Here is a 110057-nt window from a genome sequence, read left to right as displayed (position 1 = left end):
CTTCTCGACCAGCCGCTCCAGCGACTCCAGCTCCTTGAGCCGCAGCAGCAGGGGGTTCTCCTCCATCAGGCGGGCGGTGTTCAGGAGCGAACGCGTCGCCGCAGTCTCCTCCTGCCGGCGGATCAGGTTCGCCTTGGCGACCCGCTCCGCCTCCACCACCTTGTTCACCAACTCCCGGATCTCGCCGGGCAGGATCACGTCCTTGACGCCGAGCTCGGTCACCTCCACGCCGGACTCACTGACGCGTGCCCGCACATAGTCGCGCAGCTCAGCATCCAGCGCCGCCTTCGCGGACAGCACCTCGTCCAGCGTCCGGCCGGCGACCGCCTCGCGGATCGCGAACTGCACCAGGCGGTACAGCCACGCATCCACGTCGGGCACGGTCGCAACCGTCCGCTCGGGATCGACCACCCGGCGGAACGCCGTCAGCGTCACCCGCAGCGCGATGCGATCCTTGGTCAGCATCTCCTGCGCGGTGATCTCGACCGCCTGGGGCCGCAGGTCGAGGCGCTTCACCTCGATCTTGCGGCCGACGGTCCAGAACGCGTGCCGGCCGGGCGCGAGCCGCTCCACCAGCCGGCCCTCGACATAGAGCAGGCCTGCCTCGTGGTTCTCGACCACCGTCTCGCTCATGACGGCGGAGCGGCTGCGCTCGATCATGGTCAGGTGCCGCGCGTCGACCCTGACATCGCTGGACACATCGATGCGCTCGACATCGATGCTCGTTGCGACCTTCCAGTAGACGCGCACCTGCCAGGGCGTCATCAGATGCACGGGCCGGCCGTCGAGGCTGACGATGGCAATCTCGTCCGCCTTGGTCTCGACCGCCTCGAACAGCTCGGCGGCAAGATCAGGCCGCGCGGCCTTCAGCACCGCGTAGCGATCCGCAGGGAATTCGCTGCGGACCACGTCGAGCACCTCGGCCTTCAGCGCGTGCAGGGGATCGAACAGCCGGTGCTTGCCGGGCGCGAGCACGCGCGCGAGCTGCCCGTTGCGCGTGAGCAGCGCACGCTCGCCATCCTTCACCGTCACGTTCAGCATCAGCAAATGCCAGCTCATGTTCAAAGTCATTGGCACGCCTCCATCGTTTTGCGTCCGGCGAAGACCGCCGGACAAACAGGTTTCATTGCAAAGGACGTGAGGACGCGGACGACGCTTCCCGGGAAACCGGCGGACCGGGGCTTGAGCTTGCACGACGACGGGCGCACGCGCGCGATCGCGCGACGCGTGTCGCGCGGTCATGCGGAGCCACCCGGCATCAGCGCAAGCGGTATCTACCCGCGGCGCAAAGCCGGTCTCACAGTGTCTAGGTTCGGACGGAAAGCCTTTCGGCAAAACGGCCGGACTGCGACTGAAGCGCGCGTCCGGTCCCCTTGAGAGGAATCAGCCTTTCAGGCTGAAACGGAGCGCTGGAGCGGGATTCGAACCCGCGACCCGATGATTAATGTCACCTGCTCTACCCAACTGAGCTATCCTTTGGTTGGTGCAAGAAATCGGAATCGAACCGATGCCTCCGGATTTTACCCCGACGCTCTCCATGAGCTACATCCTGCATCTTCATTCGGCGGAACACGAAACCGGAGACCGGCCCGCGCCAGTCGGGATCTCAGAGAGCCCGAACACATGGCCTAGCGAAGGAGCGGGCTAATAGACGAAGCACGTCCGGGTTGCAAGAGGATGCGCAAGATTTTTCGTCGCGTGTTGCGCACTGTGACACAATGATCACGATGCGACGTCGCGTCAGGGGCGCGACATCTGCTGGAAACATGCCCGCACCCAGTCGATCGTCACGCGTGTCGCGGCATCGCGCTTGAGATGGTTTTGCACGAGCAGCCAGACGTCGCGTCGCTTCGGCAGCAGCGTGGCGCGCAGGCGGCGATCGCCGAGCAAGTCGGCGCAGCTGTGCTCGGGCAGCACGCCGGCGGCCTGATGCGTCCGGATCAGCGTGCGGATGATGCGGACGTTGTCGGTCACGCAGCGAGGTCGGATTTTTTTCGCCCGCAGAAACTGCATTTCCGGAGTGGCGCCGAGTTCGTCTGGATAGGCGCACTGCACCGGCTCGCCGTCAGTCGTGATCGGCTCGAAATAATAGATGCGCACGTCTCCAAGCCTGGAAATGGAAAAATCGCCCTTGTCGGGCTTGCGTAGACGGATCGCGAGATCGGCTTCCCAGCGCGAGAACCTGACATTCTCGCTCGATGTCAGGAATTGCAGCGTGAGGCCGGGATTGGCGCGCAGGAAGTCGCTCGCATGTGGTGCCAGCACCTCCTCGGCAACCGCATTGGTGGAGGCGATGCGCAGGCGCCCCACCGGACCCGGCAGGCTTTCACTGACGCGGCCGATCTCGGCGGCGTGCGCGGCCATCGCCTGGACATGCGCGAGCACCACCTCGCAACTCCGGGTCGGTTTGCGGACGCCGTCCGCGGCTTCGAACAGGCGCAGGCCGAGCGCACGCTCGATGCGCGACAGCCGGCGGCCGACCGTGGTCTCGTCGATGCGCAGCCGCGCGCTGGCCCCTGCATAGGTGCCCTCGTCCCTGATCGCGGCGATGATGCGAAGGTCGTCCCAGTTCATGGCTTCAAGGCTACATCGGCCGGCAAGCGCCTGCAATATTGCAGCCATCGGCTGCAATATCCCTGCATATCGGCAGGCCGCCGAGGAGCTATGCTCGGCTAACTCACGCCCTGGAGATCTGAGATCATGACGTCCGCAAAGACCCTGCTGCAGCTCGCCGGTGCCGACCTCACCCCGCCGCGTCTTGGCGACGCCGCGCTGGTGCTGATCGACATCCAGAACGAATATCTTGCAGGTCCCCTCGCCCTGCCCGGCGCCAAGCCTGCGATCGCGCGGGCGGCCGCCCTGTTGGCGCGGGCGCGCGAGCGCGGATCCGCGATCATCCACATCGCCCATCGCGGCAAGCCCGGCAGCCTGTTCGATCGCTCTGCCGACCGCGGCGCCATCGTCGCCGAGCTTAGCCCCCGTGCGGACGAGCTCGTGATCGAGAAGGAGTTGCCGAACGCCTTCGCCGGCACCGACCTGCAGGCGCAGCTCGCCGCGAGCGGACGCAAGAACATCGTGCTGGCCGGCTTCATGACGCATATGTGCGTCAGCTCCACCGCGCGTGCCGCGCTCGATCTCGGTTTCCGCACGACCATCGATGCCGATTCCTGCGCCACGCGTGATCTGCCCGACGGCCGCGGCGGCGCGCTGGACGCCGGGACCATCCACGAGGTCGCACTGGCCGAGCTCTCGGACCGTTTTGCGATCATCGCGCGCGGCGACGCGCTGGCATGAAGCTCCGACTGAATTTGGGCGTTCCCGGCGAGGGGCATTGAAGTCGGCCCGGCAAGCGCTAATCTCAAGGGATATTTTCGATATTTCCTTGGACGGCATTCATGCGAGCTTTTTCCAGATTTCACCTGGCCAAACTTTGCCTCGCCCTCCTTGCCTGCTGGCTGTGCCCTGGTCCTGCATCGGCGGAAACCCGGGTCGCGCTGGTGATCGGTAACGGCGCCTATGCCTCGACGGCGCGGCTTCCGAACCCGTCGCACGATGCCGAAGACGTCGCCACCTCGCTCAAGCGCAGCGGCTTCGAGGTCCTGCAAGGGATCGACCTGCGCCAGGCCGAGATGCAGGACCTGACCATCCGCTTCGCGCGCGCCGCAGGCAGAGCCGATGTCGCCATGTTCTACTACAGCGGCCATGCGATGCAGTACAACGGCGTGAACTATCTGATGCCCGTCGACGCCGTGCTGACCGATGAAGCAGACCTCAAGCGCTTCGTGCGGGTCGACGACATCGTGAACGACCTGCAGCAGGCCAAGAACCTGCGCATCCTGGTGCTCGATTCCTGCCGCGACAATCCGCTGGCCGAAACCCTCAAGCGCTCGGCCGGGACGACGCGGGCTGCGTCGATCGGACGCGGGCTGTCGAAAGTCGAGGCGCCGCGCGGCACGATCGTGTCGTTCTCGACGCAGTCCGGACAGACAGCCGCCGATGGCGTCGGCCGCAACAGTCCCTACACGACCGCGTTCCTGAAGCACATCGAGAAGCCGCACGAGATCGGCGACGTCTTTCGCGACATCAGCAGCGACGTCTATGACGCGAGTGGCAAGACCCAGCTCCCGGAGCTGTCGCTGTCGATCATCGGCAAGTTCTACCTGAACGGACAGGTCGCGGTCGCACCGACCGCGCCCCAGGCCGCGCCGCGGCCCGATCCCTGCGCAGCCGCAGAGGCGCACTGGAAGGCCGCTGACGGCATCGGCACCGTCGGCGCCTTCGAGGATCATCTGGCGCGATTTTCGAGTTGCAGCTTCGCCAATCTCGCCAAAGCGCGGCTCGACGGCATGAAGAAGACGGCGCTTGCGCCGGCGGCCGACGGCGCCCGGGCCGGTGGGACCAAGGCCTTCGACGGCAACTGGGACGTGACCTTGCACTGCCAGGCTTCGGGCAAGGCACAAGGCTTCACCAGATCCCTGTCCGGCACCGTGACAAACGGTGTGTTTCACGCCGAGTCTCTGGGCAAGGACGGCGGCACTCGGCTGGAGATCGATGGCCAGATTCCGCCGGACGGCAAGACGACATTGAGCGCGCGCGGGACGACGGGGGCGAGCGCTTATACCCTCAACAACCTCGCGCCCGGCTCACCCTATGCCTTCACGGTCGATGCGCAGTTCGAACGCAGCCGCGGCAGCGGCAAGCGCAACGAGGCGCGTGCTTGCAACCTGGTTTTCGTCAAGCGCTGATCGTGCGATCATCGCGACTGCGCTGGGTACACGCGTTGCACCGACGCGTGTGGCGATGGTCCTCGCAATCGACTGACATCTCACAACAGGAATAAGATCATGACATCGCATGACACGGCGAAGATTTTGGCGGGCAAGGTTGCCCTGGTGACTGGTGCGGGTCGCGGGCTCGGCCGCGCTTTTGCAGAGAAGCTCGCCGCACTCGGCGCCGACGTTGCCATCCACGGCATGCGCGAAAACGGCCCGGCGGAATATGGCGAGGGCACGACGCTTACCGCGGTGGCCGTCGAGATTGGCCGGCAATTCGATGTCCGCAGTCAGCGCGTGCTCGGCGATCTCACCAGGGGCGAGGACATCGCGCGCGTGATTGCCGAGACGGAAGGCGCGCTCGGTCCGATCGACATTCTCGTGCACAATGCCGGCGGCGACATCGCAGCCGCCGGCGGCAAGCCAGATCCGAACGATGCGGTGAACATCAAGGAGGCCGACGTGCGCGCGGTGCTGGAGCGCAACCTGCTCTCCACCATCCTGACCTGCCAGGCGGTCGCGAAGGGCATGATGGAGCGGCGATCCGGCCGCATCGTCACGCTCGGCTCGGTCGCGGCCTTCAAGGGGCGCACCCAGGGCTCGATCTATGCGGTGTCGAAGGCCGGCGTGACCCACTACACGCGATGCCTCGCCGACCAGCTCCGTCCCTACGACATCGCGGTCAACTGCATCGCGCCCGGCGATACCCGCACCGGCCGCTTCCTCGGCACCCGCGCGGTGGATCCGAACCGGATGGTCGAGAGCGGCACGCTCGACCGCATCGCGACCGTCGACGAGGTCGCGCGCGTCGTGGAGTTCTTCGCCGGCCCCATGGGCGCCTTCGTCTCGGGCCAGGTGCTGCGGATCGACGGCGGCGGACAGTGCTGGCCGGGCTGACAACGGGCCCGTGAAAAGAAAAGGGCCGCTGGAGCGGCCCTTTTTGCATCATCCGGAATAAGCGGAGATCACTCCACCCGCGCCAGCACCGCGAGCTTGCGGATGCCCTTGTTGCGGTAGGCGTCGAGGAAGGCGTAATAGTCCTTGAACGACACGCAGCCGTTGGAATCGCCGTTCGGCCCGAGCATGAAGGTGTGGGCGAGCAGACCGTCGCGGCCGTAAATCGCGCTCTCGCCGCCGATCGGGGTCAGGCGCAGCGCCGGCACGCCGTGGAACAGCGCCTCGCGCGGCTTCAGTGTGTAGATGTGCGGCGGCGTCACGCCGCGCATGCGTTGGCGCTGGGAGCGCGGATCGTCGAGATTGGAGCCGAGCCCGGAATGCGCCTCGAGCTTGGTGCCGTCGGGCAGATACACGGTCTTGGCCGTGATGTCGTAGACCGCGGTGTCGCGCTCATAGGGCGGCGCGCCGCCGAACATCGGGTTCTGCTCCTTGGGCGCGATGGCAGCGGTGATGCTGGCATCGGCCGAGGCATAGGCAAGCAGCCCGCCGGACGACTCACGCTTGCCCCAGAGCTTTTCGACCATCGACTGCCGCGGCCCCGTGATCGACATCACCGCGGCCTTGGCGCGATCGGCGAAGGATTTTGGTTTTGCCTCGGGCGCCGGCACGATCTCGGCCGGATCGGCCGAAGCCAGTTGCACGCCTGCGTCAGCGCGCTTGGCCTTGGCAGCGTCAGCGGTCTTTGCGGAGCCGTGCGGCTTCAGCGCTTCCGCGACCTTCGCGATCACGCCCGGCTTCGCGGGCTCTTTCGGCGCGTCCTTTGCGGTTTCCTTGGCCTCGGCAACGACGGTTGCGGGAGAGGCGGGCGCGGCGGCGGCCGCATTCGAGGCCACGCCTTGCGTTGCAGCCGCGGCAAAGCGCTCATTGAACATCTCGCGCGAGATCGGGGCGGCGACCTGCAGCCGGTCGGGCAAGAGCGCGAAGGCTTCCTTGACCGCCTCGCCCGCATCGCGCAGCGCGACCTTCGGCGCACGCTTGATCACGGGCTCGTCATAGCCAATGCTGCCGACGGTCGGATAGACGCTCGCGCCGAAAACGTTGCTGTAGATGGTCCAGCCAGCGCCCATCACGACGCAGCCGATCGCCGCGGCGCCAAGCCAATTACGGGAGGTCATTTTCCGGGAAGATTTCCGCGAATAGCTCTTGGACTTCCGTGCCGCGTTACTCTGCGCAGCGATACTCGTACTCATTCGCCTTGCGTCCAGGACGGTGTCACTCAGTCCCCCTTCGAAGTGCCGCTGGTCACGATCCGGGAACAGCATCTCGCAGAGGGTCGGAGCGTCATTAAGGCGACTTTTAGTTAAATGCGGATTAAGTTCGGGCGGATGTGGGGCGACGCGTCAACGTTGTCCCATTTCGAGAAAAAAGCCCGCAGAAATACGGACTTAGTCGAAACTGTTAACCATAATTCTCCGCCGGTTCACGCAGGTGGATAACGTCTCTGGCCGCGTTGCAAGACGCACCCAACAACGCCTTTTTCGTGATCATCAACCGGGCCGACCATCGCGCCGAAGGGTTGTCCGAGGCTGGTGGCCCCGAGTCCGTCGGCCATGCCGCAGACCCAACTGATAGCGGCAACAGCTGGCGCACATCACGCATCGCGCGCGGGAGATCACGCGGCACGGCGCCGTGATTGAAAGTTGATCGCGCCGGTCTGGAAATCGCCACCACGAGAAAATAGCTGCCATCTCGGCACTTTTCAGCAGCCTCTAGGCGTGATACGGTACCGTATCGCCTCGCCTTGAACTGTGCCGAGCACGCAAACGGAGGCTGGCATGAGAAGGATCGCGCGCGCAGGGTTTTTCGCCCTGGCGGGGTTGTTTCTGTTGACTGGATCTGCAACTGCACAGCCTGCAGCCAATGTGGGCTGCGCGGCATCGCCGTCGGCCGCTGGCACGCAGACCTGGCGCTGCAACAATGGCATCACGATCGTTACGGAAAACGGCGCCCGATTTGAACTAAAGGACGCCAACCGCGACGGACAAATAGACTCCGTGGAGTTGAGCAGCAAAGCGCTGCTGGTCGAAGTGCCCAAGAAGCCCGGCGGCAATCCCTTCAAGGTGCTGACCCCGCAGGCGATCGCCGCCGTGCGCGGCACGAAATGGGCAGTCGATGTCGCTGACGCCAAGACCTCCGTGTTCGTCGCCGACGGCCGGGTCGGCGTGACCCGCAGGGCTCGCGGACGCGGTGTGGTGCTTGGACCGGGCGAAGGCGTCGATGTCGAGGCGACCGGCCCGTTGACCGTCAAGACATGGGGCCAGCCGCGCGTCGATGCGCTGATGGCAAGACTTGGACAATAAGACTCGGACAATAGGCCGGGTCATTGGGCTCGGACAATTGCATTGGACGATAGAGAGATTGCAAAAAGACCGCATGCGTAGCCGAGGCGTTCAGATCCTCGTGGCACTCGTCCTCACCGCATTGTGGGGCGCAGGCGTCTTTGCCGCGCACGCCAACGGCCATCTGCGCTTTCTCGACCGCCTCGAGGCGACGCTGACGGATTGGCGGACTCAGGTCCGCGGCGTGCGGCGTCCGCCCGATCTCGTCACCATCGTCGCGATCGACGATACCGTGGTGAAGCGCGGCGGCAGCTATCCGCTGCCACGCGCGGATCTTGCGCGCGTCGTCGACACCATCGTGCAATTCAAGCCGAAGGTCGTCGCGATCGACCTGCTGCTGGTCGACCGCAGCGCCGCGATCGGGGATGCGACGCTGGCGAACACGCTCGCCACCGGTCCCATGGTGCTCGCGGCCGCCGCGATCTTCCCGGCCGCCAGCGAGGCCGTGGTGCCCAGCAGTGACGATCCCCTCGCCGTGCTGCCGCAGGCCGAACGCTTCCTGCTGCCGCTGCCCGCCTTTGCCGATCATGCCGAGGTCGGCGTCGTCAACGTCGCAACGGGACAGTCGGGCTCGCCGCTCTCGGTGCCGATGTTGTTCCGGACCCGCGACAAGGTCGAATTGTCATTTCCGTTGCGCGTCGCGGCGCGTGCGCTCGACAAGCCGCTGACGATCGCACCCGATCATCTCATGCTCGGCGACCGCGCGGTGCCGACCGACACCGACTTCGCGCTGCCGATCACCTATTACGGCCCGCGCCGCACCATCCGCACCGTCAGCGCGCAGAGCATCTTCGACGGCACGCTCAGCCGCGCCGCCATCGAGAACCGAATCGTCGTGATCGGCGCCTCGGTCGCCGGCGGCGGCGACTTCTACCCGACGCCGTTCGATTCCCTGATGCCGGGCGTCGAGGTGGTCTCGACCGCGATCACCCATCTCGTCGCCGGCGACGGCATCGTGCGCGACCGCAGAGTTCGTATCGCCGACGCATTCGCCGCGATCCTCTTGCCGATGCTGCTGGTCGGGCTGCTCGCCTGGCGGCGCAGCACGCTCGGCATCGTGGCGGCGACCGCGGTGATGATCGCCTGGGCCGGGCTCAACGTGTTCGCGTTCACGCACGGCGTCTGGCTGAACGCCGCGACCACGCTCGCGGCCACAGTGCCGCCGGTGGCAGTCTTTATCGGCGCGCAATTGTGGGCAGGAGGCCGCCGCACGCAATATCTCGCCGCCAAGAGCCGGTCGCTGGCGCAATTGCAGGCACCGGCGGTGCAGGAGTGGCTGGCGCGCGATCCTCATTTTCTGTCGAAGCCGGTTCGCCAGGACGCTGCCGTGGTCTTCATCGATCTGTCCGGCTTCACGGCGCTGAGCGAACGGACCGATCCGGACGCGCTCCAGGAAATCCTGAAGGCGTTTCACGCGCTGATCGACAAGACCGCGGTCGATTGCGGCGGCATGATCACCGGCTTTCTGGGCGACGGCGCCATGATCCTGTTCGGCCTGCCACGCGCCATGCCCGATGACGCGGCGCGGGCGCTGACATGCGCGATCGACCTGCATCGCGGCGTCGAACGCTGGATCGCCTCGCTGCCGCCAGCGATCGAGGATCAGATCGGCTTCAAGATCGGCGCGCATTTCGGCGAGATCGTCGCCTCCCGCCTCGGCGAGAGCCATCAGCACATCACGGCGACAGGCGACACCGTCAACGTCGCGAGCCGGCTGATGGGGGTCGCCGCGCAGAACGACGCGCGGCTCGCGCTGAGCGATACGCTGCTGGATGCTGCCGACTTCCACGGCGCTCCCGACGGCATCCTGACAGGCCCCCTCCTCACCCAGGTCCGCGGCCGCTCCGGCGTCGTGACCGTCTGGTTCTGGCGCGACCGGGATGGGCCGAGGCAGGACACGACGAAGGCAGAGACGGTCGACTGAACGCCCACCGCGTCTCCCCAACACTCCGCCGTCGTCCCGGCGGAGACCGCTACCGCGCTTCCGGCGGCGGGGAGCGGTCGAGCACGTCGCCCTTGGCGCCTTCGAGCAGATCGATGCCGTAGGTCTCGACCACGAGCGGCCCGCGCTTGCGCTGCAATTGCGCAATTTGCGTCACCGTCGCAAAGAGGTCGTTGAGGGCGGGATGACCGCCTGCGCGCAGCTCGTCCACATAGAGCAGCTTACCGGCGAGCAGCTTGGGATCGGGCTCGGGCATGTTGACCCAGCGGATGCGCTGGGTCTGCTGCGCCACGCAGGTGCCGGGCGGCAGATAAAAGGCGAGCCAGCCCGTTGTGCCGTAGTCCTGCGCGAGCACACAGGTCGCGCCACTACGCGCGCGCACCGCTTCGATCTCGGCGGCAAGCTCGCGCCAGCCGACGCCGACGCTGCGCACGGTGGCATCGCGGCGATATCCAGACAACCAGCCGGTATTGGCCTGCACGATCAGGGCTACAAACATCACGATGCCCACCGGCGCCGCCCAGCGCAGGCAGAAATCGACCAGCCTACGCGGGCGCGGCCTCCATTGCACGAGGTTGGCGGCGGCTGCCGCGGCAACGACGAAGGGCGGATAGATCGGTGCGAACCAGTTGGCCTCGACGCGGGCATGCAGCGAATGCCAGATGAAATAGGCGACGATGGTCCAGAACATCGTCTCGATCAGCACCCGCGAGGCCAGCGCGCCGGCCCGGTGCCAGGTCAACGCGTGCAGGCCCATCGCGCCGAGGATGAAGACGAGCGGGGTCGCGAACGCGATCTGGGTCGGGATCAGCTCGGCGATGAAAACGGGGCGAAAGTCCTCGATCTTGGCACGGCCGAGCTGCTTTGCGAACGAGACCCAATGATGATCCGCGTTCCAGAGGATCACCGGTGAGAACAGCGCCAGCGCAACGAGACCGCCGAGATAGGGCCAGGGCGAGAGAAACCAGCGCCGCAGCTTTGGCACGGAAGCGAGCCAGATCAGGATCGCCGCGCCAAAGAACATCGCGGTGTATTTCGACAGCAGCGCCGCACCAACGGCTGCGCCGACCGCGAGCCACCAGGCCCCGCGTCCGGTCTCCAGCACTTTTGCGAGGAAGAACAGCACGAAACTGGAGGCGACCAGCAGCGGCGCATCGGGCGTCACGATCAGCGTGCCGACCGAGGCCATCATCGTCACGTTGAGCAGGATGGCGCTGTTGGCGGCCACGCGCGCGCCGCCGAACAGGATCGCCGCGGAGCGATAGACCGCATAGCTCATCGGCAGCGCCAGCAGGATCGAGACGAGGCGAACGCCGAGCTCGGTGTCGCCGGCGATCATCGTGCCGGCGCGGATCACATAGGCCACCATCGGCGGGTGGTCGTAGTAACCGCCCGCCAGATTCTTCGACCACATCCAGTAATAGGCTTCGTCGAAGGTAATCGGCGTGAACGCGGCCGCGACCAGCCGCAGAGCCACCAGCGCAAGAATCACCAGCGCGGTGTTGCGGATGATCCGCGCGTCAGCTCCGCCCATATCGAGCTATTTCTTGCGCCAGACGAACAGTCCGGACATCGCGTAGTTCCACACCACGCCCATCAGCGCGCCGGCCATGCCGGCCAGCCACCAGATCGGCTCCTGGTCGTAGACCGAGAAGGCGACGCCGACATTGGCGAGCAGCCCGACGCTACACACGATGTAGAACGCGATCAGGCCGCGCAGCAGCGCAAAGCCCTTCAGGCGCTGGTCGCGATAGGTGAGGAAGTTGTTGAGGATGAAATTGCTGGTCATGGCGACGATGGCGCCGGCGGCCTGCGCCTCCGCGAACGGCGCCTTGAACAGCTGAAGCCCGAGGAACAGCGTGGTGAGATGCACCACGAGACCGATGCCGCCGACCATCGCGAACAGGATGAAGCGCAACGAGACGATGTCGTTGCTCAGCTTGGCAAGGACGAGGCCGAGGAAATCGAGCGCGACCATGGAATCGAGCTTGCTCTCGCCGTGCTGGCGGGCGCCGAAGGTGTAGGGAATCTCGACGGCCCGCAAGCCGCCGTGCGCGGTCGCGACGACATCGAGCAGGATCTTGAAGCCGTGCACGGAAAGCTTTGGCGCGAGCTGCTCGAACCGATCGCGGCGAATCATGAAGAAGCCGCTCATGGGATCGGCGATCTCGACCCGCAGCATCTTCTTGGCGACCTCGGTCGCCAGGGCGCTGGCCCCGGCGCGCTGCTTGTTGAACCCCTCGCTCTTGTAGCCCTCGATATAGCGGCTGCCGACCACGAGGTCGGCCTCGTCGCTCGCGAGCAGCAACAGCATCTTCGGCAGCTGCGTCTCGTCGTGCTGGAGGTCGGCGTCGATCACGGCCACATAGGGTGCGCTCGAGGCGAGAATACCCTCGATACAGGCGCCCGAGAGGCCGCGACGGCCGATGCGGCGGACACAGCGGACGCGGCTGTCGCGCAGCGCCAGCGCGCGCACGACGTCCCAGGTGCCGTCGGGTGAATTGTCGTCGACGAACACGACTTCCCAGGCAACGTTGGCAAGCGTCGCCTCCAGCCGCCGGTACAGCACCGTGACGTTGTCGCGCTCGTTGAAGGTCGGGACGATGACCGACAGTTCCGGCCCCTCTTGAGCCTGTGGAAGGGCGTCGGCGCCCGGTCTGATCGCTTCGTTCATGACGGCAGCGTATATCTGCCGCGTCCTGCGCTGCCAAGTTCTAGCGCTGCCAAGCCGGGGGTTGTCCGGGGAACGGCCCGAAGGGGCCCCAAAATGCCAACGACCCCGGAACGGCGGACCGCGCGTACATCCGGCGCAAGCCTAAGCTATTCCAAGGTCGTCCCAGCGCCGGAGTTTTCGCTCAACGTCGCCGTTGAAAGCTAGATAGGAACGAGGAATCCGCTTCGCAAGGGGGCTAAAACCCGTTTTTCGTGCCCTATTGGTTGGGTACTTCCCGGATCACAGGTCCCCGTGGCGCCGGAGTTGCAGGGGCTGCGGGCGCCGTCGCGGGGGCGGGTTCGACTTTCGCCGGCTTGGGCGCCTTGCCGTACTGTCCGATCGGCCCGAACATGACGGCGACCGCAAGCACGATCGCCGCGACGATCGCGCCCAGAATGCCCCCCACCGACTCAGACGACATGGACCCACCCCTGCTTCAGATGGCCCAGTGATACCATGGATGCGCGCGCAGCCGGAAGGCCTGCCGACGGGGCGAATCGCGAGTAGCGAATTGAAGGCAGGTTCTCTGGCCCTACTCGCTATTCGCCACGCCCCATTCCCTACTTCGCCGGCGACCGGTGCTTGACGTAGGCCGTCACGATGTCCTTCTGCGCCGACTCCACCGCCCTGTTCGCGGTAGCGAGATGGGCACCGGAATCGATGTTTGGATATTGCGTGGTGAGATAATCGAGCAGCGCCACCCGGTAATATTGCCGCTCCGACGGACAGGCGCCCGCAACCGAGCGGCCGAAATCCTGTTCCGACAGGCCCTGGTTGGAGTCGCGCGAATATTCCCGCGCCAGGCAATGCCAGTAATCGTCGCGGCCCTGCTGGGCGAGCTTCTGTGCGCTTTTCGCATCGTCGTCATCCGCCAAGGCGGAAGACATCATGGCAGCAGATGTCATCACGACGAGCGCGGCTCCCACCAACAGCATCCGCATTCTTGTTCTCCTTCTTCGCGGCTCCCACCTGCAAGCTTAGACGGGACGGCCCAACTGGCCAATCACATCTGGTTTGATTAGGATGGGGTCCCTCCCCGTCGATGCGAGATCCTTCCGTGGCCAAAGCAAAAACTGCGTCCAAAAAATCCGGCAACATCTTCATCGGCATCGGCGGCTGGACCTTCGAGCCGTGGCGCGGCGTGTTCTACCCGGAGAAGCTGACGCAGGCGAAAGAGCTGTCCTACGCCGCCTCGAAGCTGACCTCGATCGAGATCAACGGCACCTATTACGGCTCGCAGAAGCCGGAGAGCTTCCGCAAATGGGCAAGCGAAGTGCCCGAAGGTTTCGTGTTCTCGGTGAAGGGACCGCGCTTCGCCACCAACCGCCGCGTTCTCGCCGAGGCCGGCGATTCCATAAAGCGGTTCTACGATTCCGGCGTGCTGGAGCTCGGTGACCATCTCGGACCCGTGCTCTGGCAATTCGCGCCGACAAAGAAGTTCGACGGCGCCGATTTCGGCAAGTTTCTGGAGCTGCTGCCGCGCAAGCTCGACGGGCGCGCGCTGCGCCATGTCGTGGAAGTGCGCCATGACAGTTTCTGCACGCCTGATTTCGTCGCGCTGATCCGCGAATTCGAGACGCCTGTCGTGTTCGCCGAGCACGGCAAATATCCGGCGATTGCCGACGTTGCCGGCGATTTCGTCTATGCAAGGCTCCAGAAGGGCAATGACGAGATCAAGACCTGCTATCCCCCAAAGCAGCTCGATGCCTGGGCCGAGCGCTTTCAGGCCTGGGCTTCGGGCAGTGAACCCGACGATTTGCCGAAGGTTGATCAGGCCACACCGAAGAAGGAGCCACGCGACGTGTTCGCCTATGTCATCCACGAGGGCAAGGTGCGGGCGCCGCACGGTGCCATGGAACTGATCGCGCGGGTGAGCTGAGGATGGCCCATGGCGAAGGCGAAAAAACTCTTCACCATCGGCTATGAGCAGACGCCGCCCAAGGCGGTGCTGGACGAGCTGGAGCAGGCCGGCGTCAAGCTCGTGGTCGACGTGCGCGCGGTGACGTCATCGCGGCGGCCGGGTTTTTCGAAGAAGCAGCTTTCAGCAGGCCTCGATGAGCGCGGCATCGCTTATGTCCACCTCGCTGCGCTCGGCACGCCCAAGGAGGGCCGGCTCGCTGCACGCAGCGGCCAATACGATGTGCTGGAGAATATCTATTCAAGGCACCTGAAGACGCCGCAGGCCAGGGAAGAAATGGACGAGCTCTCGGCTCTGGTGAAGAAGGCTGGCCCCGTGTGCCTGCTCTGCTACGAGCGCGACCACACCCACTGCCACCGCCAGATGATCGCGGAAATCATCGAGGAGCGCGATGGCGTCACGGTGAAGAATTTGGCGGGACGGCAGGCCTGACCGTCATGGCCGGGCTTGTCCCGGCCATCCACGAACTTCTTCCCCCGCGGCCAAGACGTGGATGCCCGGGACAAGCCCGGGCATGACGAAGGGAGATAGAGCTCAGCCCTCCCCTGCCAGCTTGAACTTCCCTTCCATCATCTGCACGCAATGGCCGCCAACATGGGCGGAAACGATCTTGCCGTCCTGCTTGCGCACGCGGGTCAGAAGGAGACTCGGCCGGCCCATGTCGAAGCCCTGGCCGATGGTGAGCCTCAATTCGCCGTCGCGCGTGGGATCGAGATCAGCGAACAGCGCGGCGGCCGCAACCGTCGCGCTGCCGGTCGCGGGGTCCTCGATCAGGCCGCTTGCTCCGGGAAAGAACATCCGCGCCTGACGCTCGCAGGGTGCCTCCACTGCCGGCACATCGCTCGCATAAAAGTAGACCGCGAAAGCGCCGTCACGTGGCAGCATCCGGCCGAACGCCGCGGCATCGGGCTTGGCCCGCCGCACCGCCTCGCGCGATTGCACCTCCGCGACCACGAAGGGCGTTCCGACGCCGACGACTTGCGGAGCATGATGATCGGTCCTGATGTCATCTGCCGTCAGAGAGATGCAGGCCGCGACCTCCTCGGCAGAACATTGTGCAAGCCGCGACAGCGGCTGCGGCGCAGTGAGCTCGGTGCTGACCACGCGGCCCTGCTCGCGGACAATATCGACCGGAACGAGCCCCGCCTTCTCCTCGAACAGCAGGCGGGGTTTCGGCTCGCCGGCAAGGCTTGCCAGCACGAAGGCGGTGCCGACATTGGGATGGCCGGCAAAGGGAAGCTCCCTCACCGGCGTGAAGATGCGTACCTCTGCATCATTGGCCTTGTCGCGCGGCGGCAGCACGAAGGTCGTCTCGGAATAGTTGAACTCGGTCGCGATCGACTGCATCTGCGCGGTCGTGAGCGCGCCGGCATCGAGCACCACGGCGAGCTGGTTGCCGCCGAAGGCGCGGTCGGTGAACACGTCGACGGTGACGTAGCGGCGCTGCATCTTCGCTTCCTCTTCGCAAATCGCAGCCGCGATCGACTGCATCGCCGGCAGTCTACAAGCCGGCGATGTCGTCCGTCATGCCCCAAAATTCGGAGCAATCGGAGCAATCGCTGATGATGGAAGAGAGCTGCATGCAGCAACGTGTGGTGCTGGCTATCCCAGCTGAAACACCGCGACCGGCCGCTCATAGCCGCGCACCTTGACCTCGCCGAGCGCAACGGCGTCGCTGCCGTCGTCGCCCAGCGCCTCGCGGACGGTTGCGGAGATCAGGAGCTGCGAGCCGAACTCCTTGTTCAGCGCCTCCAGTCGCGAGGCGAAGTTCACGGTGTCGCCAATCACAGTGTATTCCTTGCGCCGGGGCGAGCCGATATTGCCGGCGACGACCTCGCCGAAATGGATGCCGATGCCGATCCGCAGCGGCCAGCTGGTCTGGGCGTTGATGCGATCCATCGCGGTCAGCATCTCGCGGCCGGCGGCGACGGCGCGGTGCGCGGCATCGGAGGCCTCAAGCGGCGCGCCGAACAGCGCGAGGAAGCCGTCGCCGAGAAACTTGTTCACGATGCCGCCCTGGCGGTCGAGGATGTCGACCAACACGGCGAAGGCGCCGTCGAGCCGGTCGACCACCTCCTGCGGCGTGCGCGACTGCGCGCCGGCGGTGAAGCCGCGGAAATCGACGAACATCACCGCAACGCGACGGAGATCGCCGCTTGCGCTCGTTCCCGCCGCCATCAGCCGTTCCACCACCTGCGGGGAGACGTGCTGGCCGAACAGATTGGTCACCCGGTCGCGCGCGGTGGCGGCCGCAATGCTCGCGGCAAATTGCCGCCGGAGCTGGGCGCCGACGGCGCCGGCGAGCACGCCGCCGATCAGGATGATGATGCTGCGCACGGCATGGAGATAGATCAGGGGTTCGTCGCCATCGCCAGCCGAGTTGTAATACAGCGCTATTGCCAGAAGTCCGGCTGCGGCCACGAAACCTGTGAATGCGGAGAGCCAGAAATCGAGCCGCAGGGTCGAGAGGATGACGAAGATGAAGTACATCAGCGGCACGGCGAAGCCGAGCGCCTGGGGCGCGCCCATGGACCGGATTTGCAGGACGAGGATCACCGTGGGCAGCGACGTCTCGATCAGCGTGCCGATATAGCGCCTGATCACCGGCAGATCGCGATCGAGGCGGAGGTTCTTCCTGATCTGGGTGTGGACCCAGACTTCGAACAGGATGAAACCGGCCAGAAGGCCGTAGACCTCGATGATCCCTTCCGTTCCGCGCCAGACCCGGTTCACCACGGCAGGGTCGATCATGTAGATCGCGGTGAGGAACAACATCATGACGCAGCCCGTCATGATCAGCGCGCGCACCCGCAACAGCTCGGTGCGCAGCACCTCCCGTGTCAGCTCGCGCTCGAAATCCTCCGATAGTGCGGCGTGCTGCCGCGCCTTCCTGCTGGCAAACCTGACCATTCCGCCCCTCGATTCCGGGGCATTGTGCCTCAATCCAGCGTACGGCGGAAGCGCGTCACGGCGATGGTCATGGCGAGGAGCATCAGGGCCGCCAGCGCCAGCATGTCGAAGCGCAGGTTCTGCATGGTCGCGCCCTTGAGCATGATGGCGCGGATGATGCGCAAATAATGGGTCAACGGCAGGCCTTCGCCGAGATATTGCGCCCAGGCCGGCATGCCCGCGAAGGGGAACATGAAGCCCGACAGCAGAATGCTGGGCAGGAAGAACATCATCGACATCTGCATCGCCTGGAGCTGGTTCTGCACCAGGGTCGAGATGGTGTAACCGATCGCCAGATTGGTGGTGATGAACAGCGTCGAGAGCAACGCCAGCAGGAACAGGTTGCCGAGCACGGGCACGCCGAACAGGCCGACGCCGATGCCAATGATGAGGAAGGCCTGGAGGAAGCCGACCAGGACGTAGGGCACGATCTTGCCGAACATCACCTCGACCGGCTTGATCGGCATCGACAGCAGGCTCTCCATGGTGCCGCGCTCGACCTCGCGCGTGACCGACAGCGCGGTAAAGATCAGCATGGTCATGGTAAGGATGGTGCCAACGAGCCCCGGCACGATGTTGAGGCTCGAGGCCGCGGCCGGATTGTAGCGGGCATGCGCGCGGATCTCGAACGGCATCTCCGGGGGATCGCCGATGTAGAGATCGTGCTTGAGCGCGGTCTGAACCACCATGCCGAGCGATCCGATCGCCGAACTCGCCGCCACCGGATCGGTGGCGTCGGCCGCGACCAGCAGCGCCGGCTTGTCGCCGCGCCGCACCGCGCGCTCGAAGCCGCGCGGGATCTCGACGCCGAACAGGACCTTGCCGGATTTCAAGAGATTGTCGAAATCGTCGACATCGTGCACCTCGTAGAGGAAGCGGAAATAGGCGGTGTTTTCCAGCGCCTTCAGGATCGAGCGGGCGAGGTCCGAGTCCTCCTGGAGCAGCACGGCGCTCGGCAGATGGCGCGGGGTGGTGTTGATGGCGTAGCCGAACAGCAGAAGCTGCATCACCGGCAACATCACGATCATCGCGAACGAGACGCGATCGCGCTTGAGCTGGATGAACTCCTTGACCAGCATCGCATAGGAGCGCTTCCAGAAGCCGAAGCGCTCCCGGATTTCGTGCGTTGGGGCTGGCTGATCGACGGCGCTCATTGGAAATTATCCTTGGAGCGGCTCATCAGCTCGATGAACACATCTTCCAGCGATGGCGACGATTTGTGCCAGTGCAGGCCGCTCTTGTCTTGCCAGGGCGCGATGCTGGCTTCGAGCGCAGCGACATCACGGCCGGAGACGTGCAGAGAGGTGCCGAACGGCGCGACCATGTCCACGCCGGGCTTGCCGGTGAGCGCGGCCGTGAGCTCGTTCAGTTCCTCGCCCGTCACGGTGTAGGTCGTCAGCGCGGATCCCGCGATGACCTCCTCCACCGTGCCATGCGTCAGCAGATGACCGTAGGCGATGTAGGCGATCTCGTGACAGCGCTCGGCCTCGTCCATGTAATGGGTCGAGACCAGCACGGTGAGGCCATCGGCCGCCAGCGCGTGAATCTCGTTCCAGAAATCGCGCCGTGCCTTCGGGTCGACGCCGGCGGTCGGCTCGTCCAGCAGCAGCAGTTTCGGGCTGGGCAGCGTGCAGGCACCTAAGGCCAGCCGCTGCTTCCAGCCGCCGGAGAGCTCGCCCGCAAGCTGCTCCTCGCGGCCGGAGAGTCCGAGCCGCTTGATCATGTCGCGCGCAGCACCGCGCGGGTCCGTCAGGCCATAGAGCCGCGCGACGAATTCGAGGTTCTCGCGGACGGAGAGATCCTGATAGAGGCTGAAGCGCTGGGTCATGTAGCCGACCTGGCGCTTGATCTTGTCGGCGTCGCGCCGGATGTCATAGCCGAGGCAGGTGCCCTCGCCGCTGTCTGGCGTCAGCAATCCGCAGAGGATGCGGATGGTCGTGGTCTTGCCCGAGCCGTTGGGCCCGAGGAAGCCGTAGATCGAGCCGCGCTTCACCTGCATCGACAGATCGTGCACGACCTCGCGGCCGCCGAACGATTTCGTCAGGCCCTTGACGTCGATCGCGATGCCGTTGCCGCCACTCATCGCCTGTCCGCCACAGGAGTCTTTGGATTGAGATAGACGTTGATCGGCTGTCCAACGCGCAGGGCGTCGGGGCGCGAGGGCCGCGCCTGGATCAGATAGACCAGCTTGTTACGCTCTTCGAGACTATAGATCACGGGCGGGGTGTACTCGGCCGAGGTCGCGATGAAATAGATCTTTGCGGTGAGATCGGCCGCGCAATTGTCGCAGGCAATCCGCACCGTGTCCCCGATCGCAAGCTTGGGCAGCTCGGTCTCCGGCACGAAGAAGCGCAGCTTCATGTTGCCGGGCGGCATGATCGAGAGCACCGGCCGCTGCGCCGCCACCATCTCACCCTCGCGGAAATAGATCTGCTGAATGGTCCCGGCAACGGGTGCAAACCCCTTGCGCCGCGCCAGCCGGGTCTGCGACGTCACTACCCGCGCCTCCGCGACCCGAAGGTCCGAGACGGCGGAATCGAGCGACGCCTGCGTTCCGGAGCCGGTCTTTCTCAGCGACTCCGCGCGATCATGGGTCTGCTGCGCGTTCGCCAACGTCGCCTTGGTCTGATTGAGATCGGCAAGCTGGAGATCGTCGTCGACGGAATAGAGCTGATCGCCGACCTTTACTTCTTCGCCTTCACGAATGTTGAGCTTCGTCACCCGGCCCGCTTCGTCCGGACTGACATAGATCATGTCAGCTTCGACCCAGCCCTGGAAGCCGGGATCGCGCTTCTCCTTGCAGCCGGCCAGCCCGGTCGCGAGCGCGATCGTCAGTGCTAGACTGAAAATTGCCTGTGACGACGTCATGTCGTCCTCCGTTCGCCAAAAATCAGATCGAGATGGACGCGCAGCATGTCCTGCGCGTCGAGTGGCGCGTGCCGCGCAAACAGGCTCTGCCAGATCACCGCGATCATCGCGGGCGCGACCAGGATCTGCGGATAGCGCGCGAGATTCTTCTCGCGGATCTCGCCGCGGGCGATGCCAAGCTCGATCAGGGCGCGCATGCCGGCGATCCCGCGCGAGACGACCTCGCGGTAGTAGAAATCGGCAACGGACGGAAAGCGCGGCCCCTCCGCCACGATCAGGCGTACGAGATCGCCCCGCCGTGTGCCGATGACCTCCTTGAGGAAGTTGCCGGCAAAGGTCTCGATGAGCTCGCGCACCGTTCCGGTTGGCGGCGGCAGCGCATTCAGCCGCGCCACCACGGGGACGATGACGATGCGCACCAGCTCCTCGAACATCGATTCCTTGTCCTTGAAGTGCAGGTAGATCGTGCCCTTGGCGACGCCGGCGCGCTTGGCGATGTCGTCGAGCCGCGTCGCGGCAAAGCCGCGCGCGATGAACTCCTCCATGGCCGCCTCCACAATCGCTGCGCGCCGCTCCGCCGCGCGCGTGGCGCGGTTCGAGGCAGGCACCGCGTCGTTGCCATGAGGCGCATCGCCCCCAGCCTTGGCGCGATCTGCGGATGACGTGGCGATTTTGGTCGGCTTCTTTGTCATGATCAATTTATGACTGACTAGTCAGTCACTGTCAATCTCCAAAAGTCATTTGAGCGAACGAAATGAATTAGCATTGACTAATGCATTAGTATCGGCTAATTGAAACTCATGGTCGAAGCCACACCAAATCCCATCACCACCGTGATGCGCGCCCTCGGCGACCCGACCCGTCGCGCCGTGTTCGAGCGGGTGTTCGAGAGCAAGGAGATCAGCGTCGCCGAGCTCACGCGCGGCAGCGGCGTGACCCAGGGCGCGATCTCGCAGCACCTGAAATCCCTCAAGCAGGCCGGCCTCGTCGCCGAGCGTGCCGAGGGCCGCAACGTCTACTACCGCGCCGCGCCGCAAGGGCTCGAGCCCCTGGTCACCTGGATGGACCATTACGGCGTGTTCTGGCGCGAGCGCTTCCAGAACCTGCGTGACCTCTTGAAGGAGATCGATCCGTGAGTGCAGCCGAGTTGAAAGCCGAGACAAAGGACATCGTCATCGACGAGGTCTTCCCTCATGCCGCCGAGACGATCTGGAAGGCGTTGACCAGCGCTCAGCTGATTGCGCGCTGGCTGATGCCGCCGGCCGGTTTCGAAGCAGTCGAAGGCAACACGTTCACCTTCAAGACCAACCCGGCGGGCGCCTGGGACGGCACGATCCATTGCCGCGTTCTCGAGGTCGTGGCTTGCAAGCGCTTTTCCTATGCGTGGAAGGGCGGCGACGAGGGCAACACCGGCTACGGCTCGGCGCTCGACACCGTCGTCACCTGGTCCCTCACGCCGGTCGAAGCAGGAACGCGCGTGCGTGTGGTGCATTCGGGCTTCGTGACGCCGAAGAACGACACCGCCTATCGCAACATGAGCGATGGCTGGGTCAAGGTGGTGCAGCGGCTCGACGCCATCGCCGGCGAAGACAAGTAAGGAGACATCGCGATGGAGAAGCCCTTTACCGGTGGCTGCGCCTGCGGTGAGATCCGTTATTCGATTGCCGGCCAGCCGTTGTTCAGCAACCATTGCCAGTGCCGGGACTGCCAGCGGGAAAGCGGCAGCGGTCACGGCTCGTACATGACCTTCGCGCGCGCCGGCGTCACGGTGACCGGCGAAGCCAGGCACTGGGACATGATCGCCGACAGCGGCAACGCGAAGACGCGCGGCTTCTGCACGCAATGCGGCGTGCCTGTCTATCTGACATTCGCCGCAATGCCTGACATCTTCACCATCCGCGCCGCAAGCCTCGATGAACCTGCGCGCTACAAGCCGCAAGTGGTGACTTATGCGGCGCGCGGACATGAGTGGGACCGCCTCGATCCCGACTTGCCCAGGTTTGAGGGTATGCCGCCGGGATAGTCACGCACTCCGTCATTGCGAGGAGCACTTGCGACGAAGCAATCCAGAAACCCTCCGCGGAAAGATCCTAGATTGCTTCGCTGCGCTCGCAATGACGACGTGGAAGCTGTCGAGCGCCCTCACTAGCTATGAAACTTCAGCCCATCGACGATCTTGTCGATCACCTTGCGCTCGGCGCGCATCGCGATGCCGACGAGATTAAGCTCGGTGCGCCCCACGCCCCTCACCGCCTCGCGATTGGCGGCATCATGCGTGGTCTTGAACATGTCCTCGGTATAGACCGCAGGCTTGACGTTGCGGGTGAGTGCGCGGTCAAGCGCGCGGGTCAATGCCGGACCATCGGCGCCGTAGATCAGGATCGGCTGGCCGATCAACGCATGATATGTCGTGCCCGAGGCGTCCTCATAGGCTTCGCCGATACATTCCGGAAAAGCTGCGGCGATGCCGCTGGTGAGGAAAGATGCGACGTTGAGCTTCTGCCAGGCCTGAAGATCGGTGCGGATCACGACCGCGATCTTGGTATCGAACTGCATGCAATTCCTCGAATGTCATTCCTCATGCGATGCTACGCATCGCCGCGGACTGACAGCAAGAGGAATTAGCGCTCGACGGATCAACCCTTGGCGTCGCAGGCCCAGGCGCGGATCACGCATTCCTTGCCGCCGTATTTGTAGCATTCGCGCGTGGCGGCATTGAGCGACGCCGAAATCTTCGGCTTCACGGCATAGCCGTAGGCACCGCAGGGATTGGCGAGATCGACCGAAATTGCAGCGCAGGCGCGCTTCATCGTCACCGTCGTGCAATCGCCCTTGCATTGCTTCTGTGCAGCGGCGCGAGCCTCGTGCTCGGCGCCATAGTCAAAGGCCTGGCCATAGGCGCCGCACTTGCCGACCGCGATGGCGCCGGCGGCATGGGCTTCGGTGATGTAACGAGCGCCGGAGACACAAACCGACAGCGCAAAGAAAAACATCGCGCAACGGCGCGCGACGACGTTCGAAGCCATGGAAAAGCCCCTCCCCCCAAGGCAGGTGCAGACGACTCTAAGCGGCGGTCGTTTCCAGATGGTGAACGGGTGGTTGAAATCGAGCCGAATGGGAGGTGCCGTAGGGCGGGCAAAGCGAAGCGTGCCCACCAATTGTAGACGACATGCACCGAGAGATGGTGGGCACGGCGCTACGCGCCTTTGCCCACCCTGCGGCACCGTCATTTACGGCAGCGTCACCCCCGTCTTGCCGCTTCCAGCGCCTGCGGGGTGTCGATGTCGAGGAAGGCGCTCTCGCCGTCGACGGGCACCTCGGCGACGGCTTCGGCGTGCTTGGCGATCAGGTGTCGCGCACCGACGTCGCCGTCGAGGGTCAGCAATTCCTTGAAGAAGCGGCGCGACCACAGCACGGGATTGCCGCGTCGGCCTTCGCTGACGGGTACGACGATGAGATTGCCGCGGTCCGGCGCAAAGCCGTCGATGAGGCGGTCGATCAGGCCGGCGTCGATCAGCGGCATGTCGCCGAGACACACCACGGCGCCGTCAAAGCTCTCGGGCACGGCCGCGATGCCCGTCTTGACCGAGGTCGCGATGCCGCCAACGAAATCCGGATTGCGGACAAATTTGACCTTCAGGCCTTGCAACGCCTGCTCGACCAGCTCGGCCTGATGGCCGGTAACGACGATCACCTCGGACGCCTTCGAGGCCAGTGCCTGTTCAGTGGCAATTCGCACCAGCTTCTTGCCGTCGAACTCCGCGAGCAGCTTGTTTGGCCCGCCCATCCGGGTCGAGCGGCCCGCCGCGAGCACGATTGCCGCGACCTGGCGGTTGCCCTCGGTCTCCGGCTGTGCGCGCGGCTGCGGCCGCGTCACGATCTCCATCAGGAGGCCGCCGACGCCCATGCCCATCAGTTCGGAGCGCGTCACCTTGATGCCGGCAAGCAGCCGCATCAGCACCCAGTCGAAGCCGTTCTCGACCGGCGAACGCGCACAGCCCGGCGCGCCCAGTACCGGCACGCCGCCGGCCCGCGCGATCAGCAGCAGATTGCCGGGGTCGACCGGCATGCCGAAATGCTCGATCTCGCCCCCGATCCCCGTGACCGCCGCGGGAATGACGTCGCGGCGATCGGCGATCGCGGACGCCCCGAACACAATGACCAGTTCAGCGCCAAGCCCGAGCAGTTCCTTGATCGCGGCCGACAGCGCGCGCTCGTCGTGCTGGACCCGCCGCTCGGCAATGATGCTGGCGCCGGCCGGCGCCAGCCGCTCGGCGGTCACGCGCAGCGTCTTGTCGATCACCTTGGAGGACAGGCCCGGCAGTAGCGTCGAGACCACGCCGACGCGCTGGATCACATAAGGCGCGATCTTCAGGACGTCGTTGCCGGCCGCCTTCACCGCGGCGTCGCGCAAGGCGCCCTCGACGCCGAACGGGATGATCTTGACGGTACCGACCATCTCGCCCTCGACCACCGGCTTGTAGGCCGTGAGCGTGGCAAAGGTGATGGCCTCGTCGATATTGTTGATGCGGTCGACCGCGGCGCGGTCAATCACCAGCACGCCCGGGCGCGCGGCGAACAGGTTGGCGCGGCCGGTGAAGGCACGCTCGACATGGATGCCCTCGCCGCCGACGGCGAGCGCGATGCTGGCGGCGGCGATATCCTCGGAGACGTCGCCCTCCTCCATGCGCACCACCACGACCTCCTTGATGCCGGCACGCGTCAGCGCTTCGACTTCCGCAGGTCCGATCGTCGTGCCTTTCTTCAGCACCAGCGGTCCCTGGCGCAGGGTGTGGACGGTCACACCCCCGATCGCGTCCTTGGGGCTCGCCGGTCCGAACTTCATGCCGCTTCTTCTTTTTCTTTTGGAGGCAGGCGGAGCACCGCCGTGATCTCGGCCATGATCGACACCGCAATCTCGGACGGAGAGACCGCGCCGATCGCAAGTCCAATGGGCGCATGGATGCGCGCGATGTCGCTTTCCTTGGCGCCCTGCGCCCGCAACCGGTCGCCGCGCTTGGCGTGCGTCTTCCGCGAGCCGAGCGCGCCGATGTAGAAGCAGTTGCGCTCGAAGGCGTGCAGCAGCGCGGGATCGTCGATCTTCGGATCGTGCGTCACCGCGACGAACGCGGTGTAGGCATCGACATTGAGCGGCGGCAGCGCCGTGTCCGGCCATTCCGCGACGAGAGGAATGTCGGGAAAGCGCTCGGGGCTGGCAAAGGCCGTACGCGGATCGACCACGGTGACGTCATAACCGAGCGAGCGCGCCAGCGGCGCCAGCGCCTGGCTGATATGGACCGCGCCGACGATGACGAGCTTTGCGGTCGGCGCGTAGACGTTGAGGAACAGCTTCTTGCCGCCGGCTTCGACATTGGCGCTCTTGCCCATGCGAAGCTGCTTGTCCAGCTCGGCGCGCAGCGGATCCTTGGCAAAATCCGCGGCCTTCACCAGACGCTGCTCGCCGCTCTCGGTATCCGTCACCAGGATGACCGGCCGGCGCGCGGTGCGCTCGGCATTGAGTTCGTGCAGGATTGCGAGCTTCACGGCTAACCGACCTTCTCGACGAAGACGCGGATGGTGCCACCGCAGGACAGCCCCACGTTCCAGGCGGTCTCGTCGGCAACGCCAAACTCCAGCATCTTCGGCTTGCCGCTTTCGATCACGTCCATGGCCTCGGTGACCACGGCGCCTTCGACGCAGCCGCCCGAGACGGAGCCCAAGAACGTGCCCTCGTCGTTGATGACGAGGCTCGAGCCCGCCGGGCGCGGGGCCGAGCCCCAGGTCTCCACGACGGTGGCGAGCGCGACGCCACGGCCGGCCTTCTGCCAGTCCTCCGCCGCCTTCAGAATATCCTCGTCGCGATCGAGCATGGCTTGCCTCTCAAGCTGCGGAGCGGATCAGGCTGCGGTGATGCGGCGGCAGCGGCCGGGAGAGCGTGGTGATCAGCTCCTGGATCGAACTCAAATTATGCACGGGGCGGAATTCGTCAACGTGTGGGAGCATCATTTTGATGCCCTGGGCCTTGGCCTCGAAGCCGCCGAACCGGAGCAGCGGGTTCAGCCAGATCAGCCGCCGGCAAGAGCGGTGCAGCCGGTCCATCTCGAAGGCGAGCTTGGAATCGGCCTCCCGCTCCAGCCCGTCGGAGATCAGGAGCACGATGGCGCCCTGGCTCAGCACGCGCCGCGCCCACAATTTGTTGAAGTTGTGCAGCGAGGTCGCAATGCGCGTGCCGCCGGCCCAATCCTCCACCGCCGCCGAGCAGCTCGCCAGCGCCTCGTCAGGGTCGCGCTGGCGCAGTGCCCTGGTGACGTTTGTCAGCCTGGTACCGAACAGGAATACCGAGACGCGCTTGCGCGCGTCGGTGATGGCATGCAGGAAATGCAGGAACAGGCGGGTGTACTCGCTCATCGAGCCCGAGATATCGAGCAGTGCGACGATCGGCGCCGGCTTCTCTATGCGTCCGAGGCGATGGATGTCGATGATCTCGCCGCCGGTGCGCAAGGAGGCGCGCAACGTGCGGCGGAGGTCGAGGCGAAGCCCGCGGGGATCGGGGCGCTGGCGCCGCGTCAGAAGCTCGGCCTGCGGCAGGCGCATGCGCTCGACGGCGCGGAGCGCCTCGGCGATCTCCGCCGCGCTCATCTGGGCAAAATCCTTCTTCTGAAGGATCTCCCTGTCGGAGACCGACAGGCGCAGATCCTGCTCCTGGTGCTGGGGCGTCTCGGTCATGCGCGGCTGCGACATCGCCTCCTGCACGCGGCGCGCGCCGGCTTGCGGCTTCTTCTTCGCCTGCTCCGGCAGCGGCACCGAATCCAGCATGTGCTTCCACTCTTCCGAGGCGCGGAAGAACAGGTTGAAGGCCTGCTTGAAGATCAGCGCGTGCTCGTGGCGCTTGACAAAGATCGCCTCCAGCGTGGTGAAGACGTCGGCGCGGCTGCCGATGTCGATCACCTGGAGCGCGCTCATGGCATCGATGATCGCGCCCGGCCCGACCGGCATGCCGGCAGCTCGCAACGCGCGGGCAAAGCCGACGATGTTGTCGGCGAACTGCTCGGTTTGCTCCGGGGCAAGGTGGTTGATGGCCATGGGTCCACGCTCTCAGCCGTCATTCCGGGGCGCGCCCTCTTGGCGCGAACCCGGAATCCATTCATCCACCGTCGCCGCTGCACAATGGATTCCGGGTTTGCGCTACGCGCGTCCCGGAATGACGGAAAATCAATTCTCGCTCGTCGCGTCCTTCAACACCTTCTGCAAGGTCTCCCCCTGCATCCGGGTGATGTCGTCCTGGTATTTGAGCAGCGCGCCCAGCGTGTCGCCGACCACTTGCGGGGTCAGCGAGCGGGCGTCGAGCTCCGACAAAGCGGTGGCCCAGTCGATGGTTTCGGCAACGCCCGGCGATTTGTAGAAGTCCTGGTTGCGCAGCGCCTGCACGAAACGCACCACCTGTTGCGACAGCTTGGCGGAGATGCCGGGCACGCGCGACTTGACAATCGCGAGCTCGCGCTCGGCCGCGGGATAGTCGACCCAGTGATAGAGACAGCGCCGCTTCAGCGCGTCGTGGATCTCGCGGGTGCGGTTGGAGGTGATGATGACGATCGGTGGGCTCGGCGCCTTCACCGTGCCGAATTCGGGGATGGTCACCTGGAAGTCGCTTAGGATTTCGAGCAGGTACGCTTCGAATGCCTCGTCGGCGCGATCGAGCTCGTCGATCAAGAGCACCGGCGGACCGGCCACATCGGGCTCCAGCGCCTGAAGCAACGGCCGCTTGATCATATAGCGGTCCGCGAAGATGTCGCTCGACAGCTGGTCGCGATCGGTGTCACCGGCAGCTTCCGCCATCCGGATCGCGATCATCTGCGCGGCGCTGTTCCACTCATAGACCGCGGAGGAGACGTCGAGGCCTTCATAGCACTGGAGGCGGATCAGTTTCCGCCCCAGCGCCGCCGAGAGCACCTTGGCGATCTCGGTCTTGCCGACGCCGGCTTCGCCTTCCAGAAACAGCGGCCGGCCCATGCGCAGCGACAGGTACGTCACCGTCGCCAGCGATCGCTCGGCGAGATAGCCGCGCGACGTCAGGAGTTCGAGCATCGCATCGACCGATGCCGGCAAAGCACCGGAAGAATGGGCCGCTGAAGTCATGAAAAAGCCAGTCTCGCTACGCCCTCACCGGGGACAGGTTTGGGCCGAGGAATGAGGTCAGCTCATTCCTTGGCATTGCCGGCATCGACGGCGCGGCGCGTCAGCACGCCGATGAGATGCGCGCGGTATTCGGCGCTGCCGTGGATGTCGCTGTTGAGGCCTTCGGCCGGCACCGCGATGCCATCAAGCGCCTTCGCGGAGAAGCGCTTCTTCAGGGCCTCCTCGAATGCGGTGACACGGAATACGCCATCGGAGCCGGCACCGGTCACGGCGACGCGCACGTCCGACGGACGCCGTGCCACGAACACGCCGACCAGCGCGTAGCGCGAGGCCTGGTTGCGGAATTTGATGTAGGCCGCTTTCTTCGGCAGCGGGAACATCACCTTGGTGATGATCTCGTCGGCTTCGAGCGCGGTCGAGAACAGCCCCTGGAAGTACTCTTCCGCCTTGAGGCGGCGCTTGTTGGTGACGATGGTCGCACCTAACGCGACCACCGCGGCCGGATAATCCGCGGTCGGATCGTTGTTGGCGAGGGAGCCGCCGATCGTGCCCTTGTGACGCACGGCGGGATCGCCGATTCCGCCGGCAAGGCTGGCAAGCGCCGGGATCGCCTCACCGACGATGGCGGAGGTCGCGACCTCGGCGTGCTTGGCGGTGGCGCCGATCACCAGCGAGCGGCCCTTCATCTCGATCGTGTCGAGGCCCTCGATGTGGGAGAGGTCGACCAGATGCGGCGGACTGGCGAGACGCTGCTTCATGACGGGAATCAGCGTGTGGCCGCCGGCGATGACCTTCGCGTCCTCGTTCTTCACCAGGAGATTGGCCGCCTGCCGCACGGTGCCGGGACGATGATATTTGAATTCGTACATGGGTGTGTCCTGATCGCGGAATGCGCGCGCGGGTTACGCGAGGTCGGATTTCGCCATCGCCTTCGCGCCGGCGGAGATCGAGGCGACGATGTTCTGGTAGCCGGTGCAGCGGCAGAGATTGCCTTCTAGTTCTTCCCGGATCGTATGGTCGTCGAGCTCATGACCCTTGCGATGCACGATATCGATCGCGGTCATGATCATGCCAGGCGTGCAGAAGCCGCACTGCAGGCCATGGTGCTCTCGGAAAGCCTCCTGCATTGGATGCAGCGGCGCGCCGTCGGCGGCCAGTCCCTCGATCGTCTTGACCTCGTGACCGTCGGCCATCACGGCCAGCGTCGTGCAGGACTTCACGGCCTTGCCGTCGAGATGCACGACGCAGGCGCCGCACTGCGAGGTGTCGCAGCCGACATGGGTGCCGGTCAGCCGCAGATTCTCGCGCAGAAACTGCACCAGGAGGGTGCGGGGATCGACGTTGGCCGTGACTGGATTGCCGTTCACGATGAGGGAGATTTTTGCCATAAGCACTCTCTATCAGCGCCCCGACGGGTCCCATCGAAGCGGTTCTTATAATTATTCCAACCCATCATATGGGCCATTATGCCCGGGGGCAACATCGCCCAGGACGCAAGGCGCCATGCCGAAAGGCGATAGCCTTCAGCCCTGTACCGCCTTGGCGAAGTTCGCGAAAAATTCGTCGGCCAGCTTCTTGGCGGCGCCGTTGATGAGACGCTGGCCGAGCTGCGCCAACTTGCCGCCGATCTGCGCCTCGACGTCGTAGGAGAGCAGCGTGCCGCCGTCCTTCTCCGCGAGCCTGACGGCCGCGCCGCCCTTGGCGAAGCCGGCCACCCCGCCCTCGCCTTCACCGGAGATCTTGTAGCCATTTGGCGGGTCGAGATCCGACAGCGTGACCTTGCCCTTGAAGCGCGCGGACACCGGGCCGACCTTCATTTTCGCCGTTGCGCGAAAGCCGCCATCATCGGTCTTCTCCAACTCCTCGCAGCCGGGAATGCAGGCCTTCAGTACTTCGGGATCATTGAGCTTGTCCCACACGGCCTCGCGCGGCGCCGCAAGCTGGACTTCGCCGTTCATCGTCATGGCCATGGGGACCTCCCGGATCGCACAACTATAATGCTGCTCAAGTAACGCACGGAGGCCATAAAGGAAAGGGCGGCCCCCGGTCACGTGCAATGCATATTCGCAACTGCAAAAAGCTTGCGCCGATGGTTTGGGATTGGCACAGGCAGGCCATGGTGGTTAGGTCCCGCACGATATGAGTACATCCCTCTCCCCCCTGCTCGCCCCGATGCTGTCGAGCGCGGCCATGCGCGCGGTCTGCGACGATCGGTCGACCCTTCAGAACATGCTCGATTTCGAGGCAGCCCTGGCACGGGCCGAGGCCGCCGCAGGTGTGATTCCCGCATCCGCGGTGGGGCCGATCGCGTCCGCCTGCAAGGCCGACACCTTTGACATGGCAGCCCTGGCCGAGGCCGCAACGCGATCAGGCAATCTTGCGATTCCCCTGGTCAAGGCGCTGACCGCCAATGTCGGCAAGGCCGAGGCCGAGGCCGCGCGTTACGTGCATTGGGGCGCGACCAGCCAGGACGTCATCGACACCGCAACCATGCTCACGCTTCGCGCCGGCATCCGCGCGCTGGATGCCGACCTCAGCCGCGCCATCAAGGGTTTTGCCGCATTGGCACGCGCCCATCGCGCCACCGCGATGGTCGCGCGGACCTGGCTCCAGCACGCGCTGCCGATGCCGTTCGGCCTGAAGGCCGCCGAATATGCCGCAAGCCTCGCCCGCGCCCGCTGCCGTCTCAGGCGGCTCGCCCGCGAGGGCCTCGCGCTGCAATTCGGGGGTGCCGCCGGCACGCTCGCCGCGCTCGGCGACAAGGGGCTCGCGGTCGCCGAACGGCTGGCGCAAGAGCTGAACCTGCCGCTGCCCGAGGCGCCCTGGCACACCCATCGCGACCGGATCGCCGAAGCGGCATCGTGTTTCGCTATTCTCACCGGCAGCTGCGGCAAGATCGCGCGCGACGTCTCGCTGATGATGCAGACTGACGTTGCCGAAGCGTTCGAGCCCGCCGGCGAAGGCCGCGGTGGCTCCTCGACCATGCCCCACAAGCGCAACCCGGTCGCCGCCGCCAGCGCATTGGGCGCTGCGACCATGGCCCCGCAGCTCGCGGCGACGATTTTTGCCGCGCAGGTGCAGGACCATGAGCGCAGCGCCGGTCCCTGGCACGCGGAATGGCCGACGCTGCCGCAATTGATGCTGGTCACCTCGGGGGCGCTCGCCGCCATCGTCGACATCGCCGAGGGCCTCGACGTCGATGCCGCGCGCATGCGCAGCAATCTCGATGCGACGCACGGGCTGATCATGGCGGAAGCCGTCACCTTTGCGCTGGCAGAGAAGATCGGGAAGAGCGATGCGCATCATCTGATCGAGGCCGCCAGCAAGCGCGCGGTCACCGAGAAGAAGCATCTTCGCGAGGTGCTGTCGGCTGATGCGCTGGTTACCGCTCATCTGCCGCCGGAAAAAATTGCGGCATTGTTCGAGCCGATGGCCTATCAAGGCGCTTCCCAAGCCCTGATCGACCGGCTGCTCGACAGCCTCGACCGCGAATAAGCACCGCAAATACGACGGAGACGCCGCATGCCCATGATCGATGCCGACGGATGCCTGCTCAACGTCTCCGTCGAGGGCTGCGACGGCGGACCGACCTTGATGCTCTCCAACTCGCTCGGCTGCACGCTTCAGATGTGGGAGCCGCAGATGAAGGCACTGACGCAGGTATTCCGCGTCATCCGTTACGACCGCCGTGGCCACGGCAAGTCGAACGTGCCGCCCGGTCCCTATACGATGGAGCGCTTCGGCCGCGACGTGCTCGCGATCCTCGACGATCTCAACATCGAGAAGGTGCATTGGTGCGGCCTGTCGATGGGCGGCATGGTCGGGCAATGGCTGGGCGCGAACGCGCCGGAACGCTTCGGCAAGATCATCCTCGCCAACACCTCCTGCTACTATGCCGAGCCGACCAAATGGCTGGAGCGCATCGATGCCGTGAAGAAGGGCGGCATCGCGGCGGTCGCCGATGCCGTGATCGGCGGCTGGCTGACCCAGGATTTCCGCGAGCGCGAGCCGGACATCACCGCGAAGATGAAGTCGATGCTGCTCGCCTCCCCCGTCGAGGGCTATCTCGCCTGCTGCGAAGCGCTGTCGACGCTCGACCAGCGCGCGCTGCTTCCCAAGACCAAGAGCCCGACCTTGGTGATCGCCGGCCGCCACGACATGGCGACGCCGATCTCGGCGGGCGAACTGATCCGCGCGAACATTCCCGGCGCCAGCATGACCATCATCGACGCCGCCCACATTTCCAATGTCGAGCAGCCGCACGCGTTCACCGACGCGGTGGTGGGTTTCCTGACGCAGCGTTAGCCACAACCGTCATTGCGAGGAGTGTAGCGACGAAGCAATCCAGAAATCCCTCCGCGGAGACACTCTGGATTGCTTCGCTGCGCTCGCAATGACGAAGGAGGAAAGAACCATGGACGACCAGAAGCGCCGTGATGCCGGCATGAATGTGCGCCGAAAGGTGCTGGGCAATGCCTGGGTCGACAAGTCGATCGCGAACCGCAACGCGTTCAACACCGACTTCCAGGACATGATCACCCGTTACGCCTGGGGCGAGATCTGGACGCGGCCGCATTTCGACGAGCGCACGCGGCGGGTGCTGGTGATCGGCACCATGGTCGCGCTGGGACAATGGGACGAATTCCGCCTGCATGTGCGCGCGGCGCTCGCCGAGGGCGGCTTCACACCCGACGACATCAAGGAAATCCTGCTGCAGCAGGCGATCTATTGCGGCGTGCCGGCGGTGAACCACGCCGTGAAGGAAGCCTCAGCGATTGTGCAGGAGCTCGGCCTGCTCAAGACCTAGCGGAGCGGCGGTCTCGACGGCCTTCGGCGCTGGCGACGGCTTCTCGATCACCACCACGATGGCCGCGCCGAGCAGGAGCAGCAACTCGGTGGCGTGCAGCCGCAGCGCGGCCATCTCGCCGACCTTCGAAGCCATCACCATGCTGACGAACGAGATCAGGCTGCCGATCGCCAGGGCAATGCCGAGCGCCTCGTCGCTGCCGCCACTCTTGCGGACGCGGGGGATGCAGAGAAGCGCGAGATAGATCGCAAAGAACGCCACGACGGTCATCCGGCCCAGCGCCAGCAGCCAGGCTGCCCGCACTGTGCTCATCCCCGCCATCTCGAGATGGTCGCTGAGAAACAGCGCGACCGCGACGCTCGGCCGCTCATAGAGCCCGTGCACCGGTGCGACCATGATGTTGAAAGCGACCAGCGTCCAGGCCGGGATAAAATAGGCTGCCAGCAGCGCGCCGTTGACCGAACCGATCCGCCAATTCCTGAACATGCTGCTTCCCGCTTGGTTGCCGAGGCCTTCGACGGAAGGCAGCGGCTTTGCCGGAGCTAACTCGCATCAGACTGCGGCGGCAATTTAAACCCTTTGTTTACCTTAACTGCCCCCTGGGCTCGGAATGGCGGGGGCGTGCATCAGAAAAAGCCCCGCCTTTCGGCGGGGCCCACTTCACGTCCATACTCCCGTACTATTCGTCCTGACTGCGCTGACCGCCCTGCTGCTGCCCGGGACGATCGCCCTGCCGCATCGGGTCGTTCTGCTGCTGCTGTCCGGGTTTCTGACCGCCGCCCTGCTGCTGCCCCGGCTGTTGACTTGGGCGCTGCTGGCCGGGGTTCTGACTCTGCTGACCCGGGTTCTGGTTCTGCTGCTTCGTCATTTGGGGAACTCCCTTGTTGGACGTCAGAAGCGAGGTAACGGCCGGCGTCTGCTTTTGTTACCGCCGGAACCGAGTTCCCTCGCCCCCGGGAACCCGAGCGCCAAATGATTTCTGTACAAGCCTTAGTGGGGAGGCGCGGGCCTGTTGCAGCCGCCGGTTCCGTGCTGTTACAAAACCTGAAGAAACGCTCAAGGGCTGCCGGAGCCCGAGAACTCTTCAAAGAGCCACCTTTGAGCCGCGTCAGGTTTGGTAACGGCAGCGCATGGATTATTTCGCCCAGCAGCTCATCAACGGTCTCGTCCTGGGCTCGATCTACGGCCTGATCGCGATCGGCTACACGATGGTCTACGGCATCGTCGGCATGATCAACTTCGCCCACGGCGACATCTTCATGATCGGCGGATTCATCGCCCTGATCACCTTCCTGATCCTGATCTCGCTCGGCCTGACCGCAATCCCCGTGATCCTGCTCGTCGTGCTCCTGGTCTCGATGGCGATCACCGCGCTCTACGGCTGGACCATCGAGCGGATCGCCTACCGGCCGCTGCGCCATTCCTTTCGCCTCGCCCCGATGCTGTCGGCGATCGGCATGTCCTTCGTGCTGACCAATTATTCGCAGGTGGCGCAGGGCGCCCGCGTCAAGCCGATCCCGCCCTTCATCACGGGCGGCTACACGCTGCATGAGAGCCCGGACGGCTTCGTGATCCAGCTTTCCAACATCCAGATCATGGTGGTGGTCACTACCATCGTGCTGCTGGCGCTTTTCACCTGGCTGGTGTCAAGCACCCGCCTCGGCCGCGACATGCGCGCCTGCGAGCAGGACCAGACCATGGCGGCGCTGCTCGGCGTCAATGTCGACCGCACCATCTCCATGACCTTCGTGATCGGTGCCGCGCTCGCCGCGGTCGCGGGCCTGATGTACCTCCTCTATTATGGCCTGGTCGATTTCTTCATGGGCTTCGTCGCCGGCATCAAGGCCTTCACCGCGGCCGTGCTCGGCGGTATCGGCTCGCTGCCGGGCGCCATGCTCGGCGGTCTTGCAATCGGCCTGATCGAGACGTTCTGGTCGGCCTATTTCTCGGTCGAATACAAGGACGTCGCGGCGTTCTCGATCCTGATTGTCGTGCTGATCTTCATGCCGACCGGCCTGCTCGGTCGCCCCGAAGTCGAAAAAGTCTGACGGACCGGCCGCGTGACAGCTCCCTCGACCATGACGGCCAAATCCGCAGCGGGCATCTCCTCCCTCCTGAAGACCGCCGCCATCAACGCGCTGGTTGCGCTGGTGCTATTCTCGCTGATGGTCGGCGTCCGCACCGAGGCGGGCTCTTCCGGCCAGCTCACCTACTGGACGCGCTTCGGCGACCTCGCCTCCCTCGTCGGCATCGTGTTCGGCGGCTCGATCGTGATCGAGCTGTTGCGGCAATGGATCGGCACGACCGGAGCGGAGAAGCTGGTGCCGCCGGCGGTGCAGAGCGGCATGTCCTTCATTGGCCGCTACCTCGCGCCAGCGCTGCTGATCTTCACGTTGCTGGTGCCGGTCATCTTCTATAACCAGCGCTACATCCTCGACCTCGCGATCCTCGTGCTCACCTATGTCATGCTGGGCTGGGGATTGAATGTCGTGGTCGGCCTCGCCGGCCTGCTCGATCTCGGCTACGTCGCCTTCTATGCAGTCGGGGCCTATTCCTACGCACTGCTCGCCACGAATTTCGGCTGGTCGTTCTGGATCTGTCTGCCGCTCGCCGGCATCCTCGCCGCGTTCTGGGGCGTGCTGCTCGGCTTCCCCGTGCTGCGTCTGCGTGGCGACTACCTCGCGATCGTGACGCTGGCCTTCGGCGAGATCATCCGTCTCGTCATCATCAACTGGCAGGAGCTCACCGGCGGGCCCAACGGCGTCTCCGGCATTCCGCGCCCCTCCTTCTTCGGCATCCCGCTCGACAACAGCGATGACGGGCTCGCCGCCAGGCTCGGCATCGAGTATTCGGCGACCCACCGCATCATCTTCCTGTTCTACCTGATCCTGGCGCTGGCGCTCCTCACCAACTGGGTGACGATCCGGCTGCGCCGCCTGCCGATCGGCCGGGCCTGGGAAGCCTTGCGCGAAGACGAGGTCGCCTGCCGCGCGCTCGGCATCAACACCACGACCACCAAGCTCACGGCGTTCGCGACCGGCGCCATGTTTGGCGGCTTCGCCGGCGCGTTCTTCGCCACGCGCCAGGGCTTCATCAGCCCGGAATCCTTTACCTTCCAGGAATCGGCGCTGGTCCTCGCCATCGTCGTGCTCGGCGGCATGGGCTCGCAGCTCGGCGTCGCGCTCGCAGCTCTTGCCATGATCGGCGGCTTCGAGCTGTTCCGCGGCCTCGAGAACTACCGCATGCTCGTGTTCGGCATGGCGATGGTGCTGATCATGATCTGGCGGCCGCGCGGCCTGATCGGTCACCGCGCACCGACCGTGTATCTGACCAAGGCGCAGGCGATCTCCTCCGACCTTGTCAAGGAAGGGCACGGATGAGCGGCGACAAGATTCTCAGCGTCGACCGGCTCACCATGCGCTTCGGCGGCATCGTCGCCGTGCAGGACCTGTCCTTCGCCGCCGAACGGAAGAAGATTACCGCGCTGATCGGGCCGAACGGCGCCGGCAAGACCACGGTCTTCAACTGCATCACCGGCTTCTACAAGCCGAGCGGCGGGAGCATCCGCCTCACCCACGACGATGGCAGGGTGATCGCGCTGGAGCGGCTCAACGACTTCCGCATCGCCAAGCAGGCCAAGGTCGCGCGCACATTCCAGAACATCCGCCTGTTTCCCGGCATGACCGCGCTGGAAAACCTGATGGTGGCGCAGCACAACGCCCTGATGCGCGCCTCCGGCTTCACTTTCCTCGGCCTCATCGGCGCCCCCGTCTACCGCGACGCCGAAAAGCGTGCGATCGATCTCGCCACCGACTGGCTCAAACGGGTCAACCTGCTCGACCGCGCCGACGAGGCCGCAGGCAATTTCGCCTATGGCGACCAGCGACGGCTGGAAATCGCACGCGCCATGTGCACCGAGCCCGCGCTATTGTGCCTGGACGAACCTGCCGCCGGCCTCAATGCGCGCGAGAGCGCGGCCTTGAGCGAGCTCCTGCTGTCGATTCGCGACGAACTCGGCACCTCGATCCTGCTGATCGAGCACGACATGTCGGTGGTCATGGAAATCTCCGACCACATCGTGGTGATGGACCATGGCGTCAAGATCTCGGAAGGCACGCCGCGCGAAGTCCGCGACGATCCCAAGGTGATCGCCGCCTATCTCGGCGCCGACGAGGACGAGGCCGTGGCCGTGATGGAGAGCGGGTCGTGACCTCCCCCCTGCTCGCGATCCGCGATCTTCGCGCCGCCTACGGCAAGATCGAGGCGCTGAAAGGCGTCGACGTCGAGATCAATGCCGGCGAGATCGTCGCCCTGATCGGCGCCAACGGCGCCGGCAAATCGACGCTGATGATGACGATCTTCGGCAAGCCGCGCGCCCGCGCCGGCCAGATCCTGTACGAAGGTCGCGACATCACGGACGTTCCCACCCACGAGATCGCGCATTTGCGCATCGCGCAATCACCGGAAGGCCGCCGCATCTTCCCGCGCATGAGCGTAGCGGAAAACCTCCAGATGGGGGCAGACGCCACCGAATGCACGGACACAGAACGCGAGGCGACGCTGCAACGCGTGTTCACGCTGTTTCCGCGGCTGAAGGAGCGTTATGCCCAGCGCGGTGGAACCCTGTCCGGCGGGGAGCAGCAGATGCTGGCGATCGGCCGCGCGCTGATGAGCCGCCCCCGGCTGCTCCTGCTCGACGAGCCCTCGCTTGGCCTCGCGCCGCTGATCGCGCGCCAGATTTTCGATGCCATCCGCACCCTGAACCGGCAGGACGGCCTGACCGTTCTGATCGTCGAGCAGAACGCCAACCATGCGCTCAAGCTGGCCCACCGCGGTTATGTCATGGTCAATGGCCTGATCACGCTGGCCGGGACCGGCGCCGAGTTGCTGCAGCGCCCCGAGATTCGCGCCGCCTATCTGGAGGGCGGCCGGCACGGCTGACGCCTTCCAACCGCAGCCAAGGGCGAATCAGGTGCGGCCGAATTTGGCGATATCTCCACCAATGCGCGCATTTTGCCGGTGACTTCTCCGTAATTTCATTCGAGAATGGCGCCGGTTTGGACCGGGCGTGCCCGGCAACTTCCACAGGTTACCACCCGCGAGGTATCTCATGAAATCACTCAAGCTCATCGGTCTGGCATTCGGCGCATCGCTCGCGCTATCGAGCGCGGCATTCGCGCAGGATGTCACCGTCGCAGTCGCAGGCCCGATGACCGGCGGCGAGTCCGCCTTCGGCCGCCAGATGAAGAACGGCGCCGAAATGGCCGTGGCCGACATCAACGCCGCCGGCGGCGTCAACGGCAAGAAGCTCGCGCTTAGTGTCAATGACGACGCCTGCGATCCCAAGCAGGCGCGGTCGATCGCCGAGAAAATCGCCGGCGCAAAAATCCCGTTCGTGGCCGGGCACTATTGCTCGTCGTCGTCGATCCCCGCCTCTGAGGCCTATGCCGACGGCAACGTGCTCCAGATCACGCCGGCCTCGACCAACCCGACCTTCACCGAGCGCAAGCTCTGGAACGTGGCCCGCGTCTGCGGCCGCGACGACCAGCAGGGCCTGATCGCCGCGCAGTACATCGCCAAGAACTTCAAGGGCAAGAACATCGCGATCCTCAACGACAAGACCACCTACGGCAAGGGTCTTGCCGACGAGACCAAGAAGGCGCTCAACAAGGCCGGCATCACCGAGAAGATGTACGAATCCTACAACAAGGGCGACAAGGACTTCAACGCGATCGTCTCGCGCCTGAAGCGCGACAACATCGACCTCGTCTATGTCGGCGGCTATCATCAGGAGAGCGGCCTGATCCTGCGTCAGATGCGCGACCAGGGCCTCAAGACCGTGCTGATGGCCGGCGACGCGCTCGCCGACAAGGAGTACGCCTCCATCACCGGTCCGGCCGGCGAAGGCACGCTGTTCACCTTCGGCCCCGATCCGCGCAACAAGCCGACGGCGAAGAAGATCGTCGAGGCGTTCAAGGCCAAGGGGATCGATCCCGAGGGCTACACGCTCTACACCTACGCGGCGATGCAGGTCTGGTCGCAGGCAGCGAAGAAGGCCGGCACCACCGACGCCAAGAAGGTCATGGAGGCGATGAAGGCCGGCAAGTGGGACACCGTGATCGGCCCGATCGAGTATGACGCCAAGGGCGACATCAAGCAGATCGACTACGTTGTCTACAAGTGGGATGCCAAGGGCAACTACGCCGAGATCAGCGGCAACGGCACCTAACCGTCGGCCTTGACCTCAAGTCCCATCAATCATCACCACGCCCCGGCTTACCCCCGGGGCGTTTCTTCTTGCGGTAAGGTCAGACGGCTTCGGGCAGTTCGCCGCCCGCCGCGGCCTGGGCCTTCCGCAAGGCTTGCAGGAGATCGTTCGGCCGAAACGGCTTTTGCAGGCAGGCCACGTTGGCAAGGTGCGGCGATTGTTCCATGAAATCGAGCGCCGTCATCCCGGATACCGCAATGACGGGGAGCGTCGGCGCGCGCTCGCGCAGGCTCGCGATGACGTCGACGCCGCTGGTGTCGCCGAGGAAGATGTCGACGATTGCCGCGTCAAATGGGCTTTCCGCGAAGGCGTTCAGCCCGGAGGCACCGCTCTCGGCCTCCACGACCTCGAAATGATTGACCCGAAGCACCATCGCGATCATCGCGCGGACGCCCTTCTGGTCGTCGATGACGAGAACGCGGGGCATGGGGAACAACTCTCGAGAACAAAATCGGCTGATTCAAACCTGGAACGCGCCGCGGCGCAGGAGCATTATGACACCGCCCAGTAAAGCGCACCTTACCCGATCCCTATTCCGTGTCCCCACCGAAATTAAGAAAGCTGTAACCTTCGGTTGAGTCGTAACCGGTTCCGTTCACGATGCGGGCCCAGAACCGGCTACCATGAACGGGCTGTTGGCCGAATGAGACCAGCGGAGACGAACCTGCCCAAGACCGACCTGCGAGAGGTGGACGTGCCTGCAACGATCGACCGAAGCACATTTCTTTCGACGCTGCCGGCCACCTCGACCGACCGCGCCGCAGCATTGACGATCGTCGGCGTGTCCTCGGTCCTGTTCGCAGCGGCTGCGCCGTTCGCAGGTACCCCACTACTGCCCGTCCCCGCCTTCGTCGCAAGTTATCAATCGGCGCTCGCCGTGAGCGACATCGTCACGGCAGTGTTGCTGCTGTCGCAATTTGCCGTCTTGCGGACCCGCGCGTTGCGGTGGCTTGCCACCGGCTATCTCTTCACCGCCGCGGCGGCGCTGGTCCATGCCTTCACCTTCCCTGGGCTGTTCACACCGACCGGGCTCTTCGGCGCGGGCCGGCAGACCACGGTCTGGCTCTACATGATCTGGCACGCCGGCTTCCCGCTGTTCGTGCTGGGCTATGCCTGGCTGAAGGAAAAGGACGGAGGCCCCCGGGTTCGGGGCACGACCAGCAACGCAATCTACGTCAGCGTGCTCGGCGTCATCGCCGCGATGGCCGTCTTCGGCTGGATCGTCACCGCGGGACACGATCTGCTTCCGGTCCTGCTGCGCGACGGCCACTACACGCCGACCATGATCGGCGTCGTGTCCTTCGTGTGGTCGCTGAGCTTTGCCGCGCTCGTCTCACTCTGGTTCCGCAGGCCGCATTCGGTGATCGACGTCTGGCTGATGGTCGTCATGTGCGCCTGGCTGTTCGACATTGCACTGTCGGCGATCGTCAACGTCGCGCGCTTCGATCTCGGCTTCTATGCCGGCCGGCTCTACGGCCTCGCCGCGGCGACCTTCGTGCTCGCAGTGCTCCTCATCGAGAATGTCCGCCTCCAGGCGCACACCGTCGGCCTCGTCGGCAGGCTGCGGCAGCAATCTGCTTCGGAACGCGACTATTACGGCAAGCGCCTCGCGCTGTACGGCGCGGTGGTCGAGTCCTCCAATGACGCCATCATCACCAAAACGCTCGACGGCATCATCACCAGCTGGAACAAAGCCGCCGAACAGCTGTTCGGCTACTCCGCCGCCGAGGCCGTCGGCCAGCCGATCGACATCATCGTGCCGCCGGATCTCAAGGGCGAGGTCAGGAGCATCCTCAACCGGATCGCCAGCAACGAGTCGATCGCTCAGCACGAGACGACCCGAATCCGAAAAGACGGACGCCCGCTCGACGTCGTCCTGAATGTTTCTCCCCTGCGCACGGACCATGGGGAGATCATCGGCGCCTCCAAGATCGCCCATGACATCACCGAAGAGAAGCAGGCGAGAGAGAAGCTGCGCCGCGAGATCGAAGAGCGCGAGCGCATCTTCGAGACGTCGCAGGACCTGATCCTGGTTACCGACGGTTTTGGCAATTTCGTCCAGGTCAGCCCCAGCGTGAAGGACATCCTCGGTTTCAGCCCCGAGGACATGGTCGGGCACAGCGCGACCGAGTTCATCCATCCCGATGACCTCGAGAACACCCGGGGCGAGATGCGGGCGGCCCGCCGCGGCCAGATCAAGCGCAGCTTCGAGGCGCGCTACTATCACTATGACGGTCACGAGGTCACGCTGAACTGGATGGGCACCTGGTCCGAGCCGGTGAAGCGCCACTTCTTCATCGGCCGCGACCTCACTGACAAGCAGGCCGCCGAGGCCCAGCTTCGGCAGGTCCAGAAAATGGACTCCATCGGGCAGTTGACCGGCGGCGTCGCCCACGACTTCAACAATGTCCTGACAGTCATCACCGGTACGATCGGCATTCTCAGCGACGCGGTGGCAGACCGGCCCGAGCTTGCCGCCATCACCAAGCTGATCGACGATGCGGCCGAGCGTGGCGCGCAGCTGACCAAGCACCTTCTCGCGTTCGCGCGCAAGCAGCCGCTCCAGCCGCGCGAGATCGACGTCAACGCGCTGGTGCTCGAAGCCGCCAAGCTGCTGCATCCGACCCTGGGCGAGCAGATCACGATCATGCCGCAGCTCACCGAGGATGCCTGGCCGACGCTGGTCGACCCCGGCCAGCTCTCCACCGCGATCCTCAATCTCGCGCTGAATGCGCGCGACGCCATGCCCGACGGCGGCACTTTGGTGCTGGAGACCCGCAATATTTTCCTGGATGACGGCTATGCCAGCATGAATCCGGACCTGGTCGCCGGCAATTACGTGATGATCGCCGTCAGCGACACCGGCTCCGGAATCCCTCCGGAATTGATCGACCGGGTATTCGATCCGTTCTTCACCACCAAGGAGGTCGGCAAGGGCACCGGCCTGGGCTTGAGCATGGTGTTCGGGTTCGTCAAGCAATCAGGCGGCCACATCAAAATCTACAGCGAGGAAGGCCACGGCACGAGCGTGAAGATCTACCTGCCGCGCTCGACCGGGGTGCAGGAGACCGACTACGAGGCGCTCCAGAATGTACCCATCACCGGCGGCAGCGAGAAGATCCTGATCGTCGAGGATGACGCGCTGGTGCGGCAATATGTTGTGACACAGGTCAAGAGCCTCGGCTACACCGCGCTCGAGGCCGCCAACGGCGCCGACGCCCTCATCATCATCGACAGCGACAAGACCATCGACCTGCTGTTCACCGACATCATCATGCCGGGCAACATGAATGGCCGCCAGCTTGCTGACGAAGCGGCCCGCCGCCGCCCCGACCTCAAGACGCTGTTTACCTCGGGCTACACCGAGAACGCCATCGTCCATCATGGCCGGCTCGATTCCGGCGTGCTGCTGCTGGCCAAGCCCTACCGCAAGTCCGAGCTCGCCAAGATGCTCAGGACGGCGCTCGCCAGTTGAGCCTGCGACATCTCTGCGCTATCGCAGAGGTGAACTCCTTTCAGCTCGCGAGGCCAGCGTGAAGAATCTCCTCACCGACATCGCCGGCGTCCGAGTCGGCCATGCCGAAGATGCGAAGGTCGCCTCGGGCACGACCGCGATCATCTTCGATGCCCCGGCGGTTGCCGCGATCGACGTCCGCGGCGGCGGCCCCGGCACACGCGAGGATGCACTGCTCGATCTCGCCAATACCGTCGAGCGCGTCGACGCGATCGCGCTGTCGGGCGGCTCTGCCTTTGGCCTCGATACCGGCGGCGGCGTGCAGGCCTGGCTCGCCGAGCAGGGCCGCGGCCACCGGGTTCGCGAAGCACTGATCCCGATCGTGCCGGGCGCCATCCTGTTCGATCTCCTCAACGGCGGCGACAAGGCCTGGGGTCGCTTCTCGCCCTATCGCGACCTCGGCTACGCCGCAGCGGCCGCCGCCGGCGCGGACTTCACGCTCGGCAGCGTCGGCGCCGGCTTAGGGGCCACCACCGCGACATTCAAAGGCGGGCTCGGCTCGGCCTCGGCGATGACGCCAAGCGGCGTCAAGGTCGCAGCGATCGTCGCCGTCAACGCGGTAGGCAGCGTTACCGTCGGTCACGGACCGTGGTTCTGGGCGGCGCCGTTCGAGGTGGACGGTGAATTCGGCGGACAGGGGCTGCCGGACAAGTTCACCGACGACATGCTCCGCATGCGCATCAAGGGCGGTCCCGCGGCGAGCGCGCGCGAGAACACCACGATCGGGGCCGTCGTAACCGACGCGGTGCTGACCAAGCCGCAGGCCAAGCGGCTGGCGATGATCGCGCATACCGGCTTTGCCCGCGCGATCTATCCGGTGCATGCGCCGACCGACGGCGACGTGCTGTTCGCGGCCGCCACCTGCGAGAAACCGATCGAGCCGCTGGTCGGCCTCACCGAACTCGGCACGGTCGCAGCCAACGTGGTCGCGCGCGCGATCGCGCGCGGCGTTTACGGCGCGACGACGTTGCCGTTCCCCGGCGCGCAACCGGCGTGGAAGGACCGGTTCGGCGATTAGTTTGCGCCCATCTCGCCACAGGTCAGGTGTCATCGCCGGGCGACGACCGGACGATCCAGTATTCCAGAGACGACAGTGATTGAACCGGGAGGCCGCGGCGTACTGGATGCCCCGCTTTCGCGCGGCATGTCACCATCATTTGCTGAGAGAGTGCTCTGCGCTCACACGCTCATCGACATCGAGGATGCCGCCGATCCCGCCGCAGCCTGCGCCTGCCGCTGCATCATCTGTCCGAACCAGTCATACGGCGAATTGCCGCCACCGTTCGCATTTGAAGAACTGGAGGCGCCAGGGACCGTCGTCGACATCTTGAAGCCGTCGGCATAGGTAACGGTGGTGGTGGTCGAGCCGTCGGCATTGGTCGCCGTGGTCGAGGTCGAGCCGCCGCCGGACTTCGACGAGGAATCCGATCCGTCGCCCGAGCCGCCCGCGCCTTGCGCATGGTGGCCGTGATGACCGCTCTTCAGCGCCTTCGACATCTCGTCCAGACTTACGCTGCCGTCCGAATTCGAATCCATCTTCGAGAACACATCGTCGGCCTGCGCGAGGTTGGTGCCGCCGGCGCCCAGCGCGTTCTCGAATTCGGACTTGGTGATGCTGCCGTCGCCGTCCGCATCGATCTGCGAGAACAGGTCCTTCAGCGCGGCGTCACGGCTCGTCGAGGTCGAGGATGTCGAGCTCGAGCTGGCCGAGCTGCTCGTGCTGTCCGTCGACTGACTTTGCGCTGCGAACAGCGCGTTCATCGTCTCCGGCGCGATCTGCGGGTATTTGCCGGCATTGACCGACGAGGTCGCGTTGCTCGTCGTGCTGCTGCCGCTCTCGATCGCGAACGGATTGATTGCGCCTTGCGACGACCCCGTCTTCTGCGTGGACGAGGACGATTTCGAGCTCGTTAGAGACTGGATCGCGTCGAGCGCGCTCGATACGGCGCCAAGGGCAAACAACATTGCACAACTCCAACCGATGCGGCACGCCGCAACCAATGTTCCGAAGGCGACGTCAGCAAGCGTCGTACCAGCAGCAAGCGTCGTGCCAGCGTGAAAAGCTCAATGAAATCCGCTTTCGCTGCACCTTGCGCGGCCCGGGAACACCGGCAATTCGTGCCGGTCGCGGCAGAAATTTCCGCCCACAGGAAGCAGCTTCCTCCTGCATTGCCCGCCGCAGAGGCCCATGTTAGGCGAGGCCATTCTTGTTTCGGCCGCCACCGGAAACCGCGCCATGACCCAAGCCTTCGTCCCCCGCCCCCTGGCCATCGCGCCCTCGATCCTGGCCTCGGATTTCTCCAAGCTCGGCGAAGAGGTGCGCGCGGTGGACGCCGCCGGCGCCGATTGGATCCATCTAGACGTGATGGACGGGCACTTCGTTCCCAACATCTCCTATGGCCCCGACATCATCAAGGCGATGCGCCCGCACACGAAGAAGATCTTCGACGCGCATCTGATGATCTCGCCTTGCGATCCCTATCTCGAAGCCTTCGCCAAAGCCGGCTGCGACCACATCACGGTGCATGCCGAGGCGGGTCCCCATCTGCACCGCTCGCTCCAGGCCATCCGCGGGCTCGGCAAGAAGGCCGGCGTCTCGCTCAACCCCGGCACGCCGATCAGCGCGCTCGAATACGTGCTCGACCTGGTCGACCTCGTGCTGGTGATGTCGGTCAATCCCGGCTTCGGCGGCCAGGCCTTCATCCCCTCCGCGATCTCCAAGATCCGCGACATCCGTGCGATGCTTGCGGGACGCCCGATCGACATCGAGGTCGATGGTGGCGTCGGCCCCGACGTTGCCGGCGCGCTCGCGGCTGCCGGCGCCAACGCCTTCGTCGCCGGCACCTCCGTGTTCAGGGGCGGCACGCAGGAGGCCTACAAGACCAACATCGCGGCAATCCGCAACGCGGCCGCGGGTGCACGCGGCGAGGCCATCTGACGACCTTTCGCGGTCCGAACCGGCCTTGTGGCCGGTGCGACCAATGGGGATGGATGAGATCCGTGCCACTCCGTTTTCTGCAGGATTGCGGCGCCTGCTTGCCGAGGCTTTGCAGGACGGCGAGCAGGTGGTCTGGCAGGGCCAGCCCGACGGCGTTGCCCGGATGATCATGTGGCGATTTCTGTGGTGGCTCGGCTTCCCCTGGCTGCTGCTGACCGTCGTCGCCGTCAGGAAAGGTTGGGTCGATCAGGCCGCCCAACCTCTCGTAATGCTGGGAGTTGCGATGATTGCGGCTCCGCTGGTGATGCTGCTGCAAGACCTGCAGACGCTCTATCTGATCACCGATCGCCGCGCGCTGATCCTGCGAACGGCTTGGGGCAGACGGACGGTCAGCCAGACGCCGTTCCATGCGATGGACGCGGCCTTTGAAATCCTCGACATCGGCGGTGGCGCCGGCCACCTCAACTTCGCGTCAGGACGATCGACGCGTTCGCCCGATACCGACTACACCGGCCGCTATGGGTTTCGCTGTGTTCGAGACGCCCCGCGCATCCGCGATATCCTCGAGGGCGCACGCGCAGGCAAGGTGCGGCGGCCGCACATGCAAAAAACTGCGGCTGCTGCGGGCACAGCAGCGCGCAATTGTTAAGATTGCAACCTTATTCCGTACTCCTCCGGACTTCCCTGATTCGCGCAAATCACTGCTAGTGATTCTTGCCTGTTTTCGCGGGAGCACATCATGACGACGACCCTGGTTTGGACTGGCGTGGCGTTGTGGCTTGGTTTCAGTGCGTTTGTTGTGTTTGGCCCTTCGGCCGGACCGGTGCAGGTCCCGGCACGTCCGGTGCGCAGCATCCGTCGCAATCGGATCTGACACCATGCAATTCGCGCTCGTGAAGCGTCAACCGAAGCGCAGGTGTCGCGTTCCGCGGCGTCCGCATCCGGACCTCGACTATTTCTTCGGTCGGCTCGAACGGACCGAAGAGGAGATGCGCGACGATCCGGGAGCAGAAAGCGGCGGACCTGGACTAACCGATCCGGTCACCGTGCCGGCAATGAGATTCTGAATTGGACTTGAGACTGATGAAGCCGCACTGCCCGAACTGCCTGAAGGAAATGACCAAGGCATCCGCGTCGCGTAACCTGTTCAACTGCGAGCCCTGCCGCGAGATCATCCAGTATTTCGGCGGCAGCGCGGATCACGGCGACCCCGGCCCGCAATTCTCCTGGCCGATCCGCCGCAAGCGCGTCGCCCACACCGTCCACGCGTCCTGATCCGCCGTTCGGAGCGCAGCCCTATCCGGCCGCCTCGCCGGCATCTGCTTCAGCGGCATCCCCTGCCATCCGCGGCGGCCTCACCACCGTGACGGTGCAGGTCGCCTCCGAGGCCACCTTGGCCGAGACGCTGCCGAGCAGCGAGCGCCGAAACGAGCTCTGCCGCGCCCCGATGATGACGTGGTCGACCTGGTTGACCTCGGCGAACTCCAGGATCGCGGCGGCGGGGTCGACGGCCTCCAGCACATGAACCGACAGCCGGCTCTCGTCCAGCCTGAGAGGCGTCGCCCAATGCCGGAGCGCGACCAGGCGGTCGATATGCTTGTTGGAGCCCTGCTCGTCGAGCGTCCGGTCGATCGCGATACGGTTGAGCTTGAGCACGTTGAGGCAGGCAAGCCGCGCCGAGGGCAGCGTGGCGAGAATGCGCTCGGTGGTCACGCGCAGCGCCTCGTTCAGCTCCGGTGCACCCTCCACCGTGTCGAGCGCGACCGCAAGAATTGGGCTCGATGCGATTTGCGCCGCGACATCCGATTTCGGCCGGGGCAGCATGACGCCCTGATTGAAGCGGCGCCGCCACGCGACCCCAAGGGAGTCGCGCTTCAGCCGCTCCGCGCGCGCGGTGAGCTTGACCTGGTCCGGATGGGCGAGATCGAAGGCCAGCTGTGCGGCGGTCGGATAACGCCAGACCGGCTCGATCTCGAGGCACCGCAGCACCACCTCCTGGAGCCAGGGCGGATAGTCGGCGCGCAATGCGCGCGGCGGATAGGGATCGCGCCACAACCGGCGTCGCATCGCGCGCAGGGTCTCACCCTCGCCGAAGGGACGCTCGCCCGTGGTGAAGAAATAGAGCAGCACGCCGAGCGAGAACAGGTCGCTGCGCGGATCGTCACGCACCCCGAGCAGCCGCTCCGGCGCCATGTAGGGTGCGGTGCCATAAGGTAGGCGGAATTCCTCCTGCAACAAATCAGGCAGATGGTTGTGGTGCGACAGGCCGTAGTCGATCAGCACCGCCTCGCCACTGTCGCGGAACATGATGCTGCTCGGCTTGATGTCGTGATGAATCACGTTCTGCCGGTGCAGGTCGGCGAGTGCGGTCGCGATCTTGGCCACGAGTTGTCGCGCCTCGTCGTAAGGCAGCGGCAGGTCCGGCAGCCGCTTGTACAGTGTCGTGCCGACGATGCGCTCGATCACCACATGGGCCTGGCGGGCGAAATCGCCGGTGCCAAAACAGGTCGGCACGTGCGGCCCCGCAAGCCGCGGCAGGATCATCATCTCCATCTCGAAGGAGACGATCGCGGCGGGGTCCTCGCCTTCAGACACCCGCGGGATCTTCATCAGAAGCGGCACGTCGATGCCGGGATGGGTCACGGTCCACAGCGTCGCCATGCCGCCGGCGTGGACGGATTCGCCGATGGTATAGCCGTCGATCTCCACGCCAGATTTGACCAGGGGTTTCGGCATCGCCGTCAGTGTCCCTGCGACAAGCGGTCGGCCAGCCAATGCGGCAGACCGTTGTCGCGGATCCTGTTTGCCGCGGTCGCGACGTCGTAAGGGGCGCGGCAATAGGTGATCTGGCACGAGACCGTGTCGAACAGCACGAAGGACGCCGACGGATCGCCGTCGCGGGGCTGACCGACCGAGCCGAGCACCGCAAGCCATTGCCGTCCGCGCAGCAGCGGCACCGAAACATCGGTCTTGGGCACGAGGCTCGTCATCTTCGCCGTCACCGACATCGAATAGAGCGCCGGCCTGTGGATGTGGCCGCAGAAGGTGACGTGGGCCGGTGTCGCGATCAGGCTCTTGGCGGCATCCGCAGTCGATCGGACGTAGTGCCAGCGCTGCGGGCTGGAGGCTTCCGAATGCACGAACAGACGGTCGTGGTCCTCCACCAGCATCGGCAATTCGGCCAGGAACCGCCGCTGCGCGGTGTCGAGCCGGCCGCGGGTCCATTCGATCGCGACCTGCGCCTCCGCATTCATGGTTTCGGCCGAGGAATTCACTGCCTGGTCGTGATTGCCGCGCACCGCCACGGCGCCGCCGGCAACGAGCTCCATCGCGGTGTCCACGACCCATTCCGGATCGGCGCCATAGCCGACGAAGTCACCGAGCAGGATGAAGCGCTCCGCACCCTTCGCGCGGGCCAGCTTCAGGCACGCCTCGAACGCCTGCCGGTTGCCGTGGATATCCGAGAAGATAGCTAGGAGCACGCACCCTCCACCCTCAAAATCTTATCAGAAGCCGATAAGGTCAAATTGAGGGACGTCAAGAAGATGCGCCGGCGCGGGACAGTTTACCAGCGCTGCCCTGCCGCGATGGTGAAGGGCCTATTGCTCGTCCTTCGGCGGCATCCGGGGCGGCGGGATCGGCGTGAACACGGCGCCTTGCGCCCCGGCGGGCGGCGCATTGAATTCGCCGGTCGAGGAATCGCCGCCGCTGGTCTCCAAAATGGTCTTCGGCGTCACATACTCCCGGACCATGTCGATCAGGCTGCCATCGCCGCCGCCAAAATCGGCGGCCCGCCCGCCCTGCGGATGTCCGAGCGCGATCTCGTTCTCCGCCGCATGGGTCTTGTCGGCCAGCCTGTCATCGTAGGGCACCCGGAACGCCCGGGGGATGCCGCTCGGACGATTGTCCTCGTCCAGCGCCTCGACCCACAGATAGATCGAGCCCGGATCGCCCTCCAGCGAATGCGGCTCGACGATGCGGGACTTCAGCAGCTTGAAGGTGGCAGGCAGTCGGTCCGTACTGGCCCAGCCGAGCAGCCCGCGCATCTCGCTGAAGCTGACGACATAGAAGGCGCTGGTCACGACCACGGCGACCGCCTTCAAGGACCAGTGCAGCCGCGCATAGACCAGCACGACCAGCAGCAGCGCGCCGATCACGGCGTAGGCGACCGACAGTGAGAGGATGACGGTTTGCAGGTTACTCACGGCGCACCCTCACCCGGGTCTTCGGATCGACATCGGCGCCGTTGCGCCAGCTGCTGCGGAAGGTCTCCAGCAGCGATTTCGGCCGCTGATCGACATTGACGACCTTGCCTTCCGCATCGATGCGGAATCGCACCGCGGTCTTCTCGTCGCCGGTGTGGTCCAGCGTGAACTTGTTGTCGAAGATCACCTGCGCGGTCGGATTGAGCTTCTGCACCTTCACATTGGCCGTGACAGGCTGGCCGGTCGTCGCCACGAAATGCGAGACATTGACGGTGTATTCGCCGGCCAGGATGCCGCGCACGGTGACGATCTCCTCGCGAATAGGGGAAGCGATCTTCTTGCCGGCGACGATGATGAAGTCGTTGGCCCCGCCGCGGTCGTCGCGATCGAGCGTGAGGAAGCCGGCTTCGCGGTGGCGATACCAAGCGATGTTGCCGGCGGGGTCCTGGACGAACAGGTCGAGATCGTCGGGGTGGTTGTCCGGCCAGTCCAGCGTGATCATGAACTCGGCCTTGGAATCGATCTTGCCCTCCTTGGCATCCGGCGAGACCGCGAGCAGAGCCAGGAAGAACAGAAATGCGATCACCTGAAGCGCCTTGAACAGCATCACGCCGAGCGGGTCGAACGGCTCCTCGCGTGGATAGAGACCAAAATCGTCCATCATGATGCGGTCCCGGAACCTTTGCGCTCCAGGACCGGCGTCACATAGGTCTCCGTCAGCACCACCGCATCCGAGAACACCCGCTGGGTCGCGGCATCCAGCATGTAGTACTGGATGCGCACCAGGATCGAGCCGACGAGGCCCGCCAATGTCGTGTACATCGCGACCGCCATGCCGTCGCTCATCAACCCCATCGAGGAGCGCATCGCGACCTTGTCGGCGGCATCCAGGCCCGCGATCGGCGCCAGCATGATGATGAAGCCGATGATGGTGCCGAGCAGGCCGAGCTTCATCAGCGTGTCCGAGACGAAGGCGCCAAACCCGTTGGAGCCGCGCAGGCGGTCGGCCAGCGTCCGCAGCAGCAATGTCTGATCGACCGGCCGGTAGCCTTGCGCAGCGGCCTTGGTGACGAGACTCTCGATGTGGTCCCGCACGAGCCCACGCGGCAGCTTGGTCGCGCTCGCATCGAGCAGCTTGCTGCCGTCGGGCGCCGCCAGCGCCGCGCGGCAGCGCCGCGCCGCGGCGCCCTCGCGGGCAATCGCCCGCGTCCGCAGGAAGCAGTGGCCGCAGGTGAGGACATAGAGCAGCGCAATCACGCTCGAAATGTAGGTGCGGTCCGAGGTCAGCATCAGGTGGATCAGGCCGAATCGCCACAGCAGCACGACGGCGAAGATCGAGAGACCGGTGAAGATCATCCAGAACAGCAACGCGCTGCGCTCGGATGGGTCGGTCGCGCTCCCCGCGATCGGTCCAATCGTCATCGAACTCATGCTGCACCGCTCCTGGTTTGCGACGATTGGCCTCGGAAGATTCCTGGGCCGATTAAATCAAAGCCGCCACGCCCGGTCCAAAGAGCCATGCCCAATCCGGCTTGGGAAATTTGCCCGAGCTGCCATCCTGCCATTCCTCGCAATTGGCAAGGCGCGGCGGCATTGTTAGGCTGAGCTTACCAAACGTTGGGGGTGATCGCATGCGCCTCGTGCTTCAGCTCGTCGCCCGTCTGCTGCTCATTGTGGCACTGTGCCTGGGAGCTGCGACGGTGTGGGCCACCTTCGACGCCTACCGCAGCGTCGACCGCGCGACGGCGGCCTCCGCGCAGCGGGTCGCGCAGGCGCTTCAGGCGCTGTACTGGCGCGAACTGTTGTTGCGCAGCAGCAGAGCCCGCGAGCATCTTCTGCCGGTTCCAGACTGGCGCACGCTGGAAACGATGAAGCTGATCTCGCCCGGCGTCTGCGTCGAGTTCCAGCCCGCCGCGGCATTCGAAAAACCGCTCTGTGGTCAGAGCGAGGGGCTAGGCAAGACGCCGCCGCGCTGGTTCGCCGCGGTCGTGCCGACCTTCCTCGGCAGCCACGCCGAGGTGGTGCGACCGGTGAGCCCGCGTGCTGCATCCGCCGGTACGGTGGTTGCGACACCGGAAGCCGCAGCCGCGGTCTCGCTCGCCTGGGAGTATATCCTCAACGTGATCGACGTCGCGCTGCTGATGGCGGCGGCGATTGCATTGCTGGCTTCGCTCGCGATCGCACATGCACTGGCACCGGCGCGCACCATCGTCACCGCGTTGCAACGCATGGCGCGCGGCCAGTACCGCACGAAGCTGCCGCGCTTCCGCTCCATGGAACTTGCGATGATCGGCAGCGCCGTCGGCGAGCTCGGCAGCCGGCTGGAGGAAGCGACCGAGCAGCGCGCGGCGCTGACCCGGCGGCTGATCGAGATCCGCGACGACGAGCGCCGCGCGCTCGCCCGCGAGCTCCACGACGAATTCGGGCAAAATCTCTCCGCCATCCTCGCTTTCGCCAACACCATCGAGTCGGCGAGCGCCACGGAGAAAAAGCATCACGGCATCGCGCAGGATGCGCGCATGATCTCGCACGCCACCCACCACCTGATGGCCTCGCTGCGCGATGCGCTGAAGCGCCTGCGCAATCCGCTACCCGAGGAACTCGGGCTGGAGGCGAGCCTCGTCAATCTCGTCGACAGCTGGCGCTCGCAGAGCGCGGCGCGGCCGACGATCCAGCTCGACCTCAGGGGCGATCTAGCGGACATCCGCGGTCCAGCCGCCACCACGGCTTATCGCGTGGCGCAGGAATGCCTGACCAACGCCCTGCGCCACAGCTCGGCGCGCGAGATCTCGTTGCGGATCGAACGGCGTGCCGGCGACGATGACGCACTCCTGATCCGGGTCGAGGACGACGGCGGCGGCGATGCGGAACGCGTCGCGCAATCGGCCGGCTTCGGCCTCACCGGCATCCGCGAGCGCGTCGCGGCGGCCGGCGGATCGCTGTCGATCCTGCCCGCGACCCGCGGCCTCAGCGTCGCCGCCACCATCCCGCTCGCCGCGTGAGGCCGAGATGAGCGAGGTTGCGGCGACAGGAATTTCCGTGCTGCTGGTCGACGACCACCCGATCGTGCGGCAAGGCTACCGGCGCGTGCTGGAAAGCCAGGGCGATCTTCGTGTCGTGGCGGAAGCCGACAACGCCGCGGACGCCTATGGCGCCTTCAAGACGCATGATCCCGACGTCGTGGTGCTTGATATCTCGATGCCCGGCGCAAGCGGGCTGGAAGCGATCCGCAACATCCGCGCGCGCGACCCGCGTGCCCGCATTCTCGTGTTCACCATGCACAACGAAGCCGTGCTGGTGAAAGCCGCTTTCGGCGCCGGCGCCAGCGGCTTCGTCACCAAGAGCAGCGAGCCGTCCGCGGTGGTGCGCGCCATTCGCAGCGTGGCGCGCGGGGAGCGCGCCATGAGCGACGACATCGCGCACATTCTCGCCGAGGACAGCCTGTCGTCGACCGGCTCGGTGCTCGATCAACTGGGCGAGCGCGAGATCGAGATCCTGCGCCAGTTTGCCGGCGGCGCCACGACCGAGCAGATCGCAGCGCAGCTCAATCTCAGCTTGAAGACGGTCCAGAACTATCATTATCTGATCAAGTCGAAGACCGGCGCGCGCACGGATGCGCAGCTCGTGCGCCTGGCGGCGACATGTGGGCTGACCCGAATCTAGCAGCAGAGCTGCCGCATTCTTGGAATCCTGGAAGCTTCTCGATGTGCCGAGCGAAATGGAACTGAGCCCATCCGGCTCAGGTTAGTACGGCAGTGAAGGAGTAAAAGGTCATGAGCAAGGGTCATCACAAGTCAGTCGACCATCCCCCGATCATCACGGTAGGCGAACTCATCGACGAACTTTGCCGCCTGCCGGACACCGCCGTCGTCCACTTTCGCTGCCCCATGCTGGATCAGGAGCTAACATTCTACCGCCTTCGAAAGCGGTCAAAGGACGCCGTCGAAATCGCAGTCAATGCATATCCGGATAGTCCGCCGGTCGTGCCAAGGTCCGACCCTGCCTTCCACGCGCGAAGACACTCGGCTTCCTCGCCGCCGGCTCACAATGGTGGCCTTCTTCAAAAGGCAAGGGACTGATTGGCACGCCGCGAAACAGGCGTCGCGATCTACGCCGCCTTTAGCCCGCGCAGCAGCAGCGCCAGCGTTGCATCAACGCGCGCGGAGAGATCCGCGTCCTTCCACTCGTCGGCATGGGCCGGATGATGGAAGCGGACAGTCGCATCGAACATGGCGCGCGCGGTGGTCTTGACGTCGTCCACGGCGAAAACGCCCTGCTTCACGCCGTCGGTCAGGATCGCCCCGATCTGGTCGATCATGGTGTCCTTATGACATTTGACGGCCGCGCAGGCCTCACGTGCCAGCGTCAGATAGGTTTCGAACATCTCGGGATCGTCAAGCACGCGCGAACGCTTGGCGGCGAACAGCGTGCGCAGCCAGCGGTCGAGGCGATCAGGCGCAGGGCCCTGCTCCCCCGCGATCGCGCGCAACGGGGCATCGATCCGGTCCAGCCAGCGCTTGGCGACTGCCTCGCGCAGCGAGGCCTTGCTGGGGAAATGGCGGTAGACGCTGCCGTGGCTCACATCGAGCGCACGGGCAACGTCGACCACGGTGGCCTTGGCAAGCCCGAAGCGCCTGAGCACGTCCTCGGTGACTTCGAGGATCCGCTCCGGCGTCAGGACAACAGCTTCATTCATGCCAGCACCATGTTCCCGTTCAGGACTGAGTTACCCGGCAGTAGGGCTGCTTCCGAAGCGCCCTAACCGGTCGTTCGGAAAGCCTATGCCTTAATGAGGCAGTTTTGCAGCCTGCGCCGCGATCTGGCGCGCCACCAGTAAATTGAGCCAATGCCCAATCACACCGGTGAAATTGAGGATTTCGGTCGTCATTGTCTTAAGTCTCCATTCGTCCGCGGTCCCCGTTCTTGAATTCGCCCTCCGATCCGCTTCGGATGTCGGGCTCCCCGGGGCTTGTCGCGGGACGCCCAATCGGAGCGTCCGGAACGGATATACACGTCTCGCTGACAGATTTCAATATCTGTCAGTCAATGATCCGTGATTGACAGCCGATTTTTGGTCCGGGCGGGCTCGCTCCGCCCGACCGGTGGATTAGCGGCCCCCATACCCCGCTCCACGGGTCGGATCGTTTGTTTCGCCCTCGCCGCTCTGCTAAATCGCGGCGTAAAAAGCATTTTGGCCGGAGCCCACGCCCCCTAGCGTCCCTTGGGGGCCCGGCCCACCTCTTGGAGCCGTCAGATGATCCCCCGCTATACCCGCCCGGAAATGGCCTCGATCTGGGAGCCGCAGACCCGGTTCAAGATCTGGTTCGAGATCGAGGCGCATGCGGCGGACGCGCTCGCCGAACTTGGGACCATCCCGAAGGAGGCCGCTAAAACGGTCTGGGCCAAGGCCAGGGACGCGACATTCGACGTCGCCCGTATCGACGAGATCGAGCGCGAGACCAAGCACGACGTCATCGCCTTCCTCACCCACCTTGCCGAGATCGTCGGCCCCGAGGCGCGCTTCGTGCACCAGGGCATGACCTCCTCCGACGTGCTCGACACCTGCCTCAACGTCCAGCTCACCCGCGCCGCCGACCTTCTGCTCGCCGACCTCGACAAGGTCTTGGCCGCGCTGAAGAAGCGCGCCTTCGAGCACAAGATGACGCCGACCATCGGCCGCAGCCACGGCATCCACGCCGAGCCAGTGACCTTCGGCCTCAAGCTCGCTTATGCCTATGCCGAGTTCTCACGCGCCAAGGAGCGCCTGATCGCGGCGCGCAAGGAGGTCGCGACCTGCGCCATTTCCGGCGCGGTCGGCACGTTTGCGCAGATCGATCCCCGGGTCGAGGAGCACGTCGCAAAGGCCATGGGGCTCGTGCCGGAGCCGATCTCGACGCAGGTGATCCCGCGCGACCGTCACGCGATGTATTTCTCGACGCTTGGCGTGATCGCCTCGTCCGTCGAGCGCATCGCGGTGGAGATCCGCCACATGCAGCGCACCGAGGTGCTGGAGGCCGAGGAGTTCTTCTCGGAAGGGCAAAAGGGTTCTTCGGCGATGCCGCACAAGCGCAACCCGGTGCTGTCGGAAAACCTCACCGGCCTGTCCCGAATGGTGCGCGCCTATGTGACACCGGCGCTGGAGAACGTCGTGCTCTGGCACGAGCGCGACATCTCGCACTCCTCGGCCGAGCGCATGATGGGCCCGGACGCGACCGTGACGCTCGACTTCGCGCTGGTGCGCCTCGCCGGCCTGATCGACAAGCTGCTGGTCTACCCCGCCAACATGCAGAAGAACCTCGACCGACTCGGCGGCCTCGTGCATTCCCAGCGCGTGCTTTTGGCGCTCACGCAGAAGGGCGCGAGCCGCGAGGATGCCTACAAGCTCGTGCAGCGCAACGCGATGCCGGTGTGGCGCGGCGAAGGCGACTTCCTCCAGCTCCTGAAGAAGGACGCCGAGGTGAAGAAATATCTCAGCGACGCCGAGATCGAGGAGCAGTTCGACCTCGGCTATCATCTCAAGCACGTCGATACGATCTTCGAGCGCGTGTTCGGGGAGTCGTAGGAACGTAGGGTGGGTTAGCCCTTGCGGCTGCGCGAAACGCAGTCCGCGGGGCGTAACCCACCTCTTCTGCATCCCCCGAGACAAACAGTGGTGGGTTACGCTACGCTAACCCACCCTACGAACAAGAAACGGACCCCCTCATGCCCATCGTCAACCGCGTTGCCGCCCTCTCCGACGAAATGGCCGCCTGGCGCCATGACTTCCACGAGAACCCGGAGCTGCAATACGACGTCCACCGCACCGCCGGCATCGTCGCCGACAAGCTGCGCGAGTTCGGCTGCGACGAGGTGGTTACGGGCATCGGCCGCACCGGTGTGGTCGGCGTGATCCGCGGCCGCAAGTCCGCCTCCGGCAAGACCATCGGCCTGCGTGCCGACATGGATGCGCTGCCGATCATGGAGACGTCGGGCGTGCCCTACGCCTCCAAGGTGCCCGGCAAGATGCACGCCTGCGGCCATGACGGCCACACCGCGATGCTACTGGGCGCTGCCAAATACCTCGCCGAGACGCGCAATTTCGACGGCACCGCGGTTCTGATCTTCCAGCCCGCCGAGGAAGGTGGCGGCGGCGGCAAGGCCATGGTCGAGGACGGGCTGATGACGCGCTGGAACATCCAGGAGGTCTACGGCATGCACAACATGCCGAACCTGCCCGAAGGTCATTTCGCGACCACCCCCGGCGCAATGCTCGCCTCCTCCGACAACATCCAGATCACGGTCCACGGCAAGGGCGGCCACGCGGGCGCCGGTCCGCACAAGTCGGTCGACAGCGTGCTGATCGGCTCGCAAATCGTCAATGCGCTGCAGTCCATCGTCGCACGCAACGTCGATCCGCTCAAATCGGCGGTGATCTCGATCACGCAATTCCACTCCGGCACGGCCTTCAACATCATCCCGGAGATCGCCGAGCTCGCCGGCACCGTGCGCACGCTCGATCCTGAAGTGCGCGATCTCGTCGAGCGCCGCATCGGCGAAGTCGCCGACAGCGTCGCCCGCGCCTATGGCGGCTCGGCCGAGACGAAATACACGCGGATGTATCCGGTGACGATGAACCATGCGCGCGAAGCCGGCCTTGCCGCCGACGTCGCCCGTGACATCGTCGGCGCCGACCGCGTCAACGACAAGTTCATCCCGATGATGGGCGCCGAAGATTTTTCCTTCATGCTGGAAGCTCGCCCCGGCGCGATGATCCTGGTCGGCATGGGCGACGGCAACGAGTGCCACCACCCGTCCTACGTCTTCAACGACAACATTTTGGGCCACGGCGCGTCGTACTGGGTCCGCCTGATCGAAACGCGGATGCCGGCGCTTTAGCCGTCAGTCTCAACTTCGTAGGGTGGGCAAAGCGACAGCGTGCCCACCGCTAACGGCGCTTCGCGCCTTTGCCCATCGACCGGCGTAAGCCGCGTGTCGTGCGGGACCCGTCATCGGGTTGCAGAGCGGAGAGCCGTCGCCTCACCCGCCCTCAGGAGGCGGGAGGTCTCGTCTGACGCGAGAGGCAAGGTGAACTCAAAGATGGCGCCCCGAGGCTCGTTTGCGCCAGCCCACATCCGCCCGCCATGCGTCTCGATGATCGAGCGGCAAATGGCGAGGCCCATCCCCATGCCTGTGGGCTTGGTGGTGTAGAAGGCTTCGAACAGGCGCTCTGCATTCTTCGGATCCAGTCCCGGACCGGAATCTCGCAAGGTGACGTGCACGCCGTTCGATGCATCCCGGGCGGTGCTGATCAGCAACTCGCGTGCCCCCTCGCCGACCGAGGCCATCGCCTCGATCGCGTTGACAATCAGGTTGAGCACCACTTGCTGAAGTTGGACCCGATCTGCCGGAATGGGTGGCAAACCTTCGGCAAGTTGCGCACGCACCGAGACGCCGTTCTTGAACGCTTCGCTGCGTGTCAGCGCGATGACCTCAAGCACCGCCTGGTTGATCTCCATATCCTCCTTTTGCGGGGGCGCCTTCTTGATAAGCGCGCGGATCCGGCCAATGATGTCGCCCGCTCGCATGCCGTCATCGATGATCCGGTCCAATGCCTGCCGCACCCGCTCCGGATTTGGCGGTTGAGCCTCCAGCCAATTCACCCCAGCCTCGGCGTTCGCCACCATCGCGGCAATCGGCTGGTTGACTTCATGGGCTATCGAAGCGGTGAGTTGCCCCATCGTGGTGACGCGATTGGCGTGCGCGAGCTCGATCAGGGCTTCACGGTAGCGCCGCTCGTGTTCGCGAGATTCGGCTTCCGCCCGCTTGAGAGCGGTCAGATCAAGGACGAAGCCGACACCTTGGTCCCCACCTTCTCCAAACATGGTCCCGCCGATCAACACGGGCACGCGGCTTCCGTCCTTCCGCACATACTCCTTCTCGAACGCCTGGGCTGTCCCGACCTGCTTCAATTCCGCCACGGTTTGCAAGTCACGGTCGCGCCATTCCGGCGGCGTGAGGTCCGTACGGTGCAGGCGCCCTGCAACGAGATCCTCCCGGTCGTATCCCACGATACGCAGGAACGCATCATTGGCTTCGAAAATGCGCCCCTCGACTTCCCAGATGATGATGCCGATGATGTTGGCATCGAACAGGCGCCGGATCTTGATATCTCGCGCTGCAACATCACTTTGGAGCTGGATGTTCTCTTCGGTCGTTTTTCTCCGCCGTTTTGCTTCGAGCCGCGCTAGCGCCAGCGCCGCACCGGCCAGCGCGACGACAAGGACGACGGCGCTGGCGATCAGCCAGGTCCAGCGTTGCTCGAACGCCTCCGCATGCGCCTCCCGGCTGGCGAGCCGAAAGCGCTCGTGATCGACCATCTGGTCGATTTGCGAACGGATCTCATCCATGCCGCGAATCATGGCCAGCGCCGCCAGCCCGGACGTGCCGGCGGTCTTCACCATTTCGTCGATCTCGCGCAGCTTTGCTGAAACCGTCAGCGTCAGATGTTGAGCGCGCAGACTCAGCAACGGATCGTTCGCGACCAGCGCCTGCAGCGCCTGCGCCTCTCGCCGCACGCCTTCATCGGAAACGCCGTAGGCCTTGAGATAGGTCGGGTCGAGCGTCATCAGATACCCGCGCCGCTCGGCCTCCAGTTCCGCGATGATCGCCCGCAGACGATCAAGTGTTTCGAGGACCTGGCGGCTATGCCCAACCAACTGATGGGTCGATTGCCGCTCTTGCCAATATTGCAGGCCAAGAATTGCAGTCGCGACAATCAGCGTCAGAAGCGCCGCGACCGCCAAAACCAAAGGACGAGCCAGCCATCGCAAAGGTAGGATCCGAACAAGGACGGACATTGGCCGTGGTCTTCGATACTCGTGTGACCGCGCGTGTTCTGGTGCCGACGCCAGAGCATGACAGGACAATAGCACGGATAGGCAGGCCAGGAACCCGACATTCATCGAGCGACGTCGATGGCGAAGGCTGCCATGTCGCAGGGATGCGGTCCCGCGCGCGTGCTAAGGATGAATGCCCTTGGTCGGTTCAAGGAGCATCAAAATGGCGCAGGACGAAAACTCATTGGGCCGTCGCAATCCGGCGAGCCGACGCAGTTTCGTCAAGGGACTGGGGACGGCCGGCGCAGTCCTGCCGGTTCTGACCGCGCTGCCGCGCTGGAGCCTTGCCCAAGATACCGCTGCGGCTTACGCAAACGCGTCGATCGACTGGAAGCAGTTTGCGGGACAGACGATCACGCTCGCGGGTGCGATCCATCCCTGGTCGAATGCGATCACTCCGCTGCTGCCGGAGTTCACCAGGCTCACAGGCATCACGGTAGACGCCGATTTCCAGTTGGAAACCACGTTCATGGGCGCTCTGCCGATCAGGCTCGCACGTGGCAGCAGCACGCCCGACGTCTTCATGTTCACGACCTATGGTCAAGGCATCTCGGCAGGATGGCTCGAGCCATTGAGCAGCTATTATTCGAACAGGTCGCTGACCGATCTGGCCTGGTATCACGAGGACGACTTGCTCAAGACAGCCCGGGGCTTCCCGCTGTGGTCGGACGGCGAACGCTACGGCATCCCGATCACCTCGGAGGCGATGACCCTGTTCATCAACAAGGATGCGCTAGCGGCCAGGAACCTGCCGGTTCCCCAGACATTCGAAGAGCTGCTTGCGACGGCCAAGGCGGTCAAGACTGGCGAGATGTCCGGGATCGCAATGCGGGCCCAGGCCAGCTTCAATTCCTGTCCGCCGGCCTTGGGCTTCGTGTTCTCGTATGGTGGAGCCCTGGTCAAGGACAACAAGGCTGCTTTCGCCAGTCCGGAGGCCATCGCGGCTGTCGAGATGTACGGACAGATGCTAAGCCAGGCCGGACCTTTCGGCGCTGGCAGCTATGAATGGTACCACGTGCTGGATGATTTCCTGCAGGGCAGGACCGCGATGGCAATCGACAGCAGCAACTTCGCGACCGACATCTCCAATCCAGCGAAGAGCCGTGTGGCAAGACACGCCGGGTATGCAGCTTTCCCGCATCTCGCCGGTCGCGCGCCCGTTCCTTTCATGTCGCACTGGCAGGCCTGCATCAATTCCAAATCACGAAACAAGCGAGCAGCTTTCCTGTTCCTGCTCTGGGCGACAAGCAGGCCGACATCTCTGCAGACCGCCGCAGCGGGGTTGGCCACGACGCGCGTGTCGGCGTGGTCCAGCGAAGGTTTCAAGGCGGCATTCGGCGCGGAGGCCGCTGAGGCAGCGCTGACCAACCTGCAAAATGCGGATGTCGACCGGGCCAAGGCGATTCTTTTCCATCCGCAATCGAAACTGATCCTCGACGCCTTCATGATCGGCGTCAATGAAGTGGTCAACGGGGCGAAATCGGCAAAGGATGCAATGACGGGCGCGGCTGAGCAGGCCAATGCGGCGATCCGCGGGTAGCGGCAGGCGTCACTTAATCTGTAGCGATGGAGCCACGCTGTGCGCGGCTCCATCGGCCCTACCCGCTCGACAATGCCGGTTGGGCGAAAACCACCTCGTGGCGCATCACGAATGGTGCAAGCAGCGCGTGCACCTCGCTCGCAACCACCTTGCGCTGGCCCTCCGACAGGCCAGCAAGCGTCACAGTTGCAATCGAGCCGTGGCTGCCATGTGCACCGACCTTCACCTTGCAATCGATGCCGCGCTCAGCCAGTGGCGCCAGCGCCTTGGTGAACACGCGCTCTGCCGCGTCCCAGCGCAGCTGCGGCTTGAACACCTTGCCGACGCCGGTCACCGGCATCGGGTTGATCGGAATGACCTGCACCGGAACGGCGGCGCGCTCCGGCGTGCGCTCGCGCACCCACGCTTCCAGCTCGCCCGGCTCGACGGTCGCGCCGGGCTTCAACTGCACGTACCCTACCGGCAATTCGCCGGCATAGGCGTCCGGCTGGCCGACCACCGCGGCGAAGCCGACGGCGGGATGTCTGAACATGATCTCCTCGATCGGCGCCGGATCGATGTTGTGGCCGCCGCGGATCACGAGGTCCTTGGCGCGACCGGTGATCCAGAGATAGCCGTCGACATCGAGTCGGCCGAGGTCGCCGGAATTGACCCAGACCTCGTCGACGAAGGCACCCTTGTTGTGCTCGTCGTTGAGATAGCCGCCGAACACGCCGGGCCCGGCCATGATGACGACACCGATCTCGTCAGGCGCACAGTCGCGGATCAGGCGGCCGTCGGCATCGAGTTGCACGATGCGCACGCACGCGTAAGGCATGGGAAGGCCGACAGAGCCGAGCCGGATCGGCCGTGACGGATAGGCCAACGTGTGTACGCTTGAGGTCTCGGTCATGCCGTAGACCTCGACCACCGGCAGCTTCAGCTTGTCCTGAATCGCCGAGCCCACTGCGACGGGGATCGCCGAGCCGCCGCCAGCGGCATATTTCAAGCTGGAGATGTCGGCATTGCCCGGCGGTACGCCGAGTGTGGCGGCCAGCACCGTCGGCACGCTCGACAGCGCCTCGGGCTTGAAGCGTTCAACCAGTCCCCAGATGTTCTTCACCGCATTCGGATTGCGCCAGCCACTCGGCGACAGCACGACCAGCGAGCCGCCGCTCGACATGGTCAGCAGCACCTGCGTCAGCGAGCCCCCGACGTGAAACAGCGGCATGCCGAACAGCAGATTGCCGCCCGGCTTCGCCTTCAGCAGCAGATTGAGCGCCCAGGCCTGATAGACTTGGTTGGCATGGGTGTGCCGCACCAGCTTCGGTGTGCCGGTGGTGCCGCCGGTGTGGAAATAGGCGGCAATGTCGGCACCCGAAATCTTGCGCTCGCTGATAAGCCGGTCTGTCGGCTGCTGCTTGATCAGGTCGTTGAAAGCAAAGATTCCATTCGTCGGATCGCCGCCACCGAACACCTGCACGATTGCCTTGAGGTGCTTCAGTTGCGGGCGGATCTGCTCGACTTTCTGCCAGATGTCGGTACCGGGCATCGGCCCGAGCGCCACCAGGATCTTCGTATTCGCGGCCTCCAGGATCTCGGCGATCTGGTGCGGCTCGAGCAGCGGATTGACGGGATTGGCGATGCCCGCGGCCTCGGCGCCGAACAGCGTCACGAAGGCATCGGGCACCAGCGGCAGCATGAAGCTGATGACGTCGCCCTTCTCCGCTCCCAGCGCGTGAAACATGTTGGCGGCCTGCGTGACGCGCGCGATGAAATCACGGTACGTGACCACGACCGGCGTGTCGGCGGGATCGGCGTTCTGCAGAAACTGGATCGCCGCGCCGTCGGGATTGCGCGCCGCACCCAGCTTGATCGCGTCATAGGTGCTCTCGGCCGCGATGCGATCGGCGTAAGGGATCTGTTCGAAGGCGCGGACCTCCGCGTCCGTCGCGAAATCCGGGTAGTCGTTGCCGATGAGCCGATCGAGCGTGTGGATGCCCGCCATGAAATTCCGTCCTCCCTCAGATGCAATGTCCCCGCCCCCTGTCTTTTGACATTTTGGTTCGGCGAGGCCTCGACCGAAGGCCGGTCGAGCGGGAGCAGAATGATGGATGATTTGGCGTTCGTCTATTGCGCGCTGCGGTGATTGGGCTCAATCCAGACCGAATTTGAACCTCCGCGCCCGATCCGGGGACCAAGAACTGGCGCCGGAGTTCCTGCCAGCGTCTTGCCGCAAGACTTGAGGTGATGATGCCTACGCATCTGCGGAATTGCATCACGAGGCTGATCGTCGCGCTCGCCATGGCATCGACCATCGCCTTGTCCGGCGTGGCATTCGCCGACAGTCAATTCGACAAGATGCGCGTCAAGGTCGCGGCCTTCATTGCCGACAAGATGGAGAAGCTGGGCGGGTCGCGCATCGTCTACAAGGTGGACACCGACGCCTTGCGGGAGGCGGTCGCCACGGACTTGCGCGACGACGTCTACAAGATCCTGCGCGAGGGCCGGATCGCCTTCTCCGGACTCGCGATTCGCGACGGCAGCGTCGAGGTGAAGATCGCGGACGCCAAAGGTCGCGAACAGCTCACGCGCAAGCTCGCCGCGGCGGCGGAGGAGCTGCCCGCACACGCGCTCACCGTGACCGACGGCGGAGACGGGCTGATCAGGCTCGCGCCGACCGACGCCGCATCCGCCGCACGGCTGCGCGATCTCGTCGAAGATTCCACCGCCATGATCGAACAGCGCCTCAAGGACGCCGGCGTCACTCTCGCCAGCGTCCAGCCCGAGGGAGCGGACCGCATCCGCATCTTCCTGCCGGGCGCGATGGAGCCCGAGCGCATCACCGCGATCTTCGCCAGGAAGGTCAAGGTCAGCTTCCGCCTGATCGATCTCTCGATGCCGGCGGAGCAGGCGCGATCCAGTACGCCGCCGGCGGGCACGGAAGTCCTGCTCGGTTTCAAGGACAAGCGCCCCTATCTGGTCAAGGCCAGCGCGCTCGACGGCGACGACATCAGCTATGCGGGACCGGGATTTACGAGCGACACGAAGGAGCCGATCGCCTCGTTCCGCTTCAACGGCCGCGGCACGCGACGCTTCGCCCACATCACCGCAGAGAACGTCGGAACGCCCTTCGCCATCGCGCTCGACGACAAGGTGATCTCCGCCCCCGTGATCCGCGAGCCCATCACCGGCGGCTCCGGCCAGATTTCCGGCAACTTCACCCTGGAAGAGGCCAACAGCGTCGCCATGCTGCTGCGCGCCGGCTCGCTGCCCGGACGTCTCGGCCTCGTCGAGCTGCAGGTCGTGCAACCCGCCGCCAAGCCATAGGGCGACGAACGTCCGACGCCCCCGCCCCCCGGGGCTCCAGCCCCTTCCGCAACGGCGAAACCCGCCCCGAATCATGGCTGCGTTGCGACCACACGGGCAACCAACGGGCAATTGCCGAAACGCCCGATCGGGCTAAAATTTGCCTCTTGCGACATGATGGCCAAAGGCTTCATTTCAGGCGGCCGTCATTCGATTTCGGCTATACGTGTCGAGCATACCGACCAGGACTGAAGGCCTTACGCGGGGTTAGTACCATGCCGTCCGGCAGCGCAGACATTTCGTCGATCCTCGATCGCATTCTCGATGCGGCGACGGACAACCTCAGGATCGCGAAGATCCTGGTCCAGATGGGCCTCGATCCCAACAACGTCACCTACGATGCAATCTTCAACCGGCTGTTGGAGATCTTCATCCACAACATCACTCTGGCCAATCTGTTCGCCGTAGTCGGCGCCGTCTTCTTCGTCGCCACCCTCCTGATGCGGACGATGGTACCCCTGCGCGTCGCCAACATGGTCGGCTGCGCCTTCTTCGCCGTGTTCGGCGCGCTCACCGCCAACGTCTCGACGTTCCTGCTCTATCTGCTTCTGCTTCCGATCAACGCCCTGCGCCTCCGGCAGATGCTCAAGCTGGTGAAGAAAGCGCGCCATGCCGCCGAGGGCGACATGTCGATCGAGTGGCTCAAGCCGTTCATGACCGAGCGCAAATATCGCCGCGGCGACACGCTGTTCAAACTGGGCGATCCAGCCAAGGAGATGCTCCTCACGGTCACCGGCAAGTTCCTGGTCAAGGAGATCAATGTCGAAATTCTGCCGGGCGCGCTGATGGGCGAGCTTGGCTTCCTCACGCCGGACAACCGGCGCACCGGAACGATCGAATGCATCGAGGACGGACAGGTGCTGACGATCACCTATGACCGGCTGCTCGAGATCTACTTCCAGGATCCGCAGTTCGGCTACTACTTCCTGGTGCTGACCAGCCAGCGCCTCCTGCAAAACATCGACCGCTTGCAGAAGCAGCTTGCGAGCGAGCGAGCGGCGACGACGAACAGGATCGCGTGACCGCTGCTAGCTCAGGAGCAGTGCCATGCCCGGATCGCCCTTTTCCATCGCACGCCGGTAGCCAGGACGGTCACCGATGCGGCCGAGATATCCGACCACATTCGGACAGCGCGACAAATCGTAGGGCTGGAAGTAGCGCATCGTGGTGAGCGAGAAACCCATCATGATATCGGCCGTGGTGAAGGTGCTGCCCGCCAGATATTCGGCATCGCGAACGCGCGCCTCCACCAGATCGAAGGCGCGATCGACACGCCCCCTGGTCGCGAGCAGCATCGGGTTGTCCTCGGCGAGCTTGAGCCGGTTCAAGATCATCAATCGGCCCATGCCGGCTTGCAGCGTGCCGTTAGCGAAGTGAAACCAGTACAGGAACTGCGCAAAATCAGCGTCGTCAGGTCGGAGCACGAGGCGCCCATTGCCGTATCCGGCCATGAGATAGTCGACGATGGCGCCGGACTCCGCGAGCACGAGGTCGCCGTCGGTGATGACGGGCGCCGCCCCGATCGGGTGCAACGCCTTGTAATCCGGCGGTGCCAGCATGGTGACGGGGTCGCGCGCGTAGCGCTTCAGCTCGTAGGGAAGTCCCAGCTCCTCGCACAGCCAGACGATGCGCTCGGACTGAGACTTGCCCAGATGATGGACGGTGAGCATGAGGCCTCCTGAAGAGATGAAGCAAGACTGGCGCTACATCCTACCCCGTCATTGCGAGCCAACGGGGCCGCGCTTCGCGCGGACCCGTTGGCTTGCAATGACGGTGCCGAGAGAGCGCACTTCACACTCTTCAATCGTGCCCTACCTCGCGTCCTCCGCCACCATCCGCGCCACGACGCCGTCGCGGCGGATGAAATGGTGCCAGAGGGCGGCGACCAGGTGAACCGCGATCAGGGCGAGCAGCACATAGGCAAAGAAAATGTGGCGGTCCTCGTAGGCGTTCGCCGTCGCACGGTCGGGAGAGGTGAATTGCGGCACGTGAAACAGGCCGAAGAAGTCCGAATAATCAGGCGCGTGCGCGCCGGAATGGGCCCAGCCGAGCATGACGACGACGATCACGGCAAGGTAGAGCGCGCCGTGGCTGATGCGGGCGGCGAGCTTCTGCCAGGGCTGGCTGTCGGCCGGCAGTGCCGGCGTCGGGTTGATGACGCGCCAGACCAGACGCAGCACGGTGAGCAGCAGGATCACATAGCCGATGTCGGCATGGATCGAGCGGTAGAAGAACCGGTCGGGACGCGCCGGGATGTGGTTCATCCACCAGCCGAAGCCGATCATGCCGATGATCGTGAGCGCCAATACCCAGTGCAGCCAGCGGGAAACGCTGCCCCAACCGTTGCGGGTGTTTCTGATCATGTCGGCTCCCCGGAATTTTGCGGATATGCCCCCATCCGCAGTGCAGCATGGCTGCTGATAGCGGGAAGATGCGACAATCGCGCAATGGAATCGTTCCAAATCGGCCCGAAGCGGCCCCGCCGCAAAACCGCCCCAAAAACCGAATGGTAACCATGGCGCCTTAAGGTAACCACGTGACCTATTCCCCGACGATCCTGGTGTTCGATTCCGGCCTTGGCGGGCTCACGGTGCTCCGTGAGGTCGTGGCCGCGCGCCCGGACGCGCATTACGTCTACGTCGCCGACGACGCTTTCTTTCCCTACGGCCACCATAGCGAGGACGAGATCATCGCCCGGGTCGTGCCACTGGTCGGAGATCTGATCACCGCGCACAGGCCTGACCTGGTGGTGATCGCCTGCAATACCATGTCCGTTTCGGTGATGAGCCACTTGCGTGCGGCCTATCAGGTGCCCTTCGTCGGCACGGTGCCAGCGATCAAGCCGGCCTGCGCGCAGTCGAAGACACGGCGCGTCTCCGTGCTCGGCACCAAGGCCACCGTCAAGCGCGAATACACGCAGGCGCTGATCCGGGATCACGGCCAGGGCTGCGAGGTGACGCTGGTCGGCTCACCCGAGCTTGCCTCGCTCGCCGAGGCGGCGCTCAGCGGCACCACGGTCGGCGACGGCGACATTTTCGCGGAGCTGAAACCCTGCTTCGTCGGCACTTCCGAGGAAACGACCGCGCGCACCGACACTATCGTGCTCGCCTGCACGCATTATCCGCTATTGCTTGACCGGTTGATCAAGCTCGCCCCCTGGCCGGTGCATTGGATCGATCCGGCCCCGGCAATCGCCCGCCGCGTTTCGGACCTGCTCGGCCCGCAGGTCGGCAATCTCGTCCAGTCCGGCGCCGAAATCATTTTCACGTCCAAGCGTACCCATACGCTGGGACCTGCACTGACGCCGTTCTTCGGCGGCCGCGTACCGGCCTGACTGTTCGGATTCACGGCGCGCTGCTAGGCTCCGCCGTCGTCATTCCCGCGCAGGTTTTCCCATGTCGGTCCCGACTACGCCGCTCAACCGTCTCCGCCAGCTCTGGCGCGAGGGGCGCCCCGCCTTCGGCGCGATCGCGACGATCCCGAGCGTGCAGATGGTGCAGATCATGGCGCGTTCGCTCGACTGGATCATCGTCGATCTCGAACATGGCCCGATTGGATTGACCGAAGCACATGCGATGATCGCCGCGACGACGGGCACGCCATGCACGCCGCTGGTGCGGATCGCGGCGAACGAGCCGTGGCTTGCGAAGGCGCCGATGGACATCGGCGCCTTCGGCATCAACTTCCCGATGATCACCAACCGCGCGGACGCCGAGAAGGCGGTGCGCAGCGTACGCTATCCGCCGCGCGGCGACCGTCTCTGGGGTCCCTTCCACGCACCCTTCCGCTGGGGCCAGTCGATGCCGGACTACATGGCCGGCGCCGACGACGAGATGATCTGCATGATCACCATCGAGCATGTCGATGCCGTCAATCGCATCGACGAGATCATGGCAACGCCCGGCATCGATGTCGCGGTGATCGGCCCCGGCGACCTCGCCACCTCCATCAACAAGCGCGGCCAGATGGACGATCCGGAATTGCTGGAGCTGGTCGCCCGTGCGGAGGCCGGCATCCTCAGAAGCGGCGTGCCGATCGGCGGCGTGGCGCGCACCGCCGATCAGGCCAATGCCCTGATCGATCGCGGCTACCGCGCGATCGCGCTCGGCTTCGACTGGTCGCTGTTCCAGCGCGGCATCATGGCGGCTTTCGAAGGTATCAAGCGTTGAACAGCCTTGCCGGGAACCGCGGCGCTGCTAGGGTCGGCCACTCCAGGGAGGAGAACCATGCTCAAAAGACTTTGCTCGCTTGCCTGGAGGGCGAGCTCGACCTCCTCATCGCGGGCCGGCCGGACCAGCGTCTGAAGGTCGGCGATTCCCACCAGATCCCGGCAGGCGCGGTGCACGATGCCAAGATCGACGTCAACAAGCCATTGAATTGCTAGGAGTTTACGTCGTTGCCAAGACCAAGCCGCTGGCCTCGCCGGCGCCCTGATGCGGCGAACCGACCGGCCCCAAGCGGGTTGGTTCGTGCTAGAGCGAGCGAGCGGGCTCCCCGCCCGCTGCACATATTTTAATCCGGGAACCGAAAGAGCGATGCGCGGGAAGCCCAAGAAGATTTCGCTGCGGCGCCGCCTGATTTGCGACCTCATGCACGCCTCGATGGGCGTGCCTTTCGTCTCGCTTTCCCGTTCTCTCCACATCCGCCCCCTGCTCGAAGCCCGCGCTGGTACGACCACGCCTGCCGGCTGGGCCGCGATGTTCGTCAAGGCATTCGCCCTGGTCGCCAGGGAGGAGCCGATCCTGCGCACTGTCTACGCCAAATGGCCTTGGCCGACCCTCTATGAGCTGCCGAAGAGCGTGGCGCTGGTGGCCATTGCGCGGGTCGACGATGGCGAGGAATGTGTCATGCCACAGCGGATCGCGGCTCCTGAGGCGATGGCGCTGGCGGCCGTCGACGCCGAGATCCGGCGCGCCAAGACGGCGCCGATCGAGGACGTTCCCATGTACCGCAAGATCATGCGGGCGACCCGCCTCCCACTACCGCTGCGGCGCCTGTCCTGGGCGGTGGGGCTGAATTTCGGCCGGCAGCGCGGCAACTGGTTCGGCAGCTTCGCGGTGAGCTCGGTGGCCGCCTATGGCGGCGGCGAGCTCCACCCCATCACGCCCGGCCCCTTCATTGTCAGCTACGGGGTGGTCGAGCCCGACCAGACCATCCATGTCGTGATCCGCTGGGACCACCGGGTGACGGACGGCGCCCCGATCGCCCGGGTCCTGACCCGGCTGGAACAGGTCCTGAACACTGAAATCGCTGCCGAATTGCGGGCGGCTGGGTCAAAGCCGATCCGGGTGGTCAGAACGTGATTCCGGGGTCATTCGCATTGACAGCGAACCCCAAACTCCCCTAAAAGCCGCCTGCTCGCGGGCCGATTTCGGCCCGCGAAGCGTTTCGCGACCCGTGGTCCTCTCCCTTAAGCTTTGGGGATCGGACCTGTCAGTGCCGGGCTAGCCCGTCACACAGGAGGGCGCGTTTCCTCAAACCATGTACCTGAAGAGGACGCGATGACTAAGCGCAGTGAGGCGAAGTACAAACTCGATCGCCGTATGGGCCAGAACATCTGGGGCCGCCCGAAGAGCCCCGTGAACCGCCGCGAGTACGGCCCCGGCCAGCACGGCCAGCGCCGCAAGGGCAAGCTTTCCGACTTCGGCGTGCAGCTGCGCGCCAAGCAGAAGCTGAAGGGCTACTACGCCAACATCTCCGAGCGTCAGTTCCACGGCATCTATGTCGAGGCGAGCCGCCTCAAGGGTGACACCGGCGAGAACCTGATCGGCCTGCTCGAGCGTCGTCTCGACGCGGTCGTGTACCGCGCCAAGTTCGTCTCGACGATCTTCGCTGCCCGCCAGTTCATCAATCACGGCCACATCAAGGTGAACGGCCGCAAGGTCAACATCTCAAGCTACCAGCTCAAGGTCGGCGACGTGATCGAGGTCAAGGAAGCCTCCAAGCAGCTCGCCCACGTGCTCGAAGCCAGCCAGCTCCCCGAGCGCGACACCCCCGACTATCTCGAAGTCGACCACGGCAAGATGACCGCGAAGTACGTGCGCATTCCCGGCCTCTCCGACGTACCGTTCCCGGTGCAGATGGAGCCCCATCTGGTCGTCGAATTCTATTCGCGCTGATATCTCCGCTATCCATTGCTCAAAGGCCCCGGTTTCCGGGGCCTTTTTGTTGTGGTAACATGCTGTCGATGTCCCAGACGACCGACCAGCTCACCAACATCACGCCGTCGGCAACGCCCTCCGAGGCGGAGCTTGAGGCATGGGCCAAGCTGCCCCGTGACGAGCAGGTCCGCCGATATCAAGCGCTGTTCGCTCAGCCCGATTGCAACAGCTTCACCTCGGACACGCCGGACGACATCCTCGCTGCCGCGCGTCAACGCGTTGCTCAACGCCGCCATGGCTGAGTACCGGTTATCGGAGCGCACCCGAGCCGACCTGATCGACATCTACGACTTCACCGAGAGCCGGTTCGGCAAATATCAGGCTGAAGCTTATTACGCCGGTTTGATCCGTTCCTTCGGACTTCTCGCCGACTTCCCCTTGATCGGCCAGCAAGTGGATGAACTTGCAGCAGGCTATCGACGTTTCCGCTTCCAATCCCATCTGATTTTCTACACGGTGCAACCCCGACCACGTCGAAATCCGTGCCATTCTTCACGGCGCGCAAGACATCAGACCGCAATTGTTCGACTAGATGAAATGACGAGACCAGCCATGCTCTACACCCCTTCCCCCATCGATCCCAAGGCGCCACCGGTGCGCATCAACCTGCTCTCGGACACGCAGACCAAGCCGACGGCTGCGATGCGCGAGGCGATGGCGCGGGCCGAGGTCGGCGACGAGCAGGTCGGCGACGATCCGACCGTGAATGCGCTGTGCGAGCGCGTAGCCGATCTGCTTGGCAAGGAAGCCGCGGTGTTCATGCCTTCCGGCACGATGTGCAACGTCACCGCGACACTGGTGCATTGCCGTCCCGGCGATGAGATCCTCGCGCATGAGACCGCGCACATCATCGCCCGCGAAGGCGGCGCGCATGCCGCGATCGGGGGCTTCCAGGTCACGCAGCTCAAGGGCCCGGACGGCCAGTTCACGCCGGAGACGTTCCGGAAAGCCCTGCACCCACGCACCCGCTATCAGCCGCCGCAGACCGTCGTCAGCGTCGAGCAGACCGCCAATATTGGCGGCGGCACGATCTGGAAGAAGGCAGCACTCGACGAGATCGTCGCGATCGCGAAGCAGCACGGCCTCATCACCCACATGGACGGCGCGCGCCTGCTCAACGCCACCGTGGCGAGCGGCATCTCGCCGCGCGACATGACCGCGGGATGGGATTCGGCCTGGATCGACTTCTCCAAGGGCCTTGGTGCGCCGATCGGCGGCGTGCTTGCAGGTTCGCGCGCCTTCATCGACGCGGTCTGGCAGTGGAAGCAGCGCCTGGGCGGCTCGATGCGCCAGGCCGGTGTTTGCGCGGCCGCCTGCATCTACGCGCTCGACCATCACGTCGAGCGCCTCGCCGACGACCACGCCAATGCGCGCGCGCTCGCCCGCGGGCTGTCGCAGATCGCAGGCATCGAGGTGCAGGAGCCCGAGACCAATCTCGTGTTCTTCAAGCCTGATGGCGCCGGCATTGCCGGCGACAAGATGGTCGCAGCACTGCGCCAGCGCGGCGTGACGCTCGCGATGATGGACGGCCGCATCCGTGCCTGCACCCATCTCGACGTCAATGCGAGCCAGGTCGAGGAAACGATCGGATACGTGCGCGAGATCGTGCGCGGGGCGTAGCTAGCGCCCCATCGCCTGGTAGATCAGCGTCTTCAGCGCGAGCTGGATCCGGCCGCGCTGCGACGGGGTCTGCACCATGAAGATCCCGAACAGATCGTCCTCGGGATCGATGAAGAAGAACGTGCCGCCGACACCGTCCCAGCGATATTCGCCTGTTGGCCACGACGTGTCCGCCGGCGCGGAGGTCCGCACGGCAAAGCCGAGGCCGAAGCCGGAATTGGCGCCGGGATAATAGTTCTGGTCGCGCGCGATCTTCGTCTCGGGCCCGACGTGATCGGACGCCATCAGCGCGATGGTCTCTGGCTTGAGATAGCGGCGGCCCTCATAGGTGCCGCCGTTGAGCAGCATCTGTGAGAACCGCGCATAGTCGCCGATCGTGCCGACCAGGCCGCCGCCGCCCGATTCCCACCTCAGCGGTTTCCGGGGATCGCGGACCTGCGTCATCGGACTGATGGTGCGATCCTGCGGCATCGGCTCGGCGATGCGCGACCACTTGGCGGGATCGGCAACATAGAACGCGGTTTCCGTCATCCCGAGCGGATCAAGCAGCCGCTCCTTTGCGAACTGGAGCAGCGATTTCCCCGATATCACCTCGATGATGCGGCCGAGCACGTCTGTGGAGAGGCCGTAATCCCAGATCGTGCCGGGCTGCTCGGCGAGCGGCAGCGTGGTGATCTTCGCGACGAGCTCGGCATTGGTCGAATCCTTGTTGTCGAACAGGCCGGCGTCGGCATAGAGCTTGTTCACCAAGTCCCCGCCATAATAGCCATAGGGTAGCCCGGCGGTGTGGCGCAGCAGGTCCTTGATCGTGACGGGACGATTCTGCGCTTCCAGCGCCAGCGCGACCTTGCCGTCCTCGGCCTTCGTTTCGACGCCAACCTTCATCCCGGCGAAGGCCGGAATGTATTTCGCGACGGGATCATCGAGCGAAAGCTTGCCCTCCTCGACCAGCATCATCGCCACGACTGAGGTGATCGGTTTCGACATCGAATAGAGGCGGAAGATCGTGTCCGCGCTCATCGAAAGCCCGGTCGCGACATCGCGGACGCCGAAATTCTCGCAATAGACGGGCTTGCCGTGTTGCTGGAGTAGCAGGATGGCGCCGGGGATCTTTCCGGTCGCGATCTCGTTCCGGATGTAGTCGGAGACCTTCGCCAGGCCTTCAGGCGAGAATTTGCCCGCAGCGCGCTCGGACCCCGCACGCACACTGACCACGCCAAAGAGAAGAACGAGCGCCGCGATCAGCGCGCGGCGCCCGCGCATGTCATTTCTCCATGGCTTCATAGACCAACTGCTTCAATGTCCGCTGCACGCGCTGGCGCTCGGTCGGGGTCTGCTCCAGCAGGACAAAGAACATGTCCTGCTTGGGGTCGATCACGAAATAGCAGCCGGAGGCACCGTCCCACTTCAATTCACCGAGATCGCCGGGCGGCGGCGGCTTGGCATTGCCGGGATCGGTGCGGACGGCAAAGCCGAGGCCGAAGCCAAAACCGTCGCCGGGAAAGTAGAAAACGTCGCGATCGACGCCGGAGCCTGGTCCGACCTGATCGGTCACCATCAGCTTGAATGTCTCTGGCTTGAGGATGGTCTTGCCGTCGAGGCTGCCGCCGTTGACCAGCATCTGCGCGAAGCGCTCATAGTCGGCCATGGTCGTGATCATGCCGCCGCTGGCGAACTGGATCTTCTTCACGACGGTTGGATCGTTGATCCGGCCGACCCGGAAATCGCTGTCATTCGGCAGTGGCTGCGCCAGAAGCTTTTGCTTCTCGGGGTCGGTGACGAGGAAGCCGGTGTCGACCATGCCGAGCGGGCCGAGCAGCTTCTCCCGCTCGATGTCGAGCAGCGGCTTGCCCGCCGCGACTTCCATCACGCGCGCCAGGATGTCGGTGGAATGGCCGTATTGCCACAGCGCGCCCGGCTGGTTGTGCAGCGGCAGCTTGGCGATCCGCTCGGCGAATTCGGCGAGGTCGAAATCGCCGGCATAGATGTTGGCGTCGCGATAGGCCTTGCGGACCAGGCTGTCGCCATAGAAGCCATAGGTGACGCCGGAGGTGTGGCGCATCAGGTCAAGCACGGTCATCGGCCGGTTGGGCGGCACCAGCTCGAGCGACTTGGTACCGTCCTCGGCTTTCTTCTCGACGCCCACCTTCACATTGGCGAAGGACGGGATGTATTTCGAGACGGGATCGTCGAGCTTGATCTTGCCTTCCTCGATCAACTGCATCGCGACCACCGACGTGATCGCCTTGGACATCGAGAACAGGCGGAAGATGGTCTTGTCGGTGATCGGCGCCTTGCTGACCACGTCCTGCACGCCGAAGGCTTCGTGATAGACCGGTTTGCCGTGCTGCTGGATCAGCACGGTCGCGCCGGCGATCTTGCCGGTGGCGACCTCGTTCTTGAAGAACTCGCTGATCTTCGCAAGCTTGTCCTGATTGAAATGCGCACCAGCCGGAATCTCGTAGGTGCCCTCCGCCCGCGCGAACGACATCGCGCCGAGCGACACCAGCACGCCGCAGACCAGCGCACGCAGTCTAGATTGTGAAATCATATCCCCTCCCCGGAACATGGTCTGACCGAGTGTACCGAGCGTGGCATCAGACACAAGGGCTGCCGCGTCGCGCCAGCGCCTCGGCGTGAAGCTTGGCGCTCGGCTCGGCGAAGCAGCAGAATACCACCCGAGCAACGGAGGGAGTGGCAGAAAGGCCTTCGATGACCGTGCGCACGGCGATATCGGCCGCCCGGTCGGCAGGAAAGCGGAAAATGCCGGTCGAAATCGCAGGAAATGCCACCGAAGTCAGCTTGTGCGTCCCGCATAGCTCCATCGAGCGGCGATAGCAGGAGGCGAGCAGATCGTCCTCGCCGAGCGCGCCGCCATTCCAGACCGGCCCGACGGTGTGGATCACATGCGCGGCCTTGAGCCGATAACCCTTGGTGATCTTGGCGTCGCCGGTCTTGCAGCCGTGGAGCATGCGGCATTCGGCGACGAGTTCGGGCCCGGCCGCCCGATGGATCGCCCCGTCCACGCCGCCCCCGCCAAGGAGCGACGTGTTGGCGGCGTTGACGATCGCGTCAACGCCGAGCGTGGTGATGTCGGCAACGATGACCTCGAGCTCGGCGCCGCCGATCCGGCGCGTCGGCTGGGTCACGGATCAAGCCGCGACGGCGACGCCCTTCTCGGAGAAGAGCTGCTGCAATTCGCCGGCCTGGAACATCTCGCGGACGATGTCGCAGCCGCCGACGAACTCGCCCTTCACATAGAGCTGCGGGATGGTCGGCCAGTTCGAGTATTCCTTGATACCGTTGCGCAGCTCGGCGGATTCGAGGACGTTGAGGCCCTTATAGCCAACGCCGATGTGGTCGAGGATCTGGACGACCTGGCCGGAGAAACCGCACTGCGGAAATTGCGGCGTGCCCTTCATGAACAGAACCACGTCGTTCGACTTCACTTCGTTGGCGATGAATTCCTCGATGCTCATTTCCATGTCCTTCCGGGGCGGAGCCCTCAACGAACGCTTCGGGCCGGTTCAGCCGATCTAACCCGATCTCTGCCTATATATGTAGCCCAAACCGTTGTGCATCCAAAGTAAAATGGCGGCGACAAGGCCCCCGATGGCCGGGCCGGAGCCCGCCAGATCCATAGTCTGATGACATTAATATCATCGTCGGAGAGGACTTTTATCCCGTAACGGAGGCCCTATTTAGGACGAACCCTGGTTTTGGAACCGGGCAACGCCAACAACGTTCTCTTGTCCTGTCTGGAGAAAAACGTGACGAAACAAGCCTCAGCTACGGCCGCCACCCAGCTTTCGTCACCGTCCTCCGATCAGGGCGACCTCGCCCGGCGGCTGGAAGACGCGTTTTGCATCGTCCGCAACGAGACCGAGCGCCGGGCGGCGCCACTGTCGCCGGAGGACCAGCAGATCCAGTCGATGCCCGATGCGAGCCCCGCGAAATGGCATCGGGCGCATACCACCTGGTTCTGGGAGCAATTCCTGCTCGGCGAGCACGCTCCTGGTTACCGCCCCTTCCACCCTGATTTCGCGTTCCTGTTCAATTCCTATTACGTCAGCGCCGGCCCGCGTCACGCCAGGCATCGCCGCGGCGACCTTACCCGTCCCAGCGCCGATCAGGTCGGCGCCTATCGCCGATATGTCGATGCGGCCGTCGTCAAATTCTTCCACGAGGCCGGCGAGGCCAAGCTGCGCGAGATCGCGCCGCTGGTCGAGGTCGGACTGAACCACGAGCAGCAGCATCAGGAATTGATGTTCACCGACATCCTGCACGCCTTCGCGCAAAACCCGATCCCGCCGGCCTACGATCCGGACTGGCGTTTCCCGGCCTCGACGCGGGCCGGTGAGGACTGGCTGGCGCTGAACGAGGGCATCCACACCGTCGGCCATGTCGACGACAGCTTCCATTTCGACAACGAGAAGCCGGCACATCGCGCGCTGGTCGGCCCTGTCAAGGTCGCCCGCAATCTCGTCACCAATGGCGAATGGCTCGCCTTCATGCGCGACGGCGGCTATCGGACCGCAACGCTGTGGCTGATGGACGGCTTTGCCACCGTCGGCAACGAGGGCTGGGATGCCCCGGGCCATTGGCGCGAGGTCGATGGCGCGTGGCAGGTGATGACGCTGGCGGGCCTCAAGCCTGTCGATCCGAACGCGCCGGTCTGCCACGTCAGCTATTACGAGGCGGATGCGTTTGCGCGCTGGGCCGGAAAACACCTGCCGACCGAGATGGAATGGGAGGTCGCAGCGCGGGCGGGCGCGTTCAACGATGCCTTCGGCATCGTCTGGCAGTGGACCCGTTCCTCATACTCACCCTACCCGGGCTATCGTGCCATCGAAGGCGCGCTCGGCGAATACAACGGCAAGTTCATGATCAACCAGCTGGTTTTGCGCGGCTCCTCGCTTGCAACCCCGGAGGGGCACAGCCGTATCACCTATCGCAATTTCTTCTATCCGCACCACCGCTGGCAGTTCACGGGGCTGCGGCTCGCCGACTACGACTAAATTATCCGACGACAACCGCGCGCCGGACAGCGCGTTCAGGAGAGTATCATGAATGTGCACGCCAGCGCTTTGGCCGAAGCCCATCTCCCCGACGAGCAGACCACGGCCTTCGCCCGCGAGGCCATCGGGGACCTCTCGCAGCAGCCGAAGAAGCTGTCGCCGAAATATTTCTACGATGCGACCGGCTCGGAGCTGTTCGAGGCGATCACGCGCCTGCCGGAATATTATCCCACGCGGACCGAGCTTGCGATCCTGAAGGAGCGCGGCAGCGAGATCGCAAGGATCATCCCGGAGCATGCGGCCCTCGTCGAGTTCGGCGCCGGCGCAACCACCAAGGTCCGCCTGCTGCTGGGCCACTGCAAGTTCGCGGCCTATGTCCCCGTCGACATCTCCGGCGACTTCCTGAAGGCGCAGGCGAACGGTCTGAAGCGGGACTTTCCGACGCTTGGCATCTATCCGGTGGCCGCCGACTTCACCACGCCGTTCGAGCTGCCCAAGCAGGTCGCATCCATGCCCAAGGTCGGCTTCTTCCCGGGCTCGACCATCGGCAATTTCGAACCGCAAGAGGCCCAGGCGTTCCTGAGGAGCGCCCGCAACATTCTCGGCAAGGGCGCGCAGATGATCATCGGCGCCGATCTCGAGAAGGACGAGCGGGTCCTCCACGACGCCTACAATGACGCCGCCGGCGTCACCGCGCGCTTCAATCTCAATGTGCTGGTGCGGATCAACCGCGAGCTCGGCGGTAATTTCGACCTGTCCGCCTTCACCCATCGCGCGATCTACAATCGCGAGCGGCACCGCATCGAGATGCACCTGATCAGCAGGAAAAGCCAGACCGTGCGCCTGCTCGGTACCAGCTTCTCGTTCCGCCCGGGCGAGAGCATCCACACCGAGAACAGCTACAAATACAGCCTCGAGCGTTTTGCGGCCCTGGCGCAGGGCGCCGGCTGGCGCGTACGGGAGAGCTGGACGGACGCAGCGAAGATGTTCTCGGTGCACGCGCTGGAGGTTGCGGGGTAAATGCTGCGGGGTTCAATGCCCCTCCGCTTCCTCCAGCGTCGCCCCGAGCGACACCGACTCCCACACCGCCACGATGATCATGATCACCGTGGTGGCGACCGACAGCCAGAGCGGCGACAGCTCCGAGGCGAACCAGCTCAGCGCCAGCAGCAGGATGATGCCGATGCCGTGCGAGAGCTGGAGGAAGCCGCGGATCGCGTGCTTGAACAGGATGGTGCCGACCAGAAACACCAGGGGCCCACCGATCGTGCTCACGATGGTCCTGAGATCGGAATGGCCGGCCGGATGCTTCAGCACCAGTTCGTCCGAAACCGCAGTCAGGATGATGCCGGCGACGATCGGCGTGTGCAGATAGGTGTAGGCGAGCCGTGCCAGCCGGCCGGATTCGGCGGACCTCGAGATGCGCTCAGAGCCGGCCTCCGCGCCTCTATGGAAATAGATCCACCACATCGCGATGGCGCCGACCAGCGCCGAGACGAAGGCGAGGATGTTGTCCGCGGTCCACTCCAGTTCGGTGAAGGTCGCGCCGTTGACGACGATGGCCTCGCCGAGCGCGATGATGACGAACAGAGAGCAGCGCTCGGCCATGTGCTCGCCTTGGACGGCCCAGGCCTCGACCGACGAGAAGCCCAGCTTCGGGACCCAGAACCGTGCCGCTGGCGAGATGTATTCCCAGGTCACCGCCGATATCCACAGCCATAGCCGCGTATCTCCCTCGGACAAGCCGCCCGCGATCCACAACACCGCGGAGATCGAGAGCCAGGTCAGGATGCGGATCGCATTCTGCCGCACCGCGGTCCGGTGGTGCGGGGTCGCGAGCAGCCAGAACGCGGTACGTCCGACCTGCATGGTCGCGTAGGCAATCGCAAACCACAGGCCCCGCCCCTCGAAGGCGGTCGGGATCGTCGTCGACAGCACGAGGCCGCCCAGCATCATCGCAAAAAGCAGGATGCGGACCGGCGTCAGCTCGGGATTGAGCCAGTTGGTGACCCAGGCGGTGAAGACCCACACCCACCACACCGCGAGAAACAGCACCGCGACGTGCACCGCGCCGAGCGGCGTGAAGTGGTGCAGCAAGGTATGCGACACCTGCGTGACGGCGAAGACGAAGACGAGGTCGAAGAACAGCTCGGCGTTGGTGACACGGCTATGCTGGTTCGGACCGATGACGCGAAACATCGCGCCGCGCGTGTTGTCCGCAGCCATCATCGTCCCTCGCCGCGCTTAGATCAGGTGCCGGGTACCCCGGTTTGCAACGCCAGCGCATGCAGCACGCCGCCCATCTGGCCGCGCAGGGACTGGTAGACGATCTGGTGCTGCTGGACGCGGGATTTGCCGCGGAAGGATTCGGAGATCACGGTCGCGGCATAATGGTCGCCATCGCCGGCGAGGTCTCTGATGGTCACCTCGGCATCGGGGATTGCTGCCTTGATCATCGCCTCGATATCGTGGGCGTCCATGGGCATTCGGGTCTAGCTCCTTCTGGTCTCAAGCGTTCGAATCGTTGCCGGGGTCCCCTCGCCGGCAAGGCCAAACTTAGCGTGAACGGTCTTCTGCGTCACGCTTTCCGGCACTATATCCGTGATCCCATCAGGATAAAGGCACGACAAAGTGCCGCGCGCGGCAGATTAATCGAAAAGGCGTGACATCATGAAGCTTCCAGGGCCCGACCACCCCATCACCATCACCCAAAACCCCCGGCGCGTCCGCGTCACGGCCGGCGACATCGTGATCGCCGAGACCGGCAAGGCGCTGACCTTGAAGGAGGCCAGATATCCGGCGGTGCAATATGTGCCGCGGGAGGACACCAACATGGCCCTGCTCGAGCGTACCGACCGCGTCACGCACTGCCCGTACAAGGGGGACGCGCGCTATTACAGCGTCAAGGCCGACGGCAAGACGCTGGACAACGCAATCTGGACCTATGAGACGCCCTTCCCTGCGATGACCGAGATCACCGGCCATCTCGCCTTCTATCCGGACAAGGTGAAGATCGAGGAAGTGGAGTAAGCCGCACCGGGTCTGCCGTCATGGCCGGGCCTCGTCCCGGCCATCCACGTTTTTGGATAGTCCCGGATACCGAGGACGCGGATGCCCGGGGCGTGACAATTGAGAAGGCTGACGCTTCCCGCTACGCCCGGAAGATCGTGAGCCCTAGTATCAGCAGCACCAGGAAGATCACGATGAAGACGTAGAACAGGAAGCGGGCGATATCGGCGGAGGCGGCCGAAACGCCGGTGAAGCCGAGCACGCCGGCAACGATCGAGATCAGGAGGAAGATCAGCGCCCATTTCAGGATCGTCATTGCCAGCTCCGAATTGATGCCGCCCGGCGCGGCCTCAAACCCTTGTTCGCGAACGCTAACTTCGCTGGGCGGAACTGGTTCCTAGGAACGTTCGGGGCTGAAGGGCAGCTTAAACTGCACTTGCTGAATCCGATTCGCGGCGCCACAGTCCGACCGGGAAAGCGCGGGGCAACCATGATGACGACGTCACATTCGGCGACGATCGGCGCGGAGGCACACGCCGCCCCCGTCGCCAAGACGCGTAATCTGTCGCTCGACCGCGCCCGCACCTTCCTGACGCTGGTGGTGCTGCTGCATCATGCGGTGATCCCCTATACTTATTTCGGTCATACCGATCCGACGTCCTTCTTCGGCTTCGACATGATCGTGCTCGCCACCGACAGTTTCTTCATGGCGATGTTCTTCTTCCTGTCGGGACTGTTCGCCTGGTCTGGTATCGCCCGGAAGGGAGCGCTGAACTATTTGCAGGATCGCCTGTTTCGGCTCGCGCTGCCATTCGTGATCTGCGCCTTCACGGTCATTCCGCTCGCCTATTACGCCATCTCACTGCGGCACCACCCCGAGATCGGCTTTTCGGAATACTATTGGAATATGATCACGAAGGGCCCGTGGCCGAGCGGGCCGATCTGGTTTCTCTGGGTCTTGTTCGGCTTCGACCTGGTTGCCTGCCTGCTGTACCGGCTGTCGCCCAATCTGCTCGATCCGATCAATCGCCTCTCGCTGCACGGCCGCCGCCGGCCCGCGGTGTTCTTCGCGGTCATGCTTGCCGTCACCGCTGCGTTCTACGTTCCCGGGCTGGTTCACTACGGGCACAGCAGCTGGTTCGAGTTCGGGCCGTTCTCGGTCCAGCGGGGGCGCGTGATGCTCTACGCGACCTACTTCTTTTTCGGTGCCGGCATCGGCGTTGCGCAAATGGATCGCGGGCTGCTCGCCGCAGACGGCCGCATGGCAAAGGTCAGCTGGGACTGGATGGTGCTGGCGATCGTTCCGTATTGCCTCTTGTGGGTGCTGATTTACATCAAGCGCGAAATACTGGGCAACCCGTCGCCGTTGCCCGACTGGTATGAAGCGCTCTATGCCATCTGCTTCACTGTCTTCAGCGTGGCCATCATGTTTCTGATCCTGGCCTTTTTCCAGAGGTTCAGGCAATCAGGCTCAGCCAGGCTGCTCGATCCAATGCAGAGCGACGCATACGGCATGTTCCTGGTGCACTATCCGATCGCACTGTGGCTGCAATACTGGCTGTTCGACTATGACCTGTCGGCGATCGTCAAGGTCACGATCGGGTTTGTACTGACAGTCGCGGCGAGCTGGGCGCTGACGCGAGCGTTGCGGCAGATCCCGGGCGCGACGAAGGTGCTTTGAGGAGGCGGCACCGACGTCCTATCGTCATTGCGAGCCAACGGGTCCGCGCGAAGCGCGGCCCGATGACAGGCTCCGCGAAGTAATCCAGAGTCCCTCCGCGGAGACAGTCTGGATTGCTTCGCTGCGCTCACAATGACGGAGCTTGCGGCGGCGCCTTACGCCGCCTTCCCGCCCATGTATTCCGGCAGCCAGCGCTCGAACGATTTCCGCAACGTGTCGATCGCAACCGGCGCCTCGCCCGCGATGGCGATCGCATCGCCCCCCGTGGTGCCGATCCGCACGCAGGGCACCTCGCAGCCGCGCATCTTGGCGAGCACGCGGCCGGCTTCCGTTTCCGGCACGGTGACGAGATAGCGCGCCTGATCCTCGCCGAACCAATAGGCCTGCGGCACCAGCGCGGTCGGCGCTGCCAGCAATCTTGCGCCGATGCCGCTCGCCATCGCCATCTCGGCAAGCGCGATCAGGAGGCCGCCATCGGAGAGGTCGTGCACGGCGGTCGCCGTGCCCGCATGGATCATGCCGCGCACGCAATCGCCGTTGCGCTTCTCGGCGGCGAGATCGACCGGCGGCGGCGCGCCTTCCTCGCGACCGCAGACGTCGCGCAGGTAGACGGACTGGCCGAGCCAGCCATGGGTCTCGCCGATCAAGAGGATCGCCTCGCCCTCGGCCTTGAAGGCGAGCGAAGCGGACTTGGTGAAATCGTCGAGCAGGCCGACGCCGCCGATCGAGGGCGTCGGGAGGATCGCGCGGCCGTTGGTCTCGTTGTAGAGCGACACGTTGCCGGAGACGACCGGGAAGTCGAGCGTGCGGCAGGCGTCCGAGATGCCCTTCAGGCAGCCGACGAACTGGCCCATGATCTCGGGCCGCTCAGGATTGCCGAAATTGAGATTGTCGGTGATCGCGAGCGGCTTGCCGCCGACGGCCGTGATGTTGCGCCAGGCTTCCGCCACCGCCTGCTTGCCGCCCTCGAACGGGTCGGCCTCGCAATAGCGCGGCGTGACGTCGACAGTCAGCGCCAGGCCCTTCGGCCCGTCCTGCACGCGCACGACGGCGGCATCGCCGCCGGGACGCTGCATGGTGTTGCCGAGGATGACGTGGTCGTACTGCTCCCAGACCCAGCGCTTGCTGCACATGTCGGGCGTGCCGATCAGCTTCTCCAGCGCGACACCAAGTGCCATCGGCGCCGGGACGTCGCGGGCGTGCACGATCGGCAGCGCGGCGGAGGGGACATGCGGCCGGTCATAGACCGGCGCCTCGTCGCCGAGCTCCTTGATCGGCAGGTCGGCCATGACGTCGCCGCCGTGCTTGACCACGAAGCGCTTGCTCGGCGTGGTGTAGCCGACCACGGCGAAGTCGAGCCCCCACTTCCTGAAGATGGCCTCGGCTTCCTCTTCCTTCTCGGGCTTGAGCACCATGAGCATGCGCTCCTGGCTCTCCGAGAGCATCATCTCGTAGGCGCTCATGCCGGTCTCGCGGGTCGGCACCGCGTCGAGATCGAGGTCGACGCCGAGGTCGCCCTTGGCGCCCATCTCGACCGCCGAGCAGGTCAGGCCCGCCGCGCCCATGTCCTGGATCGCGATGACGCAGCCCTTCTCCATGATCTCGAGGCAGGCTTCCAGCAGCAGTTTTTCGGCGAAGGGATCGCCGACCTGCACGGTCGGGCGCTTCTCCTCGGACTTGTCGTCGAATTCCGCCGAGGCCATCGAGGCGCCGTGGATGCCGTCGCGCCCCGTTTTGGAGCCCAGATAGACGATCGGCATGTTCACGCCGGAGGCGGCCGCATAGAAGATCTTGTCGGCATCGGCGAGGCCCACGGCCATCGCGTTGACGAGGATGTTGCCGTCATAGCGGGTGTGGAAGCGCACCTGGCCGCCCACCGTCGGCACGCCGAAGGAATTGCCATAGCCGCCGACGCCAGCCACCACGCCGGAAACGAGATGCCGCGTCTTGGCATGCTCGGGTGCGCCGAAGCTTAGCGCATTGAGGCAGGCGATCGGCCGCGCGCCCATCGTGAACACATCGCGCAAAATGCCGCCGACGCCGGTGGTCGCGCCCTGATAAGGCTCGATATAGCTCGGGTGATTGTGGCTCTCCATCTTGAACACCACGGCCTGGCCGTCGCCGATGTCGATCACGCCGGCGTTCTCGCCGGGCCCCTGGATCACCCAAGGCGCCTTGGTCGGCAGGCCGCGCAGATGGATGCGCGACGACTTGTACGAGCAGTGCTCGTTCCACATCGCCGAGAAGATGCCGAGTTCGGTAAAGCTCGGCTCCCGCCCGATCAGCTTGAGGATGCGCTCATATTCGTCGGGCTTGAGCCCGTGGGCGGCAACCAGTTCGGGGGTGATCTTGGGTTCATTCTTCATGGATTCGGGGCTTTCGGCAGCGGTTGGCCGTTCTTAGGAACATCGGGCGGCTTGGAAAAGCCCTTTATGGCGCATTTTCCCGCTGTCCCACGTTTTGCGCCGGGGGCCCCGCGGGAACAGGAATTGCACCGGGCGAACGGATCGGATTTAAGGGCTAAAGACCCGCAATTGAAGGCCCATTTCCTTGCACGAATTGACCAAGGCGCCCCCGCCCCGCCGCCCTGACCTCCACGTCGCCACCGAAGGCGAATTCAAGGGCTGGCGGACCTGGATTCGGGACAGTTTTGAGTCCCATGTCGGCCCCTTCTGGCACCGGGTCGAGGAGGACGGCAGCGTCCGCTCCGCCTTCCGGGTCGAGAAGAAGCACCTCAACGGCTCCGGCAACGTCCATGGCGGCTGCTACATGGCCTTTGCTGACTACTCCCTGTTTGCGATCGCCACCCACGAGCTGGATGGCCCGGCGGTGACTACCAATTTCGCCTGCGATTTCCTCGACGCCGCCCGCGAGGGCGAGTTGGTCGAATGCGTCGGTGAAGTGTCCCGTGCCGGCGGCTCGCTGATCTTCCTGCGCGGCAAGCTGACCTCGGCCGGGCGGCCGCTGTTCACTTTCTCCGGGACGATCAAGCGGGTGAAGCGGAAGCCGGCACCGCAAGCAAACGCATAGCTCGACACCTTCCCTTTTGGCGCCCCCTCGCCCAGACTTATCGAACGCGCTGTTGCGCGGGGGAGCAAGAACAAGGTGCCGCAGAGCACATCGGGCCGCACAGTGGCGGTCGCATCGTCCTCACCAGGATCCATCACCGCCACCGGCGCGCGCAACTGGCGCGACTATGCGCTGCTGTTCGCGCTCGCCTGCTGCTGGAGCTCGACCTATCCGCTGGCCAAGCTCGCGCTGGATACCATCCCACCCATCACCTTCATCTCGGCGCGCTCGCTAATCGCGGCCGCGTTTCTGTTCGCGATCCTGTGGATGCGCGGCATCAAGGTCCCGACCGATGCAAAGGCCTGGAAGCTGTTCGCCACCCAGCAATTGATCAACTCGACCTTCCCGTTCCTGATCATCACCTGGGCGCAGCAATATGTGCCGGCGTCGAACACGGTGGTGCTGGCCTCGACGACGCCGATCTTCGCCTTCCTGATCACCTCGCTGATCACGCGGCACGAGCCGGCGACGCTACTCAAGCTCAGCGGCGCGATCCTGGGCCTTGCCGGCACGATTCTCATCGTCGGCCTCGATGCGCTGCGTGGCTTCGGGAGCGAGATCGTGGCCGAGATCGCGATCCTCTTCGCCACCATCTCCTTTGCCTGCGCAACGATCTTCGGCTTGCGGCTATCCGATTACGATCCGATGGTGGTGGCGGCCGGCTCGCTGCTGTTCGGCGGCATCATCCTGCTGCCGCCCTCGCTCCTGATCGACCAGCCCTGGACGCTGCAGCCGACGCCGACCGCGATCGTCGCCACCATCGTCATGGGCATCGTCTCCAGCGCGCTGGGCCTGATGCTGTTCTACGTCTGCCTCGGCCGGCTAGGCACCCTGACGACGAACGCACAAGGCTATTTGCGCATCCCGATCGGCGTCGGTCTGTCCGTGCTGCTGCTCGGCGAGAGCGTGCCGTCGAACCTCGCACTCGGCCTACTGCTGGTCATGGCCGGCGTCGCCGCGATGACGATACCGGCCGAACGGCTGAAGCTGCGCTAGCGGACACTATCGCTTGAGGCGTCCGCCAGCGGTCCCGGTGGCCTCCGCTTCATTGCACCAATCAGGCAACCATGTTGGGCTGCCGGAAGGCCGCTTCCATCTCGCGGCGCACCCGCACGGCGAGACTGTCAGGATCGTATTCGACGTCCTCCCATCTCAGGCGCTGACCTTGCGCGATATCGGTCTTGAGCTTGACATGGTGGGCGAGACCAAGCGGCAGGTAGCCCTGCTTCAGTGAAGCGTCGGCAGGGGTCTGCTTGCCCCAGACGCAGAAGCCGCCCTCGCCGTCGAGCATCTCGCCGGCCTTGAGCTGGCGCTTGGCGGTCGCGATGACGTCCGAATTGAACACGATCGGCGCACCGGTCGGCTCCTTGCGCAGCGCCGCGGAGGCGACGGAGATCCCGAGCTCGAGCCCGATCATATGGATCGGCCGGTACAGCGAGGCATATTTGCCGGTCTTGTCCGGCAGCATGCTGTATTCGCGGAAGCACTCCTCGGAATAGGCGCTGTCGGTCTCGAACACCACATAGGTCCCCATCACGAGGCTCTGCGGCACGTCGCTGCCGTCACGGTAGACCGAGGACGTGACCTCGGTGACGCCTGACTTCTCCAGCATGCCGCCGTCGGATTTCGGCTTGCAGATTTCGGCGTGCTCGAACCGCGTCGCCGGCGGGAACGACAGGCCTTCGCTCTGCGCATGCAGCCCGGTGGCATTACACACCGCCGTCATCTCGATGCCCGACTTGGTACCGTCGACGAAGGAGTTGAACATCTTCGGATTGATCGAGTTGCGATCCCTGATCTTCATGTATTTGTCGAGGATGTCCCAGACCGTGTCCGGCGTCGACTGGTGGTAGGTCGGGTGGTAGCGCGTGCCCTTGCCGGCGGCGACGACCTTGAAGCCGGCTGCGCGCGCCCAGTCCACGTGATCGGCGATCAGCGCCGGCTGGTCGCCCCAGGCAAGTGAATAGACGACGCCGGCCTGCTTCGCCTTGCGCGCCAGGATCGGGCCGGCGACCGCGTCCGCCTCGACATTGACCATCACGATGTGCTTGCCGTTCTCGATCGCCTTCATCGCGAAGCGGATGCCGGCGCCGGGATCGCCGGTCGCCTCGATGATGACCTCGATGGCGGGATGCGTGATCAGCGCATCGGCATTGTCGGTGACGACGGTACCGCCGTGCTTGAGCGCGTCGTCGATGGAGGTTGCCGCATATTGCTCTTCCGGCCAGCAACCGAGCTTGAGCTGCGCCCGGGCGCGCGCGGTGTTCAGGTCGGCCACGCCGACGAGATGCATGCCGTCGGTCTGGCGTACCTGCGACAGGAACATCAGGCCGAATTTTCCGGCTCCGATCAGGCCAATGGTGACAGGCCTGCCGGCCGCCTTGCGCTCCAGCAGCATGCGATGGAGATTCATCTGGATTTCCTTAAGCGTTCCTCGGGTGACGGCGTTGTTGCAGCCGCAAGATCCGGCCGCGCTCGCCTTGTACGGAAACGTTAGGCAGCGGCGAATCCGAGGGCAATTCAGATTATCTGCCGCGACGATGTAGGCGCGCTAAACAATCCGCGCCGCTTGCCGTTCGCTCCAGGCGTCGCGTTCCCCGCGCAACCAGTCGAGGAAGGTGCGGGTCTTGCGATGGCGCAGATGGCCGTGCGGGCAGACGATCCACTGCGTGGTCAGCGCGACCTCCGGCGGGCTCTTCACGGGGCAAACCAGGCGGCCGTCGCGTAATTCGCGCCAGGCCAACAACTCGCTTTCCAGCCCGATGCCGAGGCCGTCGACGGCAGCGTCGATCGCCATGTGGCTGCGGTCGAACAGCACGCGCTTCCAGCGTTCCGCAGGCTCGATGCCGGCCTCCGTGAACCAACGCGGCCATTGCATCTGCGATTTCACCGAATGGATCAGCCGGTGCTCGAGCAGGTCCTGGGCTTTGAGGCTGCCCGCCGCAAAGGACGAGGGCGCACACAGCGGGAAAAATCGCTCCTTGCCGAGGCTTTCCACAAACAGGCCGGGCCAGCCGCCTTCGCCATGGCGGATCTCCAGGTCGACATTCTCCTTGCGGAAATCGGTCGGTTCATTGGTGCCGTCGAGCCGCAATTCGATGTCCGGATTGGCGTCGACGAAGCTTGCAAGCCGCGGCAGCAGCCATTTGCTCGATACGCTCGGTGCAGCGCGCACCGTCAACGTGGTGGCGGAGCGGATGCCGCGGACATGCTGCGTCACATCGGTGACGTGCTCGATCTCGCGGCTGATCATCTCGAAATAGCGCTCGCCCGCCTCGGTCAGCGTGATGTTGCGCCCGACCCGCGAGGTCAGCGCCGTGCCGAGATGCAGCTCCAGCGCCTGGATCTGCTGGCTGACGGCGGACGGCGTCACCCGCAATTCATCCGCCGCACGGGAAATGCTGCCCGCGCGCGCCACCGCGTGGAAGACGATGATGGCGCGGAACGGTATCTGCATCAGGGAAACCTTTTAGGCCAGCTAAAGTGACGACGAATATAATTCAATTGTCGTGCATGACCAGCGATCTAGGCTTCGGGCTCAAGGCAACCCGCAACAGACGGGTGCCGACGAGGAAACAGAACGGCGCGCAGAGCGCCGGTTCGCCGGGGGGGGAAGGAACGCAAGGCCAGCCCTTTCACCAGCTACGACGATTTTGACGACACCGGCGCAGCGATGCCTGCGCGCGGCAACGAGCACGTGCGCCGAAAAAGGCGCCAGAACGAGATCATCAGGGGAGGACGAGCGATGTCGGGCAAGAGCCACAGGATTTCACGCCGCAACTTCATGGTGGCGGCTGCGGCCGTTCCACTGGTCGCGATTCGCACCCGGCCGGCGCAGGCCGCGGAGTTCGAATACAAGCTCGCCACGGGCCAGTCGCTGACGCAGCCGATCAATACCCGCCTCGATCAGGCCGCAAAGCGGATCAGGGAAGCAAGCGGCGGCCGGCTGGAAATCAAGTTCTTTCCGGCCTCGCAGCTCGGCTCGGACACTGATCTTTTGACCCAGATCCGCAGCGGCGGCGTGGATTTCCTCAACATCGCGGGCTCCGTGCTGTCGACGGTGGCGCCGATCGCCGGCATCGCCAATGTCGGCTTCGCGTTCTCGGACTATGGCCAGGTCTGGAATGCAATGGACGGCGACCTCGGCAAGCTGATCGCCAGCCAGATCGAGAAGACCGGTGCGCTGGTGATGGCCAAGCCGGCCGACAATACGTTCCGACAAATTTCGTCGTTCACCAAGCCGATCAAGACGCCGGCCGATCTCGCCGGCTACCGCATCCGCGTGCCGGTGTCGCCGATCTTCACCTCGCTGTTCAAGTCGCTCGGCGCCAATCCGACCTCGATCAACTTCAACGAATTGTACACGGCACTCCAGACCCATCTCGTCGACGGCCAGGAGAACGGCCTTGTCACCATCGAGGCCGGCAAGATCTACGAGGTGCAGAAATACATCTCCGAGACCAACCACATCTGGGATCCGTTCTTCATCCTCGGCAACCGCCGCTCGGTGAAGGCGCTGCCCGACGAGTTGCAGGCGATCGTACGGCGGGAATTCGACCAGGCCGCGATGGAGCAGCGCGCGGACACTGCAAAGCTCAATCTGACGCTGAAGGACCAGCTGACGGCCAAGGGAATCACCTTCGAGGTCTCCGACAAGGAGGCGTTCCGAAAGGGGCTGTCGGCCGCCGGCTTCTACAAGGAATGGCGCGGCAAGTTCGGCGAGGACAATTGGAAGATTCTGGAGGCCGCCGCCGGAGCATTGGCATGAGCGCCGTGGTCGGCACGCCTGATACGGTGACGCTCGGCGAGGCGCGGCCGTTGCGCGGACGCTGGCTGGAGCAGTCGCTGCGCTGGCTGGTGGAGATCCCGGCCGCGATCGCCGTGATCGCCGAGGTCATCATCCTGTTCGCCGGCATCGTCGCGCGCGGGATCTTCCACCGGCCGATCATCTGGTCGGACGAGCTCGCCTCCATCCTGTTCCTGTGGCTGGCGATGCTCGGCAGCGCCATCGCCGTGCAGCGCTCGGCGCATATGCGCCTGACCTTCTTCACCTCGTATTTGTCGCCGCGCGCGGAGGCCTGGGCCTCGACGCTCGCGGCCGGCGGGGTTGCGCTGTTCCTCGCGATCATCCTGCATCCCGCGCTGGATTATGTGGAGGACCAGGCCTTCGTGGAGACGCCGGCGCTCGGCTGGTCCGGCATGGTTCGCGCCGCCGCCATACCGGTCGGCTGCATCATCGCCCTCGCCAGCATCTGCCTCACGCTCGTCAAGCGGTCGGCGAAGGACCTGCTCGGCGTCGCCGTCCTGTTTGCGGCGATGGCCGGCGTGCTCTATCTCGCAGGTCCCTCGCTGAAATCCCTTGGCAACTGGAATCTGCTGATCTTCTTCGTCGGTCTGCTCGGCTGCGCCGTGATGGCGGGCGTGCCGATCGCGTTTTCCTTTTGTCTTGCGACGGTCGCCTTCCTGCTGACCACGACACGGACGCCGCTGCTGGTCGTGGTCGGGCGGATCGACGAGGGCATGAGCTCGCTGATCCTGCTCGCGGTGCCGCTGTTCGTGCTGCTGGGACAACTGGTCGAGCAGACCGGCATGGCGCGCGTCATGGTCGCGTTCCTCGCCTCTGTGCTCGGCCATGTCCGGGGCGGGCTGTCCTATGTGATGCTCGGCGCCATGCTGCTGGTCTCGGGCATCTCCGGCTCCAAGACCGCCGACATGGCGGCGATCGCCCCGGTGCTGTTTCCCGAGATGCGCAAGCGCGGAATGAAGGATGGAGAGCTGGTCTCGCTGCTCGCGGCGTCAGGCGCGATGAGCGAGACCATTCCGCCCTCGATCGTTCTGATCGCGATCGCCTCCGTCACCGGCGTGTCGATCGCCGCACTGTTCACCGCCGGCATCCTCCCGGGGATCGTGCTGGCGATCGTGCTTGCCTTCGTCGCGCGCTATCGCGCGGGCGCGGAGGAGAATGCTGCGATCAGGGTCGCGCGCGCGCCCATGTCGGTGGTGGCAAGGACGTTCTGGGCCGCGCTCCCGGCCCTGGCCCTGCCGTTCCTGATCCGCAGCGCGGTGGTCGAGGGCTTTGCGACCGCCACCGAAGTCTCGACCATCGGCATCGCCTATTGCCTCGTGCTCGGCCTCATCATCTATCGCGGCAGCCTGACCTGGAAGAATGTGCTGCCGATGCTGGTGCAGACCGCCTCACTGTCCGGCTCGATCCTGTTCATCGTGGGTGCCGCGAGCGCGATGGCCTGGGCACTGGCGCAATCCGGCTTCTCGCACGATCTGGCGGCTCGCATGGCCGGCGTGCCCGGCGGAGCGTGGGGCTTCCTGCTGATCTCCGTGGTCGCCTTCATCGTGCTCGGCAGCGTGCTGGAGGGCATCCCGGCCATCGTGCTGTTCGGCCCGCTGCTGTTTCCGGTGGCGACGCAGTTCGGCATCCACGAGGTGCACTATGCGATGGTGGTGATCCTCGCGATGGGCCTCGGCCTGTTCGCGCCGCCGTTCGGCCTCTGCTACTATGCCGCCTGCATCATCGGCAACGTTCCGCCGGATGCCGGCATGCGCCGGATCTGGATCTATCTCGCCTGGCTGTTCCTGGGCCTGCTGCTGATCACCTTCGTACCCTGGATATCGCTGGCATTTCTATGAGATAGCCGTTCTACCTGGCACGCCACTTCAGGCCGACAGCTGCTTCTCGGCGATCGACAGCCACTCGGCCTGCGCCTTGCGCAGATATTTTGGCGCGCGGCGCATCTGGATCAGGAGCTCGTTGAAGACCATGCGCGCTTCGGCGGTGCGGCCGACCATTTGCAACAGCATGCCGTAGCGCACCCGCGCTTCGGCGCCGGGGAAGTAGCCGGCAAGCGCATGATATTCCTCGAGCGCTTCGTCGAGCCGTCCGACCTCCGCCAGCGCGCGGGCATATAAGAGATGCGCGTCGGCGGAATCGAAGTCCGGCCATTGCTTCTGGAGATCGTCCAGCGTCGCGAGCGCGTCGGCGGGGCGCTTGGCGGAAAACTCGACCTGCGCCTTGCGGAGCGCATAGGCGGGATCGTGGCCCATGGGCAGCTTCAGGATGTGGTCATAGTGCGCTTCCGCTTCGCTGAACCGGCCGATATTTGCACACTCTTCCGCCAGCGCCGCGCGATTGGCGATGGTGTCGGTGCCGGCCAATTGGTCGGATAGCTCGCGATAGCGCTTTTCCGGATCGAGCCGGTTGGCGACACGCTGGCGCGCCTGACGCGCGCCGGGGCTGGAAAACCATTCGGGAATGAGCTCGACCGCGATATAGGCGAGCGCGCCCATCAGCGGCACCATCAGGATGATGAAGGCCCAGGGCCGCAACCGGCCGGTTCGCGAGGCGTGATAGATCAGCGTGATATCGAGCAGCAGAACGACCAAAGCGACGGGCATGTGACATCCAGGAGCACAACGACAGCGCGGGCATCCTGATATCGCAACTGGCGCAATGAAACAACTTTGAGTTGCTTCTTCCTGCGGAAATCGGCGATCTCGGACGCGCACGCCTTGATGGCGACGAGGAGTCAGTCATCGCAAACGCGATGCAGGTTCATGAGATCGCAGCCAAGGCCGCTATTGCTTGGCGTCGTCCGCCAGCATTTTCCGATATTTCTCAACGTCACGCGTCACGAGCTTTTGCAGCACCTCGGGTGTGTGCTCATCGGGATCAGGCGCAACGGTCGAAAGGTCGGCAAAGCGCTTCTTCACCGCATCGGTTTCCACAGCCGTACGCGCCGCCGCATTCAGCTTGGCGATGACGGCCGGCGGCGTGCCCTTGGGTGCGAACAGCCCGTTCCAGCCCTGCGCCTCGAATTCGGGCAGGCCCGCTTCGGCCGATGTCGGCAGATCGGGCAGCGTGGCGAGGCGCACGGTTGAGCCGACCACCAGCCCCTTCACCAGCTTTTCGTTGATCGATTGCGAGACGGAGGCGGCCGCATCGCAGACGCCGTCGATCTGGCTGCCGACCGCATCGGTCAGCGCGGGCGCAGCGCCGCGATAGCCGACCAGCGTCGCGTCGATCCCGGCGGCCGTAACGAAACTCTTGCAGATCAAGTAGTTCGACGAGCCGACGCCGGCATGGCCGAGATTGATCTTGCCCGGGTTCGCCTTGGCGTAGGCGATGAACTCCTTCAGGTCCTTTGCCGGAAAATCCTTGCGCAGCGCGATGATCCCGAACGTCTTTGCCACCATGGCGATCGGAACAAAGGACTCCGGCGTGAACGGCAGCTTTGGATAGATCGTGTAGGTCGCGGCATTGGTGCCGGCATTACCGATCGCGAGCGTATAGCCGTCGGGCTCGGCGCGGGAGGCGCGCGCCAGCGCGGTCGATCCTCCGGCACCGGCGACGTTCTCGATCACGATGGTCTGGCCGAGCGCGATACCCATCTGCTCGGCGACCGTGCGCGCGATCACGTCCGAGGTGCCGCCGGCCGCAAACGGCACGATCATGGTGATCGGACGTTTTGGATATTCCTGTGCGAACGCAGCAGTTGCAAGCGACACCGCCGCGAGCGCGGCGAGCGATCGCTTCAGCACGAACGAGATCACGCGGCTTTTTCCAGATGCTGGACGAGGCCGGCGAACAGGCCGCGGCCGTCGGTACAGCCCATGATGTCTTCGACGTGGTTTTCGGGATGCGGCATCATGCCGAGCACGTTGCCCTTGTCGTTGACGATGCCGGCGATGGAATGCGCCGCGCCGTTGATGTTGTGCGCCTCGTCGACGACGCCGTCGGCGGAGCAGTAGCGATAGAGCACCCGCCCCTCACCTTCGAGCCGCTTGATCGTCTCCTCGTCCGCCTCGTAATTGCCCTCGCCATGGGCGACGGGCACGCGGATCACCTGGCCCGCATTGTAGCCGCGGGTGAACGGCGTGTCGGAACGCTCGACGCGCAGATGCACGTCGTGGCAGATGAATTTCAGTCGCGCGTTGCGCATCAGGACGCCCGGCAACAGGCCGGACTCGCAGAGGATCTGAAAGCCGTTGCAGACGCCGAGCACGAGGCCGCCTTTGGCCGCATAGTCGCGCACCGCATCCATCACCGGGGCTCGCGCCGCGATCGCGCCGCAGCGCAGGTAATCGCCGTAGGAGAAACCGCCGGGCACCACCACGAGATCCGTGCCCGCCGGCAGCGAGGTCTCGGCATGCCAGACCATCGCGGGCTCGCTGCCGGAGATCAGTCTTAGGGCACGCGCCATGTCGCGCTCGCGGTTGATTCCGGGAAAGACGAGGATGGCGGCTTTCATGGCTTAAGGTTCCGACGGGGCTGGGAATCGGGTTGGCCGACGGGCCAATTCGTGAAGAGACATAACCATTTGACGGGGATTTTACCAGTGCTAGCCTCGGCAGAGACCCTTGTACACAGGCGAGAGTCGCGCGCAGTCTGACCGCTCGATTTGCCCGGGATTGAAGCCATGAACGTCCCGTCGCTGCCCACCTCCCCCTCCGAACCGGTGTCCGCCGAGGGCGTCGTCGCTGCCGGCGCTTATGTCGACGGCCGGCGCATTGCCAATATCGCGATCAGCGAGGCCTCGAGCTGGCGGGCCAAGCCCGGCCACGTGGTCTGGATCGGCCTGCACGAGCCCGACATGGCGCTGCTCGGCGCGGTGCAGAAGCAGTTCGACCTGCACGAACTCGCGATCGAGGACGCCAACCACGCCCATCAGCGGCCCAAGATCGAGCAATATGGCGAGGCCCTGTTCATCGTCGCGCGCACCGCGCAATTGATCGAGGGCCGGATCGCCTTCGGCGAAACGCACATTTTCGTCGGCGACGGCTATCTGGTCTCGGTGCGTCACGGCGCCTCGACGTCCTACACACCGGTGCGCGAACGCTGCGAAAGCTGCCCGCGGGCGCTCGCGCGCGGTGAGGACTACATCCTCTACGCCATTCTCGATTTCATCGTCGACAATTACTCGCCGGTGCTGGAGAGCATTCACGAAGAGATCGAGGAGATCGAGGACGACGTGCTCGCGCACGCGATCAGCAAGGCGCAGATCGAGCGGCTCTACATGCTGCGCCGTGACCTGTTAAAGCTTCGCAACGCGATCGGGCCGCTGGTGGAGGTCTGCCGCCGTCTCGAGCACGATGAGCTGTCGATGGTGCGCGCGACGATGCAGCCCCTCTTCCGCGACGTCACCGACCATGTCCGCAACATCCAGGAGCGCATCGATTCCATGCGCGAGGTGCTGGCCTTCGCCTTCGAGGCGAGCCTTTTGGTCGGCCAGGCCCAGGAGACGGCGGTGTCCAAGAAGCTCGCCTCCTGGCTCGCGATCATCGCCATCCCGACCGCGCTCGCCGGCATCTACGGCATGAACTTCAAGCACATGCCGGAGCTGGAATGGGAGTACGGCTATTACATGCTGCTCGGCGTGATGCTGACCGCATGCGGCGCGCTGTATTGGCGTTTTCGCCGCGCCGGGTGGCTGTGAGCAAGATCTCAGCGGACCGTTGCCTCGCTGAGTTCAAGCCGCTGCTCGATACGATCGAGCCGCCCTTCATGCCTCACCAGCGTGGCGTGAATTCCGGAAATCTCCTGAAAGACGCTGGTGATCTCCTGACGGGCCGCGTTCTGGGAAATGCGCAACGCCGACATTTCCTGCTTCATTTCATCGATCTTGCCATCGACCTGCGCCAGCCGCGCCTGGATCGATTTTAACACCTCGAACATGAGCTCTGCCGTCACGTCGGGCATTTGCGCACCTGTTATGCCTTCATCTCGATCGCATAATTCTCGATCACGGTGTTCGCCAGCAGCTTGTCGGCGGCTTCCTTCAGCGCGGCTTCGGCCTTGGTCTTGTCGGCGCCGGCGAGCTCGATGTCGAACACCTTGCCCTGGCGCACGCTGGCGACGCCATCGACGCCGAGCGACTTCAGCGCGCCTTCGATGGCCTTGCCTTGGGGATCGAGGATGCCCGTCTTCAGGGTAACGGTGACACGTGCCTTCACGTCGGTAGTTCCCTCTTAGCTCTTCACCAGCACCGGGCCCGTGCCCTGCGGACGCTCGTTCTCCATGAGGATGCCGAGGCGCTTTGCGACTTCCGTGTAGGCCTCGAGCAGGCCACCGAGGTCGCGGCGGAAACGATCCTTGTCGAGCTTCTCGTTCGACTTGATGTCCCACAGGCGGCAGCTATCCGGCGAGATCTCGTCGGCGACGATGATCCGCATCATCTCGTTCTCGAACAGGCGCCCGCACTCCATCTTGAAGTCGACGAGGCGGATGCCGATGCCGAGGAAGAGGCCGGTGAGGAAGTCGTTGACGCGGATGGCGAGCGCCATGATGTCGTCGATCTCCTGCGGCGTCGCCCAGCCGAAGGCGGTGATGTGCTCTTCCGACACCATGGGGTCGTTGAGCTGGTCGTTCTTGTAGTAGAATTCGATGATCGAACGGGGCAGCTGCGTGCCCTCCTCGATGCCGAGGCGCTGCGACAGCGAGCCGGCGGCAACGTTCCGCACCACCACTTCCAGCGGCACGATCTCGACCTCGCGAATCAACTGTTCGCGCATGTTGAGGCGGCGGATGAAATGGGTCGGCACCCCGATGTCGTTGAGGTGCTGAAACAGGTACTCCGAGATCCGGTTGTTGAGGACACCCTTGCCCTCGATCACCTGATGCTTTTTCGCGTTGAACGCGGTGGCGTCGTCCTTGAAGTGCTGGATCAGAGTGCCGGGTTCCGGGCCTTCATAGAGAACCTTTGCCTTGCCTTCATAAATGCGACGCCGACGGCTCATGGGGATGTACCGTGTTTTGTTGAAATCCATGAAATTGGTGTGCTCCGGTTGACTAGGATTACGAACCCACAGCGGAGCTGCCGTGAACGGCTGGGAACCCGCGGAAACAGAACGGGAACCAAGCCTCCAGGCAACCTATCCGATTGGCCGTCCAAGCACAATCGATCCGGCCGTCCGGCGCCAACTTATACCGTCTTGCCTGCGGCTTAACGGCCCGTTGTTTTGCCCTTTCCTGCTATCTATGTAGGCACGAGCCCGGGACGCCGCAACGTAAGGTGCCCGCATCAAAAGGGATTTGGAACACGGCATGAGCGAGTTCGACAAGCGCCAGGAAGGTTTCGAGAAGAAGTTCGCCCTCGACGAGGAGCAGAAATTCAAGGCAGAAGCCCGTCGCAACCGGCTACTCGGCCTGTGGGCGGCGGAGAAGCTCGGAATCACGGGCGAGGCCGCCATGGCCTATGCCAAGGAGGTGGTCGCGGCCGATTTTGAGGAAGCCGGCGATGCCGACGTCCTGCGCAAGCTGACGGCCGATTTCGCCGCCAAGAACGTCGCCATCACCGAACAGGCGATTCGCGCCAAGATGAGCGAGCTCATCGCCGTGGCCGCCGCCGAGGTGAAGGCCGGGAAATAATTGATTCAACCAAGGCGCCGGCGCGCAATACCCTTGCGCGCCGGCGCTCTCTTTCTGGCCCGCTTGGCCGAGACGTCCAGTCCGGCATAGTTGCGGCGGATGGTCTCGAGCAGGCGCTCGGCGGCAGCGCTGAGAAAGCCGCCGCGACGCGTGACGAGGACGGTGTCCTGGTCCGCGGCAAGATCGCCCACGGTGATCGTCATGATCGAGGCCGCACGCAGCTCCTCGGCCACGTGGCTTCGCGCCAGGAGTGCAAGGCCAAAGCCCGATTCCACGAGCCGCTTCTGCGCGGTGAGGCTGTCCACGGCCGTCCACTCCACTTCGCCGAGACCCTGCGTGAGAAACAGCGCGAACACATGAGCCGCGGCGATCTCGCGACGCCCGCGCGTCTCCGGGAATGCGATCCAGCGTTCGCCGCGAAGCTCTGCGAGACGCTTCACGCGCTTTCCGGCCAGAGGATGGTCCGGCGCACAAACGACCTGCAACGCCTCGCTCAGCACCAGCTCGCAAGCGAGATCGCCGGCGCGATCGGTGTTGTAGCGCAGGCCGATCGTGGCCTCGCCGCGCCGGATGAGATCGCTGACCTCCGCGCTGGTCGCCGTCCGCAACGCCAGCGTGACGGCGGGATTTTCCCTGCCAAACCGCTTCATGATGCTCGACAGGCGACCATCGGCAAGCGTGCCGGTCACGGCCAGCGAGACCGGCCCCGAATTCTGCTTGGTCAACGCGCGTATCGCCTGTTCGGCGTCCTGCGCCGCGGCAACCGCGCGCTCGGCATAGGGGATCAGCACGCGTCCGGCATCGCTGAGCCGGGTGCGGCCGGCCACGCGCTCGAACAAGGGCACGCCGAGCTCCTGCTCCAGCAGGGCGATCCGGCGCGAAATCGCCGGCTGCGAACGGTGCAGGAATTTCGCGGCATTCGAGATCCCGCCCCTGCGATGAATGGTCAGAAAGGTGTTGAGGGCGTCGCTGTCCATCTCGACCTCATGCAAAAAACTGATGTTCTTTCAAAGAATAACAAATTTGGCGGATGACGAAAATGGTCCTAAAGCCTGCCAGAACGAACAACACGGAGACGAGCCATGACGAGCCAATTGGACAAGGCGACGGCATTTCGCGCGCTGCACGAGCGGCCCGGAGCCTTCATCATTCCCAATCCATGGGATGCCGGTACGGCGAAGCTGCTCGCGGCGATGGGCTTCGAGGCCCTGGCGACCACGAGCCTCGGGGTGGCCAACATGCTCGGCAGCGGCGGCGTCAGTCTCGATGTCATCCTCGCCAACGCGCGCGCGATCGTCGAAGCCACCGACCTGCCTGTTAGCATCGACCTCGAGAATTGCGGCGCCGACGAACCGAAGCGTGCCGCCCAGGCAATTCGGCGTGCCGCCGAGGCCGGCGCCGTCGGGGGCTCGATTGAGGATTTCAGCGGCGACCGCGATCGCCCGATCTACGACTTTTCCCATGCCGTCGAGCGGGTCCAGGCCGCCGTCGAAACGGCGCGCGCGCTGCCCATTCCGTTCACGCTCACCGCGCGAGCCGAGAACTTCCTGCACGGCCGCCAGGACATCGACGACACGATTCGCCGCTTGCAGGCGTTCGAGGCCGCGGGCGCCGATGTGCTGTATGCGCCCGGCCTGTACGATCTCGCCACGATCCGGACCGTCGTCGCCTCGCTCGGCAAGCCGTTCAATCACGTGATGGGCTTTGCCGACCCGACGCTGACGGTCGGGCAATTGTCCGCCGCCGGCGTCAAGCGCATCAGCGTCGGCGGGGCCATGTCGCGCTACGCGCTCGCCGCGTTCCTGAACTGCGCGCGCGAGATGAAGGACCTGGGATCCTTCACCTATGTTCGGGACATGGCTCCGGTCGCTGAGTTGCGCGCCGCCTTCGCCGCGATCACTCCTCCCTGAAGCCGTACTCCGGCACGTTGCCGCTGGCGCCGTAATATTTGTACGGCAAGAACTTGCCGCTCATGGTGATCTTAACGCGATCGCCCTTCGGATTGGCGACGCGGTCGATACCCATGTCGAAGTCGATCGCCGACATGATGCCGTCGCCGAACTCCTCTTCGATCAGCGCCTTCCAGGCCGGGCCGTTCACCATCACCATCTCGTAGAAGCGGTAGATCAAGGGATCGGTCGGCGGCATCGGTGTGCCCGTGCCGCGCATCGGTACTTCGTTGAGCATCGCAACTTCCGCCTTCGACAGGCCGAACAGCTCGCCGGCATTGGCAGCCTGCGGCTTCGTCAGCTTCATCTGGCCGAGGATCGCGCCAACGATCAGCACCTCGGAATAGCCGCCGATCGTCTCGCAGATATGTTTCCAGCTCCAGCCCTTCTCGCGCTTGATGTCGAGCAGCTTTTCGGTGAGGTCTTCGCGTTTCATGTCAGGTCTCCCTTGGTGAGGCACGTGTCGGGCCTGCCGCTTTGGGAGGCACGAAACGTGCCAATGAATGAGGCTAGCGCTTCATATCGGCCCCCTCGCCCCGTGACGGCAAAGTCTCCATGAATCGCCTGATCGCCTCGATCACGGGCTGCTGATCGCCTGCAAAGAACCAATGATCATGGCCGTCGAGTTCGACGAATTGCGCGCCAGTGATCCGGCTCGCGATATCGCGGCCGGCCGCGATACGCACGGCCTTGTCGTCACGACGGTGCAGCACCAGCGTCGGTACTGCAATCTGAGGCAGAAGATGCCGCACGTCGGCGTCGCGAAACGCCTCTAACACGGCCGAGATGCCGCCGGGACTGGACGCCGCGCGCAACAGCCCGGCCCACCATGCGCGGGCCTGGGGATCATCCGCAAGGCTCGGCCCGAAGACTTCGATCCCGACAGGACCGCCCCATTGCGCGATGAGATGCTTGCTCCAGGCGTCATACTGGCTAGTGCGGATAGTCCTGTGACCAGCAGCCCTTGGCCAATGCGCCGAACAGGATGAGGCCAGCCACGCGGCTGCTATCATCGACCGCAAATTTGACGCAGGCCGGCCCGCATTCGGACGCGCCAAACAGCACGACGCGACGTGAGTTCGTCGCCCGCAGCACGGTGCCGATATCCTCCGCGGTGACATCGATGCCGGGCGCCGATCCGACCCGGTCGGACAGCCCGATGCCGCGACGATCGAAAACGATCAGGCGCCCAAGCTGCATCAATGACGCCAGAAACGCGCGGCTCGCGGGATGCTCCCAGGCGCGCTCCACATGCGACACGAAGCCAGGCATGACCAGGATATCGAGTGGCCCGTGCCCGTAGGTCTGATACGCCAGGTGCACGCCGGCGCCCTTCACGTAGCGTGTCATCGGGACGGCGCCCGGCGTTGCAGCCGGACTCATCAGCGCCTCGGTCTCGGCTTCCGGCGTGACGCCAAGCTCGTCCCGCAGCCGCTGCGTCAGCGCCGCATGGTGCCGTTCTGCCGCGCTTCGATCGCCTGATAGCAGCAGGCTGCGGATCAGATGCCGGCCGTAGACTTCGCTGAGCGGATCGAGCTCGACCAGACGTCCTGCAAACGCAGTCGCCGCAAAATGGTCGCCGTCGGCATTCTTGTCCTGCACGAGACGCTCCAGCGCGTGCATCAGCCGTCCTCGCAGCGCCTCGCGGCGAAAGAAAACCCAATCTTCGAATTCCGGACAATCGTCCAGAGCGAAGCCCGCCAGGAAGTCGGCCCGATAGATCTGACAGGCTTCGACGAACGCGCCGCGATCGCAGGCACTCTCGAACAGATGGGTATCGATCCTCAGCCCGACAGTCGGAGACCATCGCACGCTGGCACGGTCGGTCTCGAAAACCTCCTGGCCAAGCGCAAGCTCGATGCGATGAAGCAGGCGCCGCAATCGCGCCCGGGCCGTTTCGGAAGACGTCTCGGGCCACAGCAGGGTGGCAATCACGTCCCGCGCAACGGCGCTCCTGGCTTCCGCGAGATAGGTCAGCAGCGCAAGCCCCTTGCGTAAGGCCAGCTTGATCGGGCGGTCGTCAGCATGGACCTCGGGGAACCCGAACGTCCCCAGCGAGAAAGCCGTCATGGAAACCCTCTTTCCCCGGCCGGCGTCCCCGGGGGACGCGCAGGGGACGGTCCAGCGGTAACGGTCGGGCCAGATCGAGCCCACCCGCCAGCGAGCGGCTCAGACTCCTGCATGCGGCACCGTTGCATCAAGCACAACAGGAAAAACCATGATCGCGCGCCTCGCAATCCTGCTCTACGCCCTCGTGAGCTATGCCATATTCACCGTGTCATTCCTCTACGCGCTCGGTTTCGTCGGCAATTATGTCGTGCCCAAATCGATCGACAAGTCGATCGACGTCGGCAGCTCCTCGAATTTCGGCGAGGCCATCGTCGTCAACCTGCTGCTGCTCGGCCTGTTCGCCATCCAGCACAGCGTCATGGCGCGGCCATCCTTCAAACGGTGGTGGACAAAACTGCTTCCCGCGGCCTGCCAGCGCAGCACCTATGTGCTGCTCTCCAGCCTGATCCTGCTGCTGCTGTTCTGGCAGTGGCGTCCGATCCCGACACCGATCTGGCAGGCCAGCGGAATTACAGCCTGGTTGCTGACCGGCATCCATTGCCTCGGCTGGGTGATCGCGTTTGCCTCGACCTGCATGATCGACCATTTCGACCTGTTCGGTCTGCGCCAGGCTTTTGTCGCGCTGCGCGGCGTCGAAATGCCTGGTCAATCCTTCAGGACGCCGCTGCTCTACAAGATCGTGCGGCATCCGCTCATGCTGGGATTTCTGCTGGCCTTCTGGGCGACGCCCGAGATGACTGCAGGTCATCTGCTGTTCGCGATCGCCAACACGGTCTACATCCTGATCGCATTGCAGTTCGAGGAGCGCGACCTGATCGCCGAATTCGGGGCGACCTATCAGGAGTATCGCCAGCGCGTTCCCATGCTGGTGCCGCGCATTTTCGGTCGCCGCCGAGCGGACGATCGTCAGTCGCCGGGTATTGTTGGAGAGTCACGATGAAAGCAGTTCTATGCAGTTCATTCACCGGGCCGGGTGATCTCCGCGTCGGCGAGATCGATGAGCCGAGGCCAGCCGCCGACGAGATTCTCATCGACGTCCACGCAGCGTCCGTGAGCTTCATGGACCAACTGCTGGTCTCGGGGCTCTACCAGATGCGGCCACCGACGCCCTTCGTGCCCGGCACAGAAGCGGCCGGAATCGTCGTCGCAGTTGGCGACAAAGTCACGACATTCCGGCCGGGCGATCGCGCGGCGTGCAACGCCTGGACGGGCGGCTACGCCGAACAGATGATCGCCAAGGAATCGAAGAGCGTACGGGTGCCGGACGGCATCGCGTTCGAAACAGCCGCGACGGTCCTGCACAATTATGGCACGGCCTGGTACGCGCTGGTCGAGAGGGCACGGGCACAACGGGGCGAAACCGTGCTTGTCACGGGCGCCGCCGGCGGAGTCGGACTTGCCGCTGTCGATCTCGGCCGCCATCTGGGTCTTCGCGTCGTCGCCGGCATCGGCTCTGATGACAAGGCCATCCTGGTGCGCGATTACGGGGCCAGCGATGTCATCAATTATCGCAGCGATGATCTGCGCATACAGATCAAATCGATCACCTGCGGAGACGGCATCGATGTCGGCTTCGACAATGTCGGCGGACCGATTTTCGAGCAGATGGCCCGGGTGATGAAGTGGGGCGGACGCTTGATGCCGATCGGCTTCACAAGCGGCGAGATTCCATCGCTCCCGATGAATCTACCGCTGTTGAAGAACTATTCCATCATCGGCGTCTTTTCCGGCGCCTGGGCAGAGAAATTCCCCATCGAAGCCGCGTGCATGAATGATATGCTGATGCAACTGCTGGCCGCAGGAAGCATCCGCCCGCACATCGATCGCGTCCTACCCATGGAGGAGGTCACCATAGCCATGCGCGCCGTGGCCAACCGGACGGTTCAGGGCAGAATTGTCCTCAAGATCACGTAAGGTGCAGCAACGACGAAGAGAGAAACCGATGACACAGATCATCATCGACAACCGCTTTCGCGGTCCTCCGAACTCCGGCAACGGCGGCTATGTCTGCGGCCGCCTCGCCCAGCACATTCCCGGCGGCGCCGAGGTGACGTTGCGCGCGCCGCCTCCCCTGGACACGCCGCTCGATGCGGCCGCAACGGACAACGGCACCTGGGAGCTTCGCGATGGCACCAAGGTCGTGGCGACGGGGCGCGCGGCCAGCGTCGAGCTTGCGCGGGTGGAGAATGCCAGCTTGCCGGAAGCACGCGCGGCCGAATTGCTGGCGCTGTTCGAGCCGCACGAGCATCCGCTGCCGCACTGTTTCGTGTGCGGCCCCGCACGGGCGCAAGGCGACGGCCTGCGCATCTTCGCCGGGCCGCTCAGCCGTCATGCACAGACTCCCGCTCTCGCGGCGAGTTGGACGCCGGATTCGAACCTCGCCGCCGAGGATGGCCTGGTCGCCCCCGAATTCCTGTGGTCCGCGCTCGATTGTCCCACCGGCTTTGCCTGCAATTGCAATCCAGAGAGCAAGAGCTTCGACAAGACGCCGCTGTTGCTGGGCCGGATGTCGGCCCGCATCGAGGCCCGCCCGCGCCCCGGCGACCCCTGCATCATCACGGCCTGGCCCACCGGCCGCGACGGCCGCAAGCACACGGCCGATGCCGCTTTACATAATGAAGCCGGCAGGTTGCTGGCCGTGGCAAGGACGACTTGGATTTCAGTGGAACGCGAGGTGCAGCTCGGACGCGGGTGAGAAGGGCGCATCTCGTTAGGCCGGACGTCGGCCAGTGCAGCTTCACGCCGCCGCTAGTAACCCGAAGCGGTCGTTTTGATTTAAATCAACACAAGCCAACTGACATCTCCCTTCTTGTTTGTCTGATGAGTCAGTCAGAGCACAAGAGATTCAACCTCACGCCTGCGGTTCGTCGTGCGATGATCGCGACCAATGACCAGAAAGTGTTTCGCACTTATGGGCCGAACGGTAGCGCCTGGAAGTGCGAGCGCAATGGCGTCTCGCCGCGCATACTCTGGAAACTGCTCGCGAACGAATTGATAGAGGACGAGCCACAGACAGCCGTCACGACGGCTGTACCCGCAACCATCCGCATGCGCCTGAGTAAGGTTGGGCTGGACATATTAAAAGCGAGCTTAGACAGGAAAGCATGAGTCAATAACTCCCAAAGAGCTGAATAACGCTCTTCGACACGTGCAAGTTGGTCTTTTCAACCGACCTGCGCGTCGCAATTCAGGCATGTCTGCTTGTGGGGCCCCTAACGGACCAATCTCTGCATGGTGCGCGATGGTGGCCTCTGGTCCCGAAGCGGACATTGCGTCGCAGGGGTGGCTAGCCCTTTTCTCGCTCGGCTCGCGGCTGCAAGATGCTAGGCTTTACCCCTCAATCGGGCGCTTCACACGAGTAACACAATGAGGCGGCGCGAGTTCATCACGCTCGTCAGCGTCGCGGCGGCTATGGGCCCGAGCACGGCGCGGGCGGAGCAGACGAGAAAGCTACCCATCATCGGATTCTTAGGCCCGGCTTGGTCGGCCCCGGATTTCGAGAATCAGTTGCGCGACCTCGGTTGGATCGCGGGGCGGACCGTTGCGATCGAGTATCGCTCTGCGGAGGGACATACCGAACGCTCCACCGAAATTGCGATCGAGTTCGTCCGGCTCAAGGTGGACGTCATCGTCACGGTGGGGGGATCTCCGACCCTCGCGGTAAAGCGTGTGACATCGCTCATCCCGATTGTCTCCATTTCTGGCGACCCTGTTGGCAGCGACCTCGTCGCAAGTTTGGCCAGACCGGATGGCAATGCGACCGGCCTGGCACTCAATCCGATCAGTCTTGCCGGCAAGCGCCTCGATCTGTTGCGCGAGGTTGTCCCAGGCTTCCGCCGCTTGTCCGTTATGGTCAATGCCAATAGCCCCGGTTTCCAAAGCAGGATGGATGAGGTGCAGGCGGCGGCCTCCGCGCTCGGCCTCGAGGCGACCATACTGGAAATCCGGCGCGCGGCGGACGTTGCTTCGGCCTTCGAGGACCTCGGGGACCGTGCGGAAGCACTCTATGCCGTTGGCGTCCCACTCACCTTCGCCATTGCCACCCAGGCGCTGACCGCGCGAATTCCAACGATGTTTGAATACCGAGAGTTCGTCGATGCGGGTGGGCTGATGTCCTACGGCGTGAACGAAACCCACATATGGCGGCTTGCCGCTACCTTTGTCGACAGGATTTTGCGCGGAGCGAAGCCCGCCGACTTGCCGGTCCAACAGCCGACCAAGTTCGACCTCGTCATCAATCTGAGGACGGCCAGGGCACTCGGTCTGAAAGTACCGGAGTCATTCCTGTTACGCGCCGACGAGGTGATTGAATGAGCGCAGGCCGGCGCGATCGAGCGCGCTGCTTTGATGATAGGGGTGATGAGATGATACTCAATCCTGATCACGTTACGATCGCAGTGGCCGACGCCGGCGCGGCGATTGAGTTCTTCGCGCTCCTTGGTTTCAGAAAGGATCATGTCGCAGCGATCGACGGCGGCATTCCCGCCCAGTACATGGGTATGCCGCGCATGAAAGCGCGGCACATAACCCTCGTGCTCGAAGGATCGAATCCACGTTTCGAGATCCAGCTGCTTGAGTTCGACCCGCTCTCGGGGACCGATCCCGGGGCGCACCCGACGAATCTGCGAAAGCTGGGATTCAATCACCTTGCGTTCCGCGTCGACGGCATCGAGGCAACCACCGCGCACCTCGTCGCCAACGGCGTCGTCATGTTGAGCGACGAGATGGACTACATCGGGCGAAAGCTGCGGCTGTTCGAGGGTCCCGAGGGTATCACCTTCGAGTTGGTGCAACGGGACGATTAGACACCTTCTGTCTCGGGCGAACCATCCTCCATCTGACCAATGTCGGCTTGCGGGCAGAGCACCCCCTCTGTTTCCGCGTCCTGACGTTGGCTTGTGGGGTGCGAAGGGACCAAGGACGAACATGGCCGCGACGCTCGCATGTGACCATAGCCGTCCTCAATACGCGGCCTTTGCGAACGCAGCATCGCATGTCGCGCGATGCTTTGGATCGTGATATTCTACTCCCATCGTCCTCAAGCTTCGATGAGGATCGAATGAAGCGGCGGGAGTTCATAGCTGGTACTGCGGCGCTGCTCCTTTCGCCAAGACATTCATGGGCGCAGGGGAAGCACCATCGGCTCGGATTTCTTGCTATTGGTGATGGGAGCGGCCAGGCCCTCAATCAAGCCGAGCGAGCGTTCGTTGATGGGCTGCGAAGCTACGGCTGGATGGCCGGAAGAAGCCTGATGATCGAGTCCCGCTTTACCTACCCCCAGGATCGATTGGCAGCATCCGTCGCCGAGGTGATCGCTCTCGGTCCCGAAGTGATCATCGCCGCCGGACCGCAAGCGGCCGTCGCCCTGAAATCGGCAACTGGCACCATTCCGATTGTATTCGTGGCCGTAGGCGATCCCGAGGGGATCGGCCTCGTGCAAAGCCTGTCGCGACCGGGTGGCAACATAACGGGACTTACGACCGCCGTACCGGACGATTTCCTCGGGAAACGGATCGAAGTCCTCCGGGAACTAATTCCAAACGCATCGAAAATTGCGCTGCTGGTTAATCCGCACAACCCATGGAAGCCGATACTAGCCGACTACGCACCGCGCACAGCTCGGAAGCTGGGCGTAGCCCTGCCGGCAGTTGAGGCGGCCACCACTGAGGAACTCGACGTTGCCTTTGCCGCGGCCGCCGCCCAGCACGCCGATGGCATAGTTGATGTTGGCGATCCTCTCACTTACGTCGAGGCTCAGCGAGTGATCGCGCTCGCGGCCCGCTACCATCTGCCGGCAAACTATCTGTTTCAGCATTATGCCAACGGCGGATTATCGGTCTACGGGCCCGATATAGCCGATCTCTTCCGCCGTGCCGTTGGCTACGTCGATAAGATCCTCAAAGGCGCCGAACCTTCCGACCTGCCGGTACAACAGCCGACCAAATTCGAACTCATCATCAATATGAAGACTGCCAAAGCGCTCGGGCTCACCGTGCCACCCTCCTTGCTCGTTCGCGCGGATCGGGTGATCGAATAGCTTTCTTTTTCTTGTTGTGCACATGAGCCCGGAAGTGGCCGCTGCTGACCTTCGCTTGGTACGACAGGATGTCCGCTTCCGGGAGATAAGCCGGCCTTGGTCGGGCGAGCTGCCAAGAGTATCTTTTGACCCCATGCCGACGTTGGGATTACAGGTAGCAGTCGGTAGATTGCATCAGGTTCCTTCGCGTGAACTCGACCGCGTTCCCGCGCGGCGGTGGGCACCGATATGTGGAGACGCCGATTGGCGATTGTTGGCGTCAGGCCGTTATTTGGTCGGAATTGGAAGTCAACGTCTCTGTTAATTCATCTCGGTCCGTACATCGGCCACTGATTTTATTTCGCGCTCGGCAACGATCGAAGACGACATATCATCCGCTGCGCGCGTGAGCAGTTCGCTCAAAATGAGCCAACTGAAAAGCGCACCGGCAAGGACGGCAAACAATTGTGTAACAGGAGTAATTTCAATGAAACGATGGGCAATTGCCGCCTTTTTAAGTGTTGGCTTTGTTGGAGGGTCATTCGCTCGCCCACTGGATCCTCCCGGCACCACTTACATCGATGGGCTGCCGTGCAACCGTCCATGCCAGTCCTATATGGCGTGGAGCCAGCGGACGCTTAAGGCGAGCCAGGCTTCTGCCAAGGGGGCCGCGAACGTATCCTTCAAGGCGTCGATGGAAGCTCCCCGCAAACGCATTTCGAAGCGCGTTGAGCCGACCTCGGTCGATGCGTCGTCTCGGAAGAGTGCCGGTGATTTTCGGTCCTCGCTCGCCGCGACTCCGAAACCGCTGCCTCCTCCAAGGCCGAGAAGCCCTCCGGCGTGGCTCGTCACAACTCCAATGTCTCCGCCTGTTGGCGAAACCGGAAATGCTCCGCCTACCTTGGAGGTCAGCAATCCTCCCAAAGAGAGGTCTGCTCAGGAGTTGATCGTGGCGGCGTTGGCGATCGCCGAGCAAATCACGAACGCCGAACCGCCGAAGACGCCGGGCGATGATCGCGCGGATGAGACCAAGGCTGGCGATGCCAATGTCTCGATACCTTTGGTCGCGCTGCTGCTCGCCCGACCGGATGTAAAATCGGTCGCCGCGCTCAAGGGCCAAAATGTTGCCCTCGACAAGGCGCAGTCCGCGGTTGAACAGGATATCCGCTCCGCATTGGAGGCCGGCGGTGCTACGGACGCTCAGCTTTCGGTTGGCGACGGCGCCTCGCTAGATCGACTTATCAGCGGAGACGCACAAGCCGCAATTGTAAAGCTAGTTTCCCCCGACGCGGCAGAGGCATTCCCTGAAATCAAGGGCTTCAAGGTTCTCCGCGTTCCCCTCTTGGCTCGTTGACGGCGTGCACATTGCAACAGAGCCGTGGCGATCGTCCCCAAAACGGGATGGTCGGTGTCGGCAGTTGGGCCCATAACCGGACCTTTGCTCGTTCACTCAGCCGGCTTGCTTTCCTCTGAAGTTTCGTCAATATCGGCCGCATGACTGTCGTCGTGATCCCGTTCGCGAACTTGTGGTGGCGCTCCACTTAGGAGCGGCACGGCGTTGTCATTCACCCAACCGTCGCCGCCGTTTTATCGGCTTGCGAGGTTGCCTGCACCAACAGTCCGATTGAACGGCGGCTCCTATCTGGAGAACCGCGATGCAAGATTCGTCAGCCACCCTCCCTGTTATCCTGACCGGCGACAGAACAACCGGACCGTTGCACTTAGGGCACTACGTCGGTTCGTTGAAGAACCGCGTCGCCCTACAGACAACCCACCGGCAGTACCTGCTGTTGGCGGATACCCAGGCACTCACCGACAACGCGCACAATCCCGGTCGGGTGCGTGACAATGTCATTGAGATTGCGACGGACTACCTCGCTGTCGGCATCGATCCGAACCAGAGCACGATCTGTCTTCAATCGCATCTTCCGGCATTGGCCGATTTGACCCTGCTGTACATGAACTTTGTCACGGTGGCGCGGCTTGAGCGCAACCC

113 protein-coding genes, 2 tRNA genes and 5 pseudogenes (2 of these 120 cut by a window edge) are annotated in these 110057 nt (G+C 64.4%); 60 read left to right on the top strand and 60 right to left on the bottom strand.

Annotated features, from left to right (window positions below; translation table 11 throughout):
• From NLM27_RS07720 to NLM27_RS07705, 4 genes are all read right to left on the bottom strand, one after another.
• On the bottom strand, positions 1 to 1059 hold the 5' portion of the coding sequence (locus NLM27_RS07720) for a slipin family protein (protein ID WP_309144794.1). The gene continues 93 nt to the left of window position 1, outside the view; the window shows 1059 of its 1152 coding nt (coding positions 1–1059); the start codon lies at positions 1057 to 1059; the stop codon falls past the left edge of the window.
• A gap of 351 nt (positions 1060 to 1410) precedes the next feature.
• Positions 1411 to 1475, bottom strand: a tRNA-OTHER gene (locus NLM27_RS07715).
• A 6-nt stretch (positions 1476 to 1481) separates the two neighbouring features.
• A tRNA-Phe gene (locus tag NLM27_RS07710) sits at positions 1482 to 1553 on the bottom strand.
• A gap of 187 nt (positions 1554 to 1740) precedes the next feature.
• Positions 1741 to 2574 (bottom strand): LysR family transcriptional regulator, encoded by an 834-nt coding sequence (locus NLM27_RS07705; RefSeq protein ID WP_254148774.1) that lies wholly within the window; start codon positions 2572 to 2574, stop codon positions 1741 to 1743.
• 126 nt (positions 2575 to 2700) lie between these two features.
• Here NLM27_RS07705 and NLM27_RS07700 point away from each other — a divergent pair, with 126 nt between their 5' ends.
• The 3 genes from NLM27_RS07700 (at position 2701) to NLM27_RS07690 (ending at position 5669) form a co-directional block, all read left to right on the top strand.
• Positions 2701 to 3294 carry a cysteine hydrolase family protein gene (locus NLM27_RS07700; protein ID WP_254142774.1) on the top strand — a complete coding sequence of 198 codons (594 nt, stop codon included), beginning with the start codon at positions 2701 to 2703 and terminating at the stop codon, positions 3292 to 3294.
• 101 nt (positions 3295 to 3395) lie between these two features.
• Positions 3396 to 4745, top strand: a complete 1350-nt coding sequence (locus NLM27_RS07695) for a caspase family protein (protein ID WP_254142773.1) — start codon at positions 3396 to 3398, stop codon at positions 4743 to 4745.
• Between the two features lie 99 nt (positions 4746 to 4844).
• Entirely contained in the window at positions 4845 to 5669 is an 825-nt protein-coding gene (locus tag NLM27_RS07690) for an SDR family NAD(P)-dependent oxidoreductase (protein WP_254142772.1), read from the top strand.
• Between the two features lie 68 nt (positions 5670 to 5737).
• Here NLM27_RS07690 and NLM27_RS07685 read toward each other — a convergent pair whose 3' ends face one another.
• Entirely contained in the window at positions 5738 to 6844 is a 1107-nt protein-coding gene (locus tag NLM27_RS07685) for a DUF2778 domain-containing protein (RefSeq protein WP_254142771.1), read from the bottom strand.
• A gap of 660 nt (positions 6845 to 7504) precedes the next feature.
• On the opposite strand from NLM27_RS07685, the gene NLM27_RS07680 reads away from it, so the two are divergent.
• Complete coding sequence (locus NLM27_RS07680; protein ID WP_254142770.1) at positions 7505 to 8029, top strand: FecR domain-containing protein; 525 nt, start codon at positions 7505 to 7507, stop codon at positions 8027 to 8029.
• 73 nt (positions 8030 to 8102) lie between these two features.
• Complete coding sequence (locus tag NLM27_RS07675; RefSeq protein ID WP_254142769.1) at positions 8103 to 9992, top strand: CHASE2 domain-containing protein; 1890 nt, start codon at positions 8103 to 8105, stop codon at positions 9990 to 9992.
• A gap of 49 nt (positions 9993 to 10041) precedes the next feature.
• On the opposite strand, the gene NLM27_RS07670 is transcribed toward NLM27_RS07675, so the two are convergent.
• From NLM27_RS07670 to NLM27_RS07655, 4 genes are all read right to left on the bottom strand, one after another.
• On the bottom strand, positions 10042 to 11544 hold the full coding sequence (locus NLM27_RS07670) for a glycosyltransferase family 39 protein (RefSeq protein WP_254142768.1): 1503 nt from the start codon (positions 11542 to 11544) through the stop codon (positions 10042 to 10044).
• Between the two features lie 6 nt (positions 11545 to 11550).
• Positions 11551 to 12684, bottom strand: coding sequence for a glycosyltransferase family 2 protein (locus NLM27_RS07665; RefSeq protein ID WP_254142767.1), 1134 nt, complete (start codon positions 12682 to 12684; stop codon positions 11551 to 11553).
• A 256-nt stretch (positions 12685 to 12940) separates the two neighbouring features.
• Entirely contained in the window at positions 12941 to 13144 is a 204-nt protein-coding gene (locus NLM27_RS07660) for a hypothetical protein (RefSeq protein WP_254142766.1), read from the bottom strand.
• A gap of 139 nt (positions 13145 to 13283) precedes the next feature.
• Positions 13284 to 13664 carry a hypothetical protein gene (locus NLM27_RS07655; RefSeq protein ID WP_254142765.1) on the bottom strand — a complete coding sequence of 127 codons (381 nt, stop codon included), beginning with the start codon at positions 13662 to 13664 and terminating at the stop codon, positions 13284 to 13286.
• A gap of 101 nt (positions 13665 to 13765) precedes the next feature.
• Here NLM27_RS07655 and NLM27_RS07650 point away from each other — a divergent pair, with 101 nt between their 5' ends.
• Positions 13766 to 14602, top strand: coding sequence for a DUF72 domain-containing protein (locus NLM27_RS07650; RefSeq protein ID WP_254142764.1), 837 nt, complete (start codon positions 13766 to 13768; stop codon positions 14600 to 14602).
• 9 nt (positions 14603 to 14611) lie between these two features.
• The gene (locus tag NLM27_RS07645; RefSeq protein WP_254142763.1) at positions 14612 to 15073 is read left to right on the top strand and encodes a DUF488 family protein; all 462 of its coding nucleotides are present in this window, start codon (positions 14612 to 14614) and stop codon (positions 15071 to 15073) included.
• A gap of 102 nt (positions 15074 to 15175) precedes the next feature.
• On the opposite strand, the gene NLM27_RS07640 is transcribed toward NLM27_RS07645, so the two are convergent.
• From NLM27_RS07640 to NLM27_RS07615, 6 genes are all read right to left on the bottom strand, one after another.
• Entirely contained in the window at positions 15176 to 16090 is a 915-nt protein-coding gene (locus tag NLM27_RS07640; RefSeq protein ID WP_254142762.1) for a PhzF family phenazine biosynthesis protein, read from the bottom strand.
• Positions 16091 to 16243: 153 nt separating this feature from the next.
• Positions 16244 to 17551: an adenylate/guanylate cyclase domain-containing protein gene (locus tag NLM27_RS07635; protein ID WP_254142761.1), complete on the bottom strand. Its 1308-nt coding sequence runs from the start codon at positions 17549 to 17551 to the stop codon at positions 16244 to 16246.
• A gap of 29 nt (positions 17552 to 17580) precedes the next feature.
• Positions 17581 to 18744 (bottom strand): ABC transporter permease, encoded by a 1164-nt coding sequence (locus NLM27_RS07630; RefSeq protein WP_254142760.1) that lies wholly within the window; start codon positions 18742 to 18744, stop codon positions 17581 to 17583.
• Entirely contained in the window at positions 18741 to 19673 is a 933-nt protein-coding gene (locus NLM27_RS07625) for an ABC transporter ATP-binding protein (protein ID WP_254142759.1), read from the bottom strand. The genes NLM27_RS07630 and NLM27_RS07625 overlap by 4 nt, the downstream gene beginning before the upstream one ends.
• Entirely contained in the window at positions 19670 to 20458 is a 789-nt protein-coding gene (locus NLM27_RS07620; RefSeq protein ID WP_254142758.1) for an HlyD family secretion protein, read from the bottom strand. Before NLM27_RS07620 ends, NLM27_RS07625 begins: the two co-directional genes overlap by 4 nt.
• On the bottom strand, positions 20455 to 21150 hold the full coding sequence (locus NLM27_RS07615; protein WP_254142757.1) for a TetR/AcrR family transcriptional regulator: 696 nt from the start codon (positions 21148 to 21150) through the stop codon (positions 20455 to 20457). The genes NLM27_RS07620 and NLM27_RS07615 overlap by 4 nt, the downstream gene beginning before the upstream one ends.
• A gap of 108 nt (positions 21151 to 21258) precedes the next feature.
• On the opposite strand from NLM27_RS07615, the gene NLM27_RS07610 reads away from it, so the two are divergent.
• From NLM27_RS07610 to NLM27_RS07600, 3 genes are read left to right on the top strand one after another with little or no spacing between them, the layout of a single operon-like run.
• Positions 21259 to 21594 carry a helix-turn-helix transcriptional regulator gene (locus tag NLM27_RS07610; RefSeq protein ID WP_254142756.1) on the top strand — a complete coding sequence of 112 codons (336 nt, stop codon included), beginning with the start codon at positions 21259 to 21261 and terminating at the stop codon, positions 21592 to 21594.
• Positions 21591 to 22055 (top strand): SRPBCC domain-containing protein, encoded by a 465-nt coding sequence (locus NLM27_RS07605; RefSeq protein ID WP_254142755.1) that lies wholly within the window; start codon positions 21591 to 21593, stop codon positions 22053 to 22055. The genes NLM27_RS07610 and NLM27_RS07605 overlap by 4 nt, the downstream gene beginning before the upstream one ends.
• A 12-nt stretch (positions 22056 to 22067) precedes the next feature.
• The gene (locus NLM27_RS07600; protein ID WP_254142754.1) at positions 22068 to 22481 is read left to right on the top strand and encodes a GFA family protein; all 414 of its coding nucleotides are present in this window, start codon (positions 22068 to 22070) and stop codon (positions 22479 to 22481) included.
• 122 nt (positions 22482 to 22603) lie between these two features.
• Here NLM27_RS07600 and NLM27_RS07595 read toward each other — a convergent pair whose 3' ends face one another.
• From NLM27_RS07595 to NLM27_RS07550, 10 genes are all read right to left on the bottom strand, one after another.
• Complete coding sequence (locus NLM27_RS07595) at positions 22604 to 23014, bottom strand: DUF2000 family protein (protein ID WP_254142753.1); 411 nt, start codon at positions 23012 to 23014, stop codon at positions 22604 to 22606.
• Between the two features lie 80 nt (positions 23015 to 23094).
• Entirely contained in the window at positions 23095 to 23484 is a 390-nt protein-coding gene (locus tag NLM27_RS07590; protein WP_254142752.1) for a DUF4189 domain-containing protein, read from the bottom strand.
• Between the two features lie 215 nt (positions 23485 to 23699).
• Positions 23700 to 25304: an NTP transferase domain-containing protein gene (locus NLM27_RS07585; protein WP_254142751.1), complete on the bottom strand. Its 1605-nt coding sequence runs from the start codon at positions 25302 to 25304 to the stop codon at positions 23700 to 23702.
• Positions 25301 to 26002 (bottom strand): XdhC family protein, encoded by a 702-nt coding sequence (locus NLM27_RS07580; RefSeq protein WP_254142750.1) that lies wholly within the window; start codon positions 26000 to 26002, stop codon positions 25301 to 25303. Before NLM27_RS07580 ends, NLM27_RS07585 begins: the two co-directional genes overlap by 4 nt.
• 2 nt (positions 26003 to 26004) lie before the next feature.
• On the bottom strand, positions 26005 to 26328 hold the full coding sequence (locus NLM27_RS07575; RefSeq protein WP_008564652.1) for an XdhC family protein: 324 nt from the start codon (positions 26326 to 26328) through the stop codon (positions 26005 to 26007).
• 10 nt (positions 26329 to 26338) lie between these two features.
• Positions 26339 to 27541: a VWA domain-containing protein gene (locus NLM27_RS07570; protein WP_254142749.1), complete on the bottom strand. Its 1203-nt coding sequence runs from the start codon at positions 27539 to 27541 to the stop codon at positions 26339 to 26341.
• A gap of 129 nt (positions 27542 to 27670) precedes the next feature.
• On the bottom strand, positions 27671 to 28594 hold the full coding sequence (locus NLM27_RS07565; RefSeq protein ID WP_254142748.1) for a MoxR family ATPase: 924 nt from the start codon (positions 28592 to 28594) through the stop codon (positions 27671 to 27673).
• 62 nt (positions 28595 to 28656) lie between these two features.
• Positions 28657 to 29463, bottom strand: a complete 807-nt coding sequence (locus NLM27_RS07560) for a xanthine dehydrogenase family protein subunit M (RefSeq protein WP_254142747.1) — start codon at positions 29461 to 29463, stop codon at positions 28657 to 28659.
• A gap of 33 nt (positions 29464 to 29496) precedes the next feature.
• The gene (locus NLM27_RS07555; protein ID WP_014494194.1) at positions 29497 to 29982 is read right to left on the bottom strand and encodes a (2Fe-2S)-binding protein; all 486 of its coding nucleotides are present in this window, start codon (positions 29980 to 29982) and stop codon (positions 29497 to 29499) included.
• 135 nt (positions 29983 to 30117) lie between these two features.
• On the bottom strand, positions 30118 to 30564 hold the full coding sequence (locus tag NLM27_RS07550; protein ID WP_008564659.1) for a CoxG family protein: 447 nt from the start codon (positions 30562 to 30564) through the stop codon (positions 30118 to 30120).
• Positions 30565 to 30733: 169 nt separating this feature from the next.
• Here NLM27_RS07550 and NLM27_RS07545 point away from each other — a divergent pair, with 169 nt between their 5' ends.
• The 3 genes from NLM27_RS07545 (at position 30734) to NLM27_RS07535 (ending at position 33401) form a co-directional block, all read left to right on the top strand.
• Entirely contained in the window at positions 30734 to 32089 is a 1356-nt protein-coding gene (locus NLM27_RS07545) for a 3-carboxy-cis,cis-muconate cycloisomerase (protein WP_254142746.1), read from the top strand.
• 27 nt (positions 32090 to 32116) lie between these two features.
• A complete protein-coding gene (pcaD, locus tag NLM27_RS07540) occupies positions 32117 to 32899 on the top strand; it encodes a 3-oxoadipate enol-lactonase (protein ID WP_254142745.1) in 783 nt (260 codons plus the stop codon).
• A gap of 109 nt (positions 32900 to 33008) precedes the next feature.
• Positions 33009 to 33401: a carboxymuconolactone decarboxylase family protein gene (locus NLM27_RS07535; RefSeq protein ID WP_212288797.1), complete on the top strand. Its 393-nt coding sequence runs from the start codon at positions 33009 to 33011 to the stop codon at positions 33399 to 33401.
• Here the strand turns inward: NLM27_RS07535 and NLM27_RS07530 are convergent.
• Positions 33363 to 33887, bottom strand: a complete 525-nt coding sequence (locus tag NLM27_RS07530; RefSeq protein ID WP_254142744.1) for a hypothetical protein — start codon at positions 33885 to 33887, stop codon at positions 33363 to 33365. The genes NLM27_RS07535 and NLM27_RS07530 overlap by 39 nt on opposite strands.
• Before the next feature lie 193 nt (positions 33888 to 34080).
• A complete protein-coding gene (locus tag NLM27_RS07525) occupies positions 34081 to 34269 on the bottom strand; it encodes a hypothetical protein (protein WP_254142743.1) in 189 nt (62 codons plus the stop codon).
• 262 nt (positions 34270 to 34531) lie between these two features.
• Here NLM27_RS07525 and NLM27_RS07520 point away from each other — a divergent pair, with 262 nt between their 5' ends.
• The 5 genes from NLM27_RS07520 to NLM27_RS07500 all read left to right on the top strand — a co-directional run bounded on the left by NLM27_RS07520 (position 34532) and on the right by NLM27_RS07500 (position 39630).
• On the top strand, positions 34532 to 35449 hold the full coding sequence (locus NLM27_RS07520; protein ID WP_212306503.1) for a branched-chain amino acid ABC transporter permease LivH: 918 nt from the start codon (positions 34532 to 34534) through the stop codon (positions 35447 to 35449).
• Between the two features lie 30 nt (positions 35450 to 35479).
• Positions 35480 to 36781: a high-affinity branched-chain amino acid ABC transporter permease LivM gene (gene livM / locus NLM27_RS07515; protein WP_254148773.1), complete on the top strand. Its 1302-nt coding sequence runs from the start codon at positions 35480 to 35482 to the stop codon at positions 36779 to 36781.
• Complete coding sequence (locus tag NLM27_RS07510; RefSeq protein ID WP_254142742.1) at positions 36778 to 37611, top strand: ABC transporter ATP-binding protein; 834 nt, start codon at positions 36778 to 36780, stop codon at positions 37609 to 37611. Before livM ends, NLM27_RS07510 begins: the two co-directional genes overlap by 4 nt.
• On the top strand, positions 37608 to 38342 hold the full coding sequence (locus NLM27_RS07505; RefSeq protein ID WP_254142741.1) for an ABC transporter ATP-binding protein: 735 nt from the start codon (positions 37608 to 37610) through the stop codon (positions 38340 to 38342). Before NLM27_RS07510 ends, NLM27_RS07505 begins: the two co-directional genes overlap by 4 nt.
• A gap of 169 nt (positions 38343 to 38511) precedes the next feature.
• Entirely contained in the window at positions 38512 to 39630 is a 1119-nt protein-coding gene (locus NLM27_RS07500) for a branched-chain amino acid ABC transporter substrate-binding protein (RefSeq protein ID WP_254142740.1), read from the top strand.
• Between the two features lie 79 nt (positions 39631 to 39709).
• On the opposite strand, the gene NLM27_RS07495 is transcribed toward NLM27_RS07500, so the two are convergent.
• Positions 39710 to 40096 (bottom strand): response regulator, encoded by a 387-nt coding sequence (locus NLM27_RS07495; RefSeq protein ID WP_254142739.1) that lies wholly within the window; start codon positions 40094 to 40096, stop codon positions 39710 to 39712.
• A gap of 216 nt (positions 40097 to 40312) precedes the next feature.
• On the opposite strand from NLM27_RS07495, the gene NLM27_RS07490 reads away from it, so the two are divergent.
• A complete protein-coding gene (locus tag NLM27_RS07490; protein ID WP_254142738.1) occupies positions 40313 to 43144 on the top strand; it encodes a PAS domain S-box protein in 2832 nt (943 codons plus the stop codon).
• A gap of 58 nt (positions 43145 to 43202) precedes the next feature.
• Positions 43203 to 44201: a P1 family peptidase gene (locus tag NLM27_RS07485; RefSeq protein WP_254142737.1), complete on the top strand. Its 999-nt coding sequence runs from the start codon at positions 43203 to 43205 to the stop codon at positions 44199 to 44201.
• A 161-nt stretch (positions 44202 to 44362) separates the two neighbouring features.
• Here the strand turns inward: NLM27_RS07485 and NLM27_RS07480 are convergent, their stop codons facing one another.
• Positions 44363 to 45148: an EF-hand domain-containing protein gene (locus NLM27_RS07480; RefSeq protein ID WP_254142736.1), complete on the bottom strand. Its 786-nt coding sequence runs from the start codon at positions 45146 to 45148 to the stop codon at positions 44363 to 44365.
• Positions 45149 to 45419: 271 nt separating this feature from the next.
• Between NLM27_RS07480 and rpe the strand changes: the two genes are divergently transcribed.
• The 5 genes from rpe (at position 45420) to NLM27_RS07460 (ending at position 47396) form a co-directional block, all read left to right on the top strand.
• A complete protein-coding gene (rpe, locus tag NLM27_RS07475) occupies positions 45420 to 46121 on the top strand; it encodes a ribulose-phosphate 3-epimerase (RefSeq protein WP_254142735.1) in 702 nt (233 codons plus the stop codon).
• Positions 46122 to 46170: 49 nt separating this feature from the next.
• Entirely contained in the window at positions 46171 to 46770 is a 600-nt protein-coding gene (locus NLM27_RS07470; RefSeq protein WP_254142734.1) for a hypothetical protein, read from the top strand.
• Between the two features lie 90 nt (positions 46771 to 46860).
• A complete protein-coding gene (locus NLM27_RS43535; protein ID WP_256569941.1) occupies positions 46861 to 46995 on the top strand; it encodes a hypothetical protein in 135 nt (44 codons plus the stop codon).
• Between the two features lie 4 nt (positions 46996 to 46999).
• The gene (locus tag NLM27_RS07465; protein WP_254142733.1) at positions 47000 to 47188 is read left to right on the top strand and encodes a hypothetical protein; all 189 of its coding nucleotides are present in this window, start codon (positions 47000 to 47002) and stop codon (positions 47186 to 47188) included.
• Positions 47189 to 47204: 16 nt separating this feature from the next.
• Positions 47205 to 47396: a hypothetical protein gene (locus NLM27_RS07460; RefSeq protein ID WP_254142732.1), complete on the top strand. Its 192-nt coding sequence runs from the start codon at positions 47205 to 47207 to the stop codon at positions 47394 to 47396.
• Positions 47397 to 47417: 21 nt separating this feature from the next.
• Here the strand turns inward: NLM27_RS07460 and NLM27_RS07455 are convergent, their stop codons facing one another.
• From NLM27_RS07455 to NLM27_RS07435, 5 genes are all read right to left on the bottom strand, one after another.
• Positions 47418 to 48857, bottom strand: a complete 1440-nt coding sequence (locus NLM27_RS07455) for a bifunctional serine/threonine-protein kinase/universal stress protein (protein WP_254142731.1) — start codon at positions 48855 to 48857, stop codon at positions 47418 to 47420.
• Positions 48858 to 48862: 5 nt separating this feature from the next.
• The gene (locus tag NLM27_RS07450; protein ID WP_254142730.1) at positions 48863 to 49603 is read right to left on the bottom strand and encodes a metallophosphoesterase; all 741 of its coding nucleotides are present in this window, start codon (positions 49601 to 49603) and stop codon (positions 48863 to 48865) included.
• Positions 49604 to 49720: 117 nt separating this feature from the next.
• A complete protein-coding gene (locus NLM27_RS07445; RefSeq protein ID WP_254142729.1) occupies positions 49721 to 50326 on the bottom strand; it encodes a hypothetical protein in 606 nt (201 codons plus the stop codon).
• A complete protein-coding gene (locus NLM27_RS07440; protein ID WP_254142728.1) occupies positions 50319 to 50990 on the bottom strand; it encodes a hypothetical protein in 672 nt (223 codons plus the stop codon). Before NLM27_RS07440 ends, NLM27_RS07445 begins: the two co-directional genes overlap by 8 nt.
• Positions 50987 to 51757 carry a MotA/TolQ/ExbB proton channel family protein gene (locus NLM27_RS07435; RefSeq protein ID WP_254142727.1) on the bottom strand — a complete coding sequence of 257 codons (771 nt, stop codon included), beginning with the start codon at positions 51755 to 51757 and terminating at the stop codon, positions 50987 to 50989. Before NLM27_RS07435 ends, NLM27_RS07440 begins: the two co-directional genes overlap by 4 nt.
• A 200-nt stretch (positions 51758 to 51957) precedes the next feature.
• Here NLM27_RS07435 and NLM27_RS07430 point away from each other — a divergent pair, with 200 nt between their 5' ends.
• Both NLM27_RS07430 and NLM27_RS07425 read left to right on the top strand, forming a co-directional pair.
• Positions 51958 to 53328, top strand: coding sequence for a sensor histidine kinase (locus NLM27_RS07430; RefSeq protein ID WP_254142726.1), 1371 nt, complete (start codon positions 51958 to 51960; stop codon positions 53326 to 53328).
• Between the two features lie 7 nt (positions 53329 to 53335).
• Complete coding sequence (locus NLM27_RS07425) at positions 53336 to 53989, top strand: response regulator transcription factor (protein WP_254142725.1); 654 nt, start codon at positions 53336 to 53338, stop codon at positions 53987 to 53989.
• Positions 53990 to 54434: 445 nt separating this feature from the next.
• Here NLM27_RS07425 and NLM27_RS07420 read toward each other — a convergent pair whose 3' ends face one another.
• A complete protein-coding gene (locus tag NLM27_RS07420; protein WP_254142724.1) occupies positions 54435 to 55022 on the bottom strand; it encodes a TetR family transcriptional regulator in 588 nt (195 codons plus the stop codon).
• Positions 55023 to 55580: 558 nt separating this feature from the next.
• Between NLM27_RS07420 and purB the strand changes: the two genes are divergently transcribed.
• Positions 55581 to 56888 (top strand): adenylosuccinate lyase, encoded by a 1308-nt coding sequence (gene purB / locus NLM27_RS07415; protein ID WP_254142723.1) that lies wholly within the window; start codon positions 55581 to 55583, stop codon positions 56886 to 56888.
• Positions 56889 to 57028: 140 nt separating this feature from the next.
• The gene (locus NLM27_RS07410; protein ID WP_254142722.1) at positions 57029 to 58201 is read left to right on the top strand and encodes a M20 aminoacylase family protein; all 1173 of its coding nucleotides are present in this window, start codon (positions 57029 to 57031) and stop codon (positions 58199 to 58201) included.
• Positions 58202 to 58311: 110 nt separating this feature from the next.
• Here the strand turns inward: NLM27_RS07410 and NLM27_RS07405 are convergent.
• Positions 58312 to 59571 (bottom strand): annotated as a pseudogene (locus NLM27_RS07405) (sensor histidine kinase); the annotation flags it as partial.
• A 129-nt stretch (positions 59572 to 59700) separates the two neighbouring features.
• Positions 59701 to 60162 (bottom strand): annotated as a pseudogene (locus tag NLM27_RS07400) (CHASE3 domain-containing protein); the annotation flags it as partial.
• Between the two features lie 202 nt (positions 60163 to 60364).
• Between NLM27_RS07400 and NLM27_RS07395 the strand changes: the two are divergent.
• Positions 60365 to 61741, top strand: a complete 1377-nt coding sequence (locus tag NLM27_RS07395) for an ABC transporter substrate-binding protein (RefSeq protein ID WP_254142721.1) — start codon at positions 60365 to 60367, stop codon at positions 61739 to 61741.
• A 58-nt stretch (positions 61742 to 61799) separates the two neighbouring features.
• Here NLM27_RS07395 and NLM27_RS07390 read toward each other — a convergent pair whose 3' ends face one another.
• Positions 61800 to 63728 carry an acyl-CoA synthetase gene (locus tag NLM27_RS07390; RefSeq protein ID WP_254142720.1) on the bottom strand — a complete coding sequence of 643 codons (1929 nt, stop codon included), beginning with the start codon at positions 63726 to 63728 and terminating at the stop codon, positions 61800 to 61802.
• A gap of 245 nt (positions 63729 to 63973) precedes the next feature.
• On the opposite strand from NLM27_RS07390, the gene NLM27_RS07385 reads away from it, so the two are divergent.
• Together NLM27_RS07385 and NLM27_RS07380 are read left to right on the top strand one after the other, a co-directional pair.
• On the top strand, positions 63974 to 65050 hold the full coding sequence (locus tag NLM27_RS07385) for a preprotein translocase subunit SecD (protein WP_254142719.1): 1077 nt from the start codon (positions 63974 to 63976) through the stop codon (positions 65048 to 65050).
• Positions 65051 to 65304: 254 nt separating this feature from the next.
• A complete protein-coding gene (locus tag NLM27_RS07380; protein WP_254142718.1) occupies positions 65305 to 66111 on the top strand; it encodes a Crp/Fnr family transcriptional regulator in 807 nt (268 codons plus the stop codon).
• A 6-nt stretch (positions 66112 to 66117) separates the two neighbouring features.
• Here NLM27_RS07380 and NLM27_RS07375 read toward each other — a convergent pair whose 3' ends face one another.
• A complete protein-coding gene (locus NLM27_RS07375) occupies positions 66118 to 66759 on the bottom strand; it encodes a glutathione S-transferase family protein (protein ID WP_254142717.1) in 642 nt (213 codons plus the stop codon).
• 141 nt (positions 66760 to 66900) lie between these two features.
• Complete coding sequence (locus NLM27_RS07370) at positions 66901 to 67452, bottom strand: cytochrome b (protein WP_254142716.1); 552 nt, start codon at positions 67450 to 67452, stop codon at positions 66901 to 66903.
• 173 nt (positions 67453 to 67625) lie between these two features.
• Between NLM27_RS07370 and murI the strand changes: the two genes are divergently transcribed.
• From murI to NLM27_RS07330, 8 genes and pseudogenes are all read left to right on the top strand, one after another.
• Positions 67626 to 68423: a glutamate racemase gene (murI, locus tag NLM27_RS07365; protein WP_254142715.1), complete on the top strand. Its 798-nt coding sequence runs from the start codon at positions 67626 to 67628 to the stop codon at positions 68421 to 68423.
• A gap of 61 nt (positions 68424 to 68484) precedes the next feature.
• A complete protein-coding gene (locus NLM27_RS07360; protein WP_254142714.1) occupies positions 68485 to 69258 on the top strand; it encodes an HpcH/HpaI aldolase/citrate lyase family protein in 774 nt (257 codons plus the stop codon).
• 83 nt (positions 69259 to 69341) lie between these two features.
• Positions 69342 to 69523, top strand: a pseudogene (locus NLM27_RS07355) (cupin domain-containing protein); the annotation flags it as partial.
• A gap of 101 nt (positions 69524 to 69624) precedes the next feature.
• On the top strand, positions 69625 to 70392 hold the full coding sequence (locus tag NLM27_RS07350) for a 2-oxo acid dehydrogenase subunit E2 (protein WP_254142713.1): 768 nt from the start codon (positions 69625 to 69627) through the stop codon (positions 70390 to 70392).
• A 198-nt stretch (positions 70393 to 70590) separates the two neighbouring features.
• Positions 70591 to 71208, top strand: coding sequence for a 30S ribosomal protein S4 (gene rpsD / locus NLM27_RS07345; protein ID WP_018316575.1), 618 nt, complete (start codon positions 70591 to 70593; stop codon positions 71206 to 71208).
• 68 nt (positions 71209 to 71276) lie between these two features.
• Positions 71277 to 71492: a hypothetical protein gene (locus NLM27_RS07340; RefSeq protein ID WP_254142712.1), complete on the top strand. Its 216-nt coding sequence runs from the start codon at positions 71277 to 71279 to the stop codon at positions 71490 to 71492.
• Positions 71485 to 71652 (top strand): annotated as a pseudogene (locus tag NLM27_RS07335) (type II toxin-antitoxin system RelE/ParE family toxin); the annotation flags it as partial. The gene NLM27_RS07340 and the pseudogene NLM27_RS07335, both read left to right, overlap by 8 nt.
• Before the next feature lie 150 nt (positions 71653 to 71802).
• Entirely contained in the window at positions 71803 to 72870 is a 1068-nt protein-coding gene (locus NLM27_RS07330) for a low specificity L-threonine aldolase (protein WP_254148772.1), read from the top strand.
• Here NLM27_RS07330 and NLM27_RS07325 read toward each other — a convergent pair whose 3' ends face one another.
• From NLM27_RS07325 to grxD, 4 genes are read right to left on the bottom strand one after another with little or no spacing between them, the layout of a single operon-like run.
• Positions 72871 to 74133 carry a serine hydrolase gene (locus NLM27_RS07325; protein WP_254142711.1) on the bottom strand — a complete coding sequence of 421 codons (1263 nt, stop codon included), beginning with the start codon at positions 74131 to 74133 and terminating at the stop codon, positions 72871 to 72873.
• Position 74134: 1 nt separating this feature from the next.
• On the bottom strand, positions 74135 to 75421 hold the full coding sequence (locus NLM27_RS07320) for a serine hydrolase (RefSeq protein ID WP_254142710.1): 1287 nt from the start codon (positions 75419 to 75421) through the stop codon (positions 74135 to 74137).
• 46 nt (positions 75422 to 75467) lie between these two features.
• A complete protein-coding gene (locus NLM27_RS07315) occupies positions 75468 to 76019 on the bottom strand; it encodes an O-acetyl-ADP-ribose deacetylase (RefSeq protein ID WP_254142709.1) in 552 nt (183 codons plus the stop codon).
• Positions 76020 to 76022: 3 nt separating this feature from the next.
• The gene (gene grxD / locus NLM27_RS07310; RefSeq protein WP_014494143.1) at positions 76023 to 76349 is read right to left on the bottom strand and encodes a Grx4 family monothiol glutaredoxin; all 327 of its coding nucleotides are present in this window, start codon (positions 76347 to 76349) and stop codon (positions 76023 to 76025) included.
• A 240-nt stretch (positions 76350 to 76589) separates the two neighbouring features.
• Between grxD and egtB the strand changes: the two genes are divergently transcribed.
• Both egtB and egtD read left to right on the top strand, forming a co-directional pair.
• A complete protein-coding gene (gene egtB / locus NLM27_RS07305; RefSeq protein ID WP_254142708.1) occupies positions 76590 to 77888 on the top strand; it encodes an ergothioneine biosynthesis protein EgtB in 1299 nt (432 codons plus the stop codon).
• A gap of 48 nt (positions 77889 to 77936) precedes the next feature.
• A complete protein-coding gene (egtD, locus tag NLM27_RS07300) occupies positions 77937 to 78908 on the top strand; it encodes an L-histidine N(alpha)-methyltransferase (RefSeq protein WP_254142707.1) in 972 nt (323 codons plus the stop codon).
• Between the two features lie 12 nt (positions 78909 to 78920).
• Here the strand turns inward: egtD and NLM27_RS07295 are convergent, their stop codons facing one another.
• The gene (locus NLM27_RS07295; protein ID WP_254148771.1) at positions 78921 to 80114 is read right to left on the bottom strand and encodes a low temperature requirement protein A; all 1194 of its coding nucleotides are present in this window, start codon (positions 80112 to 80114) and stop codon (positions 78921 to 78923) included.
• A gap of 23 nt (positions 80115 to 80137) precedes the next feature.
• The gene (locus tag NLM27_RS07290; RefSeq protein ID WP_011088461.1) at positions 80138 to 80374 is read right to left on the bottom strand and encodes a BolA family protein; all 237 of its coding nucleotides are present in this window, start codon (positions 80372 to 80374) and stop codon (positions 80138 to 80140) included.
• A gap of 184 nt (positions 80375 to 80558) precedes the next feature.
• On the opposite strand from NLM27_RS07290, the gene NLM27_RS07285 reads away from it, so the two are divergent.
• On the top strand, positions 80559 to 80918 hold the full coding sequence (locus NLM27_RS07285; RefSeq protein WP_254142706.1) for a DUF427 domain-containing protein: 360 nt from the start codon (positions 80559 to 80561) through the stop codon (positions 80916 to 80918).
• A 121-nt stretch (positions 80919 to 81039) separates the two neighbouring features.
• On the opposite strand, the gene NLM27_RS07280 is transcribed toward NLM27_RS07285, so the two are convergent.
• Positions 81040 to 81213, bottom strand: a complete 174-nt coding sequence (locus NLM27_RS07280; protein ID WP_254142705.1) for a DUF1328 domain-containing protein — start codon at positions 81211 to 81213, stop codon at positions 81040 to 81042.
• A gap of 174 nt (positions 81214 to 81387) precedes the next feature.
• Between NLM27_RS07280 and NLM27_RS07275 the strand changes: the two genes are divergently transcribed.
• The gene (locus NLM27_RS07275) at positions 81388 to 82578 is read left to right on the top strand and encodes an acyltransferase (protein WP_254142704.1); all 1191 of its coding nucleotides are present in this window, start codon (positions 81388 to 81390) and stop codon (positions 82576 to 82578) included.
• 155 nt (positions 82579 to 82733) lie between these two features.
• Here the strand turns inward: NLM27_RS07275 and purL are convergent, their stop codons facing one another.
• Positions 82734 to 84944: a phosphoribosylformylglycinamidine synthase subunit PurL gene (gene purL, locus NLM27_RS07270; RefSeq protein WP_254142703.1), complete on the bottom strand. Its 2211-nt coding sequence runs from the start codon at positions 84942 to 84944 to the stop codon at positions 82734 to 82736.
• 184 nt (positions 84945 to 85128) lie between these two features.
• Here purL and NLM27_RS07265 point away from each other — a divergent pair, with 184 nt between their 5' ends.
• Both NLM27_RS07265 and NLM27_RS07260 read left to right on the top strand, forming a co-directional pair.
• Positions 85129 to 85608 carry a PaaI family thioesterase gene (locus tag NLM27_RS07265; protein ID WP_254142702.1) on the top strand — a complete coding sequence of 160 codons (480 nt, stop codon included), beginning with the start codon at positions 85129 to 85131 and terminating at the stop codon, positions 85606 to 85608.
• Positions 85609 to 85683: 75 nt separating this feature from the next.
• Positions 85684 to 86643 (top strand): DMT family transporter, encoded by a 960-nt coding sequence (locus NLM27_RS07260; RefSeq protein ID WP_254142701.1) that lies wholly within the window; start codon positions 85684 to 85686, stop codon positions 86641 to 86643.
• A gap of 61 nt (positions 86644 to 86704) precedes the next feature.
• Here the strand turns inward: NLM27_RS07260 and NLM27_RS07255 are convergent, their stop codons facing one another.
• Together NLM27_RS07255 and NLM27_RS07250 are read right to left on the bottom strand one after the other, a co-directional pair.
• Positions 86705 to 88060 (bottom strand): NAD(P)H-dependent oxidoreductase, encoded by a 1356-nt coding sequence (locus tag NLM27_RS07255; RefSeq protein WP_254142700.1) that lies wholly within the window; start codon positions 88058 to 88060, stop codon positions 86705 to 86707.
• 138 nt (positions 88061 to 88198) lie between these two features.
• Positions 88199 to 89104, bottom strand: coding sequence for a LysR substrate-binding domain-containing protein (locus tag NLM27_RS07250; protein WP_254142699.1), 906 nt, complete (start codon positions 89102 to 89104; stop codon positions 88199 to 88201).
• Between the two features lie 288 nt (positions 89105 to 89392).
• Here NLM27_RS07250 and NLM27_RS07245 point away from each other — a divergent pair, with 288 nt between their 5' ends.
• Both NLM27_RS07245 and NLM27_RS07240 read left to right on the top strand, forming a co-directional pair.
• A complete protein-coding gene (locus NLM27_RS07245) occupies positions 89393 to 90415 on the top strand; it encodes a TRAP transporter substrate-binding protein (protein ID WP_254142698.1) in 1023 nt (340 codons plus the stop codon).
• Positions 90412 to 92292, top strand: coding sequence for a TRAP transporter large permease subunit (locus NLM27_RS07240; protein ID WP_254142697.1), 1881 nt, complete (start codon positions 90412 to 90414; stop codon positions 92290 to 92292). Before NLM27_RS07245 ends, NLM27_RS07240 begins: the two co-directional genes overlap by 4 nt.
• A gap of 27 nt (positions 92293 to 92319) precedes the next feature.
• On the opposite strand, the gene NLM27_RS07235 is transcribed toward NLM27_RS07240, so the two are convergent.
• The 3 genes from NLM27_RS07235 to purQ all read right to left on the bottom strand — a co-directional run bounded on the left by NLM27_RS07235 (position 92320) and on the right by purQ (position 94910).
• Positions 92320 to 93057: a tetratricopeptide repeat protein gene (locus NLM27_RS07235; protein ID WP_254142696.1), complete on the bottom strand. Its 738-nt coding sequence runs from the start codon at positions 93055 to 93057 to the stop codon at positions 92320 to 92322.
• Positions 93058 to 93237: 180 nt separating this feature from the next.
• Entirely contained in the window at positions 93238 to 94212 is a 975-nt protein-coding gene (locus NLM27_RS07230; RefSeq protein ID WP_254142695.1) for a tripartite tricarboxylate transporter substrate binding protein BugD, read from the bottom strand.
• Positions 94209 to 94910, bottom strand: a complete 702-nt coding sequence (gene purQ / locus NLM27_RS07225; RefSeq protein WP_254142694.1) for a phosphoribosylformylglycinamidine synthase subunit PurQ — start codon at positions 94908 to 94910, stop codon at positions 94209 to 94211. The genes NLM27_RS07230 and purQ overlap by 4 nt, the downstream gene beginning before the upstream one ends.
• Before the next feature lie 168 nt (positions 94911 to 95078).
• On the opposite strand from purQ, the gene NLM27_RS07220 reads away from it, so the two are divergent.
• Positions 95079 to 96095, top strand: coding sequence for a magnesium and cobalt transport protein CorA (locus NLM27_RS07220; RefSeq protein WP_254142693.1), 1017 nt, complete (start codon positions 95079 to 95081; stop codon positions 96093 to 96095).
• Between the two features lie 8 nt (positions 96096 to 96103).
• Here the strand turns inward: NLM27_RS07220 and NLM27_RS07215 are convergent, their stop codons facing one another.
• From NLM27_RS07215 to purC, 3 genes are read right to left on the bottom strand one after another with little or no spacing between them, the layout of a single operon-like run.
• Positions 96104 to 96358 carry a hypothetical protein gene (locus tag NLM27_RS07215; protein WP_254142692.1) on the bottom strand — a complete coding sequence of 85 codons (255 nt, stop codon included), beginning with the start codon at positions 96356 to 96358 and terminating at the stop codon, positions 96104 to 96106.
• Between the two features lie 11 nt (positions 96359 to 96369).
• A complete protein-coding gene (gene purS, locus NLM27_RS07210) occupies positions 96370 to 96612 on the bottom strand; it encodes a phosphoribosylformylglycinamidine synthase subunit PurS (protein ID WP_091965499.1) in 243 nt (80 codons plus the stop codon).
• Positions 96613 to 96627: 15 nt separating this feature from the next.
• Entirely contained in the window at positions 96628 to 97395 is a 768-nt protein-coding gene (purC, locus tag NLM27_RS07205) for a phosphoribosylaminoimidazolesuccinocarboxamide synthase (RefSeq protein ID WP_172782948.1), read from the bottom strand.
• Between the two features lie 307 nt (positions 97396 to 97702).
• On the opposite strand from purC, the gene NLM27_RS07200 reads away from it, so the two are divergent.
• The gene (locus NLM27_RS07200) at positions 97703 to 98026 is read left to right on the top strand and encodes a DUF1476 domain-containing protein (RefSeq protein WP_254142691.1); all 324 of its coding nucleotides are present in this window, start codon (positions 97703 to 97705) and stop codon (positions 98024 to 98026) included.
• Positions 98027 to 98031: 5 nt separating this feature from the next.
• On the opposite strand, the gene NLM27_RS07195 is transcribed toward NLM27_RS07200, so the two are convergent.
• Positions 98032 to 99003: a LysR family transcriptional regulator gene (locus tag NLM27_RS07195; RefSeq protein ID WP_254142690.1), complete on the bottom strand. Its 972-nt coding sequence runs from the start codon at positions 99001 to 99003 to the stop codon at positions 98032 to 98034.
• Between the two features lie 105 nt (positions 99004 to 99108).
• On the opposite strand from NLM27_RS07195, the gene NLM27_RS07190 reads away from it, so the two are divergent.
• On the top strand, positions 99109 to 99936 hold the full coding sequence (locus NLM27_RS07190; RefSeq protein ID WP_254142689.1) for an oxaloacetate decarboxylase: 828 nt from the start codon (positions 99109 to 99111) through the stop codon (positions 99934 to 99936).
• Here NLM27_RS07190 and cynS read toward each other — a convergent pair.
• Positions 99923 to 100411, bottom strand: coding sequence for a cyanase (cynS, locus tag NLM27_RS07185; RefSeq protein WP_254142688.1), 489 nt, complete (start codon positions 100409 to 100411; stop codon positions 99923 to 99925). The two genes, NLM27_RS07190 and cynS, sit on opposite strands and share 14 nt — an antisense overlap.
• 73 nt (positions 100412 to 100484) lie before the next feature.
• Positions 100485 to 102045 (bottom strand): annotated as a pseudogene (locus NLM27_RS07180) (alpha/beta fold hydrolase).
• 148 nt (positions 102046 to 102193) lie between these two features.
• On the opposite strand from NLM27_RS07180, the gene mddA reads away from it, so the two are divergent.
• The 7 genes from mddA (at position 102194) to NLM27_RS07145 (ending at position 108082) form a co-directional block, all read left to right on the top strand.
• Positions 102194 to 102985: a methanethiol S-methyltransferase gene (gene mddA, locus NLM27_RS07175; RefSeq protein WP_254142687.1), complete on the top strand. Its 792-nt coding sequence runs from the start codon at positions 102194 to 102196 to the stop codon at positions 102983 to 102985.
• Positions 102982 to 103959: an NADPH:quinone oxidoreductase family protein gene (locus tag NLM27_RS07170; protein WP_254142686.1), complete on the top strand. Its 978-nt coding sequence runs from the start codon at positions 102982 to 102984 to the stop codon at positions 103957 to 103959. Before mddA ends, NLM27_RS07170 begins: the two co-directional genes overlap by 4 nt.
• Before the next feature lie 28 nt (positions 103960 to 103987).
• A complete protein-coding gene (locus tag NLM27_RS07165) occupies positions 103988 to 104740 on the top strand; it encodes a PaaI family thioesterase (RefSeq protein ID WP_254142685.1) in 753 nt (250 codons plus the stop codon).
• 125 nt (positions 104741 to 104865) lie between these two features.
• Complete coding sequence (locus NLM27_RS07160; protein WP_254142684.1) at positions 104866 to 105153, top strand: hypothetical protein; 288 nt, start codon at positions 104866 to 104868, stop codon at positions 105151 to 105153.
• A gap of 258 nt (positions 105154 to 105411) precedes the next feature.
• Complete coding sequence (locus NLM27_RS07155; protein WP_254142683.1) at positions 105412 to 106359, top strand: ABC transporter substrate-binding protein; 948 nt, start codon at positions 105412 to 105414, stop codon at positions 106357 to 106359.
• Positions 106356 to 106850: a VOC family protein gene (locus NLM27_RS07150; protein ID WP_254142682.1), complete on the top strand. Its 495-nt coding sequence runs from the start codon at positions 106356 to 106358 to the stop codon at positions 106848 to 106850. The genes NLM27_RS07155 and NLM27_RS07150 overlap by 4 nt, the downstream gene beginning before the upstream one ends.
• A gap of 188 nt (positions 106851 to 107038) precedes the next feature.
• Positions 107039 to 108082 carry an ABC transporter substrate-binding protein gene (locus tag NLM27_RS07145; protein WP_254142681.1) on the top strand — a complete coding sequence of 348 codons (1044 nt, stop codon included), beginning with the start codon at positions 107039 to 107041 and terminating at the stop codon, positions 108080 to 108082.
• A gap of 300 nt (positions 108083 to 108382) precedes the next feature.
• On the opposite strand, the gene NLM27_RS07140 is transcribed toward NLM27_RS07145, so the two are convergent.
• Positions 108383 to 108631, bottom strand: coding sequence for a hypothetical protein (locus NLM27_RS07140; RefSeq protein WP_254142680.1), 249 nt, complete (start codon positions 108629 to 108631; stop codon positions 108383 to 108385).
• A 379-nt stretch (positions 108632 to 109010) separates the two neighbouring features.
• Between NLM27_RS07140 and NLM27_RS07135 the strand changes: the two genes are divergently transcribed.
• Both NLM27_RS07135 and trpS read left to right on the top strand, forming a co-directional pair.
• Positions 109011 to 109415, top strand: a complete 405-nt coding sequence (locus tag NLM27_RS07135) for a hypothetical protein (protein ID WP_254142679.1) — start codon at positions 109011 to 109013, stop codon at positions 109413 to 109415.
• Between the two features lie 301 nt (positions 109416 to 109716).
• A protein-coding gene (gene trpS, locus NLM27_RS07130) for a tryptophan--tRNA ligase (protein WP_254142678.1) crosses the window boundary here: on the top strand, positions 109717 to 110057 show its 5' end (the start). It continues 679 nt past the right edge of the window; the window shows 341 of its 1020 coding nt (coding positions 1–341); its start codon is at positions 109717 to 109719; its stop codon lies beyond the right edge, outside the window.

It is taken from the genome of Bradyrhizobium sp. CCGB12, assembly GCF_024199845.1.
Classification (GTDB): Bacteria; Pseudomonadota; Alphaproteobacteria; order Rhizobiales; family Xanthobacteraceae; genus Bradyrhizobium.
Note: the sequence above shows the minus strand (reverse complement) of the source record. Positions and strands in the feature narration are given on the sequence as shown.

Excerpts from the sequence above, each read along its gene's own strand:
- NLM27_RS07435 (WP_254142727.1), bottom strand. The coding sequence starts at position 51,757 with ATGAGTTCGATGACGATTGGACCGATCGCGGGGAGCGCGACCGACCCA.
- purL (WP_254142703.1), bottom strand. The coding sequence starts at position 84,944 with ATGAAGAATGAACCCAAGATCACCCCCGAACTGGTTGCCGCCCACGGG.
- NLM27_RS07215 (WP_254142692.1), bottom strand. The coding sequence starts at position 96,358 with ATGCCCGACGTGACGGCAGAGCTCATGTTCGAGGTGTTAAAATCGATC.
- NLM27_RS07420 (WP_254142724.1), bottom strand. The coding sequence starts at position 55,022 with ATGAATGAAGCTGTTGTCCTGACGCCGGAGCGGATCCTCGAAGTCACC.
- NLM27_RS07575 (WP_008564652.1), bottom strand. The coding sequence starts at position 26,328 with ATGCTCGATCGCGACGAGGATATTCTGAAGGCGGCGGAGGACTGGCAG.
- NLM27_RS07490 (WP_254142738.1), top strand. The coding sequence starts at position 40,313 with ATGAGACCAGCGGAGACGAACCTGCCCAAGACCGACCTGCGAGAGGTG.
- NLM27_RS07160 (WP_254142684.1), top strand. The coding sequence starts at position 104,866 with ATGAGTCAGTCAGAGCACAAGAGATTCAACCTCACGCCTGCGGTTCGT.
- NLM27_RS07565 (WP_254142748.1), bottom strand. The coding sequence starts at position 28,594 with ATGACTTCAGCGGCCCATTCTTCCGGTGCTTTGCCGGCATCGGTCGAT.
- NLM27_RS07320 (WP_254142710.1), bottom strand. The coding sequence starts at position 75,421 with ATGATTTCACAATCTAGACTGCGTGCGCTGGTCTGCGGCGTGCTGGTG.
- NLM27_RS07585 (WP_254142751.1), bottom strand. The coding sequence starts at position 25,304 with ATGAAGTTCGGACCGGCGAGCCCCAAGGACGCGATCGGGGGTGTGACC.
- NLM27_RS07465 (WP_254142733.1), top strand. The coding sequence starts at position 47,000 with ATGCAATTCGCGCTCGTGAAGCGTCAACCGAAGCGCAGGTGTCGCGTT.
- NLM27_RS07325 (WP_254142711.1), bottom strand. The coding sequence starts at position 74,133 with ATGCGCGGGCGCCGCGCGCTGATCGCGGCGCTCGTTCTTCTCTTTGGC.
- NLM27_RS07615 (WP_254142757.1), bottom strand. The coding sequence starts at position 21,150 with ATGACAAAGAAGCCGACCAAAATCGCCACGTCATCCGCAGATCGCGCC.
- NLM27_RS07595 (WP_254142753.1), bottom strand. The coding sequence starts at position 23,014 with ATGCAGTTCGATACCAAGATCGCGGTCGTGATCCGCACCGATCTTCAG.
- NLM27_RS07155 (WP_254142683.1), top strand. The coding sequence starts at position 105,412 with ATGAGGCGGCGCGAGTTCATCACGCTCGTCAGCGTCGCGGCGGCTATG.
- NLM27_RS07625 (WP_254142759.1), bottom strand. The coding sequence starts at position 19,673 with ATGAGTGGCGGCAACGGCATCGCGATCGACGTCAAGGGCCTGACGAAA.
- NLM27_RS07670 (WP_254142768.1), bottom strand. The coding sequence starts at position 11,544 with ATGGGCGGAGCTGACGCGCGGATCATCCGCAACACCGCGCTGGTGATT.
- NLM27_RS07390 (WP_254142720.1), bottom strand. The coding sequence starts at position 63,728 with ATGGCGGGCATCCACACGCTCGATCGGCTCATCGGCAACGACTACCCG.
- NLM27_RS07370 (WP_254142716.1), bottom strand. The coding sequence starts at position 67,452 with ATGATCAGAAACACCCGCAACGGTTGGGGCAGCGTTTCCCGCTGGCTG.
- NLM27_RS07530 (WP_254142744.1), bottom strand. The coding sequence starts at position 33,887 with ATGTTCAGGAATTGGCGGATCGGTTCGGTCAACGGCGCGCTGCTGGCA.
- purC (WP_172782948.1), bottom strand. The coding sequence starts at position 97,395 with ATGAGCCGTCGGCGTCGCATTTATGAAGGCAAGGCAAAGGTTCTCTAT.
- NLM27_RS07395 (WP_254142721.1), top strand. The coding sequence starts at position 60,365 with ATGGCGCAGGACGAAAACTCATTGGGCCGTCGCAATCCGGCGAGCCGA.
- NLM27_RS07635 (WP_254142761.1), bottom strand. The coding sequence starts at position 17,551 with ATGGTCAGGTTTGCCAGCAGGAAGGCGCGGCAGCACGCCGCACTATCG.
- NLM27_RS07255 (WP_254142700.1), bottom strand. The coding sequence starts at position 88,060 with ATGAATCTCCATCGCATGCTGCTGGAGCGCAAGGCGGCCGGCAGGCCT.
- egtD (WP_254142707.1), top strand. The coding sequence starts at position 77,937 with ATGAATGTGCACGCCAGCGCTTTGGCCGAAGCCCATCTCCCCGACGAG.
- NLM27_RS07680 (WP_254142770.1), top strand. The coding sequence starts at position 7,505 with ATGAGAAGGATCGCGCGCGCAGGGTTTTTCGCCCTGGCGGGGTTGTTT.
- NLM27_RS07430 (WP_254142726.1), top strand. The coding sequence starts at position 51,958 with ATGCGCCTCGTGCTTCAGCTCGTCGCCCGTCTGCTGCTCATTGTGGCA.
- pcaD (WP_254142745.1), top strand. The coding sequence starts at position 32,117 with ATGCCCATGATCGATGCCGACGGATGCCTGCTCAACGTCTCCGTCGAG.
- NLM27_RS07510 (WP_254142742.1), top strand. The coding sequence starts at position 36,778 with ATGAGCGGCGACAAGATTCTCAGCGTCGACCGGCTCACCATGCGCTTC.
- NLM27_RS07555 (WP_014494194.1), bottom strand. The coding sequence starts at position 29,982 with ATGGCAAAAATCTCCCTCATCGTGAACGGCAATCCAGTCACGGCCAAC.
- NLM27_RS07640 (WP_254142762.1), bottom strand. The coding sequence starts at position 16,090 with ATGCAGCGCCGCTACGTCACCGTCGACGTGTTCACCGACCGCGCCTTC.
- NLM27_RS07150 (WP_254142682.1), top strand. The coding sequence starts at position 106,356 with ATGAGCGCAGGCCGGCGCGATCGAGCGCGCTGCTTTGATGATAGGGGT.
- rpsD (WP_018316575.1), top strand. The coding sequence starts at position 70,591 with ATGACTAAGCGCAGTGAGGCGAAGTACAAACTCGATCGCCGTATGGGC.
- NLM27_RS07240 (WP_254142697.1), top strand. The coding sequence starts at position 90,412 with ATGAGCGCCGTGGTCGGCACGCCTGATACGGTGACGCTCGGCGAGGCG.
- NLM27_RS07280 (WP_254142705.1), bottom strand. The coding sequence starts at position 81,213 with ATGACGATCCTGAAATGGGCGCTGATCTTCCTCCTGATCTCGATCGTT.
- cynS (WP_254142688.1), bottom strand. The coding sequence starts at position 100,411 with ATGAAACGCGAAGACCTCACCGAAAAGCTGCTCGACATCAAGCGCGAG.
- NLM27_RS07480 (WP_254142736.1), bottom strand. The coding sequence starts at position 45,148 with ATGTTGTTTGCCCTTGGCGCCGTATCGAGCGCGCTCGACGCGATCCAG.
- NLM27_RS07460 (WP_254142732.1), top strand. The coding sequence starts at position 47,205 with ATGAAGCCGCACTGCCCGAACTGCCTGAAGGAAATGACCAAGGCATCC.
- purB (WP_254142723.1), top strand. The coding sequence starts at position 55,581 with ATGATCCCCCGCTATACCCGCCCGGAAATGGCCTCGATCTGGGAGCCG.
- NLM27_RS07660 (WP_254142766.1), bottom strand. The coding sequence starts at position 13,144 with ATGTCGTCTGAGTCGGTGGGGGGCATTCTGGGCGCGATCGTCGCGGCG.
- mddA (WP_254142687.1), top strand. The coding sequence starts at position 102,194 with ATGATCGCGCGCCTCGCAATCCTGCTCTACGCCCTCGTGAGCTATGCC.
- NLM27_RS07195 (WP_254142690.1), bottom strand. The coding sequence starts at position 99,003 with ATGGACAGCGACGCCCTCAACACCTTTCTGACCATTCATCGCAGGGGC.
- NLM27_RS07695 (WP_254142773.1), top strand. The coding sequence starts at position 3,396 with ATGCGAGCTTTTTCCAGATTTCACCTGGCCAAACTTTGCCTCGCCCTC.
- NLM27_RS07250 (WP_254142699.1), bottom strand. The coding sequence starts at position 89,104 with ATGCAGATACCGTTCCGCGCCATCATCGTCTTCCACGCGGTGGCGCGC.
- NLM27_RS07550 (WP_008564659.1), bottom strand. The coding sequence starts at position 30,564 with ATGGCCATGACGATGAACGGCGAAGTCCAGCTTGCGGCGCCGCGCGAG.
- NLM27_RS07275 (WP_254142704.1), top strand. The coding sequence starts at position 81,388 with ATGATGACGACGTCACATTCGGCGACGATCGGCGCGGAGGCACACGCC.
- NLM27_RS07380 (WP_254142718.1), top strand. The coding sequence starts at position 65,305 with ATGCCGTCCGGCAGCGCAGACATTTCGTCGATCCTCGATCGCATTCTC.
- NLM27_RS07410 (WP_254142722.1), top strand. The coding sequence starts at position 57,029 with ATGCCCATCGTCAACCGCGTTGCCGCCCTCTCCGACGAAATGGCCGCC.
- NLM27_RS07570 (WP_254142749.1), bottom strand. The coding sequence starts at position 27,541 with ATGGCCATCAACCACCTTGCCCCGGAGCAAACCGAGCAGTTCGCCGAC.
- NLM27_RS07610 (WP_254142756.1), top strand. The coding sequence starts at position 21,259 with ATGGTCGAAGCCACACCAAATCCCATCACCACCGTGATGCGCGCCCTC.
- NLM27_RS07675 (WP_254142769.1), top strand. The coding sequence starts at position 8,103 with ATGCGTAGCCGAGGCGTTCAGATCCTCGTGGCACTCGTCCTCACCGCA.
- NLM27_RS07295 (WP_254148771.1), bottom strand. The coding sequence starts at position 80,114 with ATGGCTGCGGACAACACGCGCGGCGCGATGTTTCGCGTCATCGGTCCG.
- NLM27_RS07690 (WP_254142772.1), top strand. The coding sequence starts at position 4,845 with ATGACATCGCATGACACGGCGAAGATTTTGGCGGGCAAGGTTGCCCTG.
- NLM27_RS07600 (WP_254142754.1), top strand. The coding sequence starts at position 22,068 with ATGGAGAAGCCCTTTACCGGTGGCTGCGCCTGCGGTGAGATCCGTTAT.
- NLM27_RS07495 (WP_254142739.1), bottom strand. The coding sequence starts at position 40,096 with ATGCCCCGCGTTCTCGTCATCGACGACCAGAAGGGCGTCCGCGCGATG.
- NLM27_RS07645 (WP_254142763.1), top strand. The coding sequence starts at position 14,612 with ATGGCGAAGGCGAAAAAACTCTTCACCATCGGCTATGAGCAGACGCCG.
- NLM27_RS07500 (WP_254142740.1), top strand. The coding sequence starts at position 38,512 with ATGAAATCACTCAAGCTCATCGGTCTGGCATTCGGCGCATCGCTCGCG.
- NLM27_RS07545 (WP_254142746.1), top strand. The coding sequence starts at position 30,734 with ATGAGTACATCCCTCTCCCCCCTGCTCGCCCCGATGCTGTCGAGCGCG.
- NLM27_RS07200 (WP_254142691.1), top strand. The coding sequence starts at position 97,703 with ATGAGCGAGTTCGACAAGCGCCAGGAAGGTTTCGAGAAGAAGTTCGCC.
- NLM27_RS07330 (WP_254148772.1), top strand. The coding sequence starts at position 71,803 with ATGCTCTACACCCCTTCCCCCATCGATCCCAAGGCGCCACCGGTGCGC.
- NLM27_RS07165 (WP_254142685.1), top strand. The coding sequence starts at position 103,988 with ATGACACAGATCATCATCGACAACCGCTTTCGCGGTCCTCCGAACTCC.
- NLM27_RS07145 (WP_254142681.1), top strand. The coding sequence starts at position 107,039 with ATGTCGCGCGATGCTTTGGATCGTGATATTCTACTCCCATCGTCCTCA.
- NLM27_RS07235 (WP_254142696.1), bottom strand. The coding sequence starts at position 93,057 with ATGCCCGTCGCTTTGGTCGTTCTGCTGCTCGATATCACGCTGATCTAT.
- NLM27_RS07245 (WP_254142698.1), top strand. The coding sequence starts at position 89,393 with ATGTCGGGCAAGAGCCACAGGATTTCACGCCGCAACTTCATGGTGGCG.
- NLM27_RS07285 (WP_254142706.1), top strand. The coding sequence starts at position 80,559 with ATGAAGCTTCCAGGGCCCGACCACCCCATCACCATCACCCAAAACCCC.
- purQ (WP_254142694.1), bottom strand. The coding sequence starts at position 94,910 with ATGAAAGCCGCCATCCTCGTCTTTCCCGGAATCAACCGCGAGCGCGAC.
- NLM27_RS07350 (WP_254142713.1), top strand. The coding sequence starts at position 69,625 with ATGCGCGGGAAGCCCAAGAAGATTTCGCTGCGGCGCCGCCTGATTTGC.
- NLM27_RS07650 (WP_254142764.1), top strand. The coding sequence starts at position 13,766 with ATGCGAGATCCTTCCGTGGCCAAAGCAAAAACTGCGTCCAAAAAATCC.
- NLM27_RS07170 (WP_254142686.1), top strand. The coding sequence starts at position 102,982 with ATGAAAGCAGTTCTATGCAGTTCATTCACCGGGCCGGGTGATCTCCGC.
- NLM27_RS07700 (WP_254142774.1), top strand. The coding sequence starts at position 2,701 with ATGACGTCCGCAAAGACCCTGCTGCAGCTCGCCGGTGCCGACCTCACC.
- NLM27_RS07655 (WP_254142765.1), bottom strand. The coding sequence starts at position 13,664 with ATGCGGATGCTGTTGGTGGGAGCCGCGCTCGTCGTGATGACATCTGCT.
- grxD (WP_014494143.1), bottom strand. The coding sequence starts at position 76,349 with ATGAGCATCGAGGAATTCATCGCCAACGAAGTGAAGTCGAACGACGTG.
- NLM27_RS07290 (WP_011088461.1), bottom strand. The coding sequence starts at position 80,374 with ATGCCCATGGACGCCCACGATATCGAGGCGATGATCAAGGCAGCAATC.
- NLM27_RS07340 (WP_254142712.1), top strand. The coding sequence starts at position 71,277 with ATGTCCCAGACGACCGACCAGCTCACCAACATCACGCCGTCGGCAACG.
- NLM27_RS07630 (WP_254142760.1), bottom strand. The coding sequence starts at position 18,744 with ATGAGCGCCGTCGATCAGCCAGCCCCAACGCACGAAATCCGGGAGCGC.
- rpe (WP_254142735.1), top strand. The coding sequence starts at position 45,420 with ATGACCCAAGCCTTCGTCCCCCGCCCCCTGGCCATCGCGCCCTCGATC.
- NLM27_RS07520 (WP_212306503.1), top strand. The coding sequence starts at position 34,532 with ATGGATTATTTCGCCCAGCAGCTCATCAACGGTCTCGTCCTGGGCTCG.
- NLM27_RS07190 (WP_254142689.1), top strand. The coding sequence starts at position 99,109 with ATGACGAGCCAATTGGACAAGGCGACGGCATTTCGCGCGCTGCACGAG.
- NLM27_RS07385 (WP_254142719.1), top strand. The coding sequence starts at position 63,974 with ATGCCTACGCATCTGCGGAATTGCATCACGAGGCTGATCGTCGCGCTC.
- NLM27_RS43535 (WP_256569941.1), top strand. The coding sequence starts at position 46,861 with ATGACGACGACCCTGGTTTGGACTGGCGTGGCGTTGTGGCTTGGTTTC.
- NLM27_RS07685 (WP_254142771.1), bottom strand. The coding sequence starts at position 6,844 with ATGACCTCCCGTAATTGGCTTGGCGCCGCGGCGATCGGCTGCGTCGTG.
- NLM27_RS07705 (WP_254148774.1), bottom strand. The coding sequence starts at position 2,574 with ATGAACTGGGACGACCTTCGCATCATCGCCGCGATCAGGGACGAGGGC.
- livM (WP_254148773.1), top strand. The coding sequence starts at position 35,480 with ATGACGGCCAAATCCGCAGCGGGCATCTCCTCCCTCCTGAAGACCGCC.
- NLM27_RS07470 (WP_254142734.1), top strand. The coding sequence starts at position 46,171 with ATGGATGAGATCCGTGCCACTCCGTTTTCTGCAGGATTGCGGCGCCTG.
- NLM27_RS07220 (WP_254142693.1), top strand. The coding sequence starts at position 95,079 with ATGAACGTCCCGTCGCTGCCCACCTCCCCCTCCGAACCGGTGTCCGCC.
- NLM27_RS07425 (WP_254142725.1), top strand. The coding sequence starts at position 53,336 with ATGAGCGAGGTTGCGGCGACAGGAATTTCCGTGCTGCTGGTCGACGAC.
- NLM27_RS07440 (WP_254142728.1), bottom strand. The coding sequence starts at position 50,990 with ATGATGGACGATTTTGGTCTCTATCCACGCGAGGAGCCGTTCGACCCG.
- NLM27_RS07525 (WP_254142743.1), bottom strand. The coding sequence starts at position 34,269 with ATGACGAAGCAGCAGAACCAGAACCCGGGTCAGCAGAGTCAGAACCCC.
- NLM27_RS07590 (WP_254142752.1), bottom strand. The coding sequence starts at position 23,484 with ATGGCTTCGAACGTCGTCGCGCGCCGTTGCGCGATGTTTTTCTTTGCG.
- NLM27_RS07535 (WP_212288797.1), top strand. The coding sequence starts at position 33,009 with ATGGACGACCAGAAGCGCCGTGATGCCGGCATGAATGTGCGCCGAAAG.
- NLM27_RS07455 (WP_254142731.1), bottom strand. The coding sequence starts at position 48,857 with ATGCCGAAACCCCTGGTCAAATCTGGCGTGGAGATCGACGGCTATACC.
- NLM27_RS07375 (WP_254142717.1), bottom strand. The coding sequence starts at position 66,759 with ATGCTCACCGTCCATCATCTGGGCAAGTCTCAGTCCGAGCGCATCGTC.
- NLM27_RS07665 (WP_254142767.1), bottom strand. The coding sequence starts at position 12,684 with ATGAACGAAGCGATCAGACCGGGCGCCGACGCCCTTCCACAGGCTCAA.
- NLM27_RS07360 (WP_254142714.1), top strand. The coding sequence starts at position 68,485 with ATGTCGGTCCCGACTACGCCGCTCAACCGTCTCCGCCAGCTCTGGCGC.
- NLM27_RS07620 (WP_254142758.1), bottom strand. The coding sequence starts at position 20,458 with ATGACGTCGTCACAGGCAATTTTCAGTCTAGCACTGACGATCGCGCTC.
- NLM27_RS07560 (WP_254142747.1), bottom strand. The coding sequence starts at position 29,463 with ATGTACGAATTCAAATATCATCGTCCCGGCACCGTGCGGCAGGCGGCC.